At 44.4% G+C, this 115,343-nt stretch carries 99 protein-coding genes, 5 tRNA genes, 1 riboswitch and 1 other annotated feature (1 of these 106 running past the window's edge); of the genes, 61 read left to right on the forward strand and 43 right to left on the reverse strand.

What is annotated here, in order from left to right; all coding sequences use genetic code 11:
• A protein-coding gene (locus OCU50_RS04875; RefSeq protein ID WP_060467392.1) for an NADP-dependent isocitrate dehydrogenase crosses the window boundary here: on the forward strand, nucleotides 1-423 show its 3' end. 1,803 nt of this gene lie to the left of the window's left edge; the window shows 423 of its 2,226 coding nt (coding positions 1,804-2,226); its start codon lies off the left edge, out of view; it ends in the stop codon at nucleotides 421-423.
• Nucleotides 424-679: 256 nt separating this feature from the next.
• Here OCU50_RS04875 and cspD read toward each other — a convergent pair whose 3' ends face one another.
• A complete protein-coding gene (gene cspD, locus OCU50_RS04880; RefSeq protein WP_017055029.1) occupies nucleotides 680-901 on the reverse strand; it encodes a cold shock domain-containing protein CspD in 222 nt (73 codons plus the stop codon).
• 586 nt (nucleotides 902-1,487) lie between these two features.
• Between cspD and clpS the strand changes: the two genes are divergently transcribed.
• Together clpS and clpA are read left to right on the forward strand one after the other, a co-directional pair.
• Entirely contained in the window at nucleotides 1,488-1,808 is a 321-nt protein-coding gene (gene clpS / locus OCU50_RS04885) for an ATP-dependent Clp protease adapter ClpS (RefSeq protein WP_029626771.1), read from the forward strand.
• A gap of 39 nt (nucleotides 1,809-1,847) precedes the next feature.
• Nucleotides 1,848-4,121 (forward strand): ATP-dependent Clp protease ATP-binding subunit ClpA, encoded by a 2,274-nt coding sequence (gene clpA / locus OCU50_RS04890; RefSeq protein WP_060467393.1) that lies wholly within the window; start codon nucleotides 1,848-1,850, stop codon nucleotides 4,119-4,121.
• 173 nt (nucleotides 4,122-4,294) lie between these two features.
• On the opposite strand, the gene infA is transcribed toward clpA, so the two are convergent.
• The 3 genes from infA to aat form a co-directional block, all read right to left on the reverse strand.
• Entirely contained in the window at nucleotides 4,295-4,513 is a 219-nt protein-coding gene (gene infA, locus OCU50_RS04895) for a translation initiation factor IF-1 (RefSeq protein ID WP_001040192.1), read from the reverse strand.
• A gap of 81 nt (nucleotides 4,514-4,594) precedes the next feature.
• A complete protein-coding gene (locus OCU50_RS04900; RefSeq protein WP_060467394.1) occupies nucleotides 4,595-5,293 on the reverse strand; it encodes an arginyltransferase in 699 nt (232 codons plus the stop codon).
• The gene (gene aat, locus OCU50_RS04905) at nucleotides 5,290-6,003 is read right to left on the reverse strand and encodes a leucyl/phenylalanyl-tRNA--protein transferase (protein WP_060467395.1); all 714 of its coding nucleotides are present in this window, start codon (nucleotides 6,001-6,003) and stop codon (nucleotides 5,290-5,292) included. The genes OCU50_RS04900 and aat overlap by 4 nt, the downstream gene beginning before the upstream one ends.
• Nucleotides 6,004-6,056: 53 nt before the next feature.
• Between aat and OCU50_RS04910 the strand changes: the two genes are divergently transcribed.
• Entirely contained in the window at nucleotides 6,057-6,512 is a 456-nt protein-coding gene (locus OCU50_RS04910) for an outer membrane lipoprotein (RefSeq protein ID WP_060467396.1), read from the forward strand.
• A gap of 162 nt (nucleotides 6,513-6,674) precedes the next feature.
• Nucleotides 6,675-7,955, forward strand: a complete 1,281-nt coding sequence (gene aroA / locus OCU50_RS04915) for a 3-phosphoshikimate 1-carboxyvinyltransferase (protein ID WP_060467397.1) — start codon at nucleotides 6,675-6,677, stop codon at nucleotides 7,953-7,955.
• Between the two features lie 61 nt (nucleotides 7,956-8,016).
• Here the strand turns inward: aroA and OCU50_RS04920 are convergent, their stop codons facing one another.
• Nucleotides 8,017-8,262, reverse strand: coding sequence for a YciN family protein (locus tag OCU50_RS04920; RefSeq protein ID WP_060467398.1), 246 nt, complete (start codon nucleotides 8,260-8,262; stop codon nucleotides 8,017-8,019).
• A 438-nt stretch (nucleotides 8,263-8,700) separates the two neighbouring features.
• On the opposite strand from OCU50_RS04920, the gene topA reads away from it, so the two are divergent.
• The 4 genes from topA (at nucleotide 8,701) to OCU50_RS04940 (ending at nucleotide 15,610) form a co-directional block, all read left to right on the forward strand.
• On the forward strand, nucleotides 8,701-11,331 hold the full coding sequence (gene topA / locus OCU50_RS04925) for a type I DNA topoisomerase (protein ID WP_060467399.1): 2,631 nt from the start codon (nucleotides 8,701-8,703) through the stop codon (nucleotides 11,329-11,331).
• 535 nt (nucleotides 11,332-11,866) lie between these two features.
• The gene (gene glgC / locus OCU50_RS04930; protein WP_017055038.1) at nucleotides 11,867-13,084 is read left to right on the forward strand and encodes a glucose-1-phosphate adenylyltransferase; all 1,218 of its coding nucleotides are present in this window, start codon (nucleotides 11,867-11,869) and stop codon (nucleotides 13,082-13,084) included.
• The gene (gene glgA, locus OCU50_RS04935; protein WP_060467400.1) at nucleotides 13,074-14,528 is read left to right on the forward strand and encodes a glycogen synthase GlgA; all 1,455 of its coding nucleotides are present in this window, start codon (nucleotides 13,074-13,076) and stop codon (nucleotides 14,526-14,528) included. The genes glgC and glgA overlap by 11 nt, the downstream gene beginning before the upstream one ends.
• Nucleotides 14,529-14,812: 284 nt before the next feature.
• Complete coding sequence (locus tag OCU50_RS04940) at nucleotides 14,813-15,610, forward strand: alpha/beta fold hydrolase (RefSeq protein ID WP_017055040.1); 798 nt, start codon at nucleotides 14,813-14,815, stop codon at nucleotides 15,608-15,610.
• Nucleotides 15,611-15,736: 126 nt separating this feature from the next.
• Here OCU50_RS04940 and OCU50_RS04945 read toward each other — a convergent pair whose 3' ends face one another.
• The 5 genes from OCU50_RS04945 to torD all read right to left on the reverse strand — a co-directional run bounded on the left by OCU50_RS04945 (nucleotide 15,737) and on the right by torD (nucleotide 19,824).
• Entirely contained in the window at nucleotides 15,737-16,054 is a 318-nt protein-coding gene (locus tag OCU50_RS04945) for a putative signal transducing protein (protein ID WP_060467401.1), read from the reverse strand.
• Nucleotides 16,055-16,065: 11 nt separating this feature from the next.
• Nucleotides 16,066-16,746 (reverse strand): TVP38/TMEM64 family protein, encoded by a 681-nt coding sequence (locus OCU50_RS04950; RefSeq protein ID WP_060467402.1) that lies wholly within the window; start codon nucleotides 16,744-16,746, stop codon nucleotides 16,066-16,068.
• A gap of 135 nt (nucleotides 16,747-16,881) precedes the next feature.
• Nucleotides 16,882-17,472: a TfoX/Sxy family DNA transformation protein gene (locus OCU50_RS04955; protein ID WP_082710320.1), complete on the reverse strand. Its 591-nt coding sequence runs from the start codon at nucleotides 17,470-17,472 to the stop codon at nucleotides 16,882-16,884.
• A gap of 127 nt (nucleotides 17,473-17,599) precedes the next feature.
• A riboswitch (cyclic di-GMP riboswitch) is annotated at nucleotides 17,600-17,685 on the reverse strand.
• Nucleotides 17,686-17,855: 170 nt separating this feature from the next.
• A complete protein-coding gene (gene purR / locus OCU50_RS04960; RefSeq protein ID WP_017055044.1) occupies nucleotides 17,856-18,860 on the reverse strand; it encodes an HTH-type transcriptional repressor PurR in 1,005 nt (334 codons plus the stop codon).
• Nucleotides 18,861-19,176: 316 nt separating this feature from the next.
• Nucleotides 19,177-19,824, reverse strand: a complete 648-nt coding sequence (gene torD, locus OCU50_RS04965) for a molecular chaperone TorD (protein ID WP_060467404.1) — start codon at nucleotides 19,822-19,824, stop codon at nucleotides 19,177-19,179.
• 255 nt (nucleotides 19,825-20,079) lie between these two features.
• Here torD and torR point away from each other — a divergent pair, with 255 nt between their 5' ends.
• On the forward strand, nucleotides 20,080-20,793 hold the full coding sequence (torR, locus tag OCU50_RS04970; RefSeq protein ID WP_060467405.1) for a two-component system response regulator TorR: 714 nt from the start codon (nucleotides 20,080-20,082) through the stop codon (nucleotides 20,791-20,793).
• 158 nt (nucleotides 20,794-20,951) lie between these two features.
• Here torR and elyC read toward each other — a convergent pair whose 3' ends face one another.
• Complete coding sequence (gene elyC / locus OCU50_RS04975) at nucleotides 20,952-21,800, reverse strand: envelope biogenesis factor ElyC (protein ID WP_060467406.1); 849 nt, start codon at nucleotides 21,798-21,800, stop codon at nucleotides 20,952-20,954.
• A gap of 115 nt (nucleotides 21,801-21,915) precedes the next feature.
• Between elyC and cmoM the strand changes: the two genes are divergently transcribed.
• The 5 genes from cmoM (at nucleotide 21,916) to fdhF (ending at nucleotide 33,944) form a co-directional block, all read left to right on the forward strand.
• Nucleotides 21,916-22,701, forward strand: coding sequence for a tRNA uridine 5-oxyacetic acid(34) methyltransferase CmoM (gene cmoM / locus OCU50_RS04980; RefSeq protein WP_060467407.1), 786 nt, complete (start codon nucleotides 21,916-21,918; stop codon nucleotides 22,699-22,701).
• 125 nt (nucleotides 22,702-22,826) lie between these two features.
• Nucleotides 22,827-24,164: a chromosome partition protein MukF gene (mukF, locus tag OCU50_RS04985; RefSeq protein WP_060467408.1), complete on the forward strand. Its 1,338-nt coding sequence runs from the start codon at nucleotides 22,827-22,829 to the stop codon at nucleotides 24,162-24,164.
• A complete protein-coding gene (gene mukE, locus OCU50_RS04990) occupies nucleotides 24,145-24,951 on the forward strand; it encodes a chromosome partition protein MukE (protein WP_060467409.1) in 807 nt (268 codons plus the stop codon). Before mukF ends, mukE begins: the two co-directional genes overlap by 20 nt.
• Nucleotides 24,948-29,408, forward strand: coding sequence for a chromosome partition protein MukB (mukB, locus tag OCU50_RS04995; protein WP_060467410.1), 4,461 nt, complete (start codon nucleotides 24,948-24,950; stop codon nucleotides 29,406-29,408). The genes mukE and mukB overlap by 4 nt, the downstream gene beginning before the upstream one ends.
• 294 nt (nucleotides 29,409-29,702) lie before the next feature.
• Entirely contained in the window at nucleotides 29,703-33,944 is a 4,242-nt protein-coding gene (fdhF, locus tag OCU50_RS05000) for a formate dehydrogenase subunit alpha (RefSeq protein ID WP_060467411.1), read from the forward strand.
• Between the two features lie 134 nt (nucleotides 33,945-34,078).
• Here fdhF and OCU50_RS05005 read toward each other — a convergent pair whose 3' ends face one another.
• The 6 genes from OCU50_RS05005 to OCU50_RS05030 form a co-directional block, all read right to left on the reverse strand.
• Complete coding sequence (locus OCU50_RS05005; RefSeq protein ID WP_060467412.1) at nucleotides 34,079-35,059, reverse strand: alpha-L-glutamate ligase-like protein; 981 nt, start codon at nucleotides 35,057-35,059, stop codon at nucleotides 34,079-34,081.
• Between the two features lie 3 nt (nucleotides 35,060-35,062).
• Nucleotides 35,063-36,568: an inactive transglutaminase family protein gene (locus tag OCU50_RS05010; protein WP_060467413.1), complete on the reverse strand. Its 1,506-nt coding sequence runs from the start codon at nucleotides 36,566-36,568 to the stop codon at nucleotides 35,063-35,065.
• A gap of 17 nt (nucleotides 36,569-36,585) precedes the next feature.
• Complete coding sequence (locus OCU50_RS05015; RefSeq protein ID WP_060467414.1) at nucleotides 36,586-37,326, reverse strand: ATP-dependent zinc protease family protein; 741 nt, start codon at nucleotides 37,324-37,326, stop codon at nucleotides 36,586-36,588.
• A gap of 273 nt (nucleotides 37,327-37,599) precedes the next feature.
• On the reverse strand, nucleotides 37,600-38,571 hold the full coding sequence (gene cmoB, locus OCU50_RS05020; RefSeq protein ID WP_060467415.1) for a tRNA 5-methoxyuridine(34)/uridine 5-oxyacetic acid(34) synthase CmoB: 972 nt from the start codon (nucleotides 38,569-38,571) through the stop codon (nucleotides 37,600-37,602).
• Nucleotides 38,572-38,684: 113 nt separating this feature from the next.
• On the reverse strand, nucleotides 38,685-39,413 hold the full coding sequence (cmoA, locus tag OCU50_RS05025) for a carboxy-S-adenosyl-L-methionine synthase CmoA (RefSeq protein ID WP_060467416.1): 729 nt from the start codon (nucleotides 39,411-39,413) through the stop codon (nucleotides 38,685-38,687).
• A gap of 139 nt (nucleotides 39,414-39,552) precedes the next feature.
• Nucleotides 39,553-40,437 carry a DUF72 domain-containing protein gene (locus tag OCU50_RS05030; RefSeq protein ID WP_060467417.1) on the reverse strand — a complete coding sequence of 295 codons (885 nt, stop codon included), beginning with the start codon at nucleotides 40,435-40,437 and terminating at the stop codon, nucleotides 39,553-39,555.
• Between the two features lie 329 nt (nucleotides 40,438-40,766).
• Between OCU50_RS05030 and aspS the strand changes: the two genes are divergently transcribed.
• The 17 genes from aspS (at nucleotide 40,767) to OCU50_RS05115 (ending at nucleotide 57,056) form a co-directional block, all read left to right on the forward strand.
• Entirely contained in the window at nucleotides 40,767-42,539 is a 1,773-nt protein-coding gene (gene aspS / locus OCU50_RS05035) for an aspartate--tRNA ligase (protein WP_060467418.1), read from the forward strand.
• A gap of 168 nt (nucleotides 42,540-42,707) precedes the next feature.
• Nucleotides 42,708-43,229 carry a crossover junction endodeoxyribonuclease RuvC gene (gene ruvC, locus OCU50_RS05040; protein ID WP_017055060.1) on the forward strand — a complete coding sequence of 174 codons (522 nt, stop codon included), beginning with the start codon at nucleotides 42,708-42,710 and terminating at the stop codon, nucleotides 43,227-43,229.
• Nucleotides 43,230-43,384: 155 nt separating this feature from the next.
• Nucleotides 43,385-43,996, forward strand: a complete 612-nt coding sequence (gene ruvA, locus OCU50_RS05045; protein ID WP_060467419.1) for a Holliday junction branch migration protein RuvA — start codon at nucleotides 43,385-43,387, stop codon at nucleotides 43,994-43,996.
• Nucleotides 43,997-44,147: 151 nt separating this feature from the next.
• Complete coding sequence (ruvB, locus tag OCU50_RS05050; RefSeq protein ID WP_017055062.1) at nucleotides 44,148-45,164, forward strand: Holliday junction branch migration DNA helicase RuvB; 1,017 nt, start codon at nucleotides 44,148-44,150, stop codon at nucleotides 45,162-45,164.
• Between the two features lie 553 nt (nucleotides 45,165-45,717).
• Nucleotides 45,718-47,304 (forward strand): cytochrome ubiquinol oxidase subunit I, encoded by a 1,587-nt coding sequence (gene cydA, locus OCU50_RS05055; protein ID WP_017055063.1) that lies wholly within the window; start codon nucleotides 45,718-45,720, stop codon nucleotides 47,302-47,304.
• A gap of 13 nt (nucleotides 47,305-47,317) precedes the next feature.
• Complete coding sequence (gene cydB / locus OCU50_RS05060; protein ID WP_060467420.1) at nucleotides 47,318-48,454, forward strand: cytochrome d ubiquinol oxidase subunit II; 1,137 nt, start codon at nucleotides 47,318-47,320, stop codon at nucleotides 48,452-48,454.
• Nucleotides 48,455-48,485: 31 nt separating this feature from the next.
• Nucleotides 48,486-48,593, forward strand: coding sequence for a cytochrome bd-I oxidase subunit CydX (cydX, locus tag OCU50_RS05065; RefSeq protein WP_000270284.1), 108 nt, complete (start codon nucleotides 48,486-48,488; stop codon nucleotides 48,591-48,593).
• Nucleotides 48,586-48,888: a cyd operon protein YbgE gene (gene ybgE / locus OCU50_RS05070; RefSeq protein ID WP_060467421.1), complete on the forward strand. Its 303-nt coding sequence runs from the start codon at nucleotides 48,586-48,588 to the stop codon at nucleotides 48,886-48,888. Before cydX ends, ybgE begins: the two co-directional genes overlap by 8 nt.
• Before the next feature lie 190 nt (nucleotides 48,889-49,078).
• Entirely contained in the window at nucleotides 49,079-49,498 is a 420-nt protein-coding gene (gene ybgC / locus OCU50_RS05075; RefSeq protein WP_060467422.1) for a tol-pal system-associated acyl-CoA thioesterase, read from the forward strand.
• Nucleotides 49,488-50,171 (forward strand): protein TolQ, encoded by a 684-nt coding sequence (gene tolQ, locus OCU50_RS05080; RefSeq protein ID WP_017055067.1) that lies wholly within the window; start codon nucleotides 49,488-49,490, stop codon nucleotides 50,169-50,171. The genes ybgC and tolQ overlap by 11 nt, the downstream gene beginning before the upstream one ends.
• Before the next feature lie 3 nt (nucleotides 50,172-50,174).
• Nucleotides 50,175-50,618 carry a protein TolR gene (tolR, locus tag OCU50_RS05085; RefSeq protein WP_017055068.1) on the forward strand — a complete coding sequence of 148 codons (444 nt, stop codon included), beginning with the start codon at nucleotides 50,175-50,177 and terminating at the stop codon, nucleotides 50,616-50,618.
• 13 nt (nucleotides 50,619-50,631) lie between these two features.
• Nucleotides 50,632-51,699, forward strand: a complete 1,068-nt coding sequence (tolA, locus tag OCU50_RS05090; protein WP_060467423.1) for a cell envelope integrity protein TolA — start codon at nucleotides 50,632-50,634, stop codon at nucleotides 51,697-51,699.
• 12 nt (nucleotides 51,700-51,711) lie between these two features.
• On the forward strand, nucleotides 51,712-53,064 hold the full coding sequence (gene tolB, locus OCU50_RS05095) for a Tol-Pal system beta propeller repeat protein TolB (RefSeq protein ID WP_060467424.1): 1,353 nt from the start codon (nucleotides 51,712-51,714) through the stop codon (nucleotides 53,062-53,064).
• Nucleotides 53,065-53,175: 111 nt separating this feature from the next.
• Entirely contained in the window at nucleotides 53,176-53,718 is a 543-nt protein-coding gene (gene pal, locus OCU50_RS05100; RefSeq protein WP_060467425.1) for a peptidoglycan-associated lipoprotein Pal, read from the forward strand.
• A gap of 33 nt (nucleotides 53,719-53,751) precedes the next feature.
• Complete coding sequence (gene ybgF, locus OCU50_RS05105; RefSeq protein WP_060467426.1) at nucleotides 53,752-54,540, forward strand: tol-pal system protein YbgF; 789 nt, start codon at nucleotides 53,752-53,754, stop codon at nucleotides 54,538-54,540.
• A 243-nt stretch (nucleotides 54,541-54,783) separates the two neighbouring features.
• Complete coding sequence (nadA, locus tag OCU50_RS05110; RefSeq protein WP_060467427.1) at nucleotides 54,784-55,845, forward strand: quinolinate synthase NadA; 1,062 nt, start codon at nucleotides 54,784-54,786, stop codon at nucleotides 55,843-55,845.
• Between the two features lie 179 nt (nucleotides 55,846-56,024).
• Nucleotides 56,025-57,056 carry a potassium channel family protein gene (locus OCU50_RS05115; protein WP_060467428.1) on the forward strand — a complete coding sequence of 344 codons (1,032 nt, stop codon included), beginning with the start codon at nucleotides 56,025-56,027 and terminating at the stop codon, nucleotides 57,054-57,056.
• Between the two features lie 112 nt (nucleotides 57,057-57,168).
• Here the strand turns inward: OCU50_RS05115 and OCU50_RS05120 are convergent, their stop codons facing one another.
• The gene (locus OCU50_RS05120) at nucleotides 57,169-57,738 is read right to left on the reverse strand and encodes a UPF0149 family protein (protein WP_060467429.1); all 570 of its coding nucleotides are present in this window, start codon (nucleotides 57,736-57,738) and stop codon (nucleotides 57,169-57,171) included.
• A gap of 137 nt (nucleotides 57,739-57,875) precedes the next feature.
• Between OCU50_RS05120 and OCU50_RS05125 the strand changes: the two genes are divergently transcribed.
• From OCU50_RS05125 to OCU50_RS05145, 5 genes are all read left to right on the forward strand, one after another.
• The gene (locus OCU50_RS05125; protein ID WP_438947075.1) at nucleotides 57,876-60,362 is read left to right on the forward strand and encodes a hybrid sensor histidine kinase/response regulator; all 2,487 of its coding nucleotides are present in this window, start codon (nucleotides 57,876-57,878) and stop codon (nucleotides 60,360-60,362) included.
• 248 nt (nucleotides 60,363-60,610) lie between these two features.
• Complete coding sequence (locus tag OCU50_RS05130) at nucleotides 60,611-61,060, forward strand: L-alanine exporter AlaE (RefSeq protein ID WP_060467431.1); 450 nt, start codon at nucleotides 60,611-60,613, stop codon at nucleotides 61,058-61,060.
• Between the two features lie 163 nt (nucleotides 61,061-61,223).
• Nucleotides 61,224-61,314: transfer RNA gene (locus OCU50_RS05135), tRNA-Ser, on the forward strand.
• A 207-nt stretch (nucleotides 61,315-61,521) separates the two neighbouring features.
• On the forward strand, nucleotides 61,522-62,448 hold the full coding sequence (locus OCU50_RS05140; RefSeq protein WP_060467432.1) for a LysR family transcriptional regulator: 927 nt from the start codon (nucleotides 61,522-61,524) through the stop codon (nucleotides 62,446-62,448).
• Nucleotides 62,449-62,674: 226 nt separating this feature from the next.
• Nucleotides 62,675-63,928: a D-amino acid dehydrogenase gene (locus OCU50_RS05145; protein WP_060467433.1), complete on the forward strand. Its 1,254-nt coding sequence runs from the start codon at nucleotides 62,675-62,677 to the stop codon at nucleotides 63,926-63,928.
• 78 nt (nucleotides 63,929-64,006) lie between these two features.
• Here the strand turns inward: OCU50_RS05145 and OCU50_RS05150 are convergent, their stop codons facing one another.
• The 4 genes from OCU50_RS05150 to OCU50_RS05165 form a co-directional block, all read right to left on the reverse strand.
• On the reverse strand, nucleotides 64,007-64,744 hold the full coding sequence (locus OCU50_RS05150) for a dienelactone hydrolase family protein (protein WP_060467434.1): 738 nt from the start codon (nucleotides 64,742-64,744) through the stop codon (nucleotides 64,007-64,009).
• 218 nt (nucleotides 64,745-64,962) lie between these two features.
• Nucleotides 64,963-65,892: a 1-aminocyclopropane-1-carboxylate deaminase/D-cysteine desulfhydrase gene (locus OCU50_RS05155; RefSeq protein WP_060467435.1), complete on the reverse strand. Its 930-nt coding sequence runs from the start codon at nucleotides 65,890-65,892 to the stop codon at nucleotides 64,963-64,965.
• Between the two features lie 97 nt (nucleotides 65,893-65,989).
• Nucleotides 65,990-67,282, reverse strand: coding sequence for a sensor histidine kinase (locus OCU50_RS05160; protein WP_060467436.1), 1,293 nt, complete (start codon nucleotides 67,280-67,282; stop codon nucleotides 65,990-65,992).
• Entirely contained in the window at nucleotides 67,279-67,956 is a 678-nt protein-coding gene (locus OCU50_RS05165) for a response regulator transcription factor (protein WP_060467437.1), read from the reverse strand. Before OCU50_RS05165 ends, OCU50_RS05160 begins: the two co-directional genes overlap by 4 nt.
• Before the next feature lie 125 nt (nucleotides 67,957-68,081).
• On the opposite strand from OCU50_RS05165, the gene OCU50_RS05170 reads away from it, so the two are divergent.
• Genes OCU50_RS05170 through OCU50_RS05180 form a run of 3 tightly spaced genes read left to right on the forward strand, consistent with a single transcriptional unit; the run spans nucleotide 68,082 to nucleotide 71,036 of the window.
• Nucleotides 68,082-69,101, forward strand: a complete 1,020-nt coding sequence (locus OCU50_RS05170) for a glycosyltransferase family 2 protein (RefSeq protein WP_060467467.1) — start codon at nucleotides 68,082-68,084, stop codon at nucleotides 69,099-69,101.
• A complete protein-coding gene (locus OCU50_RS05175; RefSeq protein ID WP_060467438.1) occupies nucleotides 69,098-70,585 on the forward strand; it encodes an ArnT family glycosyltransferase in 1,488 nt (495 codons plus the stop codon). Before OCU50_RS05170 ends, OCU50_RS05175 begins: the two co-directional genes overlap by 4 nt.
• Nucleotides 70,572-71,036 (forward strand): GtrA family protein, encoded by a 465-nt coding sequence (locus tag OCU50_RS05180; RefSeq protein ID WP_060467439.1) that lies wholly within the window; start codon nucleotides 70,572-70,574, stop codon nucleotides 71,034-71,036. Before OCU50_RS05175 ends, OCU50_RS05180 begins: the two co-directional genes overlap by 14 nt.
• Nucleotides 71,037-71,120: 84 nt before the next feature.
• On the opposite strand, the gene OCU50_RS05185 is transcribed toward OCU50_RS05180, so the two are convergent.
• Nucleotides 71,121-73,460: a YgiQ family radical SAM protein gene (locus OCU50_RS05185; RefSeq protein ID WP_082710321.1), complete on the reverse strand. Its 2,340-nt coding sequence runs from the start codon at nucleotides 73,458-73,460 to the stop codon at nucleotides 71,121-71,123.
• Between the two features lie 235 nt (nucleotides 73,461-73,695).
• Here OCU50_RS05185 and OCU50_RS05190 point away from each other — a divergent pair, with 235 nt between their 5' ends.
• Together OCU50_RS05190 and OCU50_RS05195 are read left to right on the forward strand one after the other, a co-directional pair.
• Nucleotides 73,696-74,376 carry a hypothetical protein gene (locus tag OCU50_RS05190; RefSeq protein ID WP_060467441.1) on the forward strand — a complete coding sequence of 227 codons (681 nt, stop codon included), beginning with the start codon at nucleotides 73,696-73,698 and terminating at the stop codon, nucleotides 74,374-74,376.
• Between the two features lie 113 nt (nucleotides 74,377-74,489).
• Nucleotides 74,490-74,690, forward strand: coding sequence for a DUF4250 domain-containing protein (locus OCU50_RS05195; protein ID WP_017055091.1), 201 nt, complete (start codon nucleotides 74,490-74,492; stop codon nucleotides 74,688-74,690).
• Between the two features lie 112 nt (nucleotides 74,691-74,802).
• Here the strand turns inward: OCU50_RS05195 and OCU50_RS05200 are convergent, their stop codons facing one another.
• Nucleotides 74,803-75,714 carry a LysR substrate-binding domain-containing protein gene (locus OCU50_RS05200; protein ID WP_060467442.1) on the reverse strand — a complete coding sequence of 304 codons (912 nt, stop codon included), beginning with the start codon at nucleotides 75,712-75,714 and terminating at the stop codon, nucleotides 74,803-74,805.
• A gap of 281 nt (nucleotides 75,715-75,995) precedes the next feature.
• Between OCU50_RS05200 and metE the strand changes: the two genes are divergently transcribed.
• The gene (gene metE, locus OCU50_RS05205; protein WP_060467443.1) at nucleotides 75,996-78,359 is read left to right on the forward strand and encodes a 5-methyltetrahydropteroyltriglutamate--homocysteine S-methyltransferase; all 2,364 of its coding nucleotides are present in this window, start codon (nucleotides 75,996-75,998) and stop codon (nucleotides 78,357-78,359) included.
• Between the two features lie 80 nt (nucleotides 78,360-78,439).
• Here metE and OCU50_RS05210 read toward each other — a convergent pair whose 3' ends face one another.
• From OCU50_RS05210 to OCU50_RS05230, 5 genes are all read right to left on the reverse strand, one after another.
• Nucleotides 78,440-78,835 carry a GspS/AspS pilotin family protein gene (locus OCU50_RS05210; RefSeq protein WP_060467444.1) on the reverse strand — a complete coding sequence of 132 codons (396 nt, stop codon included), beginning with the start codon at nucleotides 78,833-78,835 and terminating at the stop codon, nucleotides 78,440-78,442.
• 1 nt (nucleotide 78,836) lies between these two features.
• Nucleotides 78,837-79,133: a YciI family protein gene (locus tag OCU50_RS05215; protein ID WP_004741234.1), complete on the reverse strand. Its 297-nt coding sequence runs from the start codon at nucleotides 79,131-79,133 to the stop codon at nucleotides 78,837-78,839.
• Between the two features lie 193 nt (nucleotides 79,134-79,326).
• A complete protein-coding gene (gene yciA, locus OCU50_RS05220; protein ID WP_017061510.1) occupies nucleotides 79,327-79,725 on the reverse strand; it encodes an acyl-CoA thioester hydrolase YciA in 399 nt (132 codons plus the stop codon).
• A 267-nt stretch (nucleotides 79,726-79,992) separates the two neighbouring features.
• Nucleotides 79,993-80,559, reverse strand: a complete 567-nt coding sequence (locus OCU50_RS05225; protein WP_060467445.1) for a septation protein A — start codon at nucleotides 80,557-80,559, stop codon at nucleotides 79,993-79,995.
• 209 nt (nucleotides 80,560-80,768) lie between these two features.
• Nucleotides 80,769-81,659: a LysR substrate-binding domain-containing protein gene (locus OCU50_RS05230; protein ID WP_060467446.1), complete on the reverse strand. Its 891-nt coding sequence runs from the start codon at nucleotides 81,657-81,659 to the stop codon at nucleotides 80,769-80,771.
• A gap of 180 nt (nucleotides 81,660-81,839) precedes the next feature.
• On the opposite strand from OCU50_RS05230, the gene hisC reads away from it, so the two are divergent.
• Nucleotides 81,840-82,964 (forward strand): histidinol-phosphate transaminase, encoded by a 1,125-nt coding sequence (gene hisC / locus OCU50_RS05235; protein ID WP_060467447.1) that lies wholly within the window; start codon nucleotides 81,840-81,842, stop codon nucleotides 82,962-82,964.
• A 10-nt stretch (nucleotides 82,965-82,974) separates the two neighbouring features.
• Nucleotides 82,975-83,748 carry an ABC transporter substrate-binding protein gene (locus OCU50_RS05240; RefSeq protein ID WP_060467468.1) on the forward strand — a complete coding sequence of 258 codons (774 nt, stop codon included), beginning with the start codon at nucleotides 82,975-82,977 and terminating at the stop codon, nucleotides 83,746-83,748.
• Between the two features lie 119 nt (nucleotides 83,749-83,867).
• Here OCU50_RS05240 and OCU50_RS05245 read toward each other — a convergent pair whose 3' ends face one another.
• Nucleotides 83,868-85,187 (reverse strand): dicarboxylate/amino acid:cation symporter, encoded by a 1,320-nt coding sequence (locus OCU50_RS05245; protein WP_370736474.1) that lies wholly within the window; start codon nucleotides 85,185-85,187, stop codon nucleotides 83,868-83,870.
• 410 nt (nucleotides 85,188-85,597) lie between these two features.
• On the opposite strand from OCU50_RS05245, the gene OCU50_RS05250 reads away from it, so the two are divergent.
• On the forward strand, nucleotides 85,598-87,004 hold the full coding sequence (locus tag OCU50_RS05250) for an NfeD family protein (protein ID WP_060467450.1): 1,407 nt from the start codon (nucleotides 85,598-85,600) through the stop codon (nucleotides 87,002-87,004).
• 69 nt (nucleotides 87,005-87,073) lie between these two features.
• Complete coding sequence (locus OCU50_RS05255; protein WP_060467451.1) at nucleotides 87,074-87,871, forward strand: slipin family protein; 798 nt, start codon at nucleotides 87,074-87,076, stop codon at nucleotides 87,869-87,871.
• 84 nt (nucleotides 87,872-87,955) lie between these two features.
• Here the strand turns inward: OCU50_RS05255 and trpA are convergent, their stop codons facing one another.
• From trpA to trpL2, 7 genes are all read right to left on the reverse strand, one after another.
• Entirely contained in the window at nucleotides 87,956-88,762 is an 807-nt protein-coding gene (gene trpA, locus OCU50_RS05260; RefSeq protein WP_060467452.1) for a tryptophan synthase subunit alpha, read from the reverse strand.
• Entirely contained in the window at nucleotides 88,762-89,952 is a 1,191-nt protein-coding gene (gene trpB, locus OCU50_RS05265; RefSeq protein ID WP_060467453.1) for a tryptophan synthase subunit beta, read from the reverse strand. Before trpB ends, trpA begins: the two co-directional genes overlap by 1 nt.
• A 122-nt stretch (nucleotides 89,953-90,074) precedes the next feature.
• Complete coding sequence (gene trpCF, locus OCU50_RS05270) at nucleotides 90,075-91,526, reverse strand: bifunctional indole-3-glycerol-phosphate synthase TrpC/phosphoribosylanthranilate isomerase TrpF (protein WP_060467454.1); 1,452 nt, start codon at nucleotides 91,524-91,526, stop codon at nucleotides 90,075-90,077.
• Between the two features lie 20 nt (nucleotides 91,527-91,546).
• The gene (trpD, locus tag OCU50_RS05275) at nucleotides 91,547-92,542 is read right to left on the reverse strand and encodes an anthranilate phosphoribosyltransferase (protein ID WP_060467455.1); all 996 of its coding nucleotides are present in this window, start codon (nucleotides 92,540-92,542) and stop codon (nucleotides 91,547-91,549) included.
• A gap of 9 nt (nucleotides 92,543-92,551) precedes the next feature.
• Nucleotides 92,552-93,160 (reverse strand): aminodeoxychorismate/anthranilate synthase component II, encoded by a 609-nt coding sequence (locus tag OCU50_RS05280; protein ID WP_060467456.1) that lies wholly within the window; start codon nucleotides 93,158-93,160, stop codon nucleotides 92,552-92,554.
• Between the two features lie 2 nt (nucleotides 93,161-93,162).
• Nucleotides 93,163-94,770 carry an anthranilate synthase component 1 gene (locus OCU50_RS05285; RefSeq protein ID WP_060467457.1) on the reverse strand — a complete coding sequence of 536 codons (1,608 nt, stop codon included), beginning with the start codon at nucleotides 94,768-94,770 and terminating at the stop codon, nucleotides 93,163-93,165.
• A gap of 124 nt (nucleotides 94,771-94,894) precedes the next feature.
• Nucleotides 94,895-95,009 (reverse strand) — a sequence feature (Trp leader region).
• Nucleotides 94,956-95,081, reverse strand: coding sequence for a tryptophan operon leader peptide (gene trpL2, locus OCU50_RS05290; RefSeq protein WP_017055109.1), 126 nt, complete (start codon nucleotides 95,079-95,081; stop codon nucleotides 94,956-94,958). Its footprint overlaps the feature before it by 54 nt.
• Before the next feature lie 120 nt (nucleotides 95,082-95,201).
• Between trpL2 and rnm the strand changes: the two genes are divergently transcribed.
• From rnm to rluB, 3 genes are all read left to right on the forward strand, one after another.
• A complete protein-coding gene (gene rnm, locus OCU50_RS05295) occupies nucleotides 95,202-96,071 on the forward strand; it encodes an RNase RNM (RefSeq protein ID WP_060467458.1) in 870 nt (289 codons plus the stop codon).
• A gap of 55 nt (nucleotides 96,072-96,126) precedes the next feature.
• Nucleotides 96,127-96,747, forward strand: a complete 621-nt coding sequence (locus tag OCU50_RS05300; protein WP_060467459.1) for an L-threonylcarbamoyladenylate synthase — start codon at nucleotides 96,127-96,129, stop codon at nucleotides 96,745-96,747.
• 159 nt (nucleotides 96,748-96,906) lie between these two features.
• A complete protein-coding gene (rluB, locus tag OCU50_RS05305) occupies nucleotides 96,907-97,938 on the forward strand; it encodes a 23S rRNA pseudouridine(2605) synthase RluB (protein WP_060467460.1) in 1,032 nt (343 codons plus the stop codon).
• 177 nt (nucleotides 97,939-98,115) lie between these two features.
• Here the strand turns inward: rluB and OCU50_RS05310 are convergent, their stop codons facing one another.
• The 3 genes from OCU50_RS05310 to efpL all read right to left on the reverse strand — a co-directional run bounded on the left by OCU50_RS05310 (nucleotide 98,116) and on the right by efpL (nucleotide 99,653).
• Nucleotides 98,116-98,598 carry an RNA methyltransferase gene (locus OCU50_RS05310; RefSeq protein WP_060467461.1) on the reverse strand — a complete coding sequence of 161 codons (483 nt, stop codon included), beginning with the start codon at nucleotides 98,596-98,598 and terminating at the stop codon, nucleotides 98,116-98,118.
• Nucleotides 98,599-98,743: 145 nt separating this feature from the next.
• Nucleotides 98,744-99,073: an HI1450 family dsDNA-mimic protein gene (locus tag OCU50_RS05315; RefSeq protein WP_017055114.1), complete on the reverse strand. Its 330-nt coding sequence runs from the start codon at nucleotides 99,071-99,073 to the stop codon at nucleotides 98,744-98,746.
• Between the two features lie 10 nt (nucleotides 99,074-99,083).
• Nucleotides 99,084-99,653, reverse strand: coding sequence for an elongation factor P-like protein EfpL (efpL, locus tag OCU50_RS05320; RefSeq protein WP_060467462.1), 570 nt, complete (start codon nucleotides 99,651-99,653; stop codon nucleotides 99,084-99,086).
• 137 nt (nucleotides 99,654-99,790) lie between these two features.
• Between efpL and OCU50_RS05325 the strand changes: the two genes are divergently transcribed.
• On the forward strand, nucleotides 99,791-100,558 hold the full coding sequence (locus OCU50_RS05325) for a nucleotidyltransferase family protein (RefSeq protein ID WP_060467463.1): 768 nt from the start codon (nucleotides 99,791-99,793) through the stop codon (nucleotides 100,556-100,558).
• An 84-nt stretch (nucleotides 100,559-100,642) separates the two neighbouring features.
• Here the strand turns inward: OCU50_RS05325 and OCU50_RS05330 are convergent, their stop codons facing one another.
• Entirely contained in the window at nucleotides 100,643-103,006 is a 2,364-nt protein-coding gene (locus OCU50_RS05330) for a DNA polymerase II (RefSeq protein ID WP_060467464.1), read from the reverse strand.
• A 425-nt stretch (nucleotides 103,007-103,431) separates the two neighbouring features.
• Between OCU50_RS05330 and uvrY the strand changes: the two genes are divergently transcribed.
• From uvrY to nspC, 10 genes are all read left to right on the forward strand, one after another.
• Nucleotides 103,432-104,076: a UvrY/SirA/GacA family response regulator transcription factor gene (uvrY, locus tag OCU50_RS05335; protein ID WP_017055118.1), complete on the forward strand. Its 645-nt coding sequence runs from the start codon at nucleotides 103,432-103,434 to the stop codon at nucleotides 104,074-104,076.
• A 15-nt stretch (nucleotides 104,077-104,091) separates the two neighbouring features.
• Nucleotides 104,092-105,924, forward strand: coding sequence for an excinuclease ABC subunit UvrC (gene uvrC, locus OCU50_RS05340; protein WP_060467465.1), 1,833 nt, complete (start codon nucleotides 104,092-104,094; stop codon nucleotides 105,922-105,924).
• A gap of 46 nt (nucleotides 105,925-105,970) precedes the next feature.
• Nucleotides 105,971-106,528, forward strand: a complete 558-nt coding sequence (gene pgsA / locus OCU50_RS05345) for a CDP-diacylglycerol--glycerol-3-phosphate 3-phosphatidyltransferase (RefSeq protein ID WP_060467466.1) — start codon at nucleotides 105,971-105,973, stop codon at nucleotides 106,526-106,528.
• A 266-nt stretch (nucleotides 106,529-106,794) separates the two neighbouring features.
• A tRNA-Cys gene (locus OCU50_RS05350) sits at nucleotides 106,795-106,868 on the forward strand.
• A 52-nt stretch (nucleotides 106,869-106,920) separates the two neighbouring features.
• Nucleotides 106,921-106,996: transfer RNA gene (locus OCU50_RS05355), tRNA-Gly, on the forward strand.
• Between the two features lie 80 nt (nucleotides 106,997-107,076).
• A tRNA-Leu gene (locus OCU50_RS05360) sits at nucleotides 107,077-107,163 on the forward strand.
• A 32-nt stretch (nucleotides 107,164-107,195) separates the two neighbouring features.
• A tRNA-Gly gene (locus OCU50_RS05365) sits at nucleotides 107,196-107,271 on the forward strand.
• 648 nt (nucleotides 107,272-107,919) lie between these two features.
• Nucleotides 107,920-110,871 carry a pyridoxal phosphate-dependent class III aminotransferase gene (locus OCU50_RS05370; RefSeq protein WP_201023944.1) on the forward strand — a complete coding sequence of 984 codons (2,952 nt, stop codon included), beginning with the start codon at nucleotides 107,920-107,922 and terminating at the stop codon, nucleotides 110,869-110,871.
• A gap of 8 nt (nucleotides 110,872-110,879) precedes the next feature.
• Nucleotides 110,880-112,130, forward strand: coding sequence for a carboxynorspermidine synthase (locus tag OCU50_RS05375; RefSeq protein ID WP_060467470.1), 1,251 nt, complete (start codon nucleotides 110,880-110,882; stop codon nucleotides 112,128-112,130).
• 172 nt (nucleotides 112,131-112,302) lie between these two features.
• Entirely contained in the window at nucleotides 112,303-113,436 is a 1,134-nt protein-coding gene (gene nspC / locus OCU50_RS05380; RefSeq protein ID WP_060467471.1) for a carboxynorspermidine decarboxylase, read from the forward strand.
• 106 nt (nucleotides 113,437-113,542) lie between these two features.
• Here nspC and OCU50_RS05385 read toward each other — a convergent pair whose 3' ends face one another.
• Together OCU50_RS05385 and OCU50_RS05390 are read right to left on the reverse strand one after the other, a co-directional pair.
• Complete coding sequence (locus OCU50_RS05385) at nucleotides 113,543-114,055, reverse strand: glycine cleavage system transcriptional repressor (protein WP_060467472.1); 513 nt, start codon at nucleotides 114,053-114,055, stop codon at nucleotides 113,543-113,545.
• A gap of 273 nt (nucleotides 114,056-114,328) precedes the next feature.
• A complete protein-coding gene (locus OCU50_RS05390; protein ID WP_060467473.1) occupies nucleotides 114,329-115,240 on the reverse strand; it encodes a DUF3943 domain-containing protein in 912 nt (303 codons plus the stop codon).
• Nucleotides 115,241-115,343 lie beyond the last annotated feature (103 nt).

The following is a 115,343-nucleotide window of genomic DNA, read 5'->3' on the forward strand; positions in this document are numbered from 1 at the left end:
CGCTGGGATTCTCTCGGTGAATTCTTAGCATTGGCGGCGTCACTAGAGCACCTAAGCGTAGTGACAGGAAATGCTAAAGCGCAAGTTCTAGCTGATGCACTTGATAAAGCGACGGGCGAATTCCTAGATAACAATAAGTCACCTTCACGTAAAGTGGGAGAGCTTGATAACCGTGGTAGCCACTACTACCTAGCTGCATACTGGGCTAAAGCACTTGCTGAACAAACTGTTGATGCTGATTTAGCAGCAGAGTTTGCTAGTGTGGCGCATCAACTGACGGAAAACGAAGAAGCGATTGTTGCCGAGCTAAACAACGCTCAAGGTGTAGCTGGTGACTTAGGTGGTTACTACCTACTTGACGACGCATTGGTTTCAACTCTAATGCGCCCAAGTGCAACGCTAAACGCATTTATTGATGCATAGTGATTGTACTCATAACTATCAAGTCATAAACATGGTTTGATAGTTACCTTTTAGTCAGGTAAGAAATGTATTTACTGGCTAAACCAAAATTGAAGACGCTTTAATGAAACCGTTAAAGCGTTTTTTACTTGATGTCTATTGTTCGAAAAAAAAACGCCCATTTAAGACTGTATGACAGTGCTAAATGAGCGGTTTCTGTGTAACTTAGTCGCCTTTAACTAGGACTAATGAACGTAAACATGTGTTGGCAGTGAACCTATTTACTGGCGTTACCTTCTACAGGAACAACAGAGCTAGCATGCGATCCTTTAGGTCCACTTTCTACTTCATAGTCGACCTGCTGACCAGCCTTTAAGGTTCGATAACCTTCCATTTGTATTGTGGAGTAGTGCGCGAAAATATCGCCGTCTTCACCTTCTGGACAAATAAAACCAAACCCCTTGGCGTTGTTAAACCATTTTACTGTACCTGTAGCCATGCTATACATCCCTCATGCATTTTATTACTAACGTTGTTATATCAATTTTTGTAAGTGAGATTGATATCATTCTTATCAGCGAAAAAACTTCAGCTGATAGCTTGAACCTCGTACATTGCTTACGGAAATTAACGCTACCCTGCGTAACTATTCCTTATTGTTAATTTTTAAAGCGTGTTGCTGATTTCAAATCATGTTGCAAAAATGTATTAAAAAACCTTTTAGCTCCAATGTAGCTAATGATTGAGCACAGTCAATAGCAAATTGGTATAAAATTGATCAATTTTAATAACAAATCACATTCGAGATTAACTGCAAACTATTAACTAAATAGTAACTTAGTGGCGGTTTTATTGTCAGAGTCAATAGTTGTGGTGTCTTTTTAATCAATCACATATGTTAATCCTGTTAATCGAGATCTTTTATTTGCAGCTATGGAAATGGTGGATTAGGCTCAGTATAGAGGAATATTTTTTGGCCCTGTTTCTTGGTGCAGTTTCTTAGTACACCATAAAGCGTGAATATGATAGATTTGAATGAGCTAAACATTCACGATTTCCGGAAAATAACCCTTAGCAAAACTGATATGAGCAGAAACTTTGAATGGGCATCTCCAGGCTCAGATCTACTGGAGAAAGAGACAACTAAAGTAAAGCCACCGGCAATGTATAACGTTATATTGAATAACGATGATTACACGCCTATGGACTTTGTAATCGAGATACTAGAGCGATTTTTCTCACTAGATATCGAAAAAGCAACGGAAGTGATGCTCAAGGTTCATTATGAAGGTAAAGCTATATGCGGCACATTCAGTGCTGAAATAGCGGAAACAAAGGTAGCTCAGGTAACGATGTATTCAAAGGAAAATGAGCATCCGCTACTATGTACAATGGAGCAAGTATAAATTGCTCGAACAACATTGTTGTTCACTTAGGAGGTACTTATGCTAAATAAAGAATTAGAGACGAGTTTAAATGGTGCATTTGCTCGTGCACGAGACAAGCGGCATGAATTTATGACTGTCGAACACCTCCTACTAGCATTATTAGAAAATGATGCGGCCAAGGAAGCGCTACAAGCTTGTCAGGCTGATCTCGATGCTCTTCGCAACGAGCTCGATATTTTTATCGATCAAACAACCCCACTGATTCCAGAGAGCGATGAGACTCGTGAAACGCAGCCTACACTGAGCTTTCAACGAGTGCTCCAACGCGCTGTTTTTCATGTCCAATCTTCAGGTCGTAGTGAAGTAACAGGTGCTAATGTACTTGTCGCTATTTTCAGTGAGCAAGAATCTCACGCGGCGTATCTTCTTAAGAAAAACGACATTAGTCGCTTAGATATTGTTAATTTTATTTCTCATGGTATTACCAAGGTCAATAACGAAGGCGACAGCTCATCATCGTCTGCTTCATTTGGTGGTACAGAGAGTGCAGAAGAAGCGAATTCTGAAGACCGTCTAGAAAACTTTGCCACCAACCTTAACGAAGTGGCGAAGCAAGGTAACATTGATCCACTTATCGGGCGTGATAAAGAGCTTGAACGTACAATTCAAGTACTATGTCGCCGTCGCAAGAATAACCCTCTTTTAGTGGGTGAAGCTGGTGTAGGTAAAACTGCCATTGCTGAAGGTCTTGCATGGCGTATTGTTGAAGGACAAGTACCTGAAATTATTCAGAGCAGTGTGATTTATTCTTTAGATATTGGTTCACTTCTAGCAGGTACTAAATATCGTGGTGATTTTGAGAAACGCTTCAAAGCGATTCTTAAGCAACTAGAAAAAGAAGAAGACGCGATTCTGTTTATCGATGAAATTCACACAATTATTGGTGCGGGTGCCGCATCTGGCGGTCAAGTTGATGCGGCAAACCTAATTAAGCCGCTATTAAGCAGCGGTAAGTTACGTTGCATCGGCTCAACAACATACCAAGAGTACAGCAGTATTTTTGAGAAGGAGCGTGCGCTATCTCGTCGTTTCCAGAAAATCGATATTGTTGAACCGTCATTAGATGATACGACTAAGATTCTGATTGGCCTGAAGCCAAAATACGAAGCTCACCACGAAGTGCGCTATACCAATAAAGCGTTGCGTGCCGCTGTGGAGTTGTCAGCTAAATACATTAATGAACGTCACCTTCCTGATAAGGCGATTGACGTTATTGATGAAGCCGGCGCTCGTAGCCGTCTGGCTCCTGCAAGCCGTCGTAAGAAGACGGTAAGCGTGGCGGATATTGAGTCAATGGTGGCGAAGATGGCGCGTATTCCTGAGAAATCAGTATCGTCTTCAGACAAAGATACGCTGCAGAAACTGGATCAACGCATGAAAATGTTGGTATTCGGACAAGACCCAGCGATTGATGTATTGAGCGAAGCGATCAAGCTAACTCGTGCAGGACTAGGTGCTGACAATAAACCGGTTGGTTCATTCCTATTTGCTGGTCCTACTGGTGTGGGTAAAACCGAGGTTACGGTTCAACTGTCTAAACTGATGGGTATTGAACTGCTGCGCTTTGATATGTCTGAGTACGGTGAGCGTCACTCGGTGAGCCGTTTGATTGGTGCGCCTCCAGGTTACGTTGGTTATGACCAAGGTGGTCTACTGACTGACGCGGTAATCAAGAACCCACACTCTGTTGTGTTACTTGATGAGATCGAAAAGGCTCACCCAGATATCTTTAACCTGTTACTGCAGGTGATGGATAACGGTACACTAACTGATAACAACGGCCGCAAAGCGGATTTCCGTAACGTTATCTTAGTGATGACAACCAACGCGGGTGTTGCTGAAACTGAGAAGAAATCGATCGGTCTCATCCAGCAAGATCACGCACCGGATGCGATGGGTGAAATTAAGAAAGTGTTTACTCCTGAATTCCGTAACCGCCTTGATAACATCATCTGGTTCAACAGCTTGGATCCAAGCGTGATTAGCCAAGTAGTCGACAAGTTTATTGTTGAGCTTCAGGTTCAACTGGACGCACGTGGCGTATCTCTAGAGGTTTCTGAAGATGCTCGTCACTGGTTGGCAGACAAAGGCTACGATAAGACGATGGGAGCTCGCCCTATGGGACGTGTGATTCAAGATAAGCTTAAGAAGCCTCTTGCCAATGAGCTGTTGTTCGGTAGCTTGGTTGATGGCGGTACAGTTAAGGTGTCCCTGAAAAAAGACGATCTAGACTTTGTTTATGTAGGGGCGAAAGAAGAAGTTATGCACTAAGCATTATTTCTTCATGGTTTAACTTTCTAGCAGCTTAGGCCTCAATGAACACATAGCTAAAATAAAACGCATGATTTCGGTTGTGCGTTTTTTATTTTTGGGAGACGGGGAATTTTAGGTGTTAAAAAACGGAGCATATAGCTCCGCTTCTTATCGTATTCGATAATTAAAAATTAACGAGCACGGAAGACGATGCGGCCTTTAGAAAGGTCGTATGGAGTCATCTCAACAGTTACTTTATCACCAGTAAGAATACGGATGTAGTTCTTACGCATTTTACCAGAGATGTGTGCTGTCACTACGTGACCATTTTCAAGTTCAACACGGAACATTGTGTTTGGTAGAGTATCAAGGACAGTGCCTTGCATCTCGATTACGTCTTCTTTAGCCATCTAATCCTCTTTCGAAATTTGGCGGTTTTCAACGGCTTGATTGTGCCGTTAAAATCAAAATATGTAAAGTTGTCGCGTATTCTACCCTTGCCACCGTTGATTTACTAGCCTTTGATGGCGTTGAAACCGTACTTTATAGTTCATTGCAGGGCATTCATCGATTTGATAACCCAAATATAGCCATTGTTTATGCTCTTTCTGGGCATGTTGGATTTGGATTAGAACACTAAGTGTTCCCATGGATATGTCGATATCTGGATCGAAGAAGGTATAAAACGCGCTAGTGCTATGAGCCATAACATCGGTAACAGCAATTCCGATCAACTTGTTCTCGTCGTAGATATGCATGAACTTTGTTGTAAGCCACTCATTTTGTGAGAATTGTAAAAATTCTTCTTCCTTTGGTGGGTACATGGTTCCCGAGCGATGACGAGCGGTTATGTAGCGGCTATATAAATCAAACCAGTTATCATCCATTGTATCTTTGAGTTCCCAGCGAAATATTTTCGCCTTGTTGAGGACCCGTCGCTGGCTTTTGGAAAATTTAACTTCTGGAATCGAAATACGAATGGCCTGGCATGCTGAGCAATAGTCGCAATGTGGCTTGTAAATGGTAGCTCCACTGCGACGAAACCCGTTTGCGAGCAGAACTTCATAATTCTCTGAAGTGTGCATGTGTTCATCAAGCGTGACCGCCACTCTTTCTTGAAGATGTGGCAGGTAGCTGCAAGCATGGTTATCGGTCAATCCAATTCTGATTTGTTGTAAATCTGAACTCATGAAGGCGTTCCCTCTAGCCATTGTGATTTAAAACATCCATCGTTAAGTTGATTTTCGTTAAGTATTTTCAAAGCACTAAGGAACTCATCTCTTTCTACTTCGATAGCGCCCAAGGATTCCAAATGAGGGTTCATGACTTGGCAATCGATGAGCTTTCCTCCGAATCGTGTAAAGTGTTCACAAAAGTACCACAGCGCGATCTTAGAGGCATTGGTCTTCAAGCTAAACATCGATTCACCGCAAAAGACTTGGCCTCTTTGCAAGCCGTAAAGTCCGCCGATCAGTTCATCGCCTTGCCAAACCTCTACTGAATGACAGAAGCCTAATGAAGCGAGTTCACAGTAGGCTGATTGCATGTCACTGTTTAGCCACGTTTCTTCTTCGGGCCTGAGTGACGAACAGTAACCAATCACTTTATCGGTCGCTTGGTTAATGCTGACACGATAATTATGTTTTCTTTGAAACTTTTTAAGACTTTTTGATGGTTTGAATGTCTTAGGATTAAATATCGCTCGCGGTGCAGGGCTCCACCAAAGTATAGGCTCACCTGGGCCGTACCATGGAAATATACCTTGGCTATAAGCGTTCAAAATTCGCATTGGTGATAAATCACCACCAAAGGCGAGCAGACCGTTGGGTTCATCAAGCGCGTCGAAGGGCGAAGGAAACTCTATACTAGTAGTATCAAGTTCGGTTAGGTATATAGTCATAAGTACCGCGTTACAGATTAATCACTGACCAAGAGGTCTTTAGGAGTTTTACCATGAAGAAGTTGCTTTGGATTTTACTTGTTTTGCCCATGTTGGCAAATGCAGCTTACAACAGAAACCAAGCTCGCCCAGTGAATGAGGTGGTTTATGGTGAGATCGATACGGTTAGATACATCACTCAACAAGAGATCGTTGAATCGAAAGCGAATGGTTGGGAAACCTTATTGGGTGCTGCGATCGGTGGCTTAATCGGTAATCAATTTGGTGGTGGCACTGGTAAGGAAGTCGCAACGGCCGTGGGCGCAGTGGCTGGTGCGGGAATAGCTCGTAACCGGGGCAATACACAGTACAAAGTTGAGTACAAACTTGTCGAGTTATTGGTCAAAACCAAAGAGGGTAAGTTGGTTAACATTATTCAAGATGTCGATAACTCGATGTTGTTTAACCGAGGTGATGATGTGCGAATTCTCTATTTTTCTGATGGCGTACGTGTTGATGTCGTGTACTAGTGTCTTGGTTCAATTGATTGACTGATTAATCGCCTTTATCAAGGGGATTAGCTCTGGAGTTCGTTGGAAAAGTTAGTTAATCTGCGAGTACGAAGAATTATTCATCACCCGAAAATAAATACGCGCCAGTGACTTCGGGTGGTACAAGGACTAAAAGATTTAATGGAAAGCCTTACGTTACAACCAATTCAAAAAGTGAGTGGGGAAGTAAACCTACCTGGCTCAAAAAGTGTTTCCAACCGTGCACTTCTTTTGGCGGCACTTTCAACTGGAACAACTCGCCTAACAAACTTGCTAGACAGTGATGACATTCGCCATATGTTGAATGCCTTGACTCAACTAGGTGTCGATTATCAGTTGTCTGCTGACAAAACTGTTTGTGAAGTAACGGGTGTGGGTGGTGCATTCTCAAGCGATAAAGCTCTTGAACTTTTCTTAGGTAACGCAGGTACGGCGATGCGACCGCTTGCTGCAGCACTTTGTTTAGGTCGTGGTGAGTATGTTCTGACAGGCGAGCCACGCATGAAAGAGCGTCCGATTGGCCACTTAGTCACAGCACTACGCGAAGCCGGCGCCGAAGTCGAATACCTAGAAAGCGAAAACTTCCCACCACTGAAGATCACAGGTACTGGTCTTAAAAGTGGGACGGTTTCAATCGACGGCTCTATCTCTAGTCAGTTTTTGACGGCATTTTTGATGGCTGCTCCTCTGGCTGAAGGCGAAGTGACCATCAAAATTGACGGTGAATTGGTTTCTAAGCCTTATATCGATATCACGCTACACATCATGAAACAATTTGGTGTGGATGTGGTTAATAACGATTACCAAGAGTTCGTGATTCCTACCGGGCAATCTTACTCGACGCCGGGTGATTTCTTAGTGGAAGGCGATGCATCATCAGCGTCTTATTTCCTTGCAGCTGCTGCGATTAAAGGTGGTGAAATTAAGGTCACTGGTATTGGTAAAAACAGTATTCAAGGTGATATCCAATTCGCTGATGCGCTTGAGAAAATGGGTGCGGAAATCGAATGGGGTGACGACTACGTTATCTCTCGTTGTGGCGAGCTGAAAGGTATTGATATGGACTATAACCATATTCCTGATGCTGCGATGACTATTGCGACAACGGCACTGTTTGCGAAAGGCACAACGGCTATCCGTAACGTCTACAATTGGCGTGTGAAAGAGACGGATCGTTTGGCTGCAATGGCAACCGAATTACGTAAAGTCGGTGCTGAGGTTGAAGAGGGAGAAGATTACCTAATCGTTAACCCAGTAGCTGAACTGACACACGCGGCGATTGATACTTATGATGATCACCGTATGGCGATGTGTTTCTCGTTAGTCGCCTTGAGCGATACGCCGGTTACCATCAACGATCCAGGTTGTACTTCAAAGACATTCCCTGACTACTTCGATAAGCTGAAAATGCTAAGTCTATAAAAATGCAAAGCATATAAAGGTTGAGGAAGTAAAAAGCTTGCCTAAATGGCAAGCTTTTGAATTATTGCTGAAGCGTAAATTCTTTCGAAAGATGGTGCGCTAAGTATTTAAACATGTTAAATACCCCGGTTGTATGTTCTGTTGGCATTCCATTGCTGTCTAAGAAATATTCACCTTTGAAAATGAGAACATCGTCTTGTTCTACTACGCTGTTTGCGCGCATGCCTTCAATGTAGTCATCATGTGATTGGATAATTTGGTTTGCGATAAGCAGTAAATCAAATTCTGCGATTACTTTCTTTGTCATGAGTTTATCTCTGATAACTGAATATAACGTTGAGTTTATGGTGTCGAACTAGAAATTCAATGATTTCACAACCGTTTAAGAGAGTCTTTTCGAATATCCACAATTTATTTTGTGATTTACGACAAAAATAATTGAATGGAACTCGCGTTAGATTCGCGGACAAGCTTAGTATGAGCCCGTTTAGACGTAATGCCTGATGAATAGGCTCTTGCAAGTATTCTTCGTGAGTACTTTATAGCTTCTTTATATTGTGACCCTTTATCTATGAGTCGTCGAATTGTCGAGCGATCAGATCCAATTTTGAAAAAAGCGGTTGATCTTCTAGTAATCTCGCACAATAGTAAAAAAAGAAGCAATGAATTTAGAATATCATGCGTAAAAGCCCGCAAGTTAAATTGTTGGTGCTGAAGCATCGTGATTAAGGACGTTAGAGTCAATATGGGTAAATCGCTCGTTATAGTGGAGTCGCCAGCCAAGGCTAAAACTATTAATAAATACCTTGGCAAAGACTTTGTCGTAAAGTCGAGTGTAGGTCACGTACGTGATTTACCAACGGCAGGTCAAAGTACTGGTAAAAAGGCTGCTGCAGTTTCAACAAAAGGTATGAGCCCAGAAGAGAAAGCTCGTATCAAAAAAGAAAAAGATCGCAAAGCACTCATTAAAAAAATGGGCATCAACCCTTACAAAGAGTGGGAAGCGAATTACCAAATCTTACCTGGCAAAGAAAAAGTTGTTGCTGAATTACAAAAACTGGCTGAGAACGCAGACCACGTTTATCTCGCAACCGATTTGGACCGCGAAGGAGAAGCTATCGCATGGCACCTTCGTGAGATCATCGGTGGCGATGAAACGCGATACAAGCGAGTGGTCTTTAACGAAATCACCAAGAATGCTATTCAACAAGCTTTCGAAACTCCAGGTGAGCTAAACATTGATGGCGTAAACGCACAACAAGCACGACGTTTTATGGACCGTGTTGTTGGCTTTATGGTGTCACCTCTGCTTTGGAAGAAAGTAGCTCGAGGCCTGTCCGCTGGTCGTGTTCAATCGGTAGCCGTTAAGCTGTTGGTTGAGCGTGAGCGTGAGATTAACGCTTTCATCCCTGAAGAGTTTTGGGATGTACATGCTGACACTAAAACAACAGATAAAACAGATTTCAGGCTACAAGTTGCGCAGAAAGATGGTGTTGCGTTTAAACCTGAAAACGAAGCGCAAACTCAAGCTGCAGTTAGTGTTTTAGAAAAAGCGCAATACGAAGTATGTAAGCGTGAAGACCGCCCTACGAAGAGTAAGCCGTCTGCACCTTACATCACGTCAACGCTGCAACAGGCGGCGAGTACGCGTCTTGGTTACGGCGTAAAGAAAACCATGATGCTGGCTCAACGCTTGTATGAAGCGGGTTACATCACTTATATGCGTACTGACTCAACCAACTTGAGTTCAGAAGCGGTAGAAGCCGCTCGTGAATACATTGGTTCTGAGTACGGCGCGAAATACCTTCCACCTAAAGCACTTGTATACGGCAGCAAAGAGGGCGCTCAAGAAGCCCACGAAGCGATTCGTCCTTCAAGTGTAGATGTTAAGTCGGAAGACCTAAACGGCGTAGACGCAGACGCACACAAGCTTTACTCGCTGATTTGGAATCAATTCGTAGCATGTCAAATGACACCAGCTCAATACGATTCAACGACAGTAAGCGTTAAAGCAGATGAGTACACGTTAAAAGCGAAAGGTCGTATCCTTAAATTTGATGGTTGGACACGCGTTCAACGCCCAATGGGTAAAAACGAAGACACGATTCTTCCAGCAGTGCAGATTGGCGATAAGCTCGATCTCATTGCGTTAGACCCTAAACAGCACTTCACTAAGCCACCGGCACGTTTCACTGAAGCGGCACTTGTTAAAGAGCTTGAGAAGCGTGGTATTGGTCGTCCTTCAACTTATGCATCGATCATCTCGACGATTCAAGATCGTGGTTACGTGAAAGTTGAACAACGCCGTTTCTATGCAGAGAAGATGGGTGAGATTGTTACTGACCGTCTAGACGGCAGCTTCAATGACCTAATGAACTACGATTTCACTGCTCGTATGGAGCAGAAGTTAGACCAGATCGCAGAAGGGGAAGCAAGCTGGAAAGGCGTGCTAGATAACTTCTTCGAAGACTTTACTGGCGATTTGGAAAAAGCGGATTTAGACGAAGACGCTGGTGGCATGAAGCCAAACCATATCGTGGAAACCGATATTGAGTGTCCGACTTGTAGCCGTAAAATGGGTATTCGTACCGCTTCGACAGGTGTATTTCTTGGCTGTTCTGGTTATGCGCTTCCACCAAAAGAGCGTTGTAAGACGACAATAAACCTTGGTGATGAAGAAGGCATTGTTAACGTTCTTGAAGAGGACGTTGAAACCGCAGCACTTCGAGCCAAAAAACGTTGTCCTATCTGTGAAACAGCAATGGATGCTTATCTGATTGATGATAAGCGTAAGATGCACGTGTGTGGTAACAACCCTAACTGTGAAGGTTATGTGGTTGAGTACGGCGAATTTAAAGTGAAAGGCTACGATGGCCCGCTTGTTGAATGTGATAAGTGTGGTTCTGACATGGTTTTGAAAAACGGTCGTTTCGGAAAATACATGGACTGTACTAGTGAAGATTGTAAGAACACTCGTAAGATTTTGAAGAATGGTGAAGTTGCGCCACCTAAAGAAGATCCCGTGCACTTCCCTGAGCTTCCATGTGAAAATTCAGACGCGTACTTTGTGCTTCGTGATGGTGCTTCTGGCTTGTTTATGGCGGCGAGTAACTTCCCTAAATCGCGTGAAACACGTGCGCCATTAGTAGAAGAGCTGGTTCGTTTTAAAGACCGAATTTCACCTAAATTCAAATACCTAACATCAGCACCAGTTGCTGACCCTGATGGTAAGCCGACAGTGGTTCGTTTTAGTCGTAAGACTAAAGAAAACTACGTGCGTACTGAAGTCGATGGAAAACCATCCGGTTGGACTGCGTTGTACATCGACGGTAAATGGGAAGTTACGGATAAGCGTAAAAAGCCCAAAGAAAAGTGATTGAACGTTATTGATTGAAAAAGCAGCCATTCGGCTGCTTTTTTTTTGATCTAAATATGACTAATTATGCAAATGGTAGACTCCTGTTAGTTCTGAAGTTTTATTAAATGACCACAGGAAAATGAAGGAAATGATTAATCGTATCTTTTTATGTGGTTTTAACAGTATTGTAACTCAATTAAAATACTGTAACTCTCAAGTTTGGGGTTAGTTGTATACCTAATGTGTGGTGAGTGTTAATGTAATGTATCTCTGAGAGGGGGTAGTGTGAGCTGCTTTAAGTCTTAGAAAAAGCAATCGGTTACATAGCGCAGAATGGCGTATTAAAAATTGAAATCGACAGGAAAGTCGATAACGTATATAAAACTAAGTGCAAATAATAATGCACATATAATAACGTTTGGCTTAGGATATTGTCACTGTATGTGAATAGATATTCGCTAAGTACCCTGAATAAGTGTTAGTGCTCATCCCCCAGAGGAAGATACCTCTACGAGTACTGACATCGACAAGCTATAGATATATGGAGAATAAAATGGCTGGTGTATTGGGAATGATTCTTGCTGGTGGCGAAGGCTCGCGCTTGAGACCTTTAACAGAATCTCGCAGCAAACCCTCGGTTCCGTTCGGTGGTAGCTACCGCTTAATTGATTTCGCTTTAAACAATTTCGTCAATGCAGATCTTATGAAGATCTATGTGTTAACACAATTTAAGTCACAATCTTTGTTTCATCATATGAAAAAAGGTTGGAATATCAGTGGTATAACAGATCGTTTTATTGACCCTATTCCAGCGCAAATGCGTAAAGGAAAGCGTTGGTATGAAGGTACGGCAGATGCTATTTACCAAAATATGGGTTTCATGGAGTTGGAAGAACCAGATCAAGTCTGTATTTTCGGTTCTGACCACATCTATAAAATGGATATCAAACAGATGCTTGATTTCCATAAAGAAAAGAGAGCGGCTTTAACGGTTTCAGCGTTACGTATGCCACTTGCAGAAGCTTCTGAGTTTGGTGTTATTGAGGTTGATGCTGACGGTCGTATGATTGGCTTTGAAGAGAAACCTGCAAATCCGAAGTCGATTCCGGGCGATCCAGAATCAGCGCTCGTTTCAATGGGCAACTACGTATTTGAAGCGAAAGAACTTTTTGCTGAACTAACGGAAGATGCTGATAGAGAAGGTTCGACACACGATTTCGGCAAAGACATTATTCCAAACATGTTCCCACGTGGTGACGTGTTTGTTTATGATTTCAGCACCAACCGTATTACTGGTGAGAAAGAAGAAGTTTACTGGCGCGATGTAGGTACGATTGACGCATACTGGCAAGCGCACATGGACCTTCTCAAGAAAGATGCGCCATTCTCACTATACAACCGCAAATGGCCTCTACACACTTATTACCCACCACTACCACCAGCTACGTTTACTGATTCGGCAAATGGTCGAATTCAGATCATTGATAGCCTTGTGTGTAGCGGTAGTTATGTACGTGGTTCGCGTATTGAAAAGAGTGTATTGGGATTCCGTAGCAATATCGCATCAGCGTGTGATATTAGCGAAAGTATCTTACTCGGTGATGTAAAAGTGGGTGAGGGTTGTATCCTGCGCCGCGTTATCATTGATAAAGATGCAGACATCGCACCGGGTACACAGATTGGTGTAAATTTGACAGAAGACAAAAAGCATTACCACGTATCTGATGATGGTGTCGTAGTTATTGAAAAAGGAGCACGAGTTGGTTACTAAGACTCTCTCGGTACTTTTTGTAGCGTCTGAAGTTGAAGGCTTGATTAAAAGTGGTGGCTTGGCTGATGTAGCCAAGGCACTGCCGAAGGCTTTGCAAGCTCTCGACCAGGACGTTCGAGTGACTATTCCCGCATATAGAAATATTCCAAACATTGACTCAGCAGACGTTATTTTATCGACTGAACTCGATCATTGGCCTCATACTGCTTATCAGGTTAAGAAACTGACCGTAGAAGGCGTTCAAGTTTTAGGCATCGAATGTGCCCAGTATTTCGACCGCCCAGAAATGTATGCAGAGAACAACCAAGCTTACGCTGACAATGGAGAACGTTTTTCGTTTTTTAGCGCTGCGTGTTTGGATATGTTGCCAAAGCTTGGTTTCCAACCTGATATCGTCCATGTAAACGACTGGCATACGGGCTTTGTTCCTTTCTTGCTTAAGTTTCGTTATCACCAGCACGAATTTTTCGAAAACACTCGCAGTGTTATATCAATTCACAACGCGGTGTTCAAAGGCGTTTTTTCTTACGAAGAGTTGCAATGCCTGCCTGAAATGCACAGCTATAGCGTACCTGAAGCTGCAGTAAGTGATACTCACGTTACCATGCTAAAAGCGGGTGTTTTGTGTGCAGACAAAGTGAATGCAGTAAGCCCAACCTATGCAGAAGAGCTCAAAACTGAGCTTGGCAGTCATGGTATGGCAGCAGAGTTCCAACACAGAGCTTCGGACTTGTTCGGTATTTTGAATGGCTGTGATTATGGTGCTTGGAATCCTGAAACGGATGATTTTTTGCCTCGCAAATACAAAGCGACCAAGCACAGCATGGTTCGTGGTAAATCGGCGTGTAAGCAAAAATTGCAACAAAATGTTGGTTTGCCAGCTATCGACTGCGCTGTGTATGGCATGGTTTGTCGTCTGACCCATCAAAAAGGCGTGCATTATTTATTGCCCATCATCGAGCAGTTTTTGAAGAACGAGCTTCAGATCGTGATTGTAGGAACAGGCGATCCAGTGTTGGCGAGTCAGTTGAAAGAGCTATCCGCACTTCACTCAGATAAGTTCTCGTTCGTAGAAGCGTACAATAATGAACTTGCGCACTTAGTTGAAGCGGGCTCTGATTTCTTCTTGATGCCTTCCGAATTCGAGCCTTGTGGTTTAAACCAGATTTACAGCATGGCTTACGGGACTTTACCGATAGTCCGTTCTGTGGGTGGTTTAAAAGACAGCGTGAATGATTACGACCAAGCCCCTGAGTTAGCTACAGGGTTTGCTTTTGAGGAGCCAACACCGCAGGCGTTACTGGCAGTCTTACATCGTTCATTGCTGCTTTATGCGCAAAATCCATCTGAAATTAAGCGCGTTCAGCTTTATGCGATGCAACAAGATTTTAATTGGGAAGTGGCGGCTAAAGAATATCTTGCCATGTACCATTCGGCATTTTAACTTTTTGATTCAGCTTTAAAATTAGCTGGCGGACAACAACAGTTCTTAATAAAAGAAGGCGCTCTGGTGGTAGAGTGCCTTTTTGTTTTCTGATCAGATCACATCACGTTTACGAAGACCAAGCTTGCAAACTCATTTTAGTCAGGTAGAAAAGGTGGGGTAGGTATTCACATGACTAATGATAGGTTTGACACTATTATCACTTAAAGTTCTTGATAGCGTGATATCCTAGTCATCGCCTCGTGAAGAGGCATAGCTCCATTCCAATAATTAAAGCGATAGGTATGTCTGAGAGTTTACTATTTCATAAAACATTTACTCACCCTACGAGCGATGAGTGGGTTGTATTTGTGCATGGCGCTGGAGGCAGCTCCTCCATTTGGTTCAAGCAGATCAAAGCGTATAAACAGCATTTCAACTTGCTGCTCATTGACTTGAGAGGGCATGGTAAATCAGACAATATACTTAAAGGGCTGATTTCGAATCGTTATACCTTCAAATCAGTGACGCTTGATATTCTCAAAGTGTTAGACCATCTTAAAATCCGTTCTGCACATTTTGTTGGCATGTCTTTAGGCACGATCATAGTACGTAACGTTGCGGAGTTAGCTGCAGGGCGTGTGCGTTCAATGGTATTAGGTGGCGCTGTCACTAAGCTAAACACGCGTTCTCAAGTTTTAATCAAATTAGGTAACTTAAGTAAACACATTATTCCTTATATGTGGTTATACAGTCTTTTTGCGTATGTAGTAATGCCACAAAAAAGCCAAAAAGAGTCCCGTCATCTGTTTATCCGAGAAGCAAAGAAACTGTGCCAAAAAGAGTTTAAACGTTGGTTCATCTTAACCGCAGATGTTAATCCCCTAATGAAGTATTTCAAAGATAGAGAGTTACCCATTCCTACTCTCTATTTAATGGGAGAGCGTGATTACATGTTCATTAAGCCAGTAAAGGAAATGGTGCAAGCACATGAGTCGAGTGAACTGGTTGAAATAGCTAACTGCGGTCACGTATGCAATGTAGAAAACCCTGAAGCATTCAATCAACATTCTATCGAGTTTATCCAAAAGCAAATTCAATAATTCTCTAGGTTTATTCTCAGGGTAGATGATTAGATAGAATTGAAATAAAAACGGGAAGCTAGATTAGCTTCCCGTTTTTATTTTGAGGAGGTATCAAACCGAGCCTCTTGTCACAGTCTTGGCGTATTACTCAGGTGAGGCTGCGCCACACTGCCAACAAGAGCCAAATTGTGCTTCGTTGACTTCGTGACACTCACTACATCGCCACTCTTCATAGATGATCGAATCTTGCTGCTTTTGGTAATCATTTACAATAGTGAGAGCTTTGTTGGCCAGTTCTGGTTCATACAGCCAAACGTACGGGTCAGTATCTTCTGTAAATGGGAGTTCCCCTTTTAAACCAAACAACCCCTCACCACGGACCTCACATGCAATATTCTCACTTTCTAGCAATCCACATATGATGTGGGCTTCTGTCGGATTCGATGCAACAAAGATTTTCATGACATAGAACCTTAATCAGTTATCGGTGTTGAGCGAAATTTACCCATTAGCCATTTAGCAAAAATTGGGAACACCCCGAGCAAAGCAAATGACAACAATACTGAAGGGGAAATGATACCTGAAAGTGAGTCAATCTCCGCAAGTTGAGTTCCGGCGTTCAAGAAAACCGCCGTGCCTGGTAGCATGCCTATTTGGCTTGTAATGTAGTAACGACTGACCGACATTGGCGTTAGGCCCATCAATAGGTTGATAAGGAAAAATGGGAATACAGGAATCAGACGCAGGGAAAATAAGTAGAATGCTCCGTCTTTTTCGACCCCCTTGTTAATCGTCGTTAATTTTCCGCCAAACTTAGTTTGGACCCAGTCTCGTAATAAATAGCGACTACTTAAAAAGGCAAGCGTGGCGCCAATTGCACTTGCGAAAGATACCAGCAGCAAGCTATTCCAGAAACCAAATAGAGCAGCTCCGAGCAGGGTGACAACAGCGGCACCAGGAATTGAGAAAGCAGTAATCATTACATACGCAATAAAATAGATAGCGGCAGCTGAAATAAAGTTGCTGTCAATGTAGTCATTTAAAACAGCTTGTTGGGTCTTAGCATTTTCAAGCGTTAAGTACTGGCCGAAATTGATGCCTAACAAGACAATTGTTACGACCAACACAATACCCAATATCATTTTCTTACTCATTGATACTTCCTCTAAATTTTCAATGCATACCGATAGTATAGATAGACAGGCAAAGCATAGATTAACTTTCAGCAGATATAAAAAAAGCCGCAAGAAATGCGGCTTAGTTGTATCGATAGGTTTAAGCTAACAGCGTTAGTTAACACGATTTATAAGTTCTTCACGACGTTGCTGTGGAATTACGGACCAATGTGTACCATTAATTGCTCCTTCTAACGCCCAAAGTAGTTCAATACTGACAGAGGATGTATGTGATTCTTTAATAGCGTTAAACGCGTTTACAGAGCCAGATTCATATAAACGTTCTACGGAATCAATACCTGCTTTTTTCAACATACGTTCAGTCGCGAGTCGAAGATTCGGAAGATCTTTGAGTCGGGTCGGCTTAGCAGAAGACTGTTCAGCTTTTTCTTCTTTAGCAAAACCCAGAGACGTGGTTGCAAGCTGCAAAATTTGCTCTTGGTCTTGCCATAAGCCTTCAGGTAAAGCGAAATATTTAGTAACGACAGGGAAGCCACGCTTTTTGTAGACGTATGGTTGAAACCCTTGTTGTTCGAATTGCTTTGTTGTGCATTTGTCTGCTCGTATGTGCAGTTGGTCATTAACAACCAGAGCAAACATTGTGTCATCAGCAAAAAGACCGAATCCACCAAACATTGAGCGTGATTTTATTTTTCCTAGGGGCTCAAATAACTTCATTGAGTCCTTTAGTATCGGTTTATCCATGTTATTTATCTCGGTGTATTTGAACTACGCCACCAAATAAGCAGGTCCGAGAGATTAGCAAAATGTTGCAATAAAATTGTCAATAGGCCGTAAATTACTAAATGATTAGTAGTTACTGCATTTTGCCATCGGTAACCCCGCTACCATACCAACGAGTGGTTTAGGCCGGAAGCTTTGCGTCCCACTTTTTCAAGAGGTTTGCCCTGTGCGTGACTGATTGAATAGAATAAAGTTTTTGTTGAATGAGGCTCACACTTGTTATTTCAAAATGTGATATTGCTTCAATTAATGATCTTTGTGTTGTGCATCTAGGTTCACTTTGGTTGCTGATAAAAAAAGCGCACCTAAAGGTGCGCTTGATGAAATTAAACTCATTTTATCAATTAATTTAACGTTTTAACTGTACATCGCTCTACGATTTCAGGGTGCATTTCGAAGACACGTTTTTCATGATCTTTGTCTTTTATACGTTCTAATAAAATTTCGAAAGCATTTTTACCAACACGACGTTTCGGCTGGTGCACCGTTGTTAAAGGTGGGGAGAAGTATTCAGCCAGCTCGATGTTGTCGTAACCAATGATCGAAATATCTTCAGGAATACGAATACCTTTCTGTTGCAGGCGACTCATTAGACCTAGTGCCATCGTGTCATTAAAGCAGAATACAGCAGTCGGGCGATCTTCCATCTCAACGATTTGCTCTGCAGCAAGAACTGCCGTATCGCACTCGAAGTTGCCTTCGATGATCATGTTGTTATCGGTAGAAATCTTAGCTTCGTTGAGTGCGCGCTTGTAACCGGCAATGCGTTCAACACAGGCTGCTTTGTCTAAGTGGCCACTTAAACAGGCAATTTTAGAGTGACCGCGTTCAATCAGGTACTTGGTTGCTAGGTAGCCACCTTCTTCAGAGTTATCAATGATCTTATCAGCTTGAGAGCTCTCTGGGCCCCAGTCCATAATAACTTTAGGGATGTCAGCGTGACGGTCTAACATCACTCTTAGTTCTTCAGTTAGGTCTGAACACATAACTAAGATGCCATCTACACGTTTCTCTGCCAGCATTCGAATGTAGTCACGTTGCTTCTCATAGATACCACCTGTGTTACACAGGATCAAAGTGTAACCTTGACGGTAGCAGTAGCTCTCAACACCATCGATAACTTCAGAGAAGAATAGGTTGGTTGATTGAGTAACAAGCATGCCGATAGTGCGCGTTGTATTACACTTCAAGCTACGAGCAACAGCACTTGGTGCATAGTTCAGTTCGTCTACAGCTTTGTTTACTTTTTCTTGAGTCGCTTCTGCAACAAAACGTGTTTTGTTGATTACGTGAGAAACGGTGGTTGTCGATACGCCGGCTAAGCGAGCGACATCTTTTATCGTGGCCATGGTTTTATCCTATTAGAAGCTACTTTCCCAAAGTACGGAATAAAGTAGCCGTTAAGCTACCTAACTAAGAGCTGTAATTTGTAGGGCTCTTTGGGTACTAACGTGCTAAAAAACAAAAAACCGCTATTGAGCGGCTTGTCTTAACACCGAAATGCTCTGAACTTAAATAAGCATAGCATTTCGTGAATGTTTCATATTTTATCGTTTGCGGTCACAATTTTAGACTGACTAGAAGTTACTCGCAATAAAATTCACCCTGAAATCCGGGTGAATTGTCACATTCTATTGAATTTATTTACCTAGTCATGCAATAAGTTTAGTCACCAGCTAGATATTGAGCGTCTAAATTACAGAAGGCGAGTAACAGAGATGAGACTGAAGCGTAGAAACCGAATTCGTCAACGTCATGACATTTCACGTTGAACTTGGGTACCCAAGTAAGGAGTTGTTGCTCGATAAACTGTTGTTGAACAGAAAATGATTTTTCTAGCTCTTCTTCAAGCTCAGTTTCGTTAGAGCGAATGATCAAGTTACCAAGGAAATCGAGTTCGATAGCAATGTGGTCCGCTGGCTCTTTCAGGTCTTGGTTAACCACTAAGTTGTGTTTAGCCATGATCTCTTCCATCTCTTTTGCTGGTTTATCGTTCAATAGTCCAGTTTCGCCGATGTACATAGAAGCGTACGGAAGAGCGCCATGTTTATCTGTTTTTAAGAAAAGATCACAAAAGTCAGCAGACAGTTCCAGTTGCGCGTCTTCACGTGTTTGCAGACGGTTTAGTGCGTCAACTAAGTTATTAATCGCAGGTTCTAGTGTTTTATTTTCGCCTAAGCCAGTCAAGAAAGAACGAATCTCAACAGAGTGGTAGTGATCGAGTTCTTCTTGAGTGAGTTCTTTGGCGAATAAGCTTGATAACCACCAGTAGATTTCTGCTCTTTGTTCGTTGAACGCTTTTGTATCTTTCATTTGATTGATCCTAATATCGTCTTTCGTATACCCGGGGTATTCAGTCTAACTAACCGTGATATTTGCTCAGCGCAAAGCTACTCGTTAGTGGTAATGCCCATATTGAATTGTTATGGACGATAAATAGCAAGGTTTAAGATTGTCTTGTATCAAAAAAAATCCATGTTTATGGCTTTTATCTTCTGCACCACTAGAATTGTTACTAGTTATGAATAGAATAGTCATTGAAACTATTAAATAAGAAAAGTGGTGTAGATGAGCTATCACGTATTAGTCGTAGAAGATGATGTGGTAACCCGCAGTAAATTGGTTGGATACTTCCAGAACGAAGGTTACACAGTGAGCGAAGCAGAAAGTGGCGCTCAAATGAGAAGCGTGTTAGAAGAAAACAACGTGGACCTCATTATGCTGGACATCAACTTGCCAGGCGAAGATGGATTGATGCTAACTCGCGAATTACGCAGTCAATCAGACATTGGAATTATTTTAGTTACTGGACGCACGGATAGCATCGACAAAATCGTAGGCCTAGAAATGGGGGCAGACGATTATGTTACTAAACCTTTCGAACTTCGCGAGTTATTGGTTCGAGTTAAAAACTTACTTTGGCGTATTGCTGCTGCTCGTAAAATAGCGGTCGCTATGGTAGAAGAAACAGAAAATGAATCTGTGGTTCGTTTTGGTGAGTGGACGTTTGATATTCCTCGTCGCGCACTAAGCCAAAACGGTGATCCAGTTAAACTGACTAAAGCGGAATATGAGTTGCTAGTAGCGCTCTCTTCCCACCCTAACCAAGTGTTAAGCCGTGAACGTATTCTTAATATGATCAGTCATCGAGTGGACGCGCCTAATGACCGTACTATCGACGTACTAATCCGTCGTATGCGTGCCAAAATGGAGTTCGACCCTAAGAATCCACAGATTTTTGTGACGGTTCACGGTGAAGGTTATATGTTCGCTGGTGACTAATACCCTTTGGGAAATTATCATTAGTAACGATATTTGAAGGAAAAAAGCCGAGACATCATTTGATGTCTCGGCTTTTTATTACTTAACGGTTATTGCCAGCGAGCTAAGAACCTACAAATTTCTTTGCTGCTCTATCTGCTCAATAGGCTGAGCTGAGCTTATTGTGCTGCAGAAACTTCACTGTCTTCCTCAGCTAAGCTAGAAGCTTCAGGAACAACAACCGGTTCTTCTGAAATGTCCCTACTGGTGTCTAGCCAGTCACGTAGGCTTTGCCAAACCAATCCCATAGTCTCGTGCCAGTAACGCTCGGTTTGCTCAAGGTAGAGCGCCTTAGGCATATACTTATTCCAAGGCTCAACAATCCCTTCTTGTGCAAGGTAGTTTGTGGGTGCAGGTAATGGATCCATACCTGCAGCATTGAACTCATTCAATGCACGAGTCATATGACTAGCAGAAGTCACCAATACCATTCTCTTGTGTTTAACAAACGCAGCAGCTTGGCGGGCTTCTTCCCAGGTATCTTTTGCTGTCTCAAGCAAAATGATGTCTGGTTTTGCTACGCCGAGGGCCAGGGCAACCTTAGCCATCATTCTAGCATTGCTCACTTCAGTGCCTCCTCCGTAGCCAGACAAAATGAGTTTGGCACCAGGATAAAGACGTAGAATACGAATTCCTTCACTCAAACGCATCAAACCGGTGCGGCTAAGCTCTGATGTAGGCGGGATTTGGTCGTCTACGACGTGACCACTTCCAAGCACCATCACGTAATCGACGGTATCGTCGACGGGTAAAAAAGCGGTGTGTTGCCTTTCCATTGGCATTAAAAGTTGGCTAGAAACTGGCTGGAAAGCGATTAGGAAAATACCACAGAGGGCTGAAAGGGTAATTAGGCAACCCGTCTTCCTGTTGATAGTAAACATCACTAGGGCTAAACCCAGAAAGGCGAGAATTAACATTGCTGGCAGTGGCATCAGTAACGAAGACACTACTTTTTTCAGCTCAAACATATCCGAATAGTCCGAAAAAACATCACTTAGTAGTAAAAAGAGACATCGCCTCTTTATTCCTGAAATTCCTGTGACAGAATAGCAGGCACGATAGGACATAATAACTCAAGTAGCCGTGACTGAAGACCGTAATTTCGACGATATTGCCCACAAATTTGCAAAAAATATTTACGGCTCTGACAAAGGAGAGATCCGTCAAGTCATTGTATGGGAAGATTTAGAGCAAGCTTTGAGCAAATTTGAGCATTCATCTTCACCGTTGCATGTGCTTGATGCTGGAGGGGGACTTGCACAGGTGTCGCAAAAAATTGCCGCGCTTGGACATCACGTGTCTTTATGCGATCTCTCATCTGAGATGCTTAAACTCGCAGAAGAAAGTATCTGCGAAGCGGGTTTGTTAGAGCAGTATCGATTTATTCATTCACCGGTACAAAAAGTGGCAGAACACCTCGATGAGAAAGTCGACTTTGTGATGTTTCACGCGGTCATGGAGTGGCTAGCCGACCCAAAAGAGGCGCTTGATTTATTGTTAGAACAAGTAAAACCGGGTGGCGTTGCCTCGATAATGTTTTACAACCACCACGGATTAGTCCTGAAAAATGTGATTTGTGGCAACATTCCTCATGTATTGAATGGGATGCCACATCGAAAACGGTTTAAGCTGCAACCACAAAAAGGCTTGAAGCCTGAAGAGGTTTATCAATGGATAGAAGACGCCGGTCTGGAAATCTGCGGTAAATCTGGCATTCGCTCTTTTAGTGACTACATAGGTAATATGGAGTACATGGGCGATTACCAATTTGAAGATGTATTGGAACTAGAAAAACAGCTATGTCGCCAGGAGCCATATCTGTCGCTAGGCCGTTATATTCACGTTTGGGCTCAAAAACCTGCACAATAACAGCGGTGAATGTGGTAAAAGAAGCCACAACATGCGCTATGCGATCGTAAGAAGCCCGCGTCATAAAGAAATAGGCGTCATATCTAACATGTTCGATATGACAAAGAACAGTAACAGGAACCACAATGAGTGAAATGACTCAAACTGCCGAAGAGCAGCCAATTGATGAGTTGGTGGGCTGGGTCAAGCAGCATGATTTTTCATTAAACTTGCCACCAGAGCGCTTAGCATTTTTGATTGCTATCGCAGTACTAAGCAATGAAAGGTTCGATGAAGAGTTAGGCGAGGGTGAACTGCACGATGCATTTGCCATTGTCACTCGACTGTTTGAAGATACTGGCGAAGCGTCGGCGTTTCGTGCCAACAATGCCATCAACGAGTTGGTTAAACAGAAGTTGATTAGCCGCTTTACCAGCGAAATCACTGATGGCACGAGTATTTATCGCCTATCACCATTGGCGATTGGTATCTCAGATTATTACTTACGTCATCGTCAGTTCTCCAAATTAAAATTGTCTATCCAGCTTTCTATGGTTGCAGATGAGATGGCAAAAGCCATTGAAGCAGCACAAAAAGGCGGAACGCCAGGACATTGGAGAAAGAACGTATACGGTGTGCTCAAATACTCTGTTGGTGAAATTTTCGATCAAATTGATCTTAACCAACGTGTTATGGATGAGCAGCAGCAAACCGTTAAGCAGCAAATTGCCGACCTTTTAAACAAAGATTGGCGAGAGGCGATTAACAACTGTGAAACCTTGTTATCAGAAACCTCGTCCACGCTAAAAGAATTGCAAGACACCTTGCAAGCAGCGGGTGATGAACTGCAAACACAGATCCTCGATATTCAAGAAATTGTTTACGGTGACGATGAACTCGAGTTCGTTGGCGAAACCCTATTCGGTTTGCAGATGAAGCTTGACCGAATCACCAGTTGGGGTCAGCAAGCGATCGACTTGTGGATCGGTTACGACCGCCACGTTCACAAGTTTATCCGTACCGCGATTGATATGGATAAAAACCGTGCCTTTAGCCAACGCTTGCGTCAGTCGGTGACCGACTACTTTGATGCGCCGTGGTTATTGACTTACGCCGATGCTGAGAAGCTCACCGATCTGCGTGATGAAGCACTCGTGCTTCGTGATGACGAAGTGATGGGTCAAGCGCCAATCGACGTAGAATACGAAGAATTTGAGCAAGTGAATGATCTGCTTTCAGACCGAATTGCAGAGATGTTAAAAGCTCACAAACAGCAAGGTTCGCCAATTGATCTTGGCCTTGTGCTACGCGACTACCTCGCTGCACACCCTCGCACACACCATTTTGATTTAGCCAGAATTGTTGTCGACCAAGCGGTGCGCTTAGGTTACTCAGAGTCTGACTATCAGGCTATTCAGCCAGATTGGCAGGCAATCAACGATTTCGGTGCAAAGGTACAAGCAAATGTCATTAACAAGTACTGATGATTACATGCCAGAGAAACTGGTAAAAGCGATAGCGAACCCACTGTTCCCCGCGCTAGACAGTATGCTGCGTTCAGGTAAGCATATTTCAACAGAAGATCTAGATAACCACGCGTTACTTTCTGATTTTGAAGTTGAGCTTCAGCATTTTTATCAACGCTACAACACCGAGCTTGTGAAAGCGCCAGAAGGCTTCTTTTACTTGCGTCCGCGTTCTACGTCTCTCATTGGTCGTAGTGTGTTGTCTGAACTGGACATGTTGGTTGGCAAGGTATTGTGTTTCTTGTACCTAAGCCCAGAACGTTTAGCGCACGAAGGCATTTTCAACAACCAAGAGTTGTTTGAAGAGCTAATGGCGTTAGCGGATGAGAAAAAACTCATGAAGCTAGCAACCAACCGTGCGTCTGGCTCTGACTTAGACAAAGAAAAGTTATTCGAAAAAGTACGTACTTCTCTACGTCGTCTACGCCGCATCGGTATGCTGATTGCGATTGGCGAAACGGGTAAATTCCGTATTAGCGAAGCGGTATTCCGTTTCGGTGCTGACGTACGTGTTGGTGATGATATGAAAGAAGCGCAATTACGTCTTATCCGTGATGGTGAGGCTGTGGTGCATACTCAAGAGCCTAACCAAGGTAGCTTGTTAAATGAAGAGCAAGCAGAATCTGTATCAGAAGTCGATGCAGACGTAGACGAAAACGGTCAACAAGACATTTTTAACGATCAAGCTGACTTTGACCTTGAGTCGAACGATGGCGAACAAACAAAAGTAGAAGGTGAAGCATGATTGAAAGAGGTAAGTATCAATCATTAACCATGGTCAACTGGAACGGCTTCTTTGCGCGTATTTTTGATATTGATGGATTGGTTACAACGCTTTCTGGCGGTAACGGTGCAGGTAAGTCGACCACGATGGCGGCTTTCATCACAGCACTGATCCCTGACCAAAGCCTTCTGCATTTCCGTAACACGACGGAAGCGGGCAGCTCACAGTCGTCTCGTGATAAAGGCCTTTACGGTAAGCTTCAACCTGGCGCATGTTATGCGGCGCTAGACGTTGTGAATTCTCGTAATCAACGTCTACTGTTTGCAGTAAAACTGCAGCAAGTGGCAGGTCGTGACAAGAAAGTCGATATCAAACCGTTCGTTATCCAAGGTCTTCCAAGCCATGTGAAACCAACGGATGTACTGATTCAGAACGTTTCAGACAGTCACGCTCGAGTGTGTCAGTTGAACGATGTGAAAGCTGCAGTTGCACAATACGAAGGTGCACATTTCAAAGCCTTCTCTTCGATTGTTGATTACCACTCACAGATGTTTGAGTACGGTGTCGTTCCTAAGAAACTGCGTAACAGCAGTGATCGATCTAAGTTCTACCGCTTAATTGAGGCATCACTTTATGGTGGTATCTCAAGTGCGATTACGCGTTCTCTGCGCGATTACCTTCTGCCGCAAAATGGCGGTGTGAAGAAAGCATTCCAAGATATGGAATCAGCACTACGCGAAAACCGCATGACGCTAGAAGCGATCAAGACAACGCAGTCGGATCGTGACCTGTTCAAGCATTTGATCACTGAATCAACGAACTACGTGGCAGCGGATTACATGCGCCATGCCAACGATCGTCGTAACAAGCTAGATCAAACCATGAAGCTCCGTGGTGAACTGTTTGGTTCTCGCGAAACCTTGCTTGATCAAAACAACCTGCTAAATCGTGTCCAAGAAGAGCTTGAACTGCTGGTCGATCAAGAATCTGCGCTAGAGCAAGATTATCAAGCGGCTTCAGATCATCTTCAGCTGGTTCAAACTGCACTTCGTCAGCAAGAGAAAATTGCCCGCTACAGCGAAGATCTAGAAGAGCTTAATGAGTGTCTAGAAGAGCAGATGATGGTGGTTGAAGAAGCCCAAGAGCGCGTACTTCTGGCTGAAGAGCAGGCAACCATCACTGAAGAAGAAGTGGATAGCCTGAAGACTCAGTTGGCTGACTATCAACAAGCTTTGGATGTTCAACAAACTCGTGCATTGCAATACCAACAAGCGGTTCAAGCATTAGAGAAAACGAAGCAGTTACTTGGTGATGAATCTATTACCGCAGAAAGTGCATTAACTCTGGTTTCTGAGCTAAAAGCCCAACAAGAATCAAGCACGCAGACGCTACTGTCTACTAAACATAAGCTAGACATGTCATCTGCTGCGTCTGCACAGTTCGACAAAGCGTTATCTTTGGTTAAAAGCATTGTTGGTGACGTAGACCGTAAAGAAGCATCCTACAGTGCTAAGCAGGCGCTAGAAAAAGGCCGTAACGCAAAACACGTTGTTGAAAATGAACAACAGTGGCGTGCTCAGCACCGTGACATGGCTCGTGACGTGGCACAACAGCGTCAAGCAAAAGAGCTTGCTACCGAGTATCAAAAACAACATAACATCTCACTGACTGACGAAGCGGTTTTTGATGAAGAACGCGAACGTCATGCAATGCAGATCGAAACGCTTGAGTATGCTCAAGAAGAGCTGCGTGAAGCGAAGAGTGAGCAACGTCGTGAGCAACAAAACCACGATCAAGAGATTCAAAAGCTTGAGTCCATTGCTCCTGCGTGGATAACGGCAAACGATGCGCTTGAAGCGTTAAGAGATCAAACCGAAGCTGAGCTCGAAGATAGCCAAGCAGTGATGACTCACATGCAGCAAGTACTTGAAGATGAGAAATCTCAAGCGGCCGCGAAAGAGCGATTGGCAACTCGTCGTGCTGAACTTGATCAAGAGATTGAACGCTTAGCTTCACCGGGTGGTTCTAACGATCGTCGATTGAAAGGCCTCGCGGATATGCTTGGAGGCGTGCTACTTTCTGAAATCTACGACGATATCACGATTGGTGATGCACCTTACTTCAGTGCGATGTACGGCCCAGCTCGTCATGCGATTGTGGTGTCTGATCTTAGTGGTATTAAAGAGAAGCTAGTGGACCTTGATGATTGTCCAGAAGACCTTTACATCCTAGAAGGTGATGTCGATGCGTTTGATGACAGCTCATTCAATGCCGACGAGTTAGAAGGCGCTGTATGTGTTCAGCTTAACGATCGCCAAATGCGTTACTCTCGCTTCCCTGAGATCCCGTTGTTTGGCCGTGCGGCTCGTGAACAACGCCTAGAGAAATTACGGGAAGAGCGTGATGTGGTTGTTGAGAACCACGCGAAAGCAGCATTTGATGCACAAAAACTGAATCGCCTATACCAAGCATTCAACAGCTTTGTTGCGAAACACCTGCACGTTGCATTCAACGCCGATCCTGAACAGGCGCTAGCGTCTCTTCGTGATAAGCGTAGTCAAATTGTTCGTTCTTTGGCTGAGTTGGATTCTAAAGAACAGCAGCAACGCAGCCAACTTCTACAGAGCAAGCAAGCACTTGGTGCGCTAGACAAACTCGCGCCTATGGTGCGTATTTTAGAAGACGAAACCTTAGCAGAACGCCTGGCTGAACTAGAAGTACAACTTGAGCGTTTGAGTGAAGCGAAGTCTTTCTTGAACAATCACGGTAAAGCACTTAATTCATTGGAGCAGGTTGTTTCTGCACTAGACGCAGACCCTGAGCAATTTGAAGCGCTAGAAGCGGAATATCAACAAGCTGATAAAGCGCTACAAGCTCTAAAAGGCAAAGTATTCGCACTGTCTGATTTGATTGAGCGTCGTCACTACTTTGCTTACGCAGACTCTGTTGATTTGCTTAACAAAAGCAGTGAACTAAGCGAGCAGCTTAAAGCGAAACTGGTTCAAGCAGAACAAGCAAGAACCAAAGGCCGTGATGGCTTGAAGCAAGCTCGCGAACAGATGAACCAATACAACCAAGTATTGGCGGCACTGAAGAGCTCGCATCAAGCGAAGCAAGAAACAGTTCAAGAGTTTAAGCAAGAGCTTCAAGAGTTCGGTGTAAACGCTGATGAAGGCTCTGAAGAGCGTGCTGTACGTCGTCGTGACGAGCTTCAAGAGCGTTTGCACACCTCTCGTAGCCGTAAGAGTGAATACGAGCGTACGATTACCTCGACTGAACTTGAGATGAAAGCACTGGCTAAGCGTCTTAAGAAAGTACAGAAAGAGTACACAGAGCTTCGTACCTTCGTGGTTGCAGCGAAAGCAGGTTGGTGTTCAGTACTTCGCTTAGCTCGTGAGAATGATGTTGAGCGTCGTCTCCACAAGCGTGAGCTGGCTTACCTAACGGCTGGCGAACTTCGTTCAATGTCGGATAAATCATTGGGTGCGCTACGTTTGGCGGTGGCTGACAATGAAGATCTACGCGATTCGCTACGCCTATCAGAAGACAATGCTCATCCAGAGCGTAAGGTACTGTTCTATATTGCGGTTTACCAACACCTTCGTGAGCGTATTCGCCAAGACATCATTCATACCGATGATCCGGTTGAAGCAATCGAAGAGATGGAAGTTGAACTGGCTCGTCTAACAGAAGAACTGACGCAGCGTGAAAACCGCCTAGCGATCAGTTCTGAGTCGGTAGCTAGCATCATTAAGAAGACGATTCAGCGTGAGCAGAACCGTATTCGCATGCTGAATCAAGGCTTGTCTAATATTTACTTTGGTCAGGTTAAGGGTGTACGTTTGAACGTTAAGATCCGTGAAAGCCACGAGATCTTATTGTCCGGGCTCGCTACCCAGCAAGAGCAACATAAAGACCTGTTTGAAAGCACCCGTTTTACCTTCTCAGAAGCAATGGCGAAGCTGTTCCAGCGTGTTAACCCACATATCGATATGGGTCAACGCTCTCCACAGGTTCTGGGTGAAGAGTTACTGGATTACCGTAACTATCTAGAGTTAAGTGTAGAAGTTAACCGTGGTTCAGACGGTTGGTTACAAGCTGAATCGGGCGCACTTTCTACGGGTGAAGCTATCGGTACGGGTCAATCCATTCTGTTGATGGTTATCCAAAGTTGGGAAGAGGAGTCTCGTCGACTTCGTAGTAAAGATATCGTCCCATGTCGCTTGTTGTTCCTTGATGAGGCAGCACGTTTGGATGCAAAATCTATCTCAACACTGTTTGAGCTTTGTGATCGTCTAGGCATGCAACTTTTGATTGCAGCCCCAGAGAACATTAGCCCAGAAAAAGGCACAACCTACAAACTGGTACGTAAGGTATTCAAAGATCACGAACACGTGCACGTTGTTGGCCTGCGTGGTTTTGCGCAAAATAAACCAGCCTCTCCGGTTCAAGAGCTTATCGAAGAAGCTGAGCAGTAAGCTCGGTAATGGCCCAATGATATTTGTTCAAAGCCCCTAACCATTAGGGGCTTTTTTGTACCTCACATTTAATTTTTTCAACTGAATGCCTCCAGCTCAATCTTCTCATCGATACTGATAAGACCACTCATACCTTATGGTTATTATCAATGGAACTTGTTTGAGGTCACACGTACAAGTCCACAGATAATGTATGGTAATGCCATGAGTCTAATAATGTTAACGATATTGTATTGCTTATATTTTTAATTGTTGATAACTCGCGTGTGCGAAAGGCAAAGGTAGGACTAAGGTATGATTCAAATTGTCATTGATGGAAAATTTCGAATCGTTGAGCAAGGGCAAACCGTTCTTGAGGCAGCAAAAACATGTGGTTTAGAGATTCCATCGTTATGTGGTTTGAACAACACAACGGACAAAGTGCCGTGTGATTTGTGTGTGGTTGAAGTGGATGGGATGGGCGTGACACGTTCTTGTGAGCTTGAGGTAGCCAATGGCTTGAACATCACCACTCAATCTAAACAGCTAACGACGCATCGACAAGATGCGCTGAACCGTATCATGGCAGACCACTACGCTGACTGTGAGGCACCATGCCAAACCGCTTGCCCTGCGGGTGTCGATATCCAATCTTACCTCCATCATATTGCGCAAAATGATCACATCAAAGCGATCGAAGTGATCAAAAAGACATTGCCAATGCCGCTCTCAATTGGTCGTGTGTGTCCTGCTTTTTGTGAAACCGAATGTCGTCGTAACTTGGTCGATGAATCCATCGCGATTCGTCAGCTAAAACGTCATGCAGCCGATGCCGATCTGGCCGCTCAAGAGAGCTACATGCCAGCGAAGAAACCCAATCAAGGTAAGAGCATAGCGATTGTTGGTAGTGGCCCTGGTGGCTTAACAGCAGGTTATTACCTATCTAATGAAGGTTATGACATCAGTGTTTACGAATCGATGCCTAAAGCTGGTGGTTGGTTGCGTTATGGTATTCCTGAGTATCGTCTGCCGAAGTCGATTCTAGATAAAGAAATCGAGCTCATGTGTCGTAACGGAATGGCAGTAGCGTGCGATAAGAAGCTTGGTGTTGATTTCACCTTGTCAGATCTTAGCCGTGATTTTGATGCGGTTTGCTTAGCAGTGGGTGCGTCACAAGCCGTTGAGATGAATTATCCCGGTAGTGACCTTGGTGGCTGCTATTTGGGTGTCGATTACCTGAAAGATTATGTGACTGACAAAAACTTCATTACGGGTAAGAAAGTCGCGGTAATCGGCGGTGGTAATACCGCGATTGACTGCGCTCGAACAGCCGTCCGTGATGGTGCTGATACCACGTTGATCTATCGTCGTACACGAGATGAAATGCCAGCAGAAGATTACGAAATTGAAGAAGCTGAACACGAAGGGGTGAAGTTTCACTTCTTGACTAACCCGGCTGAGAATATTGCTGGTGAAAATGGCCATGTATCTGAAATCAGATTAGAGCGTATGGCGCTTGGCCCTGCGGATGCATCGGGTCGACGAAGCCCGAAACCAACGGGTGAGTTTTTTGTTGAGGCTTTCGATACGGTTATTGCTGCAGTGTCGCAAAAGCCTGATCTTAGCTTCATGGACAATGAGTCACTAGAAATCCCGTTAACACGTTGGAATACTGCGGACGCGGATCCACAAACCATGCATACCGGTACCGGTAATATATTTAGTATCGGTGATTTCCGACGAGGTCCTGCAACCGCGGTTGAAGCGGTCGGAGACGGACGTATTGCTGCAAAAGCAATCGACCGATTCTTCAACGGTGATATGGAAAATATTCCGGCTAAACCGTTTAACTCAAGAAAACACAAGCAACTCAAAGCCATTGATCCCGAGCAGTACAAGTCGATACAAAGCATGGCGCGTAAAATCATGCCAGAGCTCACCCCAGAGCAGCGCGAGCAAAGTTTTGAGGAAGTAGAAACAGGCTTTGATAATGCCGATGCAATTGCGGAAGCAGCAAGGTGTTTAGAATGCGGCTGCCAAGCTAATACAAACTGCGACCTAAGAGACTATTCGACCGAATACAAAGCTACTCAAACGCATCCAAAATACAAAATCGATGTGGCTTCTAACGACAGCTGGCAAGCGATTCGCGCTGAAGAAGCGAAGGTTGGTTTAACAAGGCAGAAGTTTGCTGTCGATGATAGCTCTGAATTCATTATCTTTGATGCCAATCGTTGCATCAGTTGCGGCCAGTGTATCCAAGCGTGTCGTGAGCAGAACGTTCATGGTGTTCTAAGCCTCATGAACCAATCAGACGGCAAGCCAGCTTCAAGGCCTGAGTGTCGCCCTAATTTTGGTGCGGATAAGACCTTAATGGGCGATTCTAACTGTGTTCAATGTGGATCTTGTATTCAGGCGTGTCCAACTGGTGCGATGGTGGATGCTCGTGATAGAAAACAAGGCGATACCGACATCCTTAAAAAGGTCGACACTATCTGCACCTACTGTGGTGTGGGCTGTAAGCTGACCATGCATGTTGACGAAGCGAAGAACAAAATCCGTTATATCGAGGGCGGTGATTCTCCGGTTAACGAAGGTATGTTATGTGTTAAGGGACGTTTCGGTTTCGACTTTGTCGGCAGTGATGCCCGCCTTACAACACCGTTAATTCGTAAAGATGGCTGGTTACAACCTGCGAGCTGGGAAGAAGCCATTACGCTGATTGCCGAGAAACTCACGGCTATCAAACAAGGTTTTGGTAGTAACGCTTTAGCGGGGTTCTCATCGGCGAAAACCACCAATGAAGATAACTATGCGTTCCAAAAATTCATACGTCGTGAACTAGGCACCAACAACGTCGACCATTGTGCTCGCCTTTGTCATGCTTCGACTGTTACTGGTTTAGAGGCTTCGCTGGGCAGCGGGGCAATGACCAATGATATCCCAAGTATCAAACACTCAGATGTTATCTTTATCATTGGTTCAGACACTACATCCGCGCACCCAATTATCGGCTCACACATCAAACAGGCAGTGAGGCATAACGGTGCTCGTTTGATCGTCGCCGATCCTAAAATAATCGATATTGCCGATCATGCTGAACTTTACTTAGCACACCGACCGGGTACCGATGTGATGCTGATTAATGGTGTGATGCAGCAGATCATCAAACACGGTTGGTATGATCAAGAGTACATTGAAGATCGTGTGGATGGCTTTGATACCTTGCTCCAAGAGGTCATGTCACCAAGCTACTCTCTCGATAAAGTGGAATTGGTGACTGGCGTTAAAGCAGAAGACATCTTCGCGATGGCGCGCTTGATCGGTACGGCAAAACGCACGGCGGTGTATTACTCCATGGGTATCACGCAACACACCACTGGCCACGACAATGTTCGCTCGATTGCTAACCTGCAGCTCTTGTGTGGCAACATCGGTATTGAAGGTGGTGGTATCAACCCACTGCGTGGCCAATCCAATGTTCAAGGTGCGTGCGACATGGGCGCATTGCCAAACAACCTGCCAGGCTATCAGAAAGTGTATAACCCAATGGTCCGCCAAAAGTTCGCGATGGAGTGGGGCGTTGCTGATTTGCCTGCTGAAACGGGGTTAACGTTGACCGAGATTATTGATGGTGCGTGTAATCGAGATGTACGTGGTTTATACGTGATGGGTGAAAATCCAGTGCTCAGTGATCCAAACCAAGCGCACGTGATTGAAGGGCTTGCAGCGTTAGATTTCCTAGTGGTTCAAGACATCTTCTTAACCGAAACGGCGCAGTATGCCGATGTGGTGCTACCGTCTTGCTCGTTCGCTGAAAAGTCAGGTCACTTTACCAATACTGAGCGACGCGTTCAGCGTATTAACCCAGCGGTATTACCTCCAGGTGACGCGAAAGAGGATTGGGTGATTATCCAATTGCTGGCTAATGCGATGGGTGGTGATTGGAGCTACGATTCAGTTGCGGATATTACCAATGAGATTGCCCGCGTCACGCCACAATATGGTGGTTTACGTTGGGAGAACATAACGGTTAATGGCGTACAGTGGCCGAGTAATAAGAACAACCCAGACGGCACTCGTATTATGCACCAAACCCAATTCACTCGCGGGCGTGGTCAAATGGAAGCGATTCCGTTTCGATATGCGGCAGAGCTGCCGGATTCAGAATTCCCATTAGTGCTAACAACGGGGCGGGTATTGGAGCAGTTCCATACCGGAACCATGACGCGTAAAACAAAAGGTCTGGATAACTTAGCAGGGCCACGAGCGATGGTCAGTGTGCATGATGCTGAATCGTTAGGGATCTCGAATGGTCAGATGCTCAAAGTATTAACGCGTCGTGGTGAAATTGAAATCGCGGCGTTTGTAACCAAGCGAATGCAGAAAGGCGTGGTGTTTATTCCATTCCATTTCGTGGAGTCTCCTGTGAACCGTTTGACGACAACGGCGACAGATCCGCATGCCAAGATCCCGGAGTTTAAGGTGGCTGCTGTGCGTATTGAGCCAATTCGAGAGCTTGAAATTGAAGCTAGAGGGGATGGCCTTACGAGCTAGCTTAAACATCGGGCACTAAAAAGCCGCTTAACCGAAGTGTTCAACTTTATGGAAACACTTCAATCATGCGGCTTTTTTATTGAACTCGATTAGGTATAGAATCATTTACTCAGTGGGTTAACTCTCGGCTTAGATTAGTTTGGAACAATTTCGTTACCGTGAACACCAAACTGCTTAGCAGCGTATGCCACGCGCTCTGCTGCTTTCGGATATTCGGCGGGTGTGCCTAGGTTTTCAATATGATGCAAGCGAGGAAGCAAACCCGCGCCGTTTGCAATCTGTATTGCTAACCCAGGACGAGCGTTGAGTTCCAGTACCATAGGGCCCTCTTCTTGGTCTAAAACCATGTCAGTACCCATGTAACCAAGACTTGTCATTTCCCAAGCACTTGATGCAAGAGTTAGCAGCTTTTCCCAATGCGGCACTTGAAGTAGCGCCAGTTCTTTACCGGTATCTGGGTGGTGAGTCACAGGGTGGTCAAACTGGACCGCACGAACGGCTTTTCCGGTGGCAATACAAATACCAACCCCCACAGCGCCTTGGTGCAAGTTTGCCTTGCCGTCAGAAGCAGAAGTGGAAAGGCGCATCATAGCCATCACAGGATAGCCTTTGAATACGATGATTCGTACATCTGGCACACCTTCATAACTAAAGCCATCGAAACACTCGTCAAACTTGATGAGGTTTTCAACTACGGCTACATCGTTCTTGCCACCCAGAGAGAAAAGGCCCGCTAGAGCGTTACTGATATGGCGCTCGACATCTTCTTCATTGATGGTTGAACCAGATGGCTTGGTATAAACGCCATCCTTGTGAGATGTCACAACAAGGATGCCTTTACCACCACTACCTTGAGCTGGCTTGATTACGAAACCCGGCCACTCTTTAACCATCTTGTGGATTGTTTTCACTTCAGCTTGGTGACTAATAACGCCAATCAATTTCGGTACAGTTGCACCAGCCTGTTCTGCAATGATCTTAGTCTTAAGCTTGTCATCAACGAGTGGATACTTGGAACGATCATTGTAGCGACCAATATAGCTATGGTTACGCTTGTTCATTCCCATAATGCCTTTGTCTTTCAACCTAAACGGTGAAGTAAACTGATCAAACATAACTTAGTCCTCCGCTAGCGGTTTAAAGCGACGAAGCTCGGTTAGACGGTAGCCAGTATAGTTACCTAGTAGCAAGATGGTCGCTAGAATAACAAGCTGTAGACCAATAAAGTTAAACGTTAAGTGCTGAATGAATGGGTTCGTCATGCCTAAATAAACAAGAATAGCGGTAAACAGAGAACCACCACCTTGTAACACGACTTCTTTCGCGCCTTCTTCTTCCCATAGAATAGACATACGTTCGATAGTCCAAGATAGGATGATCATTGGGAAGAACGTAATGGATAGACCTTCTGTCAGACCGACTTTAAATGCGACCACGGTAAACACGGAGATGATCATGATTACTGTAATGATGACGGCGGATATCCTAGCTACCAGGAGTAAGTTGAGTTTTGATAAGTAACTTCGTATCACCAGACCGGTACCGACAATTAATAGGAAACCGACAATACCCGTTATTAATTGTGTTTGAACAAACGCCACCGCAATCAGAACTGGCATGAACGTACCAGATGTTTTCAAACCGATGATCACGCGTAGGAACACAACAATCAGTGCACCGATAGGAATAAGCATGATGGTTTTGAACATCGCTTGCTCTTCTAGCGGCAGGCTGTGAATCGATAAGTTCAATAATCGATCAGCTGAAACCTTGTTGTTGGTTGCTTCAGTTGGAGATACTTCCTGAGCAATCATAGAGAAATGAACTTTACTGTTCTGACCACCAACAACATCGAGTAGAGAAACGTTGGATTCATCCCAGATAAGTAGGTTTGGTTGAACTTGTCGTTGACTCGACTCTGGAGAGAACAAAATCCACTGGTCATTGTCCCAGATTTGGATCATGTGTTGGATTGATTGTCGACGACGTCCATCTTCCAATTCAATAACACCGACTACTTTGTTGTGAATTTTGGCTGTCGAAAGTAGCTTGTGTGTCGCTTCAACTTTCGTCATATTATTCAGAATTAGCGCAGAGTTTTGGCTGTCTGGATCGTTAAGCGTTTTAATCAACTCACGAGTAAAGGTTAGGTTGTCTGCGGAACGCTTTGTCGCTCTATCAATCAGAGCAAGAGATGCCGCTTCTTCTGGACCGTCGAAGCTTGGTTTCGTTATTTCACCTTCTGGTGGTATATCGTTTACTTTAGCTTGGTTGTCGACTAGAAACTGTGTTTTGTAGTAGATGGTTTGAGGACCATCTGCATAACGAATAGACCACTCTGCGCGGCGACCTGACTCTGTATTCAAGTAGGAGATACCGTAGCCTGGTGATGAAGCTGATTCACCGATAAGTGTGTAATTAGACTGAGTGTGAGGAGCTGCTAATGAAACCTTTGCTTCTTTACCTATTGCATTGAATTCGATACGAGCTTCAATGTCCCATACTTGTCTAGTTTCTCCTGGAGTCCAAGGTACACCGTAGGTTGTATGCCTAAACATACTTAGCGTTATACCTGCCACAATGAGCAGGAAAATAGAGATATAAAATGGAATTCTTGACGTCATAGCTTGCCCTACTATTGTTATTTAGCTTCCGTTTGTACGTACGTTTTGCTTACATCCACTAGCGCGATGTCTTTGATAAATTCGCGCCCTAGTAATACAGGGTGACTCATTTGAGAGCGATCCGCCAATGTAAATTGCGCTTTTTCATGGATTTTTCCAACTTTCACCCATAATTCAATCACCGCTCTTCGCTCTGTCTGATCATTAGTTGATTGTCGGATTTTCACATAACGTATAACAGGTGCTTCGATCCATTTTTGTTCTTTTTCTGCTTCTGCTTGGTCGTCTAGGTGGAATTTAACCCAGTCCTTACCGTTACGTTCGAATTCTTTAATATCGACGGCATTTAAAGAAGAGGTGGTTGCGCCGGTATCAACACGAGCGTCAAAGCTTTGTTTTATCGAGTCGATAAACACCTTTTCGATTCCACCTAGGATGGTAGGTTGTAACGTAGGGGTGACAGGGTCAGCGGCAACGACTTGAGGTTCTTCTTCCTCTTGCTCTTCAATAACCTTGTGTTCAATACGAGTTAGATGAGCATCTAGTTGACTGGAAAGAGTCGTAATTTCATCTTCTAGGCTTTCAATATAGTCGCTTTGGTTACTCATTTGTAGTTCAAGATTCTGAACTTTATTTGCGATGTTTGCCTCTGAGTGGGAAATTGCGTCGAGCGTTTCTTGGTGGTAGGTCGCACCGTTAGTGAGGGTGCAGCCAGAGAGCAAACCCACCGCCACAATTGGCGATAATCGCTTAAACATAAAAAAACCTTTGGGAATTAGAGAATAGTTCATACTATTTAGCAGTTTATCCTACAGGAAAGGATGCGTGAAGCATCCTAATGTTAGAGTCTGGTCATATTGAATCGCAATGTGAGCGCTACGCCAATTATCGCAATCTGAAATAGCTTACTTATTAAACAGACGTCAATTTTGGGGCTCTTTGATCAAAGTGTACTGCGAAAAAATGATGGGTTCACAAGTAAAATAAACCATCATTTTCCCTCAGGAACTATTGCGTTATGGGCAGAGTATCTATGGCTTTGTTGCTACCAAAATCGCACGTCTTGGTGCAGGGTGACCTTCAACCGTTTTACTCGGATCGTTCGGATCTAGGTAATCTGGCAGAGAGTTGTGTGTCATCCATTCTGTTGTGCGTTGTTCACCAATTGTCGTGACATTTTCGTCAACGATACGAACGTCTTCAAAGCCAACCTGTTCAAGCCAACATTTCAGTGCTCGAGCTGAAGGGAAGAAGTAGACGTTTCTCATCTGAGCGTAACGGTCAACAGGAACTAGAACTGCATTTTCATCGCCTTCAATCACTAAGGTTTCAAGCACTAACTCACCGCCAGACACCAATTGGTCTTTCAGTTGAATTAAGTGATCAAGCGGTGAACGGCGGTGGTACAGCACGCCCATGCTAAATACTGTGTCGTAGGCTTCCAATTTTGGGAGTTGCTCTATGCCTAGAGGTAAAAGGTGAGCACGTTGGTCATCGCCCATTAACTTACGGATAGCTTCAAACTGAACCAAGAAAAGGTGAGAAGGGTCGATACCTACGGTTAGACGAGCGCCTTCACCAAGCATGCGCCACATGTGGTAGCCATTGCCACAACCCACATCGAGCACAGAACGGTTTTTAAGTGGTGAGATATGTGGAAGCACGCGATCCCATTTCCAGTCACTGCGCCATTCCGTATCGATATGAATGTCGTGAACCGTGTAAGGGCCTTTTCTCCAAGGGTGGAAAGTCTTCAGTAAGCTTTCTAACTTTTTAAGCTCACCTGTGTGGAACGGTGTAGAGCTGCCAATGGTCACTGAGTTTTTCAGATCAATTTGGTCAGGCACACCTTGTGGAATCTTGTTTAGTGCTCGTAACCAACGGTCGAAGTCACCGTGCTCTGCATTTTGCCAATCGGTCAGTTGCTGTGGCAGGACGTTTAACCACGGCTGAAGGCGAGTATCTTGGGCGATAAGTTGATAAAAATTAGCAAAATTAAACATGGGTAATATAAACCGTTGTGGAATTCATAATGTGTGTGACGCTGAGCATCACAGCACAGGAAATTAGTGGTTAAAGTCCGAATGAATCGTCTCTAACTGATTATGTTTGTGTTTTATTTGATAGCGAACATCGAACCAAAGTTGAAACACTGAAACCAAACTTCGCAACTAGAAAAACCGATTTCTTGAAAACGTTCTTTATGAACCTTGACCGAGTCAGGCCGCATAACATTTTCAATCGCGCTACGTTTTTGGCTGACTTCTAATTCGCTGTAACCGTTAGCACGTTTGAAATCATGATGCAGGTCGATAAGCAGCTCGTTTGAGCTTTCATCTTCGAATACGTATTTTTCTGACAGGATTAAGATCCCGCCCGGGCGCAAACCTGCGTGAATTTTTTCAAGCAAAGCGTATCGGTCGTCTGGAGACAAGAATTGCAGCGTAAAGTTAAGTACCACAACAGAAGCATCTTTGATTTCTACTTCACGAATATCAGCTTCGATGACTTCTACCGGCGTGTCACTGCGGTAAGCGTTAACGTGCAATTTACAGCGCTCAACCATCGCTTCTGAATTATCGATAGCGAATATCGTACAGCCTTCTTGTTGGATGTGGCGGCGCATTGACAGCGTAGCTGCGCCAAGAGAGCAACCGAGATCATAGATATTTGAATGTGGTTTTACGAAGCGCTCAGCCAGCATGCCGATCGCAGAGATAATGTTGCTATAGCCAGGCACCGAGCGTTGAATCATATCCGGAAATACTTCAGCAACCCTTGCATCAAAGGTGAAGTCTCCAATTTTATCAATAGGAGCGGAAAAGATATTGTCTGTGTTGCTCATGGCATTTTCTCTCGACAGTCAGCGTAATTGGTCCGAAATTCGTACCAAATAAAAGGGGGCGTATTTTACGTAAAAAAAAGACTGCTGTCACGAAAACTGAGATTAGTCCTGATGTTTGGCTCTATACCAGAGAGTGGGATTAAAACATTGAGATTTGGTGATTGCCTTTCTGAGCTGGAAACTGAGCGAGTTCGGGCAATAATAATGACGTATTTTCAGATACTTGCTTTTGCAATCGCTGATATATATCAATTGCAAGTTCAGGCGCGTGGTTGTTGTCTGGCGTGTGGATCATCAAATACGGTTGTTTGCCTTCACTAAGCCAGTTTGGAATTTTGTTAAACCATGGCTTAAAAAACTCGATGTTAGGCTCTTGATCAGGGTGGCCAATGAAGCGAATCATCGGGTTGTTGGCGGTTGCAATCGCATGAACGGGTACGCGTGGCTTTTTCTGATGCGCATCGATCACTGCCTCTGTGGTTGGCGGCGCGGAAAATACCGGGCGGCTATCCATAATGATGCGATTGATGCCTTCTTCTACGAGCCATTGATTGAAACGTTTTTCGGCATCACCTTTGTCAAAGAAACCCAAGTGACGGACTTCAACACCAAGCTGCATGTCTTTTGGAAATAACGTACAAAACTTTTGCAGCACTGGGAGCATGCTAGGTTCAAAGCTGTGCGGTAGCTGAATCGTCCATTGACCAATGCGATCATGCAGTGGTGACATGGTCATTAAGAACTCTTTGAGTTCGGCTTGGCAATGCCTGAGTTGTTGCTGGTGGGTGATGAATTTAGGTAGCTTGAAAGTGAACTTGAAGTCGTCGTGACTGGCGGCTTTCCAGTTATGAACGGTAGACATACTTGGCGTAGCGTAAAAGGTCGTGTTGCCTTCAACGGTATGAAAAACTTGGGTGTATTTTTCTAGACGCTCTGCAGGCTTTGTCCCCTTGCCATAGAACTGACTTTGCCACTCAGAATGAGACCACATGGTTAAGCCAAGTCTTAGAGGTAAAGTTTCCATTGTTATTACACCGTTAGTTATCACGCTATTAGTCATCGCGTCATTAGTCATTACAAAAAATTTTAGTTGAAGTGCAAATCTACTGTACGAGACTTTTGCCGATTACGGTACTTTCGAGATATAATTATGCCAAATTTTTTGGTTTTGATGAATCTTTGTGCACTTGGTGGACTAAAAAGCAGCAAAGCCAGATAAAACATAATAAATTCGAATGTGGAAGGTCGATTTTAAGCGAGTTTCCGCGTATAAATGTTCCTTTGCTCTGTTGTGTGGAATGACCACTGACAGCTTGGAAATTAGTAAATTATTAAGAGATTGGGAAATTCATTATGCGTACCCATTACTGTGGTAACCTGAACAAGTCCCTGGCGGGACAAACTGTAGAACTGTGCGGCTGGGTAAACCGTCGCCGTGATTTAGGCGGTCTTATCTTTATTGATATGCGTGATCGTGAAGGCATCGTTCAGGTTGTTGTCGATCCAGATATGAAAGATATCTTCCCGATCGCTAACCAATTGCGTAATGAATTCTGTATCAAATTTACTGGTGAAGTGCGTGTTCGTCCTGACAGCCAAGTAAATAAAGACATGGCTACTGGTGAAGTAGAGCTTTACGCGACTGGTCTAGAAATCATCAACCGTTCAGAGTCGCTTCCACTAGATTTCAACCAAACGAACTCTGAAGAGCAGCGTCTAAAGTACCGTTACATCGATCTTCGTCGTCCAGAGATGAGTGACCGCATTAAGCTTCGTGCTCGTGCTTCTAGCTTCGTTCGTCGTTTCCTTGATGAGAACCTATTCCTAGACATCGAGACTCCAGTACTAACGAAAGCAACGCCAGAAGGCGCTCGCGATTACCTAGTACCAAGCCGTGTTCACAAAGGCAGCTTCTACGCGCTTCCTCAATCTCCTCAGCTGTTCAAGCAACTGCTGATGATGTCTGGTTTTGACCGTTACTACCAAATCGTTAAATGTTTCCGTGATGAAGATTTACGTGCTGACCGTCAGCCTGAATTTACTCAGATCGATATCGAAACATCGTTCATGTCTTCTCAAGAAGTACGTAACATCACTGAGAAGCTAGTTCACGATATGTGGAAAGAGCTTCTAGATGTTGAACTTGGTCAATTCCCAGTAATGCCTTTCTCTGAAGCGATTCGTCGTTTCGGTTCTGATAAGCCAGATCTACGTAACCCACTAGAGTTAGTGGACGTTGCTGACTTAGTTAAAGACGTTGAGTTCAAAGTATTCTCTGGCCCTGCTAACGACGAAAAAGGTCGTGTAGCGGTTATCCGTGTACCAGGTGGTGCTAAGCTAACTCGTAAGCAAATCGACGGTTACGCAGAATACGTAAACATCTACGGCGCGAAAGGTCTAGCATGGATGAAGGTTAACGACCGTGCTGCAGGCATGGAAGGCATTCAATCTCCAGTTGCTAAATTCCTAAGCGAAGACGTCATCAACGGTATTCTAGATCGCACTCAAGCTGAATCTGGCGATATCATTCTGTTCGGCGCAGACAAAGCGGGCATCGTTGCTGAAGCAATGGGCGCACTTCGTCTTAAACTAGGTACTGATCTAGAGCTAACAGACACATCTGCATGGGCTCCACTGTGGGTTGTTGACTTCCCAATGTTCGAAGAAGACGGCGAAGGTAACCTACACGCAATGCACCACCCATTCACATCGCCACTGGGTGTGAACGCGGAAGAGCTAAAAGCGAACCCAGCAGCAGCAAACTCTGATGCATACGACATGGTAATCAACGGCTACGAAGTAGGCGGTGGTTCTGTACGTATTCACAACGCAGAAATGCAAACGGCTGTATTCGGTATCCTAGGTATCGAAGCACAAGAGCAACAAGAGAAGTTCGGCTTCCTACTAGATGCTCTTCAATACGGCACTCCACCACACGCTGGTCTAGCATTCGGTCTTGACCGTCTAGCAATGCTACTTTGTGGTACAGAGAATATCCGTGACGTTATCGCATTCCCGAAAACAACAGCTGCAGCATGTCTGCTAACAGACGCGCCAAGCCTAGCAAACCCAGCATCACTGGAAGAGCTAGCAATCGCAGTGAAACTAGCGAAGAAAGAAGACTAATCAAACGATTAGCCTAACTTTCTAAAGAGCTTATTTTTTAGAACTTAGCTTTTTAGAACTTAGTTTTGCAGTAGAACAATGAAATGCCCGTTAATTTGACGGGCATTTTTTTTTGCGTTCGATATACTAAGCTCATAAAGCATGTATAAATAATCAGTATTTGAAGTTATGTCTATTATCTTAGGGATCGACCCTGGCTCACGCATTACCGGTTACGGTGTTATTCGTCAAAATGGCCGCCACCTCTATTACTTAGGGAGTGGTTGTATTCGCACCTCAGAAAAAGAGTTGCCGGGTCGACTAAAGCAAATTTATGCGGGTGTAAGTGAAATCATCACTCAATTCCAGCCGGATGTGTTTGCGATAGAGCAGGTCTTCATGGCGAAGAATGCGGATTCGGCGCTTAAACTTGGTCAAGCTCGTGGTAGCGCAATAGTAGCGGCTGTAAATGCGGATTTGCCTGTTCATGAATACGCGGCTCGTTTAATTAAGCAAGCGGTGACCGGTAATGGCGGCGCGGACAAGTCTATGGTTCAGAATATGGTAATGAGCATGCTTAAGCTACCTGCCAAGCCACAGGCCGATGCAGCCGATGCTCTGGGCGTAGCAATCACTCACGCTAACACCAATAAAACCTTAGTTGCACTTGCTGGTAAAGCAACTGGAGCAAAAAAAGGGCGTTACCGTTAACCTAGATCTTAGTGCTTTCTTAAAAGCTTGAATAATGCGGCTTCACAAGCCAAGCAAGCGTAAATAAATCACTCTAATAAACATAAAGAACTGGATAAGCATCCAGTTCTTTTATATTCTGTCCCTCAAATTATGTTCCACCAAGAGAGTGAATTGTGATCGGACGTCTACGCGGTATATTAATAGAAAAACAGCCACCAGAGTTATTAATCGAAGTGAGTGGCGTTGGCTATGAAGTTCAAATGCCAATGAGCTGTTTTTATGAATTACCAAACGTGGGTGAAGAGGCAATTATCTACACTCACTTTGTTGTACGTGAAGATGCACAACTGCTTTATGGTTTCAACACTATTAAAGAACGCGCGCTGTTCCGCGAAGTTATCAAAGCGAACGGTGTTGGCCCTAAGCTTGGCCTTGGTATCCTTTCAGGTATGACGGCTAGCCAGTTTATTCAGAGTGTTGAACGCGAAGATATTTCTACGTTGGTAAAATTGCCGGGTGTTGGTAAGAAGACGGCAGAGCGGCTTGTTGTTGAAATGAAAGACCGTTTGAAAGGGTGGGGTGTCGGTGATTTGTTCACACCTGCGACGGATGCTGCACCTATTGATTCTATGCCGACGGTTCATGATGCTGAAGAAGAAGCGGTAAGTGCACTACTTGCATTAGGTTATAAACCAACTCAAGCTTCTAAGGTTGTTTCTCAAGTGGCTAAAGAAGGCATGACGAGTGAACAGTTGATTCGCGAAGCATTGAAGTCGATGGTTTAAATAGATCTTACTTTTTTGCAGGGTTTTATATGCTGCAGGTAAGCCTCCACTATACTGGTGTTCAGCCTTTTCACGTTCAACGTAGTGGACAACAAAACATCGAGTTAGAAATTAGATATAACAGAGTTAGAACTCTCAAATTGGAATCCCTATGATTGAAGCAGATCGCCTCATTGCTCCTGATAATCCGGTCTTTAAAGATGAAGATGTTATTGATCGCGCGATACGACCAAAAGCATTAGCCGATTATCAAGGTCAGGATCACGTTCGTGGCCAGATGGAGATTTTCATCAAAGCGGCACAATTACGTAGCGAGGCGCTCGATCATCTGCTGATATTTGGTCCTCCAGGCTTGGGTAAAACCACATTGGCTAACATTGTTGCCAATGAAATGGATGTGAACATACGGACTACTTCAGGGCCTGTGCTAGAAAAAGCGGGTGACTTAGCGGCATTACTGACAAACCTTGAAGAGAATGATGTGCTGTTCATTGATGAGATTCATCGACTAAGCCCTGTGGTCGAAGAGGTTCTGTATCCAGCAATGGAAGATTACCAACTGGACATTATGATTGGTGAAGGCCCTGCGGCGCGTTCTATCAAGATCGATCTCCCTCCTTTTACTTTGATCGGCGCAACCACTCGTGCTGGTTCGTTGACCTCTCCATTACGTGATCGTTTTGGTATCACTCAACGCCTTGAGTACTATAAAGTTGAAGATCTACAAAATATTGTCCAGAGAAGTGCAGATTGTCTCGGTCTTTCGATGGAATCAGAAGGCGCGTTAGAAGTTGCTCGCCGTGCGCGTGGTACACCTCGTATTGCTAACCGTTTGCTGCGTCGTGTACGCGATTACGCAGAGGTCAAAGGGGATGGTCATATTTGTCCTGAGGTTGCTGATAAAGCGCTTAACATGCTGGATGTCGATGCGAAAGGTTTCGATTACATGGATAGAAAGCTTCTACTTGCAATTATGGAGAAGTTTGGTGGTGGTCCGGTTGGTATCGACAATATGGCAGCCGCAATTGGTGAAGAGAGAGACACCATTGAAGATGTACTAGAACCCTATTTAATTCAACAAGGTTATTTACAAAGAACTCCACGAGGTCGAATTGCTACCGACAGAGCCTATTTGCACTTCGGAATAGATAAACCTTCTAATCGTTAAATTATTCATTTATAAAAATCCCAGTTGCATAAGCGCTGGGATTTTTTTGGTTTTTAGTGAATAACAACTCTTTGAGTTAATCGGTGAAAAGGCTGAGTAGTGGATGTTAAAAGTGGAAACTTTGATTTCAAGTTTGATTTGGTTAACAAAAAATGAAATAAGTTGTCATATATTTTGTTAATACTTTATAGGTAGTTGTAGTTCGTATGTTGAAGTGGTGATGAGCTTTTGTCACAGATATCATGCACTGTTATTAAGACAAGCTAAATTGGTGTGATTTTAATCATAACTGTTCAAAAATAACTCTAATTTGCTAGAATAAATTTGATACAAATCAACGCAGGGTTCTCCCATAAACCTTTTGAAACATACTGATTTTACCAGTAATATTAGCGCCAGCTATATTAGCTCATGCTTAACAATAATCTAACTATAACGGTACGTTTTTGCTACAAATTTCAATTTGTAATAACAATTGCATAAATTGTTTTAACATGGATTTTTGAGGTGAATAATCACAAAAGTGTCATTCAGCCGACACAAAGGAGTTACCATGATTGATGTTGTTGATCTGTCGCGATTGCAGTTTGCATTTACAGCGATGTATCACTTCCTATTTGTTCCACTGACTTTAGGGATGGCGTTTCTACTTGCCATTATGGAGTCAGTTTATGTAATGACTGGCAAGCAAATTTACAAGGACATGACTAAGTTCTGGGGTAAATTGTTTGGTATTAACTTTGCTCTTGGTGTAGCGACAGGCTTAACCATGGAGTTCCAGTTTGGTACTAACTGGTCATACTATTCTCACTATGTTGGCGACATCTTTGGTGCTCCGTTGGCTATTGAAGCGCTTGTTGCATTCTTCCTAGAGTCTACTTTTGTTGGTCTTTTCTTCTTCGGTTGGGACAGATTGTCGAAGCGTCAACACTTAGCGGTAACGTGGCTAGTCGCTCTTGGTTCTAACTTTTCTGCGCTTTGGATATTAGTAGCAAACGGCTGGATGCAAAACCCAGTGGGTGCGGAATTTAACTTTGAAACGATGCGTATGGAAATGGTGAGCTTCGCAGAAGTTGTACTAAACCCAGTAGCACAGGTTAAATTCGTACACACAGTAGCGTCTGGTTACACAACGGGTGCTATGTTCATCCTTGGTATCAGCTCATACTACATTCTTAAAGGTCGTGATCTTGCCTTTGCACGTCGTTCTTTTGCGATTGCAGCATCATTTGGTATGGCCGCGATTTTATCAGTAATCGTACTAGGTGATGAATCTGGTTACGAGCTTGGTGAAGTTCAAAAAGTGAAGCTAGCTGCTGTTGAAGCAGAGTGGCACACGGAAGAAGCGCCAGCCGCATTTACTGTTTTTGGTATTCCAAATCAAGAAACAATGAATACTGACTACGCAATTAAAATTCCTTACGTAATGGGTATCATCGCAACACGTTCTCTTGATAAGGAAGTAACGGGTCTGCGTGACTTACGTGATGACCACGTTGATCGTATCCGCACGGGTATGTATGCGTACGATTTGCTTGAAAAGCTACGTGCAGGCGACAAGTCTGAAGAAAATATGGCGGCTTTCGATGAAGTAAAAGGTGATTTAGGTTACGGCTTGCTTCTTAAGCGCTACACAGACGACGTTGTTGATGCAACAGAAGAGCAAATCCAAATGGCCGCGGATGATTCAATCCCAACGGTTTGGCCTCTATTCTGGTCATTCCGTCTAATGGTTGCTTGTGGCTTCATTATGCTGTTTGTATTCGGTGCTGCATTTGTTCAAACATGCCGTCAGAAGATCGAACAAAAACCATGGATTCTTAGAGCTGCACTATTCTCAATTCCATTGCCTTGGATTGCGATTGAAGCAGGTTGGTTCGTTGCTGAGTTTGGTCGTCAACCGTGGGCGGTTGGTGAAATTCTACCAGTTAACGTTGCTGCATCAGCATTAACTATTGAACAGCTTTGGAGTTCTCTATTCGCAATTCTTGCACTGTACACCGTGTTCTTGATTGCAGAAGTTTACCTAATGCTGAAATTCGCGCGTAAAGGTCCAAGTAGTCTAAAGACAGGCCGTTATCACTTCGAACAAAACGATAACTCTGTTGAAGACAAAGTTAGCCGTTCAGTCGAAGTATAAGTGAGGGAATATTATGTTTGATTACGAAAGCTTACGACTTATTTGGTGGGTACTGATCGGTGTTCTACTGGTTGGTTTCGCCGTAACTGATGGCTTTGATATGGGTGTTGCAGCCCTTTCTCCTGTTATCGGTAAGAGTGACACAGAACGTCGTGTCATGATTAACACTATTGCACCGCACTGGGATGGTAACCAAGTTTGGTTAATCACGGCGGGTGGTGCATTGTTTGCTGCATGGCCTCTGGTTTATGCGACGTCTTTCTCTGGTTTCTACTTTGCAATGTACGCGACGTTAGCCGCGCTTTGGCTACGTCCACTTGCTCTTGATTACCGTTCTAAGATTGAAAATCCAAAATGGCGTAAAGCTTGGGACTACGCACTTTGCTGCAGTGGTACAGTGCCGCCAATCATTTTCGGTGTGGCATTTGGTAACCTACTACAAGGTGTACCATTCGACCTGAATGACTTAATGATGTCTAAGTACCATGGCACATTCTTCGCTTTACTAAACCCGTTTGCATTGCTTTGTGGTGTGTTAGCTCTGATGTTGTTCGTTATGCAAGGTGCAACATGGCTTCAAATGAAGACAACAGAGGAATTACATAACCGTGCTCGTCTTGTCGCTCAGATTTCAGGCCTTGTTGCTATTGTTCTGTTCGTTATTGGTGGTTTCTGGGTTCAGTCTATTGAAGGTTATGTAATCACAAGCACGATTGACACCTTTGCAGATTCGAACCCATTAAACAAAGAGGTATCACTTCAAGTTGGTGCTTGGATGACAAACTTCGAAACGTATCCTGCAATGTGGGCAGCGCCAATTCTTGGTGTCGCAATGCCTCTATTAGCTGTGATTGCATCTCGCTTTGAGCGTGGTGGCTTTGCGTTCTTGTTCTCGAGCCTATCTAACGCTGGTGTTATCCTAACGGCTGGTTTTGCAATGTTCCCATTCGTAATGCCATCAAGTTTGAACCCTAACCATAGTTTGACTATGTGGGATTCAACAGCGAGTGAACTAACACTTGGTTTGATGACAATGGTTGCTGCGGTAATGGTTCCTGTGATTCTTGGCTACACAACTTGGACATACTACAAAATGTTCGGTCGTCTGGATAAGAAACACATCGAAGATAACGACGTTTCAGCTTACTAAGCTAGAAGTGAAATAACTTAGGAGAAATTTTATGTGGTATTTCGCATGGATTTTGGGTGTACTTCTAGCATGTGCATTCGGCATCATTAATGCTCTTTGGCTTGAGCATTCAGAAATGATGGACAAGGACAGTGAGTAATCTCGCAGAACAAATCGCTAAACTGCATCAACCAATGGATAAGACTCTGTTACGAGTTTTATCCCTGATATTGGGTTTCATGCATGTGGGTTTAGTGATGTGGGATCCTGAAGCGTATGCGACAAGTATCGGAGGTTTTAACGCGATCATTGGGCCAATGTTTATCTGGGCTGTGTGCTCAAGCATGGTTTTCGGTATCGGGTTTAAGCCAAGAGCTTGGGTCTGGCAGCTGTTGTTTAGCCCATACGTTTCACTCACCATTTTGCTCTACCTAACGGTGCTACGCTTTATCTGAAAGGTAATAGTTTAGGTTCATATCAAAGCGAACTTTTTATACTTGTTGGGTTTTTAGTCAAAAAGAGGTCATCTTATACAGATGGCCTCTTTTTTCGTCTGTTAAATCAAAAATTCATTGCCATATACTATTAATGAAAATGAGTTAGGTTATAGTAATATCTTTATCGTTTTTAGGTTGTGGTATCAATTTGCAAGGATTATCTAAGCCGTTTAAGTGGCCAGTAACCGTATATTACGAAGACACCGATGCGGGTGGCGTGGTGTACCATTCTAATTATCTCAAGTTTTTTGAACGCGCTCGAACCGAGATGTTGCGCTCGATTGGGGTCTCTCAGCAAGTATTGTTAGAACAAAGCATCGGTTTTGTCGTCCGACATATGGAGATAGATTTTATTCAAGGCGCGCGCCTTGATGATTCTTTACAAGTTATTACTAATATTTACGAATTGAAGCGAGCTACCTTGGTCTTCTGTCAAGAGATCGTAAATCCTGATGGCAAAGCATTGTGTAAAGCACTGGTTAAGGTAGCATGTATAGACAATCAAAAAATGAAACCCAAGGCAATGCCAACATTTATTCTTACGGAGCTAACGAATAGTGACTGCTGAAATCTCAATATTAGGCCTAATTTTAGAAGCTAGCTTTCTAGTTAAAATGGTCATGCTAATCCTAATGGGCATGTCTGTTGTTTCTTGGGCAATGATCATAAAAAGAAGTAAAGTGTTATCGCAAGCTTCTAAACAAACTGAAGTGTTTGAAGATAAATTTTGGTCTGGTGTTGACCTAGCTAAGTTGTATCAGGAAAGCAATAAGCGCAAAGATGAGCTGTCTGGTACTGAAGAGATTTTTTACGAAGGCTTCACCGAGTTTGCTCGCCTTCGCAAATCCAACGCTACTTCTCCTGACTTTATTATGGAAGGCACTGGGCGTGCAATGCGCGTTGCAGTAGCCCGTGAAGTAGACGAGCTAGAAACTAACTTACCTTTCTTAGCGACAGTCGGTTCTATCAGTCCTTATATAGGCCTATTTGGTACGGTTTGGGGCATTATGCACTCATTCATCGCATTGGGTGAAGTGAAACAAGCGACACTCGCAATGGTTGCTCCTGGTATTGCAGAAGCACTTATTGCAACGGCAATGGGTCTGTTCGCCGCAATTCCTGCAGTAATGGCGTACAACCGCTTCAGCAGCCGAGTAGGTAAGCTAGAACACAACTACGCGACTTTCTCTGAAGAGTTTCACAGTATTCTTCACCGTCAAGCGATGGCTGGCAGGGAATAATCGATGGCTGGATACCAACCTAAAAAACGCAAAATGACCGCAGAGATTAACGTTGTACCTTACATTGACGTTATGCTTGTTTTGCTGATCATTTTTATGGTGACTTCACCGTTTGTAACTCAAGGTGTCGACGTTGAGCTGCCTCAGGCTTCAACCGCTAAGTCTGCACAAGATCTTCTGGGTGACGATAACGCGAGTTTTATTATTGTTGAAGTGAACAAAGACGGTGAGCTTGGTTTAAGTGTGAATAACGAAGAAGTACAGCGTGGTTTATCATTGGAAGATATTATCGTCCGAGTGAAAGCTGAGTTGTCTTTGAAGCCAAACTCTCCAGTGGCGGTTGGTGGTGATGCCGCAACGCCTTACGCTGAAGTGGTTTTACTACTTGATGAATTAAGCCGTGCAGGTGTGCCAAAGGTTGGCCTTTTAACGGATATAAGGGAATAGCTCCGTAGCATTCATGAAAGCGACTAATAAGAAATCCAATAATTTTAGATCACCGCTTCTTATTTCACTTGGGCTGCACGTCATTTTATTTGTTGCGCTCATTTGGGGAGCGGACTTCACGATGTCAGAACCTAAGCCAACTGGCCAGATGGTTCAGGCTGTAGTGATTGATCCTCAGTTGGTTCGCCAGCAAGCTCAACAGATTCGTCAACAGCGAGAAGCGGCGAGTAAGAAGGAGCAAGAGCGTTTAGACAAACTCAGACGTGAAAGCGAAAGACTTGAAAAGAATCGAAAAGCTGAAGAAGAAAACATTCGTAAGCTAAAAGAACAGCAAGCTAAAGAAGCAAAAGCAACTCGTGAAGCTGAAAAGCGTCGAGTTGAAAAAGAAAAACAACGTAAAGTCGAAGAAGCGCGTTTACAGCAAGAAAAAAAGAAAGCCGCTAAAGCAGAAGCTGACCGTAAGCTGAAAGAAGCGGCGTTGGTGAAAGCTGAAAATGAGCGTAAAGCCAAAGAAGCAGCAATCGCAAAAGCTGAACAGGAACGCGTGGCAAAAGAAAAAGCCGCGCAAGAGGCTGCTGAAAAAGCTCGTAAAGAAAAAGAAGCCGCTGAACGTGCTGAAAAGCAACGCATAGCCAAAGAGAAAGAGGCAGCAGCGGCAGCAGAGAAAGCCCGTAAGGAGAAGGAAGCGGCAGCAAGAGCTGAAAAAGAGCGTAAACAGCAAGAAGCAGCATTGAATGACATCTTTGAAGGGCTTGAAACAGAGGCGACGCAGAACTCTTCAGCAAGACAACAATTTATTAGTGATGAAGCTCAGCGTTACGGTGCTATTTATACCCAACTGATTCAGCAGAACCTTTTGTTAGAGGACAGCTACAGAGGACGATCGTGCCGAGTTAACCTTAAGCTTATTCCAACGGGCTCAAATGCTATTTTGGGGAGCTTAAGTATCTTGGATGGTGATAGTCGTTTGTGCGCCGCAACCAAGCGTGCGGTGGCACAAGTGCAATCGTACCCATTGCCTAAAGACCCAGACATTGTGAAATCACTGAAAGACATTAACTTAACTGTATCACCAGAGTAGAAGGACGAACTTGTGTTAAAAAAACTATTACTGAGTTGTGCTTTTGTAATAGCGACAAGCAGCCAGTTTGCACATGCAGCGCTGGAGCTGGTTATTACAGACGGTATTAACTCTGCAAGACCGATCGCTATTGTCCCTTTTCGTTGGGAAGGTGCTGAACCGTTGCCACATGATGTATCAGCAGTTATTGCTTCTGACTTACAGCGCAGTGGTAAATTTAGCCCCGTTCCGACAAGCAAAATGCCTCAAACGCCTTACAGTGAAACTGAGGTGGATTTTGATGCTTGGACCAATCTAGGTGTTGATTCATTGCTGACGGGTAGTATCACTAAAAATGTCGAAGGGCAGTATGTGGTGAACTATCAATTGGTCGACATTGTTCGTGGTCAATTGACTAAAGGACAAAGCCGAGCGTTAAGTGATGAAGGTCAATTGGTGCTTTCGAAAGACCATGTGCTGTTTAATAAAAAGGCAACGGTACCTGGTAAACGCTTGAGAGAGTATGCACACCGTATTTCTGATTTAGTTTATGAAGAGTTAACTGGTGAAAGAGGCGCGTTCTTAACTCGTGTTTCTTATGTGGTAGTGAACGATAAAGATAAGTACCCATATCAGCTTCGTGTGGCGGATTATGACGGCTTTAATGAGCGTTTGGTACTTCGATCTAAACAGCCTCTTATGTCGCCATCATGGTCACCAGACGGTAAAAAGTTGGCTTATGTGAGTTTCCAAAATGGCCAAGCTGAAATATTCATTATGAATATTTATACAGGTGAGCGTGAGAAGGTGACTTCATATCCTCGTCATAATGGTGCGCCAAGATTCTCGCCAGATGGTAAGACATTAGCATTGGTATTGTCGAAAACAGGCAGCCTTCAGGTGTACACACTTGACCTTGCTAGCCGTAAGCTGACTCAAGTTACCCGAGGCCGTTCGAATAATACTGAACCATTCTGGCATCCAGATGGAAAGTCTCTTATTTTCACATCGGATCGTGGTGGTAAACCACAGATTTATAATGTAAATTTGTCAAATAATTCGACATCTCGTATTACTTGGCAAGGTAGCCAAAACTTAGGTGGTCAGATCACTCCTGATGGACGATTCCTAATCATGGTAAATCGAAGCAACTCAGGCTTTAACTTGGCTAAACAGGATTTGGAAACTGGTGCGGTTCAGATACTAACAAAAACATTGTTAGATGAATCACCAAGTATTGCACCGAATGGAGGTATGGTTATCTATAGCTCTATTTACAACAAGACAAACGTACTATCGATGGTTTCTATTGATGGGCGTTTTAAAGCGAGATTACCGGCAACCAACGGACGTGTAAGAGCACCTGCATGGTCACCGTTTCTCTAGCTAAAGTGATACATTCTATTAGCTATTGATAGTGTTAACTATTGTGGCATTTAACTATCTATAGCACTTAGTCGCTGTAGAAACTAAGTTTGATAACGTAAGGAAAATAAGATGCAACTTAATAAAGTTCTTAAAGGCTTGATGATTGCACTACCAGTAATGGCAGTGACGGCATGTAGCTCAACTGATGAAGCGACATCTGCAACATCTGGTACTGAAAGCAACCAAACAACTTCAGGTTCAGAAAGCAACGTAGATACAACGGTTGTAACGCCAATTGACGCTAACGGTCAACTGTCTGAGCAAGAGCTTAAAGAGCAAGCGCTACGTGAAACTCAAACAATCTACTTCGCATTCGATAACTCAACTATCGCTAGCGACTACGAAGCAATACTAGCAGCTCACGCAGCTTACCTAAGTAAGAACGTTAACATGAACGTTACTATCGAAGGTCACGCTGATGAGCGCGGTACTCCTGAGTACAACATCGCACTTGGCGAGCGTCGTGCACAAGCTGTAGCGAAATACCTACAAGCTCTAGGTGTTCAAGCAGACCAAATTTCTATCGTAAGCTACGGTGAAGAGAAGCCACTTCTTCTAGGTCAATCTGAAGATGTGTACGCTAAAAACCGTCGCGCAGTACTAGTTTACTAATTTTAGTAGGCTATATAATTGAGGAATTGCCTCATGTTCAGTAACACAAAGCGAGTTATTTTGCTTTCGTTACTGGCAAGTGCAGCGAACACCGTGTTCGCTGCACCAGCTCCAGTATCCGATCTCAATAGCACCGCAACCAATTCATCATCTTCCTCTCGACCAGGGGCTGCATCTAACGAATCAGATATTGAGCGTTTAGAGCGCCTGCTTCAAAATCGCAACCTAGTTCAGCTTCAAATGCAGCAGCAAATCGATGACATGTCACTGGAGATCAGTGAACTTCGAGGTGCGCTGGAGCGAAACAGTTACGATATGAAGCAAATGCTAGAGCGTCAACGCGAACTGTTCATTGAACTGGATCGGGTAAGAGGGCAAGTGAAAGCAGCAGGAACCGTAACGGCAGCAGTGGCAGTAAGCGAAGGCTCTAACGATGCTTCTGGTACCTTCAGTACTGATGTGGATGAGCAAACCGCTTATCAAAATGCTGTAGATATGATTCTAAAGCAACGAGACTACACGGGTGCTATTGCAGCATTCCAGAAGTTTCAAAAAGACTTTCCAGATTCAACCTTCACACCTAACTCACATTACTGGTTAGGTCAGCTTTATTTCGCTAAGAAGCAAGATAAAGAAGCTGTGAAGAGCTTTGCGGCAGTTGTGTCATACAAAGATTCAAATAAGCGAGCAGATGCACTGGTTAAGCTTGGTGACATAGCAGCGCGCAACAATAACGCGACGCAAGCTAAGAAATATTACCAACAAGTCGTCACAGAATATCCAAATAGTGCTTCGGCAAACGTGGCTAAAACCCACTTATAAAACAAAATAGGGGTGCTTAGGCACCTCTGTTTATATCCGCTGTATTCTGTTCGTTGCTGGTGGCTTGTTACGACTTACCACTGTTAGATCTCTAGTTATTCTCCTTGTGATAGCAACATAAAGACCTCTTTATGCTTTTTGAGTATTAACGAGTAAACGTTTGCAACCAATCCTTTTTGATCCCAATCGCTGTCCTGTGTAGAATACTCTGATTCTCGGAAGAAGTTGCGTAGAGCAAGAGCAATGAGTCATATACTAGATAAAATCGATACAGTTTACCCGTTTCCGCCTAAGCCAGTTCCATTGAGCGACGCTCAGAAACAGGCCCACATCGCAAACATCAAAAAACTACTTCAAGAAAAAGATGCAGTTCTAATTGCACACTACTACACGGATCCTGAAATTCAGGCTTTGGCAGAAGAAACTGGTGGTTTCGTTGGTGATTCATTAGAAATGGCTAAGTTCGGTAACCGTCATTCAGCAAGCACTTTGATCATCGCCGGTGTTCGTTTTATGGGCGAGTCTGCTAAAATTCTGACTCCTGAAAAACGCATTCTAATGCCAACGCTGGAAGCTGAATGTTCGCTTGATCTCGGTTGTCCAGCTGACAAGTTTACAGAATTTTGTGATGCTCGCCCTGACCACACGGTGGTTGTATACGCAAACACTTCTGCGGCAGTTAAAGCTCGTGCAGACTGGGTAGTTACGTCGAGTATCGCTTTAGAAATCGTTGAAAGCCTAGACGCTGAAGGCAAACCAATCATTTGGGGTCCAGACCGTCACCTAGGTTCTTACATCGCAAATCAAACTGGCGCTGACATGTTGCTTTGGCAAGGCGAGTGCATCGTTCATGATGAGTTCTCAGCTGATGCTTTGAAGAAAATGAAGTCGGTATACCCAGAAGCGGCTATTTTGGTTCACCCAGAATCGCCAGCAAGCGTCGTCGAATTGGCTGATGCGGTAGGTTCAACAAGCCAACTGATTAAGAAAGCAAAAGAGCTTCCTCATCCACAGATGATTGTCGCTACTGACAAAGGTATCTTCTTCAAGATGCAACAATTGGTTCCTGAAAAAGAGCTAATTGAAGCGCCGACAGCCGGGGCTGGTGCAACTTGTCGTAGCTGCGCACACTGCCCTTGGATGGCAATGAATGGCCTTGAAGCGATTGAAAACGCGCTTGAAAATGGCGGCGAGCAACACGAAATTTTCGTTTCTGACGAATTACGCGTTAAGTCTCTAATTCCATTGAACCGCATGTTAGATTTCGCTGAACAGCTTAATGTGCAAGTGAAAGGCAACGCTTAATTTCATTATTACGCTGTTATTATGAATAGGAAGCCAGCCTGTAGTGCTGGTTTTTTTGTACCTAAAGATAGGTTGCGAATATCAATCTTGTGGTCATGTATCTTTTTCTGATGATACATCTTGTTGATATCGCGTATTTTTTCTAGCATGTAAGTAAGAGAAAAAGATTTGAGGCTCGAATGATAATCTGGTTACAACTCAAACGCTGGGTCAAAGCAAATATCTTTGTTTTGAACGGAAAAAACTTGCTGTTTACCTTTCTTGGTTACGTATTTTTGTCGTGGTCGACTTTGTATCTAGCGGGTGAAACGGACCTAACCAGTTCGTTTACCACATTCGCTTACTATCTAGTCGTGACTGCGTCGACGGTTGGTTACGGTGATTTATCACCAACGACAGATGCAGGGCGATGGATCGTTATACTGTTCGTGATTCCGGGAGGGCTTAGTCTTTTCGCGGCATTACTCGGCAAGGTCGCGACAGAAGGTGTTGAATATTGGCGAGCGGGCTTGCTAGGAAAAAGGAGAGTTAGAGTGGACAACCACATTTTGATACTTGGATGGAATGAGCAAAGAACCATTCACCTCATTCGTATGTTGCAGCACGAAGAAACGGGTAAACGACCAATTGTGCTATGTACTCGTTCAGATATTGAGAACCCGTTACCAGGCGAAATCAACTTCGTTAAAGTAAATAGCTACACTGATGGCAAAGAGATGGAAAAGACAGGCATCGAGTCGGCCAGTTGTATTCTCATTGATAATCCTGAAGACGATATAACTTTATCTGCGGCGCTTTACTGCGCGAACCGAAATCCTAAGGCACACCTTCTGGTGTACTTTAAAGATGAAGCATTGAGTGATTTGTTGCACCAGCATTGCCCTAACTCAGAATGTATTCCGGCGGTGGGGGCAGAAATGCTGGCCAAGGCTGCGGTAGATCCGGGGTCGAGTGCGCTTCACCAAGAGCTATTGAGTACGACAAGGGGGATGACACAATATTCAACTTATTACCCTGAGGGGGCTGAACCTGTAACGGTTGCGCCAATTTTTTCGGTGTTCAAAGAGAAGTATCAAGCCACGTTGATTGCGATTGATGCGGGCAATGGTATTGAGCTTAACCCTGATCTAGACCAAGTGGTCAACAGCGGGACTAAGTTGTTCTATATTGCAGATGAACGAATTGATCACTTCGATTGGAAAGGCTTTTAAACGATTGATACTCCTTAAGAATTAAAAAAGGCCTCATAGTGAAGTGAGGCCTTTTGTTATTGTTTGGTCGAGCGAGTTAAGCTTATTTTTTAGCTTATTGATATTCTCTAGGTTATTGAGCTTCAGCTAATGCAATGCCACGTTGCGTTAGACCGCACAGCATCTCAGGAACCGCATTAAAGATCTCTTCGAACTGCTCTAAACCTTCAATGCCTTGCTCTGCAAGTGTCGCGATTGACGTTTCAGGATCGTAAAGCATGCTCAGTGAAAGTAGCACGCCACCAACTAGCGCGTTGTCTTCGCTGTCTTCTGGCATCAATGTTTCCCAATCATCACGGGCAATCTGCCAACCTTGAAGTAAGCCTTCACAAAAATCACGAGCAGCTGTGTTAACGACTTCTTCATCATCCAATTGACAAGCTTCAGGCCAAACCCAAGTGCCTTCAATCAGTTCTGGGCGGGTTTCGTTCCAAAGCGCGATGATAATTTCAATGTAGCTTTCAAGTTGCTCACCATCAGTAAAAGGAGCGACCTCTTCACCACCCCAAAGGAACGGAAGCCATTCATGAGGAGGTAATACGTTAGGTGCCGCTGCCATTGCAGTGACAAATCCTATGGTTTTGTGTTCTGTGATTAGCTTTCCTTCCAACTCTGGAAGCGCAAGAATATCTTGTAAAGTCAAAGTGAGGTACCGTAAAAGGGAACATGTTTGCGCTTATAGTACCAATGAACTTGCGCCAATCAAGCTTCAATCTAAAAAGGCTTGATGTCCTTGATGATAAACACTAGGTTTAACAAAAAAGAAAACAACAAAAAATTATGCAGATACGGTCGTCTCTTAAGAAAAACAGTATGGTAGCGCTCGGGTTATACTTGGCCATGTTCATTGCCATTGTCGGCAGCGTGACGTACCACGTCGTAGAGTCTCCTGTACGTGCCAAATTAGAACAAAACCTAGACCTACGTGCTGAATTGTTATCTGCATTGATTACAGAGCCACTCAGTAGCTCTAAAGGTGTTGTCGATAGCCTAGTCGGTTTTGCTCAGAAACAACGAAAAGGTTCAGAGGTTGCTTCGGTATTAAAGTCAATTTTGGCGGCGAGCGACGATACGATCATTAGCGCGGGTATTTGGCCAGAACCTTATGCACTTGATCCGAATAAACGTCTGAACAGCTACTTTTTCAACAAAGCCGATGATGGCAAGATTGATCAATTGTTTTCTTATAACAATCCTAAGAATGCGCCTTACCATCAAGAATATTGGTACACTTCTGTTGTTGATGAGCCGCAGGGAAGTATCGTATGGAGCGATGTGTATATCGACCCGTACACACACGTTCGAATGATTACGGCGTCTTCCCCTTATTATTACGATGGCACCTTTGCCGGTATTGCGACAGTGGATCTCTCACTGGAAGAGTTATTGGGTTTCATTAAAACTCATGCGGAAGAATATAACCTTGGTATCACTATAAGAGATAATCTCAACCAAGTTCTGGTTTCTCATAACTTCAATCTTGTCGAGGGAGTCTACATTAGTAATAACCAATTTGGTGACTTTGATTGGCAAGTCGCAGTGGTTAACTCAAAACTATTGGTGGCAGACGAGGTGTTTCGTCTGGTGATGAGTATTGAGAGCGGTATTGTTCCGCTATTGCTAGTGTGTGTCATGGCGGGTTATTACTTGTTGAACCGCTACTTGATTAGTCCTATTACCAATATAGCAATTAAGGTCGACGGTTCAAAAGCGGGTGAGATCATCGATGTTGAGTACTCAAGTGATGATGAAATCGGCCACTTGATTAAAACCTTTAACGAAAAGACCATTTATCTCGAAGCGGAAAAGGTTAAGGCTCAGGCCTCAACCAATGCAAAAACAGCGTTCCTTGCGACCTTATCCCATGAAATCCGAACTCCAATGAATGGCGTTTTAGGAACCGCCCAAATTCTGCTAAAAACCCCTTTAAACAGAGAGCAAGAGAAGCATCTTAAAAGTTTGTATGAGTCTGGGGATCATATGATGACTTTGCTTAATGAGATATTGGATTTTTCAAAGATCGAGCAGGGCAGATTAGATCTAGATGAAACCCGTTTCCCGCTCGATTCGATCATCGGAAGTATCAACAGTGTCTACTACACATTGTCTTCCGAAAAAGGACTTCAATTCAAAGTGTATTCTGAGGTGCCTTCTGGCCGTTGGTACTTCTCGGACAAAGCTCGCCTGCGCCAAATCTTGTTTAATCTACTGAACAACGCTGTGAAGTTCACTTCAAGAGGTTTTGTTGAGGTGTACCTGAAAGAAGTTGTTGAAGGAAATGATGTTTACCTTAGTATCCGAGTTCGTGATACCGGAATAGGCATACCTAAAGAAGCGCAAAAACGCATCTTCAAACCTTTCGAGCAAGCAGAATCTACGACTACAAGACGTTTTGGTGGTACTGGCCTTGGTTTAGCAATTGTGAACGAAATCGCTCAACTTATGGGCGGCAGTATCACGGTCACCAGTGAAGAGGGGATTGGCACTAGCTTTGATGTTCGCTTAAAGATTAAGCCTTGCCAACCTGGTGAGATAGAAAGCCCACCGCATAAAAAATTGGATTACTCTGGCTTGAAAGTGTTGATTGTTGAGGATAACAGGACCAACACCGTCATCATTGAAACCTTTATGAGTAGTAAAGGGTTTACCTGTAAGAACGTTGAAAACGGTGAACTTGCGATACAAGCTGTCGTTACAGAGCACTTTGATTTGGTGTTGATGGATAACCATATGCCAGTGATGGATGGCGTGGAATCAACAACGGCTATTCGGGCTCTAATTGGCGATGTTTCATCTGTCTTAATATTTGGTTGTACCGCTGATGTCTTCAAAGAGACTCGCGAACGTATGATCGGTGCTGGTGTGGATTACATTATAGCTAAACCAATTGATGAACGGGAGCTCGACGATGCGTTATTTCGCTATTCGAATAAGCTTTACCAATTCCATGAAGCAGAAGTTCATGCTCCGGAGAGCCAAGAAGTAAAAGATCACGATTGGAAAAGTAAAAGTGAGTCACTGCCTAAGCCTGATTTACGAAGCAAAGGCAACATCGAAGAGTTGCTCGTGACACTGTACGTGGCGTTAGAAGACAACAACTTAGAGCTGATTCAATTTTCGCTAGAGAGCTTGCGTGTTCACGCTGAACCTATGAACAATACAGAACTTACATCTCAAATTGATAAAGCTCTAGAGTACGTCTTCTCGGGAACGCGCCCCTCGCAAGATGTTATTGATATCATTACTGTAAATCTACCTATGGCTTAGGTGTTGTTTTATTACAGGAAGTAAAAGTTAAATTGCGCAATTTTCAACCTTCTTGTGGTTTTTTGGTCAAAGTGACTGCTTTTAAAGTAGTTTTTGGTTGTTAATTTACCACTTGATTTGTAATTTGGAATGTATGACTGCTAATGTTGTGTTTTAATAGTGATATTAACTGGCCAGGTGAGAATACGCCTTGCTTATGTGTTACTAAATCACTAATGAAGTAGTGATATATTTTAGGTTTGTCTCTAATGAAGTCTCGTGGTCCATTTTGTATTCGTAATGCAGCTGCGGATACATTTGCTATGGTAGTTTTCTGCTTTATCTCTGGCATGATCGTAGAAGTGTTTATTTCCGCTATGACGTTTGAGCAGTCTCTTGCTTCAAGAACGTTATCTATTCCGGTAAACATTGCTATTGCTTGGCCTTATGGTGTATTTCGTGATTGGTTCTTACGTAATGGTGCAAAACTTTCACAAAGTTCATTGATGAAGAACTTGGCTGATCTTATGGCTTACGTGTTATTCCAATCGCCTGTGTATGCTGGGATTTTACTAGCAGTAGGCGCTTCAACTGACCAGATTGTCACCGCGGTTACTAGCAACGCGGTTATTTCATGTGGCATGGGCGTACTTTATGGTTATTTCTTAGATATGTGCCGTAAATGGTTTAGAGTTCCAGGTTATTATCAACAAGCGTGAATAAAGTGAAATAAGCGATACTTGGTTTGTTTTTGATCTAATGAGTTAATTTGTAATCGAACAAACTGAAAAAGGCACTTTTTTTGATAATGCCACTTGACCAAAGCAAGCAGAATCAATAAAGTAGCGCCTCGTTGAGTGACAAGCTCAACACAAAACTTGTGGAAGGATGGCTGAGTGGCTTAAGGCGCTCGCCTGGAAAGCGAGTATACGTTTATAGCGTATCTGGGGTTCAAATCCCCATCCTTCCACCACTATTCAAAACCCTAGCAGAAATGCTGGGGTTTTCTCGTTCTAGAGCCCCTATAATTCTCAACTTACAATACATTCAACATTTCGTATGAAGTGACTCGGTGCACAAGTTAGTAAGCGCAAACGAGATCTCGATAAATTGGGATATATTTGAATGCCAAACTTATGAGACGCTTGGTTTAGGGTTAATTGAATTACAAGGTAGTTGAATGCATCAGTTTAATATCCGTGCGCTTGAATATTTAAATGCGTTATCCAAATATGGGTCACTACGTAACGCATCCAAAATGATGAACGTCGACCCTGCGGCAATGAGTAGGATGCTAACGCAACTAGAAGCTCAGGCGGAAATGAAAGTTTGGGAGCGAAATAACCGCCACTCACTGTTAACTGAGGCGGGTAATGAACTATTGAATTATTATCGTTCTATCGTTCGCGGAGAAGCGGCAGTTTTAGCTCGGCTGACTAAGCTTAAAAACCTCCAAGGGGGTAACGTCAGTATTGCTATTGGTGAAGGCTTTATTACCAACTTGGTGGCTAAACCAATGCAAACCTTCATGACTCGTTATCCCGATATCAACCTTTCTATTGAGATTGCGGGAGCTCTTGATGCCGTCAAAATGCTTGAAGATCAACAGATAGATTTTGCAATCACTTATGCTTCTGCTCCACACCCGAAGTTGCATTCGCATGTCGAACGTAGCCACCCACTGGAACTCATCGTACCTAAAGGGCACTTCCTTACCAGTAAAGAAGCTCCTGTAACACTGCGGGATATTAAAGATGTTTCTCTCGCGCTAATCGATAACTCGACAGGAATGGGAAGGCTGGTAAAACACGCTGAGCAGGTATCTCATCTTACTTTACAACCAAAGCTTCAAACTAACTCGGTAACGGCACTCACTAACTTCGTTTCCGCAGGTCTAGGTGTGACTTTTATGCCTAAGCTTACCGTGATTGATGAGATTAAATCAGGTCAAATTGAAGTGGTCGCAACTGAGCTAGAAATGCTTTCGAAAGCAACCGTGAAGGTTCAATCTTTAAAAGGCCGAGCACTTACGCTTCAAGCCGAAACATTGTTAGGTTTTTTGCTCGAAAATGCAACGTTCTTGAGCCATGATGCCTACAATCTTTAGGCATCATAGATTTATGTAACGACTCCTCCCAAGCTTCTAAATACCTCCAATATCACAGTTCCAAACTTCCAAATTCGTTTCTAAGTTGAATTGACTTTTTATCAACGGAGTCTCTATTGTTAAATCAACGCCTGCCGAATAAGTTACAAATTATTAACGAAAATAATATTTGAATTAAAAACAGTGTTTAGCCGATTGAGCTTTTGCTGGGCATTAGGGGAAGAGAATGGAAGTAATTGTAATTGGCAGCGGTGTAATTGGGTTAACCAGTGCTTGGTATCTGGCGAAAGAGGGTCACACTGTTACGGTTATTGACCGACAGGATGCAAGTGGCAAGGAAACGAGTTTTGCTAACGCCGGGCAAATTTCTTACGGTTATTCATCACCATGGGCGGCGCCTGGTATTCCGTTGAAAGCGATGAAGTGGCTCACTCAAGAGCATGCTCCCTTGAAAGTGAAGCCGTCACTTTCGCCTGAGTTAATTTCTTGGGCGACTAAGATGCTCGCCAACTGTAACGAAGCTAAATATGCACAGAATAAATCGCGTATGTTACGAGTCGCAAATTACAGCCGAGATTGTTTGACTGATCTAAGGACCAGCGAAGATTTGGCTTATGAAGGCCGACAAAAGGGCACCCTGCAAGTATTCAGAAGCGAGAAACAACTGGACGCTATTCAGCAAGATATGAAGCTGTTGAAAGAGAGTGGAATCGAACACGCGCTGTTTGGAGTCGAACAGTGCCTTTCAGTGGAACCGGGTTTGGCTGACGTGAAAGACAAGCTCGTTGGCGGCTTATACTTACCTCATGATGAAACGGGTGATTGTCATCAGTTCTGTTTAGCCTTAACCGAAAAAGCTAAGAAGCTTGGCGTTCAGTTCGTGTTTGATACTGAAGTGGTGAGTTTGAATCATCAGAACCAAACCATAGAGAGCATTACGACAACTCAAGGTGAATTCAAAGCGGACGCTTATGTGGTGGCTTCGGGAAGCTATTCTCGTGAACTGCTCAAGCAAGTCGATTTATCTATCCCTGTATATCCCGTGAAGGGTTATTCTCTGACACTGCCGATAGTGAGTGCGGATAAGTCACCGACTTCAACGGTTATGGATGAAACCTATAAGGTGGCGATGACTCGTTTCGATGACCGGATTCGTATTGCAGGGACGGCAGAGCTTGCTGGTTTCAATTACCTGGTTCCAGAAAAACGCAAAGCTACGATTGATATGGTGATTAAAGATCTTTTCCCACAAGCGGGGGATTTTTCTAAGGCAGAGTACTGGACGGGACTACGACCAATGACGCCAGACGGCACGCCTATCATCGGTAAAACTCCGATTAAGAACCTATTCACCAACACTGGTCATGGGACATTAGGTTGGACGATGGCGTGTGGCTCAGGAAAGCTGTTAGCGAGTGTGGTCAGTGGCTCTGATAGTGACATTAAATCAGATGACTTGAGTATTCATCGTTACATCTAGTTCATCAAAATACTTGGTTATCCGAATCAGCCCATGTTTATTATTAAGCATGGGCTGATTTGGTTTAAGTGTTACGGCTTATCGGGTAGTGGTTTCTAACACATGCGTGAATCTTTCCCACGATTTTTGGTCAGCTTCATTTTGGTAATTATTGGAACCGAACACGGTAAACGCATGGGGAGCGCCACTGTAGGTGATCATTTCATGTGGAACCTTGGTCGTTTCAAGTTCAGCGGCAAGGTTGCCAAAATCTTGCATTGAAATCATGGTATCAGCCGTGCCGTGGAATACGACAACCGGAGCTTTAGTCTGCGAGTAGTCTTGGCCTTTTGGTGTTGATAAACCGCCATGGAAGGTGACATAAGCCTTCGAAGGAATCCCAGCACGAGCCGCTTCCAATACAGCAGCTCCGCCAAAGCAGTATCCCATCATCACGTTATTATCTAAGTTGCCCCCAAGTCTTTTCGCTTCCATGGCTCCAGCGTTGAGCAGCGCACGCATTTTCTCTCGGTCCTTGTACAGCTCGCCTGTGTGTTGTTTTTTGTCTTTCACTTCGGTTGGGCGAATACCTTTACCAAATAGGTCGATGGCGAACACGTTGTAACCGAGTTCGTTGAGCATCTCAGAACGCTTCTTTTCGTAATCCGTTAAGCCATCCCAATCGTGTATTAGCAGCACCAGAGGCGCTTGGTCACTGGCTTCACTCCAATAACCTTCGTAGTCCATCCCGTCGACTTGGTAAGTAACGTTTTCTCCAGAAATTGCTGAAAAGGGTAGTAAAACTGAAAACAGGCCGAGTGTAGTGAGTTTTCGCATGCGTTATTCCTTTAGATGACAATGACGTTCCAATCGAAAGTATAGATAACACGATGATTCTCGCCAGATTTCTGTTTCTAATTTGAAGTGTAAGCGTAGAGGTGCAAGATGAAGGGGGAATGATCAAACAGCCATCACGATGAAGTGTGATGGCTGTTTGACGGTGTTCTTAGATTACGGAAATTTGCATATCCAGAGCTAGGTGTGACGGGATGCAATTACCAGGAAGCGTTGGTCGTGCTAAGGCACATATCCGGATATTTTCGCTGATAGCGTGGCAACATCGATTCGTTACCTAAGATGCCACCTTGGTGAATGTAGATAACGGTTTTGGTTGGGTTATCTTGTTGCCATTTTTCTAAGCATTGCCACATCAATGGGTCGTAAAGCAGGTCAAACTCGATGTCGGTTTGCTCTTGCAGATCCAACCAAGTTTGATAGTCCTGTTGATACAATTTTCCAAAGTGGTGTTTGGTTTCGAGCGATAAAATCTGTGGGTGATCGGTTTCACCTAGCTCATTAAATTGTTGCGTTAAATAGTCGCTGCCACCAACACAAGCACAGGTTAACACTGGGATGTTGTGCAGTTTTAAATGCTTATGAAGGTACAGGGCAGTACTGCCTGTGCCCGCGGGCAGTGCAACCACAAAATCGTGTTGGTTCTCGAAGCGAGTCCAGCTCAGTATTTCCATCGCCAGTTGCTTAACACCATACTCAGCAAGCTGAGAGCGTCCACCTTCAGGTAATACAATGCAATGGGAGTCAGGTTGTCTTACTTGATCTATATACTCTTGTGGATGAAGTTCAGAGCCCGTCTCTTTGACGGAAATAACCTTAGCCCCAAGGTCAATCGCACCACGGTAATTACCGATAGGACGTTCTTGTAGCCATTGAGGGAGGTGGTCGACGTAAAACTCAAGCGTCCAGCCTTTAATTTTTGCAAGTGCGGAGAGTGAGAACAGAGAGTTCGCTTGAGCAGAACCATAGCTGATCAAGGTGGTGGTTTTTGGGTGATCGTCTTCCAGTAGCTTCATGAATTTACGGGCTTTGTTGCCGCAAAAATGGGAGTGAAGCTGATCGTCACGCTTTAAGAAAAAGGTGTGGTCGTTAAATTGATGCTGAGTTACAGGGCTATTATTTAGTTTCATCGCACTTAAACAAAATGCTGACTAAAGAGCCAGCATTTTTAAATCAAATAGGACGGACGAGTATCTAGTAGCCAGAGGCGGCTGTAAACCAACTAAATCAAGTTTTCGTTCGATATTGATGCAGATGTATCGAACGAAAAGTGATCTTGGCTGTGCATCCACCACAGCTGCGATTGAACAATTCAAAGTCCCAATCAAAACGCTGACACAAGTCATCGACAATCAATAATCCCAGCCCGTGTCCATTCGGGTGGTATTGCTCCTGCAGGCCTTCGCCTTGGTCTTCAATAACAAGACTGTCTTGGGAAAGGGTGATCGTTACTGTACCGCTATTAGTGGCTGCAATCGCGTTTCTCAGCAAGTTTCCGACCAACATATTCATGAGCGCGCTGGTGGCTTGAATGGTGGGTTCTGATTGAGCTTGTAAGGTTATCTCGACTTCCTTCTCGTCAGCCTGCAACGAATTTTTAGCAATGATAATCTCTAGCTCTTGCTGGCTAAACAAACGTAGCGGTGCATCGTCACTGTTTCTTTCATAACGAACGAGACCAAGCAGGGCATCGACCATTTCTGACATCTGAACAATGGCTTCATCAATGCGTTCAACCTGACGAGATTGGAACTCGGTTGTTTCGCTGCGAAGGAGCAGCTTATTCGCCCCGCGAGCGACAGTCAGAGGAGTTCTTAATTCATGGCTTGAGTAGCGAGCAAAGGCCTGTTCACGTTTGAGTAACGAATTGATTTCTCGACGATGTTGATTGAGCTGATCGGTTAGTTGGCGAAATTCCACCGCTGCATCGTCACTCACACCAAACTCTTCGTTGAGATTAAGCTTATTGGATTCGAGTTGCTCGGATAGTAAGTTAAAAGGCTCAATCAGTCGTTTCGACAATCGATAGAGCAAAGCTCCAAAGCTAAAAATCAAAACGGAAAGTAGTGTTAAAACGAATGTTGTTGCGTACACCAATTCGTTATGACTCAACTCGACTCGGTCAACTTCAGACAAAAGGATGATTGGATAGGTTTCCCCTTCGGCAGAATACTCACCGACATACACCATTCGTGAATCAGGCTCTTCTCCTACTTCACCAACAAAGCTCTCTTTACCTTCAATGTATTTCCGGTATTCGTCAGGTATGAATGAAGGGTCATTGTATGCCATGGTAAGACCATCGATGCGAATTTTACCACTCTCCCCAGACTGAAATTGCTCGACCGCATAGTTTCGGTCAATCAAGATACGTCTTTCGCCCACCCGATCTTCTGATAGATAAAGTGCAGACATAAACACTATGTAGGTAAAGACCGAGACAATGACCGCCATTGCCCCAAAGAAAACCGCTAGGCGGCCAGTTAGAGTTTTAGTGCTAGTAAGAACGTTCAAAATCAATTTGAAGACTCCAAGCGGAATCCAACTTTAGGCACAGTGATTAACATTTGCGTGTCGAAAGGCTTGTCGAGTTGATTACGCAGCTGATAGATGTGACTGCGTAACACATCGTTGTTGGGTTCGTCTTCTTCCCACAACTTGTATGAGATATCTTCGCGAGTGACCACTTCAGGTGCGTTTTGGCAAAGCATCTCAAGTATGGTGTAAGTGGTTGGATTCAATGCAAGTAACTTATCTTGGCGGTACGCTTTACGTGTCTTTTGGTCGATGGTGAGTTCATCGAACTGAAGTTTAGAAGAGGCGACTTTTCCTCGGTAACGACGAACCAGTGCTTTCATTCTTGCTTCTAGAATATCCAAATCAAAAGGCTTGGTGAGGTAATCATCGGCACCATGTTCAAAGCCTTTTAGCATATCTTCTCGGCTATCCAGTGCAGTCAGCATCAAAATGGGTGTCGCGTTGCCTTGGTCTCGCAGTTTATTACAAACCGTGAGGCCGTCCATTCTTGGCAACATCAGATCCAATATGATGATATCAAATGAGTTTTCCAACGCGAGTTGTAGGCCAAGTTCACCGTTGTCTGCGTAATCGAGTTCCATGCCAATACACTCAAAATAATCAAACAAGACACCTGCAATTTCACGGTTATCTTCGACTAATAGAACTCGTTTCATTTTGATTCTCATACAGAAATAGACCGTAACATTATCCTGAGTGAGCGTGAAAAATATGTCAATAACATAACTTTCACTTATAGGAGGGTAGATTGGCTTCAGATTAAAAAATGGAAGAACGTATTATGTCTGAACTTCACATTAGCCGCCCTAAGATATCCACATCGCAGATTAAACCTCCGGTATCTCTTTCAATCATTGTGCCTTTCTACGATGAACAAGAGGTGCTGGAAGAGTTTCACTCTCGCCTGACTAAGGTTCTCGATAGCTTACCGATCACGAGCGAAATTGTTTATGTCGACGATGGCAGTAAAGACAACAGCTTGGACTTGGTGAGTTCATTCACTTCAATCAACAGCTCAATTTCTGTTATTGGTTTAAGCCGTAACTTTGGTAAAGAGTCGGCCATGAGCGCTGGCCTTGAGCATTGTCGCGGACAAGCGGTGATCCTGTTAGATGCAGACCTGCAAGATCCGCCGGAGCTTATCCCACAAATGGTTGCCAAGTGGCGCGAAGGCTATGACGTCGTCAACATGCAGCGCAGCCAGCGTGACGGTGAAACCTGGTTTAAGAAGTTTTCAGCGGCGAGCTTTTACAAAGTCATGAACGTGGCTGCGAAGATCGATGTTCCTGAAAATGTCGGTGATTTTAGACTGTTGAGCCGTGAGGTCGTCGACCATATCAATCAACTTCCTGAACGTAATCGCTACATGAAAGGCATTTTCTCATGGCCGGGGTTCAGACAAGCGACGATCCAATTTAAGCGCGACGCTCGCTTTTGTGGTGAGACCAAGTGGAACTACTTGAAGCTGATTGGCTTGGCGATGGATGGCATTACTTCATTCTCTATTCGACCACTGCGTATTGCAACGGCAGTCGGTGGCCTTGTTGCCCTAACTGCTTTTGTGTATGGGATGGTCATCGTGTTCAAAACCCTGATGTTTGGTGAGCCAATCACGGGTTACCCATCAATGATGGTCGTTCAACTTGCCCTTGGCGGCATTCAACTTTTGAGTATTGGTTTGATGGGGGAATACATAGGTCGTATTTTCATCGAAACCAAGAATCGTCCTTTGTATCTGATCCAATCCGTGGTCGATACACCTGCATTAAAAACACATTTTAAATTAGAGGAGTCAGCATGAGCCTGAACCGAACGCACCTATGGTACTTGTTGGCTTTTGCATTGGTTCTAAGGCTTTTATCTCTGGCAACTTATCCATTAATGGACACCACCGAAGCGCGCTACGGTGAGATGGCTCGTTTAATGGTGGAAACAGGGAACTGGTTAACTCCACAATTCGACTACGGTATTCCTTTCTGGGGTAAGCCGCCGCTGTTTACATGGATGAGTGCTGCCGGTATTGAGCTGTTTGGATTGAGTGAGTTTGCCGTTCGTGCACCTCATTGGTTAGCGGGTGTCGTAACGATCTTGTTGACGGCTTACATGGCGAAACGAACAGGACAAAGTGCTTTGGTCGCAGCTGTTGTATTGGCGACATGCGGGATTTTCTCTATTGCTGCGGGTGCGGTGATGACAGACATCGCGTTAACTTTAGCGATGACCATTGCCATGTTGGGTTTATATCTATGCTGGCTAGGAGGAGAGGGTTGGAAAGAAGAAGGGAATGCGAAGACCAATAGAAATTGGGGTTACGTTGGCTTTATTGGTTTAGCCCTAGGTTTACTTGCAAAAGGGCCAGTAGCGATTGTCATCATGGGTATCGCAGTATTCCCGTGGTTGGTCTTACAACACGGTTTCTTTGGTGCTTTTAAAGCGCTTTGGCGACGTTTCCCATTGTTGTCTGGTCTAGGTGTGATGTTAGTGATTGCTCTGCCTTGGTACATCATGGCAGAAATGGCGACACCGGGCTTTATTGATTACTTTATTGTTGGTGAGCACTTTAAGCGTTTTGTAGTGAGTGGTTGGGAAGGGGATCTTTACGGATCTGCTCACGATGAAACACGAGGCATGATTTGGGTATTCTGGATCCAAGCCGCTGCGCCTTGGTCGATTGTATTGCCGATATTGGCGTTTGCTCGACGTAAGAAAATTGCGGAAATTAACGCTGAGAATAGCGGACTGTTTTCATTCCTTGTGTGTTGGTTGGTTTCACCTCTGATTCTTTTCACCATGGCGGGCAATATTCTTCCTGCTTACGTATTACCGGGCATTCCAGCGCTTGGTTTGTTGGTTGCTATACTTGTGGTGGAAAAAGATAAGAAGTGGTTCTCTAGCGTGGCCTTGGTTCTGCCAGTGTTACTGATGATAGCGATGGTTTACCTAAACCTAGGTAAAGCGAACGAGAAGAGTGACCGTATCATTTTCGAACAGATCACCGATTCATCGCCAAGTTTTTATGTCGGTAAACGACCGTTCTCTGGGCAGTTTTATAGCCACGGGCAAGCAAAAAAACTGCTTGATATCGAACAATTAGATGGCATCGACAAGTTCTATTTGATTGGTAAAAGAGCAGAAGTAGAAACCAAGATTAAAGACAACGCGTTAACGTGTATTTTGGAACCAACGGTAAAAATAAAGCGCGCTCTGTTTAGTTGCCATAGCCAAAACATCAAACCAAATTTGTCGCTGAGCCACATTAGAAGTGCAAGTGATGTTCAGCTTTAACTCAGGGCTGCAAATGTTCAACAACAAGCTTCAGGCACACAGTCAAAGGCTCCAGTCCCATCACAAGATGGTTCGGTTTGCTGTGGTTGGTGTTGGTGGGTTTGTTGTTGATTGTGCGGTGTTTGCCTTGCTGCATTACATGGTTGGTTTTCCTTTAATGACGGCGAGAATTGGATCTTTCATTGCGGCTGCAACGACAACTTGGTTTGGTAATCGTGTGCTGACTTTCGGGTTCAAAGGGCAGGGTAGTTGGTCTGATAAACTGATTCAGTGGCAAAAGTTCATGTTCTCAGCGTCGATATCAGCATTACCGAATCTATTGTGCTTTAAGTTGATGACTGATTTACTGCCAGCGTTTACTGGCGCTGTGTTTATCGCGATGGCTGTTGGTATTTTGGTCGGCATGGTGACGAACTACCTGTTTAGTCAATATTGGGTCTTTACCCGTTAGACTCCCTAGTAACAGACACAAAAAAGCGCAGCTAAATAACTGCGCTTTGTCTTTTATTCTTACGAAGTGTATCGGCTCACAATATTAGCGTTGTGTCGCGCGTTGACGACTCTTTCCGTTACCAGCAGGTTTGCCACTTTGACCATTACCGGCTTTGTTGCGGTTTGGTTTACCGCTTCCGCTTCCGCTGCCATTGCTTTGGTTAGCGTTCCCTTGGATACCGTTGCCGTTACCAGTCGGTTTCTTGCCACCTGGTTTAGGCTTATTACCACCAGATTTGGAATGGTTGCGTGGCTTCTCGCCGCCTAAACCCGGTTGAGCTTTACTGTGCTTAGTTGCAAAACGCTGTGAGCCGTGACGACCAGACTTACGACGTTGTGCCGGTGTTTGTGCATCAAAGTCTTCTTCTGGAATCAAACAGCCCGGCTTGTCACCGATAAGGTGCTTCTTACCCATATCGATTAGCGCTTCACGGATGATTTTCCAGTTTTCTGGATCGTGGTAACGAAGCAATGCTTTATGCAGACGACGTTGACGGTCACCTTTAGGCACAGGCACATCTTCACGTTTCTTATATTTCACGCGCTTCAGAGGGTTAGTCTCTGAGTAGTACATCGACGTTGCATTACACATTGGCGATGGGTAAAAGTTCTGTACTTGGTCACACTCGTAGTTATGCTTTTTCAGCCACAACGCAAGGTTAAGCATGTCTTCATCTTCTGTGCCCGGGTGAGCAGAGATGAAGTAAGGAATTAGATATTGTTTCTTACCGGCTTCAGCGCTGTACTTTTCGAACATCTCTTTGAAACGATCGTAAGTGCCCATGCCCGGTTTCATCATCAGATCCAGAGGGCCTTTTTCAGTATGCTCGGGAGCAATCTTCAAGTAACCACCTACGTGATGAGTCACAAGCTCACGCACGTATTCTGGAGATTCAATCGCAAGGTCATAACGAACGCCTGATGCGACCATTACTTTCTTAATGCCCGGAACTTTTCTCGCTGAGCGGTACAGGTCAATGGTGTGCTGGTGGTCTGTGTTTAGCTTCTCACAGATTTTCGGGAAAACACATGATGGGCGACGACAGTTAATTTCCGCTTTCGGGTCTGAACACCCTAAACGGTACATGTTTGCTGTTGGGCCACCCAAGTCAGAAATAGTACCGGTAAAGCCAGGTACTTTATCTTTAATGTCTTCGATTTCATCCAAAATAGATTCTTTCGAACGGTTCTGAATGATGCGACCCTCGTGCTCTGTGATTGAACAGAAAGAACAACCACCAAAACAACCGCGCATGATGTTAACCGAAGTTTTGATCATGTCGTATGCCGGAATCTTCGCTTTGCCATACATAGGGTGAGGAACACGCTTGTAGGCAAGGCCAAACACGTAATCCATCTCTTCAGTCGTCAATGGAATTGGTGCTTGGTTAACCCAAAGTTCACGGTCTCCGTGACGTTGAATCAAAGCACGACCTGAATACGGGTTTGTTTCCAGGTGTAAAATACGGCTCGCGTGAGCGTAGAGAATACGGTCGTTGTTTAGCTTTTCGAATGCAGGGATACGAACAGCAGTTGTTTTTGCATCGTGACGAGAAGGGCGAATAGCAATGGGTTGTGCCTTTACTTCTTCCACTTTTTCGTCTTTCTTGGTATCACATTGCGTTTCCACTTCGTACGGGTTTACCGGCACGTAAGCTTTGTTCGGCTTTTCGATACGAGAAGAGTCGATGATTTTGAAGCCTTCAGGGGCTGCTGCAATATTGATTGCCGTACCACGAATATTCGTCAGAGTTGACATGTCTTCGCCGTCAGCAATGCGGTGTGCTACTTCAACTAGCGCACGCTCAGCGTTACCAAAAAGAAGAATGTCAGCTTTTGCATCAAACAATACAGATCGACGGACTTTATCCGACCAGTAATCGTAGTGCGCAACACGGCGTAAACTTGCTTCGATACCACCAAGAACGATTGGCGTGCCTTTGTAAGCTTCGCGACAGCGTTGGGAGTAAACCAGAGTTGCACGGTCAGGACGCTTGCCACCTTCGTTGTTTGGTGTGTAAGCATCATCGTGACGTAATTTGCGATCAGAGGTGTAGCGGTTGATCATGGAGTCCATGTTACCCGCTGTGATGCCGAAGAATAGGTTAGGTCTACCCAGTTCCATGAAGGCATCTTTATTGTCCCACTTAGGTTGGGCAATAATGCCCACGCGGAAGCCTTGAGCTTCAAGCAAACGGCCAATGATAGCCATACCAAAGCTTGGGTGATCGACATAAGCGTCGCCCGTTACAATAATAATGTCACAGCTATCCCATCCAAGAGCATCCATCTCCTTTCTACTGGTAGGCAAAAAGGGTGCGGTTCCGTAGCACTCGGCCCAGTATTTTTTGTGTTCGTGAATAGGAGTGATATTGCTGTACATATTTCAACCTCTGATTTTTGAGGCGGGAATTATAGCGGCATGAGACTAGAGTAGCCAGTAGAACATGCCCTTGTTAATTCTAGTGTCTTTAGTCATTTTGGTGAAATAAGACACAAGAGCTACACCTCAGCATAGTTGAAGCGTTAAGTAGAGTGGTTAATTTGCTATTTTGATTAGTGTTCGCAGCAGTTTTTGATATTATTCGCGAAAATAAGTCTGAATAAGTAGATCCACAATGGTTGAATCATTATTAGTACAATTTGCACCCATGCTACTGGGAGCCCAACTGATTTTAACGTTAATCTTAGTGAAGGGTGATATCTGCCCGGGACAACGTGGCCGTATTCACAAGATGTTACCTGCGATTGGCGTGCTTTGGCTTGCTGTTGCTTCATTGAGAATTGAAGCGTTTCTGATCGTATTCGCTATCTTTTACTTCTATTCTCAAGTTCAAACTAAGAAGACACGTGACTCAGGCCCTATCTGGGTGATGTATCTTGCGTGTGGTTTGGCGCTGTCATACGTTGCTATCCAAGCAAGCGAACAGGTAAATCCAGTTGGTATTATTACGACTGTGGTGCTGGTGGCTTTACTGGGTGCTTCTTTCGGACATTTATTGCTGACTATCGCAAGAACGCGCTTACAAGCATTTCACCGCGTTCTGCCTGTTGTGGGCGTATTAAGTGGCATGCTAGTGGTATTGGCGACCGTGATTAACGTTTATTCACTGTCTGAAGCGCAACTAGAACCTGTTATTTCAACCTTATTGTTTAGCTTTGCTTTGCTTATCTCTTCCATCGTGGTGTGGTGTTGGCATTTACTGTTCGTTAAGACACCTGAAAAGCTTCAGCTTACGGTTTCATTGTTGATGTTATTAGCGGCAGCTGTTGGTTTAACGCCAGTTTGGGCACTGTAACTTTGTGCATTGTAACCATTCATCTGATTTAAGAAGTGTGATCTGTTTTTTAGCGTGACCTTGGTAAGCGTTCTAAACTTAACTTTAGTCGGTATGTTCGTAAGGAGTACGGGATGGATTTAAGCAACGTCAAAAGTCTGGATAGCATTATTTTGCTGGGAATTGTGAATGAGAAACTTCGTTTAGAGTGTGACAGTTTTGAAGAGCTGATCAGTATGTATGAAATGGATACAGAAAGTGTTGTGGGTAAGTTGGATATGCTTGGCTATCAATACGATCCACTGACTAACCAGTTTAAGTCTTATTCGAGATAAGTCATAAATTAGCTCATGAATCGACACCATTTAAAAGTCACAGAACGAATCTGTGACTTTTTTTGTTTCTTCCTTATAGTGCTGGCTTGAATCACATCATCATGTATGGATCTTAAACGACTTCAATACCATCAAGGTGACTCTTACTTTGCTGTCTTGCTGTGCTAAAGAAAGCTTGTAGATAGCGTTTGTCTTTTTCTGAGTTTCTTACCGCAGCAAACAGTCGTCGCGATAAGCCGTCGCCCAATGGTTTACTAGCGATTAAACCTTGTCTTGAAAATTCACTGATCGCCCAGTTTGGTAAGGCTGCGACCCCTAGACCAGCAGATACCATTTGCACCAACATTAATGTGTTATCTGCCTGTTTCCATTTCTTCGGCTCTACACCTGCCGGTTGCAAAAAGTGTTTCACTACATCGAGACGTTGCTTTTGAACGGGATAGGAAAGCATTGTCACATTACTAAGATCTTGTGGGTCGATGCTTGGCTTCTCTGCTAAAGGTGAATTAATAGCCGTGATCAAACGCATCTCGAAATCGAAAAGTGGCTCATAGTGAACCTCTGAACGCGGTTGAATGTCTGAGGTGATCACCAAGTCTAATTCACCGGCCATTAATGCGGGTAGAGGTTCAAAACCAAAGCCTGATGAAAAATCGAGCGTTACGCTTGGCCAAGCAACTTGGTATTCCTTCAAAGCGGGCATTAACCATTGGAAGCATGAGTGACACTCGATCGCCATGTGCAAACGACCATTCACATCCTCTTTTAGGCTTGCGAGTTCGTTCTCTGCTTTAGCAATTCTTGGTTGTATCTCATCGGCGAGCTTAAGCAAGATCTCACCCTCAGAGGTGAATTTTACGGGCCTAGTTTTACGCAGGAAAAGCTGACCGCCAATACGAGCCTCAAGGTCTTTCAATTGATGAGAAAGCGCCGACTGAGTCAGATGAAGAGAAGTTGCAGTGGCTGTAAGCGAGCCGCTGTCTCTCAAGGTGGTCAATGTTCGAAGGTGTTTAAGCTCTATCATGAGTATTCCTCATATTCCCTAAGCCAATTCAATATTTCTTAATAATCACCCTACGATGTTTTTGAATTTTTGTAAACGTCTAGATGTCCAGATGGATTTGTATTTTTCACTTTTAGGTTAATCAAGATGAAAATTATTAATAAACAAGATGAATATTTGGACGTTGTTCATCGTGCAGATTAGGGCGATAGTTTAGCCATCCAGACGCCTTGGTGAGGGGTTGAATTACGAACTAAGCAGTCTGACAGGATATTAAAAATTATTGAATAAGGAACAGGTTCATGACTACGACAACGCATATTCTTGGCTACCCACGCATCGGTGAAAAACGCGAACTGAAATTCACACTAGAGAAGTACTGGCGTGGCGAGATTGACCAATCAGAACTTAAGCAGCTCGGCAGCGAACTGAGAAATCGTAACTGGAATGTACAAGCCGACGCGAATCTAAGCTTTGCAACTGCGGGTGACTTTGCATGGTACGACCATGTTTTAACAACGACTTTGCTGTTAGGTCATGTGCCAAAACGTCACGCTGGTGGATTAGAAGATGAAAAAGCCTTCCCAGACTTAGATACCTTGTTCCGCGTTGGTCGCGGGCAATCTCAAACACAAATACAATCTCAAAAGCAGCCAACTTGTTGCGGCGGGAAACATGGTTCAGAAAGCGCCAAAGGTGGTGCTGCGGCATCTGACATGACCAAGTGGTTCAATACTAACTACCACTACATTGTGCCCGAGTTCAGTAAGGACGATTCGTTTGAAGTGAGCTGGCCACAACTGTTTGATGAAGTGAATGAAGCAATTCAAGCTGGGCACAAGGTTAAGCCTGTCCTTCTCGGGCCATTGTCGTATTTATACCTCGGCAAAGAAGTAGAAGAAGATTTTGACCGTTTAACCTTACTTCCGCGTCTGCTTACTGCTTATCAAACTATTCTGGCAAAACTCGCTAAGTTGGGCGTTGAGTGGGTTCAAATCGATGAACCAATCCTTTCTTTGGAACTTGAAAAGCCATGGGTAGAGTCATTCAAGTTGGCGTATCAAGTGATTCAAGGCGATGTGAAGTTATTACTTACCACCTACTTTGATTCGGTGACTGATACGTTAGATAAAATCGTAGAGCTGCCAGTTAACGGTTTACACATCGACTTGGCTGCCGCACCGCAGCAACTCGATGAAGTGGTGGATAAGCTACCTGAAGATTGGGTGTTTTCAGCGGGTGCAATCAACGGACGCAATGTTTGGCGAGCAGACTTAGCTACTCAGCTAGAGAAACTGCAACCTGTGAAAGAGAAATTAGGTGATAAGCTTTGGGTCGCAAGTTCATGTTCATTGCTGCACAGCCCGGTTGACCTTGAGTTAGAGGATACACTCAGCGAAGAAGTGAAGAGTTGGTTTGCTTTCGCTAAACAGAAAGTCACAGAGGTTAGCTTATTGGGTGCGGCGCTAGACGGCGATCAAAATGCCATTTTAGCGTGTGAGACTTACAGTCAACCGATTGTTGCCCGCAAGAGTGCGACCCATGTGAACAAGCCGCAGGTACAGGCTCGTATTAACACCATTACCAAAACCCTAACGGAGCGAAGTGCTCCTTATGCCGAGCGCGCCGCACATCAATCTGAAGTTCTTGGTTTACCGTTGTTACCAACCACCACTATAGGTTCGTTCCCACAAACCGGTGAGATCCGTGTTCAGCGCAGTGCTTACCGCACTGGCAAACTGAGTGAAGCGGAATACAACACCGCGTTGAAAGGTCATATTGCGGATGCGGTGAAACGACAAGAAGCACTTGATTTGGATGTACTGGTTCATGGTGAAGCTGAACGTAACGACATGGTGGAGTACTTTGCTGAAAATCTAGCAGGCTTTCAAACCACTAAGTTTGGCTGGGTGCAGAGCTATGGCTCGCGCTGCGTGAAGCCTGCGATTTTGGTGGCGGATATCGAGCGTGAAAAACCGATGACGGTCGAGTGGTCGACTTATGCTCAATCTTTAACATCTAAGCAGATGAAAGGCATGTTGACTGGGCCTGTGACAATCCTGTGCTGGACATTCCCACGTGAAGACATCTCACGTAAAGAAATCACGAATCAATTAGCATTTGCGCTGCGTGATGAAGTGTCTGATCTACAAGATGCAGGAATCAACATTATTCAGATTGATGAACCTGCGATTCGTGAAGGTTTGCCTCTGAAAAAACGCGACCATGCCGAATACTTAGAGTGGGCAGTGGACGCCTTTAAGATTTCAGCGGCGAGTGCTAAACCAGAAACTCAGATTCATACGCACATGTGTTACAGCGAATTCAATGAGATCATTGATTCAGTGGCCGCGTTGGACGCCGATGTGATTACCATTGAAACCTCTCGCTCGAACATGGAACTGCTCAAAGCGTTTGAAGAGTTCAACTACCCGAATGCGATTGGCCCTGGTGTTTACGATATTCACTCACCAAACATCCCATCACAAGAGTGGATTATTGGTCTACTGAAGAAAGCGGCGGAGAAAATCCCTGCAGAACGCTTATGGGCAAACCCAGATTGTGGTCTGAAGACGCGTAATTGGGCCGAGACAGAAGCGGCGCTGACTAATTTAGTTTCGGCGACTAAGGCTCTGCGCAAAGAGTGGGAAGCTGTTGAAGCTTAAGCATAGATAAAATTAAGATGACTCCCCAAAAACAAAGGCCTCGCAAATGCGAGGCCTTCTGGTTTTATGCTTGTTCGAATTTAGTTGCTGCTCTGACACGTCTCTTTACTGATCAGCTTTTCAACCATCAGTTGTCCGCGAGTGTTGCGAATCTTGATGTTGTAAGCTAAACCCATGTCGAGGTTTGCTCTGACTTCAGAGTTGGTGCAGTAGCTGTTCACACTCATGTCTACAACTTGGTTCAAAGGCTTCGCACCTTTAGCATCTTGGTTGTAGATCATCATGATCTCGATAACGGTGTTTTTTGCCAGTACACGCATAACTGACAGTGGACCATACTCAATCGGCAGGCCAGCAGATAACACGCCAGCACGGTGCTGCGCCATCATCTCGAGTTGTCTTTGTTGATCTTGCTCACTTGAAGCACAGCCTGCAAGCAAAGCCATTGCTAGTGAGCCAATAATCCATTTTTTCACGTTAAAATACTTTCTTGAATGGTTTTACGATGACATTTTGGTAGACACCCGCATCAATGTACGGGTCTGCGTCAGCCCATGCCTGTGCGTCTTCTAAAGAGTTAAACTCAGCAATCACAGTAGAACCAGTGAAACCCGCTTCACCAGGGTTATCTGAATCAATCGCTGGCATTGGACCTGCTGTCAAAAGTCGGCCTTCATCGTGAAGTGTTTGTAGGCGTTCTAGATGTTGTGGGCGAACACTTAGGCGTTTTTCTAATGAGTTTTCGACGTCTTGAGAAAAAATCACGTACCACATATTGGATATCCTTATTTTACTTCACTGAATTGGGGCATTTAAATTCGCTATCTCGCTAATTTACGCGAACTAATGGGTATTGGAAGGGGGAATGATAAGAAATTGTGAAATGGTGCGAGAGAGCAGTATGGCCTTTAGCTAAACCATTTACTGAAACTAAAGACCATTCACATTAATGACTTAGCGAAAAGTACTACTTGTTGATAGGGCGAGGCTTGCCACTTTCATCAACTGCCACGTAGTTGAAGGTCGCGCCACAGACTTTGTAACGGTCACCGATGCCGTGATCAAGGACAGGCTTAACCCATACTTCTAGGTCGATATTCATCGAGCTACGGCCAATCTTAGTGCAGTCACCATAAACACACACGACATCGCCAACCGATACAGGCTGTTTGAATTCAATGCTTGATACTGAAACGGTCACTATCTTGCCGTTTGAGATCTCTTTCGCCAAGATGCCGCCCGCTAGGTCGAGCTGAGACATTATCCAACCACCGAAGATCTGACCCGCTGCATTAGTGTCAGAAGGCATCGCTAATGTGCGAAGAAGTAAAGAACCAATAGGGTTCAAAGTTGATTGAATCGTCATTGTAGTACTCTTGGTGGTATTGATTATTTTAAATAAAAACTGATGTGTTGATTGGTTGATTACATTGGCAAATGAGTGCAATGAACAACAAGAAACCAGATGACCGCTAATTTAGTGAGATTGTCATTAAATAATAGGCTTTATTTTGACCAGTTTCCGCAACACAAAAAAGCCAGTGGCCAATGATCACGCGTATCATTGGCCACTGTTAAATAGCATATTGATAAGAATTGTATCAAAAAGGGAATGAGGACTCATCCCTTAGAGTTACTTCTCGTCGGTATTTTTATCCGTTAACTCTTTCTGCTGGTCTTTTGGCAAATGCTTATAAATATATACACCTGTCAGTAATGTGAACAACAAGGTCGCGATGAGCAGACCAAACACTTTGAAGTTAACCCAAATATCCAACGGCAGGTTGAAGGCAACGTAAACATTGAGGATCGCACACAAAGTGAAGAACAGAGCCCAAGCCCAGTTGATCTTGCCCCATACAGGCTCAGGCAGTGTGATCTCTTTACCTAACATACCTTTAATAGCCGATTTACCCATAAGGTGGCTGACGGTCAGGCCGATAGCGAACAGCGCATAAACGATGGTCACTTTCCATTTAATGAAGTTGTCGTCGTGCAAGAAGATAGTCATGCCACCAAATACGGCAACCATTAGAAACGTGATGATTTGCATTTTCTCTACTTTCTTGTAGATCAAGTACGTCAAAACAATTTGAACAGCAGATGCAACGATCAAAGCACCAGTCGCTGTATAGATGTCGTACATCTTATAAAGCGCAAAGAAAATGATGAGGGGTATGAAATCAAGAATTTGTTTCATGTGGCACTGAATATCCAGTTAGTTGAGTTGCAAACAGTCTAACTAAAATTACTCCGATGCTAAATAGCCCAAGGCAATTGGCTCAAAACTAATTATTTTGGTCGGCCAATCAATTCATCGGCGATGTTTGATAGCGATGAATGAACTTCTTGGTGTCTTCTAAATAGCCTTCACTTTTCAGACTATCTAAGGTGTTCTCTAGATTTTGCTCATTTATCAACGAGCCAATCCACCAAAGTCGATAGTGACGCATTCTGACGATTCTTAGGTTGAATTAAAAAGTAACCATTTCCGGAAAAGACACTGTCTTCACTCACTTTCACCAATCGACCCAAATCGATATCTTGCTGAGCGAGTGTGATATCGCCTATTGCAATCCCAAACCCTTGAATGGCCGCATTCATGGCTTGATCGAGCGTGGCAAATTGTTGGTTGTTCTTGCTTGCAAGGTCGAGGCTCCCTATATGCTCCAACCAAAGTCGCCAATCACTTTGCTCATTGTTGGCGTGTAACCAAGTGTACTGAGCAAGTTTGTGTGGCTTGATAACAGTCGAAGTGCTGTTTATCCGATGGCTCGGCACAATACTCTGTGCTTGGCAGATGGGGGCGAGTTGCTCGTTGAACAGCAGTTGGCTAACAATCGATTGTTGGTTGGGTTTCTTGCCATAGGTAATCACGGCATCGAAGGGGTCAAAGCTTGGCTCAAAAACGTGCTTGATGGTCGATGTAAGCTCAACATCAATCTCTGGGTAAGCCTGTTGAAACGACATTAACTTAGGTAGCAACCAAGAAGTAATACAACTTGGCGCGTTGAGTTTGATCTTAGAGGGTGAAGTGGCAATTTGATTAAGTGCCGATTGCAGTTGCTGAATGGTCCCTTGAATGAGAGGAACCAGTTCTTCCCCTTTAGGCGTTAATGACAAACCACGAGCATGGCGATAGAAGAGATCACAGCCAAGACTTTCTTCGAACGATAACACCTGACGACTCACTGCTCCTTGTGTGACATTGAGTTCATGTGCCGCTCGAGTAAAATTGAGGTGCCTTGCGGTGGATAAGAATGCGAGCAAGGTTTTGGTTGAGGGAAGGGTACGATTCATCTCTTTACCTATGATTTTTTATCATGGCTATTATGTGATTATTTCGATTCATTTATCAATAGTGTTCTGTTTGAATGTAAATACTTAATCATCAATTGTGATTCAATATGTGTATAGTTCGCATTTTTTGAATATGAAGGCAGTGGTGAAGACCTCGTTATTACATGGAAGGGACAGTTTTTGACATCTTTTATTGATAGTTTAGTACCTCAGGCCGTAAAAAAATTAATACCTTATCAATCGGCAAGAAGAATTGGTGGTGATGGACGTATCTGGTTAAATGCCAATGAACTAGAGAACACTTTGTTCGAAGCTGAACCAAGCTATAATCGCTACCCAGATTTCTTACCTCAAGATATTGCCAAGGCGTATCAACAATATTGCGCAACAGAAGCTCCTACAATCGCGGTTCGTGGCGCTGATGAAGCAATTGATCTTCTGATCAGGGCATTTTGTAAGCCAGAACAAGACAAGATTCTTATCTGTTCACCAACGTATGCCATGTATGAGTTTTGCGCTGATGCACTGGCGATTGAAACGCTCGACTCTCCTTTACAGGAAGATTTTAGCTTAAACGTTGCTAACATCGTGAATAAAGCCGAGTTGGCCAATATCGTTTTTCTTTGTTCACCCAATAATCCAACCGGCAATGTGATTCCTAAATCAGATTTGACTCAAGTACTCGAGGGGACCATCGGAAAATCTCTAGTGGTGGTGGACGAAGCGTACATTGAGTTTGAACCACAAACCTCAGCTGTGAATCTTATTGAGCGTTACCCGCATTTAGTGGTGGTCCGTACTTTGTCTAAGGCATTTGGTCTTGCCTCGGTTCGCTGTGGTTTTATTTTAGCTAGCGCAGATGTCATGCAGTATGTCGCTAAACTGATACCGCCATACCCAATGCCAGATTGTTCTTCTCAAATCGTGTTAGACGCTTTATCTGATGAACGAGTGTCAGTGATGAAAGACGCGACTTTAAAGCTTGTTAAGCTACGTAACTGGTTTGCTGGTGAGTTAACGCAGTTTGATTTCATAGAGCAGGTTTACCCATCTTCTACTAACTTCGTGTTACTACGCCACAAGCCTGAGCACGAAGTGTTTAGTGTATTAGCAAAAGATGGCATTGTGACAAGGGATCAAAACCACGAGCCCGCGTTACGTCATTGTGTTCGAATTAGTATCGGCAGCCAAGAGAGTATGTCGGAAGTGATTGAGTCACTTTCGCGCTACCAAGCCGAGCTACAACTAAAACTCAAACCACAAGATCAACAACTTCAATATCAACTTGGTAAAGATCATATCTAGGATGGCAATGATGAAAAAGATAATACTAGGACTCGCGTGTACGGCCGCTTTACTTGGTACAACGGTACAGGCGAAAGAAATCCGTTTGGCATCAGACTTTACGTATCCGCCATTCAACTACAAAAATAGTGAAGGTGTGCCTGTCGGGTTTGATATCGAGATAGCAGATGCTTTGTGTGAGCAAGCTAAGTTAGATTGCACTTGGGTATCACAAAGTTGGGACTCGCTAATTCCAAGCTTATTGGCAAGAAAGTCAGATGTGATCATGGCTTCAATGCGTATCACAGAAGAGCGTAAGCGCAAGATTTTGTTTACTGATAAGTACTACCAAACACCAGCCGTGTTTGTTGCTGCCAAAAGCGCGGAGTTTGGTATTGATGAGAAGGGCTTAGAGGGCAAAACCATCGGCGTACAACAGGGTACGATTCACGACCGTTACGTAACCGATAAGTTTGGTGACATCGTAAACATCAAGCGGTACACCGGTCAGGACGAAGTGTACCTTGATCTGAAAAATGGCCGTTTAGATCTAACGTTTGGTAACTCTGACCAACTATCACTTGCTTTCTTAGACAAGAAAGAAGGGGAGGGTTTCGAGTTCAAAGGCAAAGCAGTGACCGACAAAGCCTATATTGGTGAAGGCACGGCTCTAGCGCTAAGAAAGCAGGATTCAAAACTGGCGAAACAATTCAACACCGCAATCGAAGAGATCAGAGCGAACGGCACTTACGACAAGATCGCCGCTAAGTACTTCACGTTTGATATCTATGGTAGTGATTTGTAATTGAGCTAGCGCTTAAAATTAAATCACCAAAAACAAAAATCCGAGAGCTGTGAGGCTCTCGGATTTTTTCGCTTATGTCCGTGGTATCAATTCAACACCACCAATTTAGCGTTTATTTATTACGCTTGCTGTTTTTGTAGCTCAGTTTCTTTCGCTTCGTCTTCGATTAGAGAATCAACGATGACTGCACATGCTGCATCACCAGTGATGTTCAGAGCAGTACGGATCATGTCGAAGATACGGTCTAGAGCGAACAACAGAGGTAGACCTTCGATAGGGATACCAGCTGCTAGAAGAACCGCAACCACTAGGAAAGAAGGGCCAGGAACACCAGCTTGACCAACTGCGCCTAGTGTAGACGTTACGATGATAGCAACGTAAGCACCCATAGAGAGGTCGATGTTGAACAGCTGTGCAAAGAAGATAGCCACTAGGCCGTAGTAAATTGCGTTACCAGACATGTTGATCGTCGCGCCAAGAGGCAGAACGAATGAAGCGGTAGAGTTACGAACACCAAGCTCTTTCTCTACGGTTTCCATTGTTACTGGTAGTGTTGCCATAGAAGAGGCTGTTGATAGTGCAACCGCTTGGGGTTTCTTCATTGCCACTAGGAACTTCTTCGCAGAAGTCTTAGTGAAGATTTGAATCATCAGTGGGTAAGCCACAAAGCCGAAGATCAGGATCGCAGCGATGTAAACAATAAACAGCTTGAACACAACCATAAGTGCGCCAAAACCGAATGTACCTACTGCTTCTGCCATTAGGCCGAACACGCCAAGTGGAGCGATGATCATAACCTTGTTGATCATCCAAACCATTGCATCAACAATCGCATTTACACCGTTGATGATAGGATCACGCTTCTCTTTTGCTTGTTTAGAGATCGCAATACCAAAGAATAAACAGAAAACAAGGATTTGCAGAATGTTTGCTTCGTTCAGTGATTGGAAAACGTTGGTCGGGATCATGCCTGTAATGGTTGCCCAAAACGTTGGGAGCTCGCCTTTCGCAGCGTATTCAGAAGAGAACATGCCTTCTACGCCAGAAACATCGATACCACGACCCGGTTCGAATACTTCACCCATTACCAGCGCTAGGGCTACAGCAAGTGCAGACGTTAGTGCGAAGTAACCCAGTGTTGTTACACCGACTTTACCAGCCGATGAGCTATTACCTAGACCAGCAGCTCCTGAAATTAGGGCAACCGCGACGAGAGGAATAACCAGCATCTTGATCAAGTTGATGAAGATAGCACCCAGTGGAGCGAACATAGTTGCGCTGTCACCCATCATCGCACCGACTACGGTACCGACGATCATTGCAATAACGACTTGAATGCCGATATTGCTTAGTAAATTCTTTTCTTTTAACACTTCCATAACCTCTGTGCTACTAAATATAAAAATCCCAGAACTACTCACCAATGAACGATGTGCCATTGGATAAATATTTCGATAAGAGTTTTACACGTATCTTTTACATTTATCAATATGAGCTGAGGTGAAAGCCCTCTAAAAACACGTGGTCTAATGTTATTTGTCGCTTTTTTGTGCTCAGGCAAACGTTTGCTTTTGGGTTTTATTGCTCGAATATTTGTTGGATTTATGAAGATTATATTTAAAGGTGCATTTGTGAATGGTTTCCCCCTTCGGTGGTAGAAGTGCTTTGTTAACATTTAGGTTTCATTTGTGCGCTTTTTTTTGCTTATTGGATATGGGGGAGGTATTGATAAGTGTGTTGTGGGAAATTCAGCCTGAGCTATGCTTAAGATAACGAATTATTACCAAGATGTTACCTCTACGCTTTAAATAAACGTCTATTTAGCATCTCAATTGTAAGGAGAGGGGCTATGACTTTTATATTAAAGTACTTGTTTGCGTTTCTTCTGTTGTTTAGCTCTGCGAATGTTCAGGCCGATGATGTCTGGGTGATAGAGGTGAATGGAGGTATAGGTCCGGCGACCAGTGATTACCTCACGAGAGAAATAGAACAAGCCCACGATGAGCAAGCTAAGCTCATCATATTGAAAATGAACACGCCCGGCGGGTTAGATACGTCGATGCGCGACATTATTCGATCCATCACCACATCACCAGTTCCCATTGCGACTTGGGTTGGTCCTGCAGGATCACGCGCGGCAAGTGCAGGGACTTATATTTTACTCGCCAGTCACATCGCTTCTATGGCCCCAGGAACCAATTTGGGGGCAGCCACTCCAGTGTCTCTTGGTGGAGGTAAAGGCCCTTCTAATCCGTTATCCCCACAAGAAGACGCGAATAAAGACGACAACGGCACAGCCAATGAGCAAGGTTCACCTAAAGAAGAGAGCTCCGAGCAAGTAAAAGCCACCACTGCGATGGAGAAAAAGGTGATCAACGATGCTTCCGCTTACATTGTTAGCCTAGCTAAATTGCACAATCGTAATGAAGAGTGGGCAGAAAAGGCGGTGAGAGAAGCAGCGAGTTTGGATTCAGAGAATGCACTCGAATTTAACGTGATTGATTTCATTGCCAGCGATATTCAGCAACTGGTCGAGATGAGCGATGGGCGCACCATCACAATCAACGGTGTCAGCCAGGAAATTCTGCTCAACGAGGTGGCTTTTGTTGAGCGAGAACAAGACTGGCGCTTTAGTTTGCTCTCGGTTATCACCAACCCGAACGTGGCTTATATTCTCATGCTTATCGGCATCTACGGTTTGTTGCTTGAGTTCTATAACCCTGGTGGTGGTTTACCGGGTGTGCTTGGTGGTATTTGTTTGTTGCTCGCCATGTATTCCTTACAAATGCTGCCTGTAAGTTATGCTGGCCTTGCTTTGATCTTGTTGGGTATTGCGCTAATGATCGCAGAAGCGTTTAGCCCGAGTTTTGGTATTTTCGGTTTGGGTGGCGTCGCTGCCTTTACATTGGGCTCAATCATGCTGATGGACACAGAGGTACCGGGCTACCAAATCGCCTTGCCGCTAATTATTGGAATCAGTTTGTTCTCTGTGGCTTTTATTGTTGTAACAATATCAATGCTAGTCCGAGTGAGAAACAGACCAGTGACCACGGGGATGGAAGCCGTGGTTGGCGAGACAGGTAAGGTGGTCAGCGGTTTTCCGGGTACGGGTCGAGTGCTGGTTGAAGGTGAGATCTGGCAAGCTAAATGCGCCGATGAACTGAAAGCGGGGCAGAGTATCAGAGTCACCAAGCTAACAGGGCTTTCTTTGGATGTTGAGGCGCTGCCCGATGAGAGATCATCGAAACCTAGTTAGGCGCGCCATGCAGGGCAAACTTGATCGAATTATTTATTGCTTAACCATCGTTACCATTAGGGGGCGGTTATGTTTATACACATTATAGGTATTGTCATCGTGCTCGTTATCTTGTTGATAGCCAGCATGTTCAGAGTGTTACGTGAGTATGAGCGCGCAGTGGTTTTCTTCCTGGGGCGCTTTTACGGTGTGAAAGGACCGGGGTTGATTATCATCATCCCCTTTATTCAACAGATCGTGCGAGTGGATTTACGAACAATCGTATTGGACGTACCGACACAAGACTTGATCACTCGTGACAATGTGTCGGTTAAGGTCAATGCGGTGGTCTACTTCAGAGTGCTGGATCCAAAGATGGCGATCAATAATGTGGAGAACTACCTCGAAGCGACCAGCCAGTTGTCACAAACGACGTTACGTTCCGTATTGGGGCAACATGAGTTGGATGAACTGTTGTCTGAGCGAGAAGAACTCAACAGAGACTTACAATTGATACTGGATCAACACACGGATAATTGGGGAATTAAGATAGCCAATGTTGAGATTAAACATGTTGATCTTGATGAAAGTATGGTGCGAGCTCTAGCGAAACAAGCGGAAGCTGAGCGAACCCGTCGAGCTAAGGTAATACATGCGACGGGTGAGCTCGAAGCTTCTGCTAAGCTAAGAGAGGCAGCAGAAGTCTTGAATAAGGCGCCTAACGCCATTCAGTTACGATATATGCAAACATTAACCGAGGTTGCGAATGAACGCACGACAACGATCGTATTCCCGATGCCGGTCGATCTAGTGGATAAAATCACCGATCCAATCAAAGCAACACTCAATGAGGCCGCGATTAACAAAGCGATGAAAGTGGACGATTAGCTAGCGTGAATCACAAACAATAAAAAAGGCGTCACATATGTGGCGCCTTTCAGGATCTAAAGTGTTTAGCTAATGCTCTAAAGATTACTTCTGTGTTGCGGCTTTCATTGGCGTTACAAACTCAGCCAATGCTTTAAGCATTGCTTCTGGTTGTTCAACGTTGTTCTCAATGATTTTTACAACTGCTGAGCCTGAGATAGCACCGGCAGCGCCAGCTTGAATCGCTTCTTTTACTTGCTCAGGAGCCGAGATGCCGAAACCAAGCAGTGCTGGTGGCGCGTCGAATTTGTTCAAACGGTCAAGTAGGGCAGTGACAGGCATGTTTGCTTTTGTTTCTGCACCCGTTACGCCAGCACGAGAGAGTAGGTAAGTGTAACCACCACCAAGTTCAGATACTGACTGAAGTGTTTCATCGCTTGCTGTTGGCGGCGCAATAAAGATTGGGTGAATACCAAACTTCTTCGCTGCAGCCACAAACTCACCGCTTTCGTTGGTTGGTACATCAGCAATCAATACTGAATCGATACCTGCTTTTGCACAACGCTCGTAGAAGTTTTCGATACCACGTGCATAAACCAAGTTTGCGTACATCAGTAGGCCGATTGGTAGCTCTGGGTATTTAGCGCGAATTTGACCAATAAGATCAAAACACACATCTGGCGTTACTTTAGAATCTAAAGCACGAATGTTCGCACCTTGGATTGTTGGGCCATCTGCAAGCGGATCTGAGAATGGGATACCAAGCTCAAGTGCGTCAGCACCAGCTTCAACTAGCGTTTCCATGATCTTAAGAGACTGCTCAGGGTTAGGATCGCCAACCGTTACGAATGGTACAAATGCGCCTTGATTCTTTTCAGCTAAGCGAGTGAAGAGTGATTGATAGCGATCCATTATAATGCTCCTTTCTCTTTAAGAATGTCGTGTACGGAGAAAATGTCTTTATCACCACGTCCAGATAGGTTAACCACTAATAGCTGCTCTTTCTCTGGGTCGTCGTGAGCCATTTTAACAGCATGAGCTAAAGCATGAGAGGACTCTAGCGCTGCGATGATGCCTTCGTTACGTGCGATAGCTTGGAAAGCTTCTAGTGCTTCGTCATCGGTTACGTTTTCGTATTCAGCACGGCCAATGGCATTTAGGTGAGCATGTTGAGGGCCAACTGATGGGAAGTCTAGACCCGCAGATACAGAGTAAGACTCTTCTACTTGGCCATTTTCATCTTGCATCAGTGGCGCTTTCATACCGAAGAAGATACCCGTTTTACCGTGCTTAAGTGGCGCGCCGTGTTGGTCGGTATCAATACCTTTACCAGCTGGCTCAACACCGATTAGGCGAACCGTTTCTTCTTCAATGAAATCAGCGAACATGCCGATAGCGTTTGAACCGCCGCCAACACAAGCGATAACAGCATCAGGCAGGCGACCTTCACGCGCTAGAATTTGGTTCTTCGTTTCTTCACCAATCATGCGTTGGAAGTCACGAACGATGGTTGGGAATGGGTGAGGACCCGCAGCCGTACCTAGAAGGTAGTGCGCATCTTCATAAGTTGCAGACCAGTCACGTAGCGCTTCGTTACACGCATCTTTTAACGTAGAAGAACCAGAATGAACAGGGATAACCTCTGCGCCCATTAGCTTCATACGGAACACGTTCGGGCTTTGACGTTCAACGTCTTTAGCACCCATGTAAACGCGACACTTAAGACCCAATAGAGCACATGCTAGCGCCGTCGCAACACCGTGTTGGCCTGCGCCAGTTTCAGCGATGATTTCTTGTTTACCCATACGTTTAGCAAGTAGCGCTTGACCAAGTACTTGGTTTGTCTTGTGTGCGCCGCCGTGAAGTAGATCTTCGCGCTTTAGGTACAGTTTGGTTTTTGTACCTTTGGTTAGGTTGCGAGTGAGCGTTAGTGCCGTTGGGCGACCTGCGTACTCTTGCAGAAGCGTCATGAATTCGCTGCGGAACTCAGGATCGGCTTGTGCATCGATAAATGCTTGTTCTAGTTGGTCTAGTGCTGGCACTAGGATCTGCGGTACGTATTGACCACCGTATTCACCAAAGTAGGCATCGAGTTTAGCCATTGTGTTATTCCTTCAGTTCTATTGATGTGTCTTCACACCAAGTCATTTAATCTTGTTTGAGCTTCGCAAAAGCAAAGCTCACAAATATGTTTCTAGAGGTTAGGCTCGTAATTTAGAAAAGCTTAGTAATTACGAATCGCTGCAAAAGCACGTTGCAGCTTGTCTGCGTCTTTCTTACCTGGAGCGGATTCAACACCAGAGTTTAGGTCTAACCCTAAGCAGCCCAATTTAGCGGCTTGGTTAGCATTTTCTGGGTTTAAACCACCTGCCAACATGATTGCGCTTTGGTTGTTGATCAGGCTCCAATCGAACGCTTGACCTGTACCACCCGTTTGAGAACCCACTTTAGTATCTAGCAGGTGGCGAGTCACGTTGCTTTCCAGTAATTCTGGTAACGCGCTTTTAGCACCGGAAGCATCGCCAGAAGCAACACCGTAAGCTTTCCAAATCTCAACGCTTTCAGGTAGAGATTGTTTTAACTCATCGACAAATGCTTGAGACTCATCACCGTGCAGTTGCACCGCGAATAAACCTAGCTCAGCAACCGTTTTTGCAACGTCAGTTACGCTATGATTTTGGAACACACCCACGTAGTTCAAAGGTGCGCCGCTCATGGTCAAACGAGCCGCTTCGATATCCACATGACGTTTAGACGCTTCAACGAAAATCAGACCACCGAATACCGCACCGGCTTGATACGCTTTTGCTGCATCGTCAGAGTGAGTTAAACCACACACCTTGTTTTCTCCCAGCGTTACCTTACGAACGGCCAGTTCAAGGTTTTTCTCTGCCATTAGAGAACTGCCGATTAGGAAGCCATCTGCAAATGTTGAAAGGTCACGTACTTGTTGGTGGTTGTAGATGCCCGACTCTGAAATCACGATGGCGTTTGGAGCCAGTTCGCGAATCAGTGGAGCCAACTCTTTGGTACGGTTCAAATCAGTTGAAAGGTCACGTAGGTTACGGTTATTAATACCGATCACTTTTGCTTTTAAAGCGACTGCGCGGTGAAGCTCTTCTTCGTTGCTGACTTCAGTAAGCACACCCATGTTGAATGAGTGAGCAACCTCAGCAAGTGCTTGGTACTCTTCATCATCCAATACCGATAGCATCAACAAGATAGCATCAGCTGAATAGTGACGAGCTAGGTAAACTTGGTAGGTATCAACCATGAAGTCTTTACACAGAATCGGTTGCTTAGCAATGCTGCGAACCTTAGGTAAAAACTCAAAATCACCTTGGAAGTATTTCTCGTCGGTCAGAACTGATATTGCGTTTGCGTGGTTGTTGTAAACCGATGCAATGTAATCCAAATTAAACTCGTCACGGATTAAACCTTTTGAAGGAGATGCCTTTTTACATTCAGTGATAAAAACCGTTTGGTCGCCGCTCAGAGCATCATAAAAGCTGCGGTCTGTTGCGGTTAACGCCGCTTTAAACTCATCTAATGGTTGAGTCTGCTTACGCGCTGCAACCCATTGGTATTTATCACGAACGATTTTTGCTAGTACTTCCGCCATTTCTGCTTCTTTGACTGAAACGTGGGTCGACAGTTTGTCGGTATTCTGTGTCATGTTCTTTGTCTCGTCGTTCGTTAGGCGTGTGCAGCAAGCTTTTGTACAAGCTCGTACGCTTTGCCAGAGTTCATTGCGTCAATCGCTTGCTGTGCGTTGGCTTTTAGATCTTCGTGACCAAATAGACGCATCAGTAGAGCAACGTTCACGGCTACTGCGCCAACTTGTGCTTCAGTGCCTTTACCTGTCAGGATATCGGTTGTGATGGCTTTGTTCTCTTCTGGCTCGCCGCCCTGAATGGCTTCAAGCGGGTGAATGTTCAAACCAAAGTCAGCCGGTGTCACTGTGTATTCGTGAATCTTGCCATCTTTAATTTCGGCAACGATAGTTTCGCCATGAATTGCTACTTCATCAAGGCCGCTACCGTGAACAACCGCCGCGCGCTTCATACCCATTTGTAACATGGTTTCTGCGATAGGGCCTACTAGCTCTTTGCTGTAAACACCCATTAATTCGATGTTAGGGCGAGCAGGGTTAATTAATGGACCAAGAATGTTGAAGATAGTGCGTGTTTTCATTGTTTGACGAACAGGCATCGCGTGACGTACACCGCCGTGATATTGCGGAGCAAATAGGAATGCTACGCCAAGTTCATCAATAGCCGTGCGAGTGTCTTCCGCTGTCATCTCTAGGTTGATGCCAAACGAATCCAGTAGGTCAGAAGAGCCTGATTTGCTCGAAACACTGCGGTTACCGTGCTTGGCGATTTTTAATCCACATGCAGCGGCAACAAACGCAGAAGTCGTTGAGATATTAATGGTGTTATGACCGTCACCACCTGTACCTACGATGTCTGCGAAATCGTAATCAGGGCGTGGGAACGGGTTTGCATTCGCAAGTAGTGCTTTCGCTGCGCCAGCGATTTCATCGGGCGTTTCGCCTTTGATTTTCAATGCAGTTAGCGCAGAAGCCATCAAAATTGGGTCTAGTTCGCCCTTAATGATGACATCAAACAGTTGTTGGCTTTCTTCTTGAGTAAGAGACTGCTGTTCGTAAAGTTTATTAATCTGTTCCATGATCTTGTCCTATTTCTCGTTTTTCTCTAGGCGAAGAGGTTTCTCAAGAGCCCATTCGATAGCGTTTGCTAGAAGCGTTGCACCGTAGGTCGTCATAATTGATTCAGGGTGGAATTGGAATCCACAAACCTTGTCTTGTTCTTGAACCACAGACATGACCAAATCATCGACTTCAGCGGTCACTGTTAGGCTATCGGATACATGCGTTGCTACCAAAGAGTGGTAGCGAGCGATAGCCAGTGGAGAAGGTAGACCTTGGTAAGTCGCATGGTTTTGGTGTTCCATCATCGACACCTTGCCATGAATTATTTCGCCAGCGCCTGCAACGGTGCCGCCATAGGCTTCAACAATCGCTTGGTGACCTAAGCAAATACCAATCATTGGCACTTTGCCTTTTAAAAGCTGAATCAGCTCTGGCATGCAGCCCGCATCAGCCGGAGCGCCAGGGCCCGGTGAAAGCAGTGCTACCGGGTTGTCTAATTCGTTGATTGCCGCTTCAACTACCTTCGCGGGAATGTTGTTACGGTAAATCTTTACGCTGTGACCTAATGAACGGAACTGGTCTACAAGGTTGTAAGTGAACGAGTCGAAGTTATCGATGAATACAATATCAGCCATGATTACGACTCCTTCTTGCTTGATGCGTGTTGGTGAAGAGCTACGTTTTTAGTATGTGCAGCTTGAATCGCTGAGATGACCGCTTGAGCTTTACCGCGAGTTTCGTCAGCTTCTGCTTGTGGGTCTGAATCGAATACCACACCAGCCCCCGCTTGTACTTGTGCTACGCCATCTTCAACGTAAGCAGAGCGAATCACGATACACGTATCTAACGTGCCTTCACCGGTTAGGTAACCGACTGCGCCACCATAGCTACCACGACGCGTTTTTTCTACATCGCGAATAAGCTGCATTGCGCGGATTTTTGGTGCACCCGTTAGCGTCCCCATGTTCATACAAGCTTGGTAAGCGTGTAGCGCATCTAAGTCTTCACGTAGCTGACCAACTACGCGAGAAACCAAGTGCATCACATGGCTGTAGCGGTCAACTTTCAGCAAGTCTGCCACGTGGCGAGTGCCAGCTTCGGCAATACGGGCCACATCGTTACGCGCTAGGTCGACCAGCATCATGTGTTCTGCGTTTTCTTTCTTGTCGGTGCGCAGTTCAAGCTCGATACGACTATCTAGGTCGAAATCGATTTGACCATCAGGGCGCTTACCACGACGACGAGTACCCGCAATTGGGTAGATCTCAATTTGGTTGGTTTCAGTTTCGTATTTCAGCGCGCTTTCTGGAGAAGCACCGAACAGAGTAAACAGCTCATCTTGCATGTAGAACATGTAAGGGCTTGGGTTGCTTTGCTTAAGCTCTTTGTAGGCTGCTAGTGGAGCAGGGCAAGGAAGCGTGAAGCGGCGTGAAGGTACCACTTGGAATACGTCGCCTTTTACTACGTATTCTTTTAGGTCACGAACTGTTTGGCAGAAATCTTCGTCTGAAACGCTTGGTACGGCGTCAACGTTGTCTAGTGGCGTAACTTCTGTGATCGCTTTCAGTGATTGACACTGTGTTTGAACGTCGGATAAACGCTCAGTCAGTTGCGCTTTAATGCTTTCATCTTGAGTGAATAAGCTTGCGTGAAGCAGGCCTTCGTTCTCTTGGTGGTCGAAACGTAATAGTGTTTCAGCCACGTAGAAAACAAAGTCAGGGCACTTGTTGGTTGCTTGTGCATCGCCTAGCGGTTCAAAGTTCGCCACGATGTCGTAAGCGAATAGGCCAGCCATGAATAACGCGTGTTTGTTGCTTGGGTCTTGCTCGAAACTGTGCTGAACCAAACGCAGAGCATCAAAAGAAGAGGCTTCTCTTAAACGCGAGTCTTCGTCCAATTCGTTGCTTGGTTCTACAAAAGTTAGCGTTAGTAAGTTATCGGTCAGATCAGATTTAATATCTGCTTTAACGTTTTGAGTTAGATGCTCGATAAGCGCTTGACCGTTTTGGGTCAACGCTTGAAAGGTTACTTTATGTCCGCGACATACGATGCGAACTGCAGAATCGATAAGGAGTAGGCTTGTCAGGTTCTGTTTAGATTCAATTTCAGCAGATTCCAGCAGCAAGCTGTCTGTTTTATTTTCACATAACGTATGGAAAACACTGGTTGGATCTTGCGAGTAGGGAACTGAAGAATTGATGGTTTCAATAACTCCCAGCTTTTTGATTTCAATGGCCTTGTTCACAAGACCTCCTTTATGATTTTTAAATTTCCTGCCGTACATAGTCGCATAAAGATACCCTTCACCCAATATAGAATATGGTTAACTCGTTGATTTGTTAGTGAGTGGAATGTGAAATGTTCGACAAATTAAAAAGCCCGCTATGAAAGCGGGCTTAGTGATAACTTTTTTATAAACAAATCGTTTAACTAGAAGTACACATTAGCCCACCAAGAACTTGTCCAAGTGCGCCACCAATTAAGTTCTGAACTTGCTTCTGCTGAAGAAAGTTCTAAAACTTTATCTTTATGGTATTGGTTAAATTCTTGTAACATAGTGAACCTATTAAATGTGATACTTCGTATTTGTGTACTAGTTAACTAGTTTTACTCTTGCAGGTCAAGTGTGTTGACACAAATATAACGATAAAAATTGAAAACAATGAAAAAGAATATATGAGAATTGATCTACATAGTCATACAACAGCCTCAGATGGCCGACTTACTCCACCTGAACTGATTGACCGAGCGCTAGGCTTTAACATCGAAGCGTTAGCGATTACAGATCATGATACGACTGATGGGCTTGCGGAAGCACGCAACTATATTGCTGACAACAATCTTCCTATTCAGTTGATTAACGGAATCGAGATTTCAACCGTTTGGCAAAACAAAGATATCCATATTGTTGGGTTAAACGTCGATCCTGAATCGCCAGAATTGAAAACGTTAATTGAACAGCAAAAGCTTCATCGTATTGGGCGTGCTGAGATGATTGCTCAACGACTCGAAAAGGCGACCCGAGAAGGGGTGCTAGAAGAAGTTAAACTAATTGCAGGTGATGCGCCTATCACTCGTGCTCACTTTGCTAAATGGTTAGTCGATAATGGCTACGCGAAAACCATGCAGCAAGTGTTTAAAAAGTTTTTGACTCGCAACAATCCAGGTTATGTACCACCAACGTGGTGCTCAATGAGTGACGCCGTAACGGCGATTCATGCGGCAGGTGGACAAGCTGTGCTAGCACACCCTGGAAGATATGGCCTCACTGCGAAGTGGGTTAAACGCCTTCTCGCAGCATTTGTTGAAGCAAATGGTGACGCTATGGAAGTTGCTCAACCTCAGCAAGCGCAACAAGAAAGGCGCACACTTGCGGATTATGCTATACAATACAAACTATTAGCCTCCCAAGGCAGTGACTTCCATTATCCGTCTCCGTGGATGGAACTTGGACGTAATCTCTGGCTACCTTCTGGGGTCGAAGAAGTATGGAAAGATTGGGAGTTTCAAACGGTTTCACCATCTGATACTAATGACAGTATTTAGGTGAACCAGCTCCTTCTGATGATAGAGTCGAGAGATTCGATAACGAGGATCAACAATGAGCCAGTTTTTTTATGTACACCCAGATAACCCACAAGCGCGTTTAATCAGCCAAGCGGTTGCTATCATTCGCAATGGCGGTGTAGTGGTTTATCCAACAGATTCCGGTTATGCACTGGGTTGTCAGCTTGAGAACAAACAAGCACTTGAACGTATTTGTAAAATTCGCCGTATTGACGATAAACACAACTTCACTTTGTTATGTCGTGACCTGTCTGAATTGTCACTTTATGCACGAGTAGATAACGTGGCTTTCCGTCTGCTTAAGGCGCATACGCCAGGTGCTTACACGTTTATTTTTAAAGCGACCAAAGAAGTGCCAAAGCGTTTAATGAACGCGAAACGTAAAACCATTGGTATTCGTGTACCAGACAATAAGATTGCACTTGACCTTTTGGAAGCGATGGGCGAACCCCTGATGTCGACGTCACTGATCCTGCCTGGTAACGAGACGACGGAGTCGGATCCTGAAGAGATTCGTGACAGCCTTGAGCACGCCGTTGATGTCATCTTGAATGGCGGATACTTGGGCGAACAACCAACGACCGTTATTGACTTCAGTGACGATGACGCCGTGATTTTACGTCGTGGTGCCGGTGATCCAGCGCCGTTTGAATAATCGATTTACTGATTAACAGTCTGTAACGATACAGAGAACCTGCCATAGTAAATAACAAGTGCTTTTTGGCGGGTTATTTGCGATAATACGCGACCGCGATTTGGTCGCGAAAAATTCATTCGACGTCTGTGAAGACGACAATTAGGTAGAAAAGAGTAAATGAGCGAAAAATTACAGAAGGTTTTAGCGCGAGCTGGTCACGGCTCTCGTCGTGAACTAGAAGGTTTAATCAAATCTGGTCGTGTTAGTGTTAATGGTCAAGTGGCGAAATTGGGTGAACGTCTTGAAGACGAGAACTCAGTGATCCGTATCGATGGTCACACTGTCTCTGGTAAAGCTTCTGAAGAAGTAGTTTGTCGTGTACTTGCATACTACAAACCTGAAGGTGAGCTTTGTACTCGTCACGATCCTGAAGGCCGCCGTACTGTTTTCGATCGTCTACCTAAAATCCGTGGGTCTCGTTGGATTTCAGTTGGTCGTCTTGATGCCAATACATCGGGTCTTTTGCTTTTCACTACTGATGGTGAACTTGCAAACCGTTTAATGCACCCAAGCCGTCAAGTTGAGCGTGAATACCTAGTACGTGTATTTGGTGAAGTGACTGAGCAAAAAGTTAAAAACGTAACTCGAGGCGTAGAATTAGAAGACGGCATGGCTCGTTTCGAAGATGTAGTCTACGCCGGCGGTGAAGGTATGAACCATACTTTCTACGTAGCGATTAACGAAGGCCGTAACCGTGAGGTTCGTCGTCTTTGGGAATCACAAGATACAACAGTAAGCCGTTTGAAGCGTGTACGTTACGGTGATATTTACCTTGATAAGAAACTGCCTCGCGGCGGTTGGAAAGAACTAGATCTTCAAGAAGTTAACTACCTACGTCAGTTAGTTGAGCTCAACCCAGAGAAAGAAACTTTGTTGGATCTTGATCCTTCAAACACTTCTCGTAAGCGTGAGCGTTCTCGTAGCCAAAAAATTCGTCGTGCTGTTAAGCGTCACGAAGAGCGTGCAAATGCACCAAAAGGCCGTAGCAACCAGTCTAAGCGTAAGAAGCCAGCGACTCGTGGTACTACAACACCTGATTCAGGTCGTAGTGCTCCAGCTGCTAAAGGTAAGCCTCAGGCTAACAAAAGCAAGCCTAAGATGAACAATGGTCGTCCGGCTAAACCAGCTAAGCCAAGAACACGTCAGTAATCGCGTAAGTTCTTAACGTAACGCTTTATTAGCTGAAACACTGAATACTAAAAAACCTGCTAACTTAGCAGGTTTTTTTACGTCTAGAAGAAATAAAAGGTGCTGGATGTGGGATACGAGTATCGAGGATATACTGCAACAATCGACAGTAAGCGTGCTCTTCGCATCTCGTTTCTTCTACTTATGATTCGAAAAGTTATCGCCCTTCGCTAATCTATCGTAAAGCACAACGTTCACTGATGCGGCTAGGTTCATACAACCATTAGTTGGGACGTAAATTGTCTCACGACAGAAGTCAGTGATCTCTTTCTTTAGTGTGCCGTCTTCTGGGCCAAAGATGTAAAACGCACGTGGTGGATGCTTGTAATCAGGTAGAGGCTTTGCGCCCTCAATCAGATCGACAGCAACAGGTACGCAGCCTACTGGAATAATGCTTTTCAAGTCTTCAACACCAATTAGAGGCAGCGCTAGGTGCTTCTCTTTGGTATCGGTATGGAATTTTCGCGCGTGGTCGTAGCGTGTGCCCGTGTAAAACACAGAGTTGGCGCCGTAGCAGCCCGCCGCTCGCATTACTGAGCCTACGTTTTCAGGCGTCTTTGGGTTAACTAGGCCAATGCAGGCATAGCCTTTTGATTGTGTGTCTGTTTTTGCTTTGGTCATAATCAGTGAATCTAACGTTGATGATGAAAGTGGGTAGTCACGATGAGAAATAGCGCGATAAAAATAGCCGAGCAATGGGCTCGGCTAACTTTTAACTCGCGTACATGAATACTTGTTTATTCATGCAAGGAGAGTCAACAGCGTACTAGTCGCGTTTCCACAGCATGTGACAGAATTTATGGTCTGGATCACGGCTGATTAGCATGCGAGCAAATACGTCGTCTAGAACGTCATCGGCTTCATTCACAAGACCAATGCGTACTTCAGCGTAGATTTCTTTGTCGACTTCAAAGCCAACATGTTCAACCCAATCATCGCCAGTTTCAACAAGTTCTGCAGCGCCACGATCTTCAAACTGAGCAGTGAAAAGTATTACGTCTGCAGGTTCTAGGTTATCAGGTGCCATCTCTAGAAAGATGTCGTATGCAGTGTCAATTGCGTCGTCGTAAGACATTAGGTCGTTAGCTTCGGTCATAATAAGTATCTTAGCTTGCGCGGTTCATGTATTTACGTTCAGCTGTGTTCACAACAACTTTGTCGCCAGTTGCGATGTACTCAGGAACTTGAACAGTAAGGCCTGTAGACAGACGAGCTGGCTTAGTACGAGCAGAAGCAGATGCCCCTTTGATTGAAGGGTCAGTTTCTTCGATAATAAGCTCAACTGAAGTTGGTAGCTCTAGAGTCGCAGCGTTGCCGTCGATAAGGATCGCGTACAGGCCTTGAGTGTCTTCGTTGATGAACATTAGTTCGTCTTCGATAGTTTCACCGTTGAAGATGAATTGCGTGTAATCTTCGTTATCCATGAAAATGTACTCGTTACCATCTACGTAAGAGAACATGACTGCGCGCTTAGTAACGTCGATAGTTTCAACAATTTCGTCAGCCTTGTGACGAACTTCTGTTTTAACGCCAGTTGCTACATCGCTACCACGGAAGCGGTAAATCTTTTGACCGCCACGGCCACCAGGTGTCGTTACTTCGATATCTTTAACCAGTATTGTTTTGCCATCAACGTTGATCGCAAAGCCTTTCTTAATTTCACTTGCTCTAGGCATTTTGTGTTTGTCCTTAGTGGGTCTATCCGCTGATTATATCTCGGAGATGCTATAAATAGGAATAGCTTGAATCATAAAGTCACCTAAGCGATCATAGAGTCACAGTTAAATCATTACTTTATTGACCGAAACGACCTATGCAGTTACCTGTTATTGACCCAACACAGCCATTTCAATCTGAATTCCAACCTGTGATTAACGATCTGATTACCTTTCTAAAAGGTGGGCTAGGTTCTAATCTGCACAGTGTTTACATTTATGGCAGTGTGGCACGCAAGCAAGCCGTTGTTGGTCGTTCGAATCTAGATGTGGTTGTGGTGACTCATCGTTCTTTTCCAGAACAACGAACCACACTGCTGAATACCATCAAATGGCGCTTCCAAAAGAGCTTCCCACAAGTCACTCAAGTGGCGATTAAAACGACCTTGGTTAGCGAGGTCGTCGATTTTGACAACATCTTCACATGGGGTTTTATGCTCAAGCACTTGGCTGTCTGTGTGCACGGTGAAGACTTATCGGATTGCTATGGTGATTTTGAAACGAGTTGGGAAATTGCTAAGCATTGGAATATGGATATGGAAAACTGGCTAGCGGTGTATCGCAACAAGATTGCCCGAGCAACCACGCCAGAACAACAAGTGGCCGCGCAAGTGATCATTGCTAAGAAGCTGCTAAGAGCGAGCTACTCTTTGGTGATGTACCGCGATAAGTATTGGTTTGATGATCCTGTTGAATGTGGCCAACAGTTCTTGAAGTATCATCCAGACAGAGAAGTCGAAATCCAGCGATTGGGCATCTTACTTTCTGGAAGAGAGATTCCGAAACGTTCGGTTATCGGCATTTTGGATGGTTTTGGAGACTGGCTGGTTAAGCAGTATCAGAAAACGGAATTTCGAATTGGATAAGACTATGTCACCCATTAATTGATGTAAAAAGCAGAGTGAACGAAACATACTTCTGCTTTTTTTTATGGCGCTTTGAAATTAGCGCTAGAAAAGACCTAATTGTTGACCACTGACTCTTTCAAAATCCAAACCGATGAAGGGCAATATAGCCTCTGCGACTGGTTTAATCTGCTTGTCGATGTAATGCTGATAATCAATACCACTCTTTAAATACTCTTTGGGCTCAGGGCCATTCTGAGTAATCACATATTGAATTCGTCCTTTGTTTTGATATTGAAGCGGACGGCCAAGCTGAGCATTGATTTCGTCGGCCATTCTTGCAGCTCTAACTTGTGGCGGAATGTTTTTTTGATACTCGTGTAGCTTACGGCGTAAACGTTTTTGGTAAACCAGTAAATCATCGTGCTCACCGGCTGCGGTTTCATTCACAAACTGCCTAACGTAGTCCGTTGGATCTTGGTCGTGAAACACCATTTCATACAAGGTTTGTTGGAACTGCTGCGCGAGCGGTGTCCAATCAGTCCGTACACTCTCAAGTCCTTTGAAAATGATCTTTTCTTGGTCGCCTTGATTGATTAGACCGGCATAGCGTTTCTTCGAGCCTGTTTCTGAACCGCGAATCGTTGGCATCAGAAACTTGCTGTAGTGAGTTTCATATTCCAATTCAAGCATCGAGGTTAGGTTGTAGGTCTCTTTGAGGTGATTAGTCCACCAATCATTAATGTAAGCGACAAGTTCATTCCCGATCTCGTCAGCTTGTTGTTGATCATAACTGCCATTCAGAGACACGAAGGTTGAATCGGTATCTCCATAGATAACTTGATAGCCTTTGTCTTCGATAAGCACTTTGGTTTGCTTCATGATTTCATGGCCACGCATCGTAATCGATGAGGCTAAGCGGGTATCGAAGAAACGACAACCAGACGAACCTAGTACGCCATAAAAGGAGTTCATGATGATCTTAATGGCTTGAGAGAATGCTTTTTCGTTATTCTTCTTAGCAACGTCACGTGCTGCCCAGAGATTTTCAATCATCTCTGGAAGGAAGTGCTTTGTACGGTGGAATTGACCACCCCGAAACCCAGCCACGGCCTGGCCATTTTTCGAGCCTAGCTCTAACTTCAACCCTTCAATTAGTCCCATTGGGTCGATGAGGAACGAGCGAATGATAGATGGATATAGACTCTTAAAATCGAGTACTAATACAGAGTCGTAAAGGTTGGGGATAGAATCCATCACGTATCCCCCCGGGCTAGCGATCCAATTCTCAGGCTCTAGGTTAGGCGCGACATAACCCGCTCTGTGTATCTGAGGTAGGTATAAATTAGTAAAAGCAGCAACAGAACCGCCAACACGATCAAGTTCGACACCGGTTAATCGCGAGCGCTCAATGGCGAAGTCGAGTAGGTGAGTGTGGTCGAAGATTCTGTTTACCAACACACAATCTTGAAGGTTGTACTTGGCGAGTGAAGGCTTATCGAATTTAAACATCCGGTTAATCTCATCCATACGGTCATGAACATTATGAATGTCTTTGCCTTCGCCGAGCAGTTCTTGCGATACCGACTCCAGTGACCAAGAACGGAAGTGGTAGGTTGCCGTTTTTAGCATATCAATGCCATCTAAAACAACGCGGCCAGGAATGGTAATAAAGCCTTGCTGACTTTGTGCTGAAGAGCGAAAGAAGCTCGGTTGGTTGTCTCGACCAATGTTGAGCTTCACTTCATTCCATTCTGAACGTTTGTGCAGTAGCCTAAAGTCGAAATCAATGACGTTCCAACCAATGATGATGTCAGGGTCAAATTCTGAAAACCATCTAATCATGGCTTCGAGCAGCGCTTTTTCGTTGGTAACCCATTGGATGTTGGTGTCTGCTTCTTGTGGTTCGCCGACCATGATCACTCGGCTATCCATTGGGCTATCTAAACCGATGGAGTAAAGCACGCCTTTTTCTGAACACTCAATATCTAGCGAGACTATTGATAATCTAGGTACGTAGTTTCCTGAGCGGCATTTTGCGTTTGAGACTCTGCGATGCTGGTTCTTTTGTACAACCGTGCCCGTGAATTCGATGCTGCCTTTGATAAAGCGTTCCATCAAGAATCGGTCGGCAAGCCGGATGTCACTTTCAAAGGTCTGGATTTCTTCGTTATGGAAAGCTTGCGCTAAGCCGAAGCTGTTTCTTGATAGCGAGGTGTAACAAGCTGCAAGAGGCGTTTGTTCGAAGGTCGCGAGTTCTAAAGGCTTAAATTGGCAGTCTATCGATTCTTTCGCTGCAATAGCCTGACACGCTGGCACATCAGATTGAGCGACAAAAAATACAGGCTTTTCATTTTGAATTGTCAGCAGAGTAGGGCCTTGAGGGGTACTTAGCCACAAATCGATTTGTGTGCGCCCTGAAAAATCTCTCGCTTGTCTTGTGAGTACAAAGCCTTGCTGAATATCCAATGTAGTAACCTATTGAAACTGGGAATCGAATACTACCATCTAGCGCTGAATTTCGCACAATAGGCAGGCCAAATAGTCATTAATTTATCGTTAATAACGTTGAATAACGGGACTGTATAAGCAAAAAAGTGAAATTGTCACGAATGATTATTCAATGGTATTGAAAATATCTTTATCTTATGTAATTTTATTGGAATTGTTTTAACTAGTTGATTTTTAGCAAAAGCTTGTTGTTTTAGCTGTCTTATTTATAAATAAGTACTTGCTAAAGTTCGCATTTCAGCACATATTCAACAGAGCTTTTTTTTACTAATTAAGTTAAGATGTACTCAATGCTGCGATTCACTGTTCCTTTGTTTAATTGTTTCAAACAGATGAAATGACACAGTGGTTGCAGAGCCAATTAATAGTGTGGAGATACAAGTTTGATAAATGTTTTCCTTGTAGATGATCACGAGCTGGTTCGCACAGGGATACGACGTATTATTGAAGACGTCCGTGGAATGAACGTAGCAGGGGAAGCTGAAAGCGGTGAAGATGCTGCAAAATGGTGTCGTACTAACAATACAGATGTCATTTTGATGGATATGAATATGCCTGGTATTGGTGGCTTAGAAGCAACCAAGAAGATCTTGCGCTTCAACCCTGATGTTAAAATCATTGTTTTAACTGTTCATACGGAAAATCCGTTTCCAACTAAAGTGATGCAAGCTGGAGCTGCTGGTTACCTTACTAAAGGGGCAGGTCCGGATGAAATGGTCAATGCCATTAGAGTGGTGAATAGCGGCCAACGATACATTTCACCAGAAATTGCGCAGCAGATGGCTTTGAGCCAGTTTTCGCCTGCGTCTGAAAATCCATTCGCCGACTTATCTGAACGTGAATTGCAAATCATGATGATGATTACCAAAGGTCAGAGAGTGACGGATATTTCAGAACAACTCAATCTAAGCCCTAAAACAGTCAATAGTTACCGCTACCGTTTGTTCAGTAAACTGGATATCAGTGGCGATGTAGAGCTGACGCATTTAGCGATTAGACATGGAATGCTAGACACTGAGACCCTTTAACACTGAGATCGTATAGTGACTAACTTGTTTGACTCTGTCTCATTCCTTAAGACAGTAACAGAGCAGCCTGGCGTTTATCGAATGTATAACGCCGAGGCTGTTGTTATTTACGTCGGTAAAGCTAAGAACCTCAAAAAACGCCTTTCCAGTTATTTCCGTAAAAAAGTCGACAGTGAAAAAACACGTGCTTTGGTCAGTAATATTGCCAAAATTGATGTCACTGTCACGCATACGGAAACAGAAGCTCTTATCCTCGAGCACAACTACATCAAGCAATACTTACCTAAATACAATGTACTGCTACGTGATGATAAGTCGTATCCTTATATTTTTATTAGCGGTCACAAACACCCTCGTTTGTCGATGCATCGTGGTGCTAAGAAGAAAAAGGGCGAATACTTTGGTCCTTATCCTGATTCCGGCGCTGTGCGCGAGACTCTACACTTAATACAAAAAATCTTTCCTGCTCGTCAGTGTGAAGATACGGTTTATGCAAATAGAACACGCCCATGCTTGATGTATCAGATTGGTCGTTGTGCTGCGCCATGTGTCAGTTCAATTATCTCTGATGAAGAGTACAGTGAACTTATCGACTACGTTCGCCTGTTCCTGCAGGGGAAAGATAAGCTAGTTCTTGAAACACTCATCGACAAGATGGACAAGGCGAGCCAAGAGCTTCGTTTTGAACAAGCGGCTGCTTTTCGCGATCAAATCCAAGCGATCAGACGCGTTCAAGAGCAGCAGTATGTATCTGACGATTCTATGGAAGATATGGACGTGTTGGGATTTGCCCAAGAGAATGGCGTGGCGTGCATTCACATCTTGATGATTCGCCAAGGTAAAGTCTTAGGTAGCCGAAGCCATTTCCCTAAAATTCCCCACAATACGGTGCGAGAAGAAGTTTTTTCGAGCTTTTTAAGCCAGTATTATCTAGCGCACAATGAAGCGAGAACCATCCCGACTCGTTTAATTTTAAATGCCGATTTGATGGATGATGTCGCACCTATTCAAGAAGCATTGTGTGAAGTCGCAGGTCGAAAGATACACTTCAATTCCAATCCTTCAGGGACTCGAGGCCGTTACCTTAAGCTGTCGAATACCAACGCATTAACGGCAATAACCACCAAGATTAATCACAAGATGACGATCAATCAGCGCTTTAAAGAGCTTCAAGAGGTGTTGTCGATGGATGCTATCAAACGTATGGAGTGTTTCGATATTAGCCACACCATGGGGGAAAGCACGATAGCTTCTTGTGTGGTATTCAATCCAGAAGGACCCGTTAAACCGGAATACCGTCGCTACAACATTACAGATATTACTGGCGGCGATGACTACGCTGCGATGGCTCAGGCGCTGGAGAGACGCTATTCGAAGCAGCTTGATGTCGATAAGATTCCAGACATCATCTTTATTGATGGCGGTAAAGGGCAGTTAAATAGTGCCTATGAGATTATTTCTCAATACTGGGGAGATTGGCCAGTTAGACCAAGAATGATGGGTATTGCGAAAGGGGTGACTCGTAAGCCTGGCCTAGAAACCTTAGTGACCTTAGAAGGTGAAGAATTTAACTTGCCCAGCGATGCGCCAGCGTTGCATCTAATTCAACACATCCGTGACGAGAGCCATAATCATGCGATTGCTGGCCACAGGGCGAAACGAGGCAAGACGCGTCGAACCAGTGCACTGGAAGGAATTGAAGGCGTAGGACCAAAACGTCGCCAAGCATTACTGAAATATATGGGGGGCTTACAAGAACTTAAACGTGCAACTGTCGAAGAAATAACCAAAGTGCCGGGCATTAGTCATTCTTTGGCAGAAAATATTTATCAAGCATTGAAACAATAGTAAAAATCCCGCACCATTGACGCGCGATTAATAAGAGCCTAATAAAATGCGTTTAAATATACCTAACATTTTGTCCTTACTGCGACTATTTCTGATTCCCGTTTTCGTTGTGGTTTTTTACTTACCTTATGAATGGGCTCCCTTTGCTGCTGCAATGGTTTTTTGGGTGGCGGGCTTCACTGATTGGCTAGATGGCATGCTGGCACGCAAGCTTGGACAAACCTCTCGCTTTGGTGCATTTATTGACCCTGTCGCTGACAAGGTACTTGTTGCGACTGCTCTTATTCTTATTACTGAACATTACCACTCAATTTGGATTACTATTCCAGCGGTAACCATGATTGGTCGCGAAATTATTATTTCCGCGCTTCGAGAATGGATGGCGGAAATCGGCAAACGTGCAAGTGTTGCTGTGTCTTGGGTTGGTAAGGTGAAAACAGTTTCTCAAATGTTCGCGTTATGGGTACTTATTTGGCGCTATGACGATTGGATGGTTTGGGTTGGTTATATTACGCTCTATGCTGCAACGCTTCTAACTTACTGGTCTATGGCACAATACTTGATGGCCGCCAAAGATGATTTGTTAGATGAAAAACATCATTGATAAGAAAGCGAGCTGAGGCTCGCTTTTTTGATCTTAAACCTCAGGTTAAGTTATCAATAGTGGGTATCTAATGTGATATAGATCTCCTTTGAATAACCTGTTCCCAGTGTGTTTTGATCATAAAGTCAGCTATTTGGGCTATTTCGTATGAAATCTATTCAAACGAATTAAAACTACAAAAATAATATTGACTCAATCGTCTGAATCCGTAAAATGCATCCCGTACCCAAGAGGATTGCAGTGAGCGATTCGGTTGGAGTTATTAAGGCGCCTTGGCAGAGTGGCTATGCAGCGGATTGCAAATCCGTGGACCTCGGTTCGACTCCGGGAGGCGCCTCCATTCTAACTACTCTTTTTATTTACAATAGAGAGCAAGTAGCACGAATGCAATTGCGATACTAGCTCAGTTGGTAGAGCGCAACCTTGCCAAGGTTGAGGTCATCGGTTCGAACCCGATGTATCGCTCCAAAATTTGTAGTGTTGATTGGCGTCAGCATTAAGATGGTGTTTTACTTTTCAGTAATCGGCATCGCAATAAAGAATTGCGTGCCCTGGTGGTGGAATTGGTAGACACAAGGGATTTAAAATCCCTCGGCGTTCGCGCTGTGCCGGTTCAAGTCCGGCCCGGGGCACCATCTATTAAAGTCTTTATCTCGATAAAGCAAATGCGATACTAGCTCAGTTGGTAGAGCGCAACCTTGCCAAGGTTGAGGTCATCGGTTCGAACCCGATGTATCGCTCCAAATTAGAAAGCCCGAACAGAAATGTTCGGGCTTTTTTGTTTTCTGCTATTTTAATTTCTCGTTATCCTCAAAAAATTGACACTTAAATATCGATATTTAAACTAATCACCCAACCAAATCTTGTATTTATGAAGCCATCATTAAAAATTATTGATAGTTCATTTCACTTTATGTTACTTTCCCGCTTAATCTCGGAATGGCTGATGTTCAAAAAGAACCATGATTGCTTCTGGGGGATACGCGTAATGACCATTCTTGCTGATTGGGACATTACGTAGGGTAGGTATTGGCTAGTCCTTTAGCTGATAGACGGGATACTTATGGCGCCATTCGCCATGTTAATGGGAAACCCAACATTGAACACACTAACTACAACATTGCTAATCAGCTCTGCATTTCCAAAGGGACTAGCGCTTCATAGCTGTCCGATCCTGCAAAAATGTCCAATTCTTCAAAACAGTAGCATTACTGAACCTTGAGCTTACGTTAACAATTTATCGCTGTCTAAGACGGCCTAATTTCGTGTTCGTCATTTGACTTATACGAGCGTACAGCTATATCTCATTGTCTAGACAATGCACCTACTTCATCATGAACTCTCTAATATAAACAAAGAGTTATAGTGGAATTGCGTCTGGTGAGATGAGTATAAACTCATTCAAGGGGACTTTTATGACTACTGCCTTTGAAGCCGATATCAATACTATCGCAAATTCATTTTCAACTATGGTTCCTATCGTAGAGGGCACTTACGACCTAACACCTGACGCTATTTTGCTCGAGCAAGAACAGCATGAGTCGGATGTTCGTTCTTACCCAAGACGCCTTCCTATTGCTATTAAGCGAGCATGTGGTGCCTTAGTTGAAGATACTCGTGGCCAGCTCTTTCTCGATTGCCTAGCCGGTGCAGGTACACTTTCTTTGGGTTATAACCACCCAGAGATTAACCAAGCACTCAAAGACCAACTCGATTCCGGTCTGCCATACCAAACTCTTGATATCACGACTCAAGCAAAAGAGACGTTTATCAAGCGAGTTAAAGCTTTTCTTCCTCAAGATTTTTCAGATAACTCGGTTCTTCAATTCTGTGGCCCGTCAGGTGCTGATGCTGTTGAAGCGGCAATCAAGCTTGCTAAGCAAACCACAGGTCGTAATACCATGTTTGCTTTCCGTGGTGCTTACCATGGCATGACTAACGGTACCATGGGCATGATGGGTAACCTCGGCACTAAAGAACGTCGTAGCGGCTTGATGTCTGACGTGCACTTTATGCCTTTTCCATACAACCTACGCTGTCCGTTTGGCATTGGCGGTGAAGCGGGTGCTAACGCGAGCATTCGTTACATTGAACGCATGTTGAATGACGACGAGTCAGGTATCATGAAACCAGCCGCGATGATCGTAGAGCCTGTGCAAGGAGAGGGTGGTGTGATTCCGGCTCCTGCTTCTTGGTTACAAGGCCTACGTCGCATCTGTGATGAGCACGGAATCCTACTTATTTTTGATGAAATTCAGTGTGGTGTGGGTAAAACTGGTCATCGATTCGCATTTGAAGAGTCGGGTGTTAACCCTGATATCCTATGTTTGTCTAAAGCGATCGGTGGCGGACTGCCTATGTCGCTGCTGGTATTCGATAAGAGCATCGATACATGGAAAGCGGGTGAGCACACGGGTACTTTCCGTGGTAACCAACTGGCAATGGTGTCTGGCGCTAAAGCGTTGGAAATCATCGAACGTGATGGTTTGGTTGAGCACGCGAACATTGCAGGCCAATACCTACGTCACGGGTTAGAGAAGATTCAATCTCGCGTGAGCTGTATTGCTGAAGTACGTGGTAAAGGCCTAATGCTTGGCGCTGAGATCAAGCAATCAAACGGCGAGCTCAACAAATTTGGTGAGCCGGAATCTGACGGCGAACTCACCCTAGCGATTCAACGCGCAGCATTAGAGCGTGGTTTGATGGTCGAGAAGGGCGGTCGTGATGGCTCTGTGATTCGCTTCCTACCACCGATGATTATCTCTTTCGAGCAGATAGACTTTGCACTGCGCGTGATGGAAGAAGCCATTATTGCGGTAGGCGGAGGTGTTCAACAAGATCAAGCTTCAAGTGAGCAGGCAAACCAAGAGTGGAACAAGCATTTCATTCACACCGGCCTAGGCGGTAGCGACGAATTCGCAAACGTAATGAACCAAACCACTCAAGCAATGAAAGCGGTGTTTGAGCAGGTTGAAACGCCATACTCAGGTCTAGAACCAAAAGTGCTAGAGGCAGCAATCAAGGCTGTCGACCTAGACAACAACCAACACGCTTTAGTTGATGTTGTGGACAGCACTGCTGACTTAGTTGCAGCTAACTCTATCTTTGTGCAACATCCTGACTGTATTGCACACCTTCACACTCCTCCTCTTATGGCATCAGTCGCTGCGGAATCAATTATCGCGGCCCTGAACCAATCAATGGATTCATGGGACCAAGCATCTGCTGCGACTTATGTTGAGCAGCGTGTGGTGGATTGGATGTGTGACAAATACCAACTTGGCGATCAAGCGGACGGCGTTTTCACCAGTGGCGGCACGCAAAGTAACCTAATGGGTTTATTGCTTGCGAGAGACTGGGTTGCGGATAAGCACAATGGTCATTCTATCCAAAAGCTTGGCTTACCAGAATACGCGAGCAAGCTTCGTATCTTGTGCTCAAACAAATCTCACTTCACGGTTCAAAAATCCGCTTCACTACTTGGTTTAGGCGAGAGCGCGGTGTGCTGTGTTGAAACAAACGCTAATGGCACCATCAAACCGGATTTATTAGACGCAGAAATCAAAGCACTCAAAGCTCAAGGCCTGATTCCTTTTGCGGTAGTGGGTACGGCAGGGACAACCGATCACGGCGCTATCGACGACCTTGATGCGATTGCAGACATCGCAAGCAAACAAGCCCTTTGGTTCCATGTCGACAGTGCTTACGGTGGCGCGCTTATCTTAAGTAGCCACAAAGCTCGTTTACAAGGCATCGAAAAAGCGGATTCTGTGAGTGTCGATTTCCACAAGCTTTTCTACCAAACAATCAGCTGCGGCGCGGTGTTGTTGAAAGACAAAGCGAACTTTAAGTACCTTCTGCATCACGCAGATTACCTAAACCGTGAACACGATGAGCTGCCGAACTTAGTCGACAAGTCTATCGCGACGACCAAGCGTTTTGATGCATTGAAAGTCTTCATGACGATGCAAAGCGTTGGGCCAAAGCAGTTGGGCGATATGTACGACCATCTTCTTGAGCAAACGCTAGAAGTAGCAGACCTGATTCAAAACCAAGTTGACTTAGAGCTACTCGCGGAACCTTCACTATCAACAGTGCTGTTCCGATCTAAGCCGAACAATAAGCAGTCAGCAAACGATGAGCTAGATTTAGACAAACTGAATCAAACGCTAAGACTGGAAGCCCTGACTCGTGGTGTTGCGGTGCTTGGTGAAACGGTCGTGGATGGTAAGAGCGCGCTTAAATTCACTATCTTGAACCCGTGCTTAAAGACATCAGATTTCAAATCTCTAATTAACAAAATTCAAACTCTAGCCACTGAGCTAGCAGAACAACAAGGGTAATTAATACTATGGCTATTCTACAAATTGGTGCAGGCGGCGTTGGTTGGGTTGTTGCACATAAAGCAGCACAAAATAACGAAGTACTGGGTGATATCACAATCGCTTCTCGCACAATCGCGAAGTGTGAACAAATCATCGAATCGATTAAAGGTAAAAACAACCTTAAAGATTCAACTAAAAAACTAGAAGCTCGCGCAGTAAATGCTGACGATGTTGATGCACTTGTTGCTCTGATTAACGAAGTGAAACCAGACCTAGTCATCAACGCTGGTCCTCCTTGGGTAAACATGGCGATCATGGAAGCGTGTTACCAAGCAAAAGTATCTTACCTAGATACATCGGTAGCGGTTGATCTATGTTCTGAAGGCCAACAAGTACCACAAGCTTATGATTGGCAATGGGGTTACGGTGAGAAGTTCGCTGAAGCTGGCATCACAGGTATTCTTGGTGCGGGTTTCGATCCAGGTGTGGTTTCTGTATTTGCAGCGCACGCGGTTAAGCACTTGTTCGATGAGATCGATACGATCGACGTAATGGACGTAAACGCAGGCGACCACGGTAAGAAGTTTGCGACTAACTTTGACCCAGAAACCAACATGCTTGAGATTCAAGGCGATTCTTTCTACTGGGAAAATGAAGAGTGGAAACAAGTACCTTGTCACTCTCGTATGCTTGAGTTTGATTTCCCTAACTGTGGCTCTCACAAAGTGTACTCAATGGCGCACGATGAAGTTCGTTCAATGAAGGAATTCATCCCAGCTAAGCGCATCGAATTCTGGATGGGCTTTGGTGATGCTTACCTGAACTACTTCAACTGCATGCGTGATATCGGCCTTCTAAGCCCAGATCCACTAACACTGCACGATGGTACTGTGGTTCAACCTCTTCATGTTCTTAAAGCACTACTACCAGATCCAACGTCTTTGGCTCCGGGCTACACAGGTTTAACGTGTATCGGAACTTGGGTTCAAGGTAAGAAAGACGGCAAAGAGCGCAGCGTGTTCATCTACAATAACGCAGACCACGAAGTGGCTTACGAAGACGTAGAGCACCAAGCGATCTCTTACACTACGGGTGTTCCTGCAATCACGGCTGCACTTCAGTTCTTTCGTGGCGAATGGGCTGATAAAGGCGTGTTCAACATGGAGCAGCTAAACCCAGACCCGTTCCTAGCAACCATGCCGGAAATCGGTCTAGATTGGCATGTTCAAGAGCTAGAGCCTACAGCTGGTTTACCTCTGATCCACACTTTGAAGTAATTTCTGGCTCTTTGCCCTCGTTGCGTTGTCCTAGCGATAAGGGCAAAGTTCTGCGAATTCCATTCAAAGTCTTATGATTGACGAGAACGTATTATTACAAGCCGATGCTGTTGCGTCGGCTTTGTTCGATTATCATGTGCCTTCGTGAACTCGATGGCCGCAAGGTATTAACATGCAAAACAATGAACTAAAAACGCCTTATTTCATGATCAACGAAGACAAGTTGATTACGAACTTAGAGAAAGCCAAGCAGCTGAAGGAGATTTCAGGTGTGAAGTTGGTATTGGCACTTAAGTGTTTCTCGACATGGGGTGTGTTTGACATCATCAAGCCTTACCTCGATGGCACGACCAGCTCTGGTCCATACGAAGTGAAACTTGGCCACGAAACCTTTGGCGGTGAAACGCACGCTTACAGTGTGGGTTACAGCGAAGATGACGTGAGAGAAGTCGCGGATATTTGCGACAAGATGATCTTCAACTCACAAAACCAATTCGAAGCTTACCGTCATATTGTTGAGGGCAAAGCGTCTCTGGGTTTGCGTCTAAACCCGGGCGTGAGCTACGCAGGACAAGACTTAGCAAATCCTGCGCGTCAATATTCTCGCTTAGGTGTTCAAGCTGACCATATCAAACCTGAGATCTTCGATGAGATTAATGGCGTGATGTTCCACATGAACTGTGAGAACAAAGACGTCGACGCATTTATCGGCCTGCTTGATTCAATCTCAGAGCAGTTTGGTGAGCACTTAGATAAGTTAGACTGGGTGAGCATGGGCGGTGGTGTGTTCTTCACATGGCCGGGATACGACATCGAGAAACTTGGCCTTGCACTAAAAGCCTTTTCTGAAAAGCACGGCGTGCAGATGTACCTTGAACCGGGTGAAGCCATCATCACTAAAACAACAGACTTAGTTGTGACAGTGGTTGATATCGTTGAGAACGTGAAGAAAACGGCGATTGTGGATTCAGCAACCGAAGCACACCGTCTTGATACGCTTATCTACAATGAACCAGCATCGGTATTAGAAGCGTCTGAAAACGGCAGTCATGACTACGTTATTGGTTCGTGTTCATGTCTGGCGGGTGATCAGTTCTGTGAAACAAGCTTTGATGAGCCGTTGAAGATTGGTCAAAAGCTTCACTTGTTGGACAGTGCGGGTTACACCATGGTGAAATTGAACTGGTTCAATGGTTTGAAGATGCCATCGATCTACTGTGAGCGCAGCAATGGCGACGTTCAAAAGCTGAATGAGTTTGGCTATGAAGACTTCAAACGTTCATTATCACAATGGTCGGTTAAGTAACGAGTCTTAGGTTCAAAACAACAAATAGGGCAGCCAATGAGCTGCTCTATTTTGTTTTTAAATGTCCGTTAGTCAGAAAATAGAATATAAAATTGAGAGCGACCAGTTAACCTTCAATTATCACTCGAGTATCTTCGCTAAGCGTTTCTAGCTCATTCACTACGTCTTCGATCTGAACTTCGATTGGCAGCTTAACCGCTATCTTGGAAGTAAATAGGCTTGAGCTTACACCGCCGCCGCCAGCGATAAAGACTCGGTGGCAGTCCATATCTAGAATGCTGATTCCTTGTCTATCCAATACATGTGTTACTTCGTTGACGATACCTGCTCGGTCGTTCGAGTCGAGTCTAAGGTGATGTATCGTGTCTTGGACATTGTGTGAATGGTCTGAATCGACAAATTGCACGATGAGATCCGGATTAGCGCTGAAGGCTTCTTTAACAATCGATTCGTTGATGGCTGGAAGTTCAACTTTGAGTACACCCGCGACTTGGTCTTCAATAAAATTCACTTTACTGATGAGCCATTTTCCGTCGTTTTCGTGAGTAACCGCAGCAAGTTGCTTGATTGTTGCTGGTGATGCTTTTCCGATAAAGTTTACGATAAATGTACTGTTCATATCAGCCCCCAAAGTTTCGATTAATCGTTGCCAATTAAATGTTTGATATCACGCGATAAAGTTCTTTAATTTCAGTGTAGAAGGTTACATCGAACAATGTTTGACCTGTGTCAATTTTTGAAACTAAGCTGCGATACAAAAAAAGAGAATGAAGGCTAGGGCACAAAAAAGCGGCTAAAGAGCCGCTTTTTAAAAGAGTTGTCGCTGCTATTTGTGATTCAGAAGCTTAGCAAGCAACGAGTAAACGGCTTAGCAAGTAACACGGATACTGGTTCAAAACGTTACCTTGAAGTTCATACCAACAAACTGTGAATCATATGGTGCGCCAGCATCGTAAGCGAATTTAGCGGCATCTTGGTTGTCCCACCAAGGGTTAGTATTCAGGTTAACCTCTGCGTCACCGCCCCAAGCATCACTTACCCAGTAATGGATATGGCCAACAGGGTTTAGGAAAAATAGAGACACATCACCCATGGTTTGAGAGCCCATCACTTCACCACCTGAAGCTACTATGTTTTGTTCTGCTTCTAACATCATTTCACCAACAACCGCACCAAAGAATGGAGTGATGAAGAGATCTTGCCATGAAGGTACTTCAGCAAACGCTTCTACACCGTATTCCCAGAAGAATGTCGACATAGTCCAAGAGTATAGGAAAGACTCAAACTCATCGTACCCCGCGTGTCGAGCTGCAGTGTAGTAAACACCACCAAAATAAGGGTGCATTACGTAGTTTAAGAAGTGTTCATCACGGTCCCATACTGGACCAGCAGAAACATTATCCTTCCACTTCTGACCTAGTGCACTAATATCGCGTTGGTCATCGTCCCACTTAGTAATACTTTCAGGTAATAGGGTCATTAGGCCAACGGTTGCGACACTCAAACCAAGAATAGTGTAGGTTTGACCCATAAGGTAATCCCAATCTTTACCATCGCTGACAGTCAGGTAAAGTGGTTGTTTGTCGATCGTTAAATCGTACTGATCGCTTGACTCGTTTAATGCATAATTCTTACTTGGCTTGTAGGTGTACAAGCTTTCACTAACACAGTAATCTTGAGCACATTCATCCGAGTAAGAAAGGTTGATTGGCTGGTCGAAGTCATATTGGCTTGCAGCCGAGCTAACTGACATTAACATTGATAATACAGCTGTAACCTTTGCTAGTGACGGCGATTTGGACACAAGGGTCTCCACGAGAAGTTAAGAATTGATCAGAGTCACAATTATCTATTAAATGCCTGATTTAGGGAACTAATACTTTATTACTTTTCTCATAAGAATCTTA

Source organism: Vibrio toranzoniae (assembly GCF_024347655.1).
Taxonomy (GTDB): domain Bacteria; phylum Pseudomonadota; class Gammaproteobacteria; order Enterobacterales; family Vibrionaceae; genus Vibrio; species Vibrio toranzoniae.

Excerpts from the sequence above, each read along its gene's own strand:
- nadA (WP_060467427.1), top strand. The coding sequence starts at position 54,784 with ATGAGTCATATACTAGATAAAATCGATACAGTTTACCCGTTTCCGCCT.
- OCU50_RS05145 (WP_060467433.1), top strand. The coding sequence starts at position 62,675 with ATGGAAGTAATTGTAATTGGCAGCGGTGTAATTGGGTTAACCAGTGCT.
- trpL2 (WP_017055109.1), bottom strand. The coding sequence starts at position 95,081 with ATGTTACAAGAATTTAACCAATACCATAAAGATAAAGTTTTAGAACTT.
- OCU50_RS05310 (WP_060467461.1), bottom strand. The coding sequence starts at position 98,598 with ATGACCAAAGCAAAAACAGACACACAATCAAAAGGCTATGCCTGCATT.
- mukE (WP_060467409.1), top strand. The coding sequence starts at position 24,145 with ATGTCATTAACAAGTACTGATGATTACATGCCAGAGAAACTGGTAAAA.
- OCU50_RS05125 (WP_438947075.1), top strand. The coding sequence starts at position 57,876 with ATGCAGATACGGTCGTCTCTTAAGAAAAACAGTATGGTAGCGCTCGGG.
- trpCF (WP_060467454.1), bottom strand. The coding sequence starts at position 91,526 with ATGACACAGAATACCGACAAACTGTCGACCCACGTTTCAGTCAAAGAA.
- aat (WP_060467395.1), bottom strand. The coding sequence starts at position 6,003 with ATGACTATATACCTAACCGAACTTGATACTACTAGTATAGAGTTTCCT.
- cmoB (WP_060467415.1), bottom strand. The coding sequence starts at position 38,571 with ATGTTTAATTTTGCTAATTTTTATCAACTTATCGCCCAAGATACTCGC.
- OCU50_RS04910 (WP_060467396.1), top strand. The coding sequence starts at position 6,057 with ATGAAGAAGTTGCTTTGGATTTTACTTGTTTTGCCCATGTTGGCAAAT.
- efpL (WP_060467462.1), bottom strand. The coding sequence starts at position 99,653 with ATGCCTAGAGCAAGTGAAATTAAGAAAGGCTTTGCGATCAACGTTGAT.
- OCU50_RS05195 (WP_017055091.1), top strand. The coding sequence starts at position 74,490 with ATGGATTTAAGCAACGTCAAAAGTCTGGATAGCATTATTTTGCTGGGA.
- OCU50_RS05030 (WP_060467417.1), bottom strand. The coding sequence starts at position 40,437 with ATGGAAACTTTACCTCTAAGACTTGGCTTAACCATGTGGTCTCATTCT.
- OCU50_RS05005 (WP_060467412.1), bottom strand. The coding sequence starts at position 35,059 with ATGTTTGATCAGTTTACTTCACCGTTTAGGTTGAAAGACAAAGGCATT.
- cydA (WP_017055063.1), top strand. The coding sequence starts at position 45,718 with ATGATTGATGTTGTTGATCTGTCGCGATTGCAGTTTGCATTTACAGCG.
- OCU50_RS05250 (WP_060467450.1), top strand. The coding sequence starts at position 85,598 with ATGACTTTTATATTAAAGTACTTGTTTGCGTTTCTTCTGTTGTTTAGC.
- OCU50_RS04955 (WP_082710320.1), bottom strand. The coding sequence starts at position 17,472 with ATGGATAAACCGATACTAAAGGACTCAATGAAGTTATTTGAGCCCCTA.
- OCU50_RS05115 (WP_060467428.1), top strand. The coding sequence starts at position 56,025 with ATGATAATCTGGTTACAACTCAAACGCTGGGTCAAAGCAAATATCTTT.
- mukF (WP_060467408.1), top strand. The coding sequence starts at position 22,827 with ATGAGTGAAATGACTCAAACTGCCGAAGAGCAGCCAATTGATGAGTTG.
- pgsA (WP_060467466.1), top strand. The coding sequence starts at position 105,971 with ATGCGTTTAAATATACCTAACATTTTGTCCTTACTGCGACTATTTCTG.
- OCU50_RS05185 (WP_082710321.1), bottom strand. The coding sequence starts at position 73,460 with ATGTACAGCAATATCACTCCTATTCACGAACACAAAAAATACTGGGCC.
- OCU50_RS04940 (WP_017055040.1), top strand. The coding sequence starts at position 14,813 with ATGTCTGAGAGTTTACTATTTCATAAAACATTTACTCACCCTACGAGC.
- cydB (WP_060467420.1), top strand. The coding sequence starts at position 47,318 with ATGTTTGATTACGAAAGCTTACGACTTATTTGGTGGGTACTGATCGGT.
- tolA (WP_060467423.1), top strand. The coding sequence starts at position 50,632 with ATGAAAGCGACTAATAAGAAATCCAATAATTTTAGATCACCGCTTCTT.
- torD (WP_060467404.1), bottom strand. The coding sequence starts at position 19,824 with ATGAAAGATACAAAAGCGTTCAACGAACAAAGAGCAGAAATCTACTGG.
- OCU50_RS05300 (WP_060467459.1), top strand. The coding sequence starts at position 96,127 with ATGAGCCAGTTTTTTTATGTACACCCAGATAACCCACAAGCGCGTTTA.
- trpB (WP_060467453.1), bottom strand. The coding sequence starts at position 89,952 with ATGGCTAAACTCGATGCCTACTTTGGTGAATACGGTGGTCAATACGTA.
- OCU50_RS05130 (WP_060467431.1), top strand. The coding sequence starts at position 60,611 with ATGAAGTCTCGTGGTCCATTTTGTATTCGTAATGCAGCTGCGGATACA.
- trpD (WP_060467455.1), bottom strand. The coding sequence starts at position 92,542 with ATGGAACAGATTAATAAACTTTACGAACAGCAGTCTCTTACTCAAGAA.
- OCU50_RS05180 (WP_060467439.1), top strand. The coding sequence starts at position 70,572 with ATGTTCAGCTTTAACTCAGGGCTGCAAATGTTCAACAACAAGCTTCAG.
- OCU50_RS04945 (WP_060467401.1), bottom strand. The coding sequence starts at position 16,054 with ATGAAAATCTTTGTTGCATCGAATCCGACAGAAGCCCACATCATATGT.
- trpA (WP_060467452.1), bottom strand. The coding sequence starts at position 88,762 with ATGGATCGCTATCAATCACTCTTCACTCGCTTAGCTGAAAAGAATCAA.
- OCU50_RS04920 (WP_060467398.1), bottom strand. The coding sequence starts at position 8,262 with ATGACAAAGAAAGTAATCGCAGAATTTGATTTACTGCTTATCGCAAAC.
- OCU50_RS04900 (WP_060467394.1), bottom strand. The coding sequence starts at position 5,293 with ATGAGTTCAGATTTACAACAAATCAGAATTGGATTGACCGATAACCAT.
- OCU50_RS05190 (WP_060467441.1), top strand. The coding sequence starts at position 73,696 with ATGGTTGAATCATTATTAGTACAATTTGCACCCATGCTACTGGGAGCC.
- cmoA (WP_060467416.1), bottom strand. The coding sequence starts at position 39,413 with ATGAGCAACACAGACAATATCTTTTCCGCTCCTATTGATAAAATTGGA.
- OCU50_RS05375 (WP_060467470.1), top strand. The coding sequence starts at position 110,880 with ATGGCTATTCTACAAATTGGTGCAGGCGGCGTTGGTTGGGTTGTTGCA.
- OCU50_RS05140 (WP_060467432.1), top strand. The coding sequence starts at position 61,522 with ATGCATCAGTTTAATATCCGTGCGCTTGAATATTTAAATGCGTTATCC.
- glgC (WP_017055038.1), top strand. The coding sequence starts at position 11,867 with ATGGCTGGTGTATTGGGAATGATTCTTGCTGGTGGCGAAGGCTCGCGC.
- OCU50_RS05230 (WP_060467446.1), bottom strand. The coding sequence starts at position 81,659 with ATGAATCGTACCCTTCCCTCAACCAAAACCTTGCTCGCATTCTTATCC.
- aroA (WP_060467397.1), top strand. The coding sequence starts at position 6,675 with ATGGAAAGCCTTACGTTACAACCAATTCAAAAAGTGAGTGGGGAAGTA.
- rnm (WP_060467458.1), top strand. The coding sequence starts at position 95,202 with ATGAGAATTGATCTACATAGTCATACAACAGCCTCAGATGGCCGACTT.
- OCU50_RS05385 (WP_060467472.1), bottom strand. The coding sequence starts at position 114,055 with ATGAACAGTACATTTATCGTAAACTTTATCGGAAAAGCATCACCAGCA.
- OCU50_RS05165 (WP_060467437.1), bottom strand. The coding sequence starts at position 67,956 with ATGAAACGAGTTCTATTAGTCGAAGATAACCGTGAAATTGCAGGTGTC.
- pal (WP_060467425.1), top strand. The coding sequence starts at position 53,176 with ATGCAACTTAATAAAGTTCTTAAAGGCTTGATGATTGCACTACCAGTA.
- rluB (WP_060467460.1), top strand. The coding sequence starts at position 96,907 with ATGAGCGAAAAATTACAGAAGGTTTTAGCGCGAGCTGGTCACGGCTCT.
- topA (WP_060467399.1), top strand. The coding sequence starts at position 8,701 with ATGGGTAAATCGCTCGTTATAGTGGAGTCGCCAGCCAAGGCTAAAACT.
- aspS (WP_060467418.1), top strand. The coding sequence starts at position 40,767 with ATGCGTACCCATTACTGTGGTAACCTGAACAAGTCCCTGGCGGGACAA.
- cspD (WP_017055029.1), bottom strand. The coding sequence starts at position 901 with ATGGCTACAGGTACAGTAAAATGGTTTAACAACGCCAAGGGGTTTGGT.
- OCU50_RS05170 (WP_060467467.1), top strand. The coding sequence starts at position 68,082 with ATGTCTGAACTTCACATTAGCCGCCCTAAGATATCCACATCGCAGATT.
- OCU50_RS05255 (WP_060467451.1), top strand. The coding sequence starts at position 87,074 with ATGTTTATACACATTATAGGTATTGTCATCGTGCTCGTTATCTTGTTG.
- elyC (WP_060467406.1), bottom strand. The coding sequence starts at position 21,800 with ATGTTTGAGCTGAAAAAAGTAGTGTCTTCGTTACTGATGCCACTGCCA.
- tolR (WP_017055068.1), top strand. The coding sequence starts at position 50,175 with ATGGCTGGATACCAACCTAAAAAACGCAAAATGACCGCAGAGATTAAC.
- OCU50_RS05240 (WP_060467468.1), top strand. The coding sequence starts at position 82,975 with ATGAAAAAGATAATACTAGGACTCGCGTGTACGGCCGCTTTACTTGGT.
- ruvB (WP_017055062.1), top strand. The coding sequence starts at position 44,148 with ATGATTGAAGCAGATCGCCTCATTGCTCCTGATAATCCGGTCTTTAAA.
- clpA (WP_060467393.1), top strand. The coding sequence starts at position 1,848 with ATGCTAAATAAAGAATTAGAGACGAGTTTAAATGGTGCATTTGCTCGT.
- OCU50_RS05200 (WP_060467442.1), bottom strand. The coding sequence starts at position 75,714 with ATGATAGAGCTTAAACACCTTCGAACATTGACCACCTTGAGAGACAGC.
- OCU50_RS05015 (WP_060467414.1), bottom strand. The coding sequence starts at position 37,326 with ATGTTTAAGCGATTATCGCCAATTGTGGCGGTGGGTTTGCTCTCTGGC.
- OCU50_RS05010 (WP_060467413.1), bottom strand. The coding sequence starts at position 36,568 with ATGACGTCAAGAATTCCATTTTATATCTCTATTTTCCTGCTCATTGTG.
- OCU50_RS05175 (WP_060467438.1), top strand. The coding sequence starts at position 69,098 with ATGAGCCTGAACCGAACGCACCTATGGTACTTGTTGGCTTTTGCATTG.
- ruvC (WP_017055060.1), top strand. The coding sequence starts at position 42,708 with ATGTCTATTATCTTAGGGATCGACCCTGGCTCACGCATTACCGGTTAC.
- mukB (WP_060467410.1), top strand. The coding sequence starts at position 24,948 with ATGATTGAAAGAGGTAAGTATCAATCATTAACCATGGTCAACTGGAAC.
- OCU50_RS05215 (WP_004741234.1), bottom strand. The coding sequence starts at position 79,133 with ATGTGGTACGTGATTTTTTCTCAAGACGTCGAAAACTCATTAGAAAAA.
- ybgF (WP_060467426.1), top strand. The coding sequence starts at position 53,752 with ATGTTCAGTAACACAAAGCGAGTTATTTTGCTTTCGTTACTGGCAAGT.
- purR (WP_017055044.1), bottom strand. The coding sequence starts at position 18,860 with ATGGCCACGATAAAAGATGTCGCTCGCTTAGCCGGCGTATCGACAACC.
- cydX (WP_000270284.1), top strand. The coding sequence starts at position 48,486 with ATGTGGTATTTCGCATGGATTTTGGGTGTACTTCTAGCATGTGCATTC.
- infA (WP_001040192.1), bottom strand. The coding sequence starts at position 4,513 with ATGGCTAAAGAAGACGTAATCGAGATGCAAGGCACTGTCCTTGATACT.
- OCU50_RS05150 (WP_060467434.1), bottom strand. The coding sequence starts at position 64,744 with ATGCGAAAACTCACTACACTCGGCCTGTTTTCAGTTTTACTACCCTTT.
- clpS (WP_029626771.1), top strand. The coding sequence starts at position 1,488 with ATGAGCAGAAACTTTGAATGGGCATCTCCAGGCTCAGATCTACTGGAG.
- OCU50_RS05225 (WP_060467445.1), bottom strand. The coding sequence starts at position 80,559 with ATGAAACAAATTCTTGATTTCATACCCCTCATCATTTTCTTTGCGCTT.
- OCU50_RS05315 (WP_017055114.1), bottom strand. The coding sequence starts at position 99,073 with ATGACCGAAGCTAACGACCTAATGTCTTACGACGACGCAATTGACACT.
- OCU50_RS05155 (WP_060467435.1), bottom strand. The coding sequence starts at position 65,892 with ATGAAACTAAATAATAGCCCTGTAACTCAGCATCAATTTAACGACCAC.
- OCU50_RS05325 (WP_060467463.1), top strand. The coding sequence starts at position 99,791 with ATGCAGTTACCTGTTATTGACCCAACACAGCCATTTCAATCTGAATTC.
- torR (WP_060467405.1), top strand. The coding sequence starts at position 20,080 with ATGAGCTATCACGTATTAGTCGTAGAAGATGATGTGGTAACCCGCAGT.
- fdhF (WP_060467411.1), top strand. The coding sequence starts at position 29,703 with ATGATTCAAATTGTCATTGATGGAAAATTTCGAATCGTTGAGCAAGGG.
- OCU50_RS05280 (WP_060467456.1), bottom strand. The coding sequence starts at position 93,160 with ATGGCTGATATTGTATTCATCGATAACTTCGACTCGTTCACTTACAAC.
- nspC (WP_060467471.1), top strand. The coding sequence starts at position 112,303 with ATGCAAAACAATGAACTAAAAACGCCTTATTTCATGATCAACGAAGAC.
- OCU50_RS04950 (WP_060467402.1), bottom strand. The coding sequence starts at position 16,746 with ATGAGTAAGAAAATGATATTGGGTATTGTGTTGGTCGTAACAATTGTC.
- metE (WP_060467443.1), top strand. The coding sequence starts at position 75,996 with ATGACTACGACAACGCATATTCTTGGCTACCCACGCATCGGTGAAAAA.
- OCU50_RS05245 (WP_370736474.1), bottom strand. The coding sequence starts at position 85,187 with ATGGCACATCGTTCATTGGTGAGTAGTTCTGGGATTTTTATATTTAGT.
- yciA (WP_017061510.1), bottom strand. The coding sequence starts at position 79,725 with ATGACGATTCAATCAACTTTGAACCCTATTGGTTCTTTACTTCTTCGC.